This is a genomic window from Nonomuraea sp. NPDC049028 (assembly GCF_043197735.1).
Taxonomy (GTDB): domain Bacteria; phylum Actinomycetota; class Actinomycetes; order Streptosporangiales; family Streptosporangiaceae; genus Nonomuraea.
The window spans coordinates 170989-283806 of sequence record NZ_JBICTR010000010.1 but is presented as its reverse complement, the minus strand read 5'-3'; the positions used below and the strand labels follow the sequence as shown (position 1 = coordinate 283806).

Genomic DNA, 112818 nt, shown 5'->3' with positions numbered 1-112818 from the left:
GGCAATTTTCCGTCCGTACACCGAGGTAGCCGGCCACCAGGGGCACCGCCAGCAGTCCCAGCGCGGCGAGCGCGCCCGGCAGGCCGACCCGGGCCGTCAGGGCGGCCACGAGCAGCGGGCTGATGACGAACCCGGTGTAGGAGATCGCGGAGACCGTGGACACCAGCACCCCGCTCGCGTCGTCGGCCGCCGCGCGGCTGAGCACGGCGGGCACCAGCGGCCCGAGCGCGAGCCCGGTCAGCGCGAACCCCGCCATCGAGGCCAGGACCGAGCCGCCGAGCCCCGCCAGCGCCATGCCCGCGACGCCACCCACCCCGCTCACCAGGTAGAACGTCCGCAGCGTGAGCCGGGGCAGCGCGTGCGCGACGATCCGGCCCAGGGTGAGCGCCGCCATGTAGACGGCCGGGGCCGCGCTCGCCACCAGTGCCGAGGCTCCCCGGTGGTCTTCGAGCAGCAACACCGACCACTGTTCGACCGAGTTCTCGATGATCAGCACGCACGCGGCCAGCGCGCCGAGCACGAGGGCGACCCGCCACCGCCGCCTGCCGCCCGCTCCCCCGGCGGCGGGCAGTCCCCGGCCGATGCGCAGGGCGGTCAAGGACAGCGACGAGGCGATGACGATGACCGCCGCCGTCACCAGCACCGCGCCGGTGCTCATGCCCAGCGACCGGGCCAGCCCGGTGGCGGGAGCGGCGACGATCACGGCGACCGGGAAGGCGGCGTGCACCGCCTGGAACAGCCGGCGCCCGCTCTCCCGCTCGGCCCGGCCGGTGGCCAGGTTCAGGGCGATGTCGAGCGCCCCGCTGGCCATGCCGACCAGCAGCAGCGTCAGCCCGAGCGCCACCGGCGAGCCGGCGGGCGCGATGGCCGCCACGCTCAGCGCGAAGGCCACGGTGACCGCGATCAGCGCCGTACGCTCCCTGCCGCCGGCCAGCCGCCCGGCAACCGCCATGGCCGGAATCGCCCCCACCGGCACCGCGCTCAGTGCCAGCCCGAGGTCGGCCGTGGACGCGCCGAGTTGTTCCTTGATCGCCGGTAGCAGCGCCGACCAGGAGCCCCAGAACCCGCCCCAGGCCGCGCTGACCGCGATCAGCGGTATGCCGCGTTCCCCCACCAACCCCCCTCGCCGTGCATTACGGTTGTGTGCCAGTAAAGATCGTCAATGTCCTAAATATCCTCCATCGAAGGGTTTATCGTGCTCACGCGAACGGTCATCGCGGCCAGTCTGGCCGCCGCCGGGATCGCCGCTACCCCCGCAGCCGCCACTGCCGCCCCCACCGCTCCGGTCAGCGCCGCCGCCTCCGCGAGCGCCGCCCCGTACTCGCCGGAGAGGGTGTGCGGCCCTGGCTTCCGCCGGGTCAAGGACGGTCACCGCGCGATGAGGACGCGCGAGGGCGCGGTGTTCGGACACGTGTACCTCATGTATAACAAGCGCTCCGGGAAGAACTGCGTGGCCGCCATCAAGACGGCCTACCTCAGCACCAAGACCACCACGGGCGCCAGCATCGAGGTGCGGGGCGGCGGCCGGTCCGAGGACGTGCAGAAGTACCGCTTCTACGCCGAGACCGGTCACGTCGACGGCAGCTGGAAGTGCGTGAAGTACTGGGGCTGGACCCGCGACCCCAGCGGCCGCGTCGAGGCCCGCGGCGGCCGCAACTCCTGGGGCAACTGCGCCGGCTGACCCCCACCGGCCCGTCCGCGCCGGCCGCGCGGACGGGCCCGTCTGCGGGCGTCCCGGCCCTCCGGTGAACGCCTCGGGCGCATGTAGCCGGGCGTCCCCGCCACCTCCCCGGTCTTGGTCAGCGACATGTCGTGCGTACGGGCGATGCCGAAGTTGTCACACATCGGTGCCCTGTCGCGTCTTCCCCATGTCACGACTTACCGATGGAGGTCCCTATGTCTCAGCGGCTCAACGTCATGAAGCTCGCCCCCGAGGCCTACCAGGCGTTCTTCGCCGTGGAGAAGTATCTGCACGCGTGCGGGCTGCCGGTCGGCACGATTGAGCTGGTCAAGCTGCGGGCCAGCCAGATCAACGGCTGCGGCTACTGTGCCGACATGCACAGCCGGGCCATGAAGAAGGCGGGCGAGAGCGACGAGCGGCTCTGGTCCGTGGCCACCTGGCGCGAGGCGACGGTCTACACCCCGGCGGAGAAGGCCGCGCTCGCGCTGACCGAGGAGGCGACCAGGCTGGCCGACCGGGCGGCCGTCCCTGACGAGGTGTGGCAGGAGGCGGCCGAACACTACGACGAGCAGCAGCTCGCCTCGCTGATCGTGGCCATCGCGATGATCAACGCCTGGAACCGGATCGGCGTCACGGCCAGGCTCACGCCCGGCGCCTGAGTAATTCTGCCGGGGGGAGGCGCCTCCCCCCGGTAGAAATGCATGGAACGGCCGGACGGCCCCGGTTAGGTTGTGGCACATGGCGGCTGCAACTCGCCGCCAAGCCACCGTCAAGCGGTGGCGCGCACAGTGCACATAGAGGCTGTCGAAGGCGAGCGCGAGAGGGGGCAGATCATGAGACGCGTGCGGATCGTCAAGTCGGCGAAGCGGCGACAGGACCGGAACACGGGCCTGGACCTGCGGTCCCCATCGGGCCGCCGACTCCCTTACTGAATCGCCACTTACACCTATCTTACCGAGGCAGCTGTAGATAACATAGGTAACAAGAACGTCACGGGGGGCTCACGATGAAGAGACTAGTGGTGGTGCCGCCACACGTCGCCCGGCACAAGATCCGCGACATCCGGTCGGGAGAGCGCCACAGGCCCGTCGTGCGCGAGCACGACCCCAAGGTCGTCGATCTCCAAGCCTACAGTGGCCGCAACGTCATCCGGCTCCCCGACGGCCCCACCCCCGCCGCCTGATTCCCGACGGTCAGCCGTAGAGCTTCTTGGTGTAGGTCTCGCCGTAGTAGCTCTCCAGCTGCTCGAGCGTCTCCTCGACCTTCTGCACGTCCTTGACCAGGGTCGCGTGCGAGGGCAGCGCGTCGGACTCCCAGCTGTCGGGCTTCCACAGCGCCGAGCGCAGGAACGCCTTGGCGCAGTGGAAGAAGATCTGCTCGATCTCCACCACGAGCGCCAGGTGCGGGCGATGGCCCTTCACGATCATGTCGTCGAAGAACGGCGCCTCGCTGATCAGCCGGGCGCGGCCGTTGATCCGCAGCGTCTCGTTGCGCCCAGGGATCAGGTAAATCAACCCCACGTGCGGATTTTTCAGGACATTGCGGAAGCCGTCCGCCCGGCGGTTGCCCGGCCGGTCGGGGATGGCGATCGTGGTGTCGTCGATGACGTACGTGAACCCGGCCGGGTCACCCTTGGGCGAGACGTCACAGGTGCCGTCGGCGTCGGAGGTGGCGATCAGGCAGAACGGCGAGCTCGCCAGCCACTGTCTGTCGCGCTCGTGCAGCTTCGGCCGGTCCTTGGTGGCCGCGCGCGGCATTACCTCGCCCAGTAGTTCGCGCAGTTCCGCTTCCGACTCGATCTCCACCCAGCTCATGCCGTCTCCCTTCGAGGGTTTGGCCAATTCTCTCAGGGAATCGGGTGGAGCATCCGATGAGGGGTACGCAAGGCAACGCTGACCGGATCGTTCCTGATGCCCTTCAGACCCGGTCCGGGGCGTACCTCCGTCTCCCCGATCGGCACCTGCACGTCACAGGCGGCGCAGCGGGCGGCGCCGTCGATACGGGAGCCGCAGGCCAAGTGGTGGAAGACGCGGCGCGGGCCGGTCCCGGACAGGTGGCGCTCGCCCCACTCGGCCAGGGCCAGGACCGGCGGCCAGAGCTCATGGCCCACGGGGGTCAGGACGTACTCCTCGCGCGGCGGCGAGTCCTGGTAGCGGCGCTTGTCGAGGACGCCCGCCTCGACGAGCGTGGCCAGCCGTTGCGAGAGCACCGCGCGGGGGATGTCCAGGTGGGCGAGGAAGTCGCCGAAGCGCCGTACGCCGTACATCGCGTCGCGCACCACCAGCAGCGTCCAGCGCTCGCCGATCACCTCCAGCGCCCTGGCCAGCGAGCAGTCCTGAGCGTCGTAGTTCTTACCCAGCGCCATGAGACCCCATCGGTTCGTTCATTGAACTATGGTAGCTTGCCCGGCATGAGTTCAATCACTGAACCAAGGCCGGTGATCGCGCCCCTCCGGCGAACGCTCGCCGTGGCCTCGTCGGCGCCCCTGCTCGTGCTGACGAACTTCACGGTGCCGACGGTCACGCTGCCCCTGACCGCGCACGAGCTCGGCGCGGGCCCGACCGGACCGGTGTGGATCCTGGGCTCGATCTCGCTCGGCCTGGCGGCGCTGCTGCTGGTCTCCGGTGGGCTGGCCGACGACTACGGCCGCAAGCGGGTGCTGGTGGCGGGCACGGCCGTGCTCGCGGTCGCCAGTGTGGTGGCCGCGGTGAGCACGGCGGTGGTGGTGTTCGTGGCGGCCCGGCTGGTGCAGGGCGGCGCGAGCGCGGCGATGCTGGCGGCGAGCCTCGGCATCGTGGGCCACGCCTTCCCCTCGGGGACGGAGCGGGTGCGGGCCACCGGCCGCTATGGCGCGATGATCGGGCTGGGCACCATGGTGGGGCCGCTTTTGTCCGGGGTGCTGGCCGAGGTGGCCGGCTGGCGGGCGGCGTACTGGCTGATGGCGGCGTGCGCGCTGGCCCTGGCCGTGGTGTCGGCGCGCACGCTGGAGGAGTCGCGCTCCCCCACGCCCAGGCGGTTCGACGTGCCCGGTGTGGTGCTGCTCAGTCTGGGCGTCGCCGCGCTGCTCGCGGGCGTGACCGAGGGCCGTCTCGGCTGGTCGCGGCCGGTGGTGCTGGTGGCGTTCGCGGTGGCGGCCCTGCTGGTGACGGCCTTCGTGCTGGCCGAGCGGCGGCGGGCGGAGCCGCTGATCGACCTGGAGCTGTTCCGGCGGCCGGTGTTCCTGGTGGCGACGGGTGGGGCGCTGGTGGTCGGCGCGGCGGTGGTCGGGCTGCTCACCTACCTGCCGACCGTGCTGCAGACGGCGCACGGCATGACACCGCTCGGGACCGCGCTGCTGTTCGTCCTGTGGTCCGGGCTGTCGTTCGTGGCCTCGCTGCTGTCGCGGTACCTGCGGCTGCCCACGGCCGCGCGGCTGGCGCTCGGGCTGGCGCTGACGGCGCTGGGCTTCGCCGGACTGCTGGGCCTGGGCGGGGAGTTCGTGCCCGCGCTCGTGGTCGGCGGGCTGGCGGTGAGCGGGGCCGGGGCCGGGGTGATCAACTCCTCGATCACCCATCTGGCGATCGAGAGCGTGCCGTCGCATCGGGTCGGCATGGGGTCGGGCGCCAACAACACCGCCCGGTACGTGGGCAGCTCACTGGGGGCGGCCGGGGTGGCTGGGGTCATCGGCGGGCTCGGGGCGCAGCAGGGGGTGGTGGTCGCGGTGGCGGCGTGCATCGCGCTGACGGCGGTCACGGCAGTGGCCGCACTCGTCACCCGCCACTGAGCCACGCCCCCTTGGAGGACAGTGGCTACCAGCGCCGGGCCTGGCTCAAGGCGTCGAGCAGCACGTCGCGCTCGGCGGCGAACCCGGCCGGGTCCACGCCTTCGCGTTCGGCGCGCAGGTGCAGCATGGTCAGCTCGGTCGCCGCCTGCTGGTAGTCGCCCATCGCCCGACCGAGCCCTGCGCCCTTGGCCCACTTGCGCGCGGACCGGCGGGCGGACAGCGTGCTCAGCATCTTGATGTCCGGTGGGGTGAAGAGCCCGGTGGGCTGGTACGCGGGCAGGTAGGTGCCTATCTTGGCCACCAGCTGCCTGCGCTCGCGTACGGTCACCAGGACGAGCCCGATGAGCGCTCCCATGATCACCAGATAGGCCGCGCCCAGCCAGCCGAGCGACTTGAGCAAGGCGGCGCCGTTCCAGAGCCCGTGCAGAAGGACCGCGCCGAGGTAGCCGAGTGGGATGGCCGCGAACCGCGCGGGGCCGCGGCGGGTGAGCGCGTACGCGACACCGAGCCCGGTCATCGCGGTGTAGACGGGGTGGCCGAGCGGGTCGATCAGCCCTCTGATCACGAACAACTGTACGGTCCCGCCCGCACCGTCCTCGGTGAACGCGTTCACGTAGTAGCCCACGTTCTCGACGGTCGCGAAGCCCAGGCCGGCCATCGAGCCGTAGACGATGCCGTCGGTGAGCCCGTCGATCTCCCGCCTTCTGACCAGGAGCAGCAGCAACGCCGAGCCCTTGAGCGCCTCCTCTATCACCGGGGCCAGGTAGGCCGTCCCCAGCTCGTCGACGGCCTGCTCGCCATAGCCGGCCCTGGCGAACATCGCCTGGCCGGCGAGGGTCAGCACGATGCCCAGCACGATCGCCACGCCCGCGCCCCACGCGAACGCGAAGCCCAGGTGCAGCCCCGGCTCGGGCTCCAGCCGGTCGAGCGAGAGCACCGCCGCGAGCAGCAGCGGCAGGGGCGCCAGCGCCAGCAGCATCGACAGGCCGAACCCGATCGGGCCGCCGTCCAGCAGCATGGCGACCAGCACGATCACCGCCAGGGCGCTCGAGATCACCAGGCAGATCAGCAGCGCCTTGCTGGGCCGCTGCGGGAGCGAGGAAGGTCGGGTCCGTACTGTCATCGCCATACCTCTTTTCGGACGGGCTCCCACTATGTATCGGGCCCGTCGACAGACGCTTGACGATTACTTGCCGAGCTTGATCACCGTGCGGCTTCCCGGTAGTAGGGATCGGCGACCCCGTCCGCGTACGAGTACACCTCGCGGCCGTCGACGAAGACCCGCAGCGCCCGGCTCATGATGTCCAGCGGGTCGCCGGACCAGATCACCACGTCGCCGTCGAGCCCCGGACGCAGGGCACCCACCCGGTCGTCGAGGCCCATGATGCGGGCCGGGTTGACGGTGATGGACCGCAGCGCCACGTCCCGGTCCAGCCCCTCCTTGACCGCCAGCGTCGCCTGGTGGACCAGGAAGTGGATCGGCACGACCGGATGGTCGGTGGTGATCGCCAGCTCGACCCCGGCGCGCGCGAGGATGCCCGGATTGCGCAGCGAGCGGTGCCGGAGCTCGACCTTGGAACGGCTGGTGAAGAGCGGCCCGATGATGACCGGAATGCCGCGCTCGGCCAGTACGTCGGCGATCAGGTGCCCCTCCGTGCCGTGGTTGATCACCACCCGGTAGCCGAACTCGTCCGCCAGCCGCAGCGCGGTCGCGATGTCGTCGGCCCGGTGCGTGTGCTGGCACCAGGGCAGCTCGCCGTCGAGGACCCGTACGAGGATCTCCTGCGTGGCGTCGCGCTCGAACGGCTTGCCCTCGTCGTCGGCCGCGGCCCGCCTGGCCCGGTAGTCCTGCGCCTTCATGAACGCGTCGCGGATCACCGCCGCCACGCCCTGGCGGGTGGCGGGCAGCCGGTTCTGGTCGCCGTAGACGCGCTTGGGGTTCTCGCCGAGGGCGCTCTTCACGCTCACCGGCTCCCGGACCAGCATCTCGTCGACGGTCCGGCCCCAGCACTTGACCGCCACCGTCTGGCCGCCGATCGGGTTGGCCGACCCCGGCTTGATCACGGCGGTGGTGACGCCGCCCGAGAGCGCGTCGGCGAAGCCCAGGTCGGCCGGGTTGATGGCGTCGAGGGCGCGCAGGCGGGCGCCGTTGGGGTCGGTCTTCTCGTTGGTGTCCTGGCCGGCCCAGCCCTCGGCCTCCTCGTGCACGCCCAGGTGGCCGTGAGCCTCGACGAAGCCCGGCAGCACCCAGCCACCGGCCGCGTCGACGACAGGGGTCCCCGGCGGTATCTCGACCTCGCGGCCGACCGCGGTGATCTTCCCGTCCTGGATCAGCACGGTGCCGCCCTCGATCGGGTCACCATCGACCGGCACGACATATCCGCTGGTGATCGCAAGATTCATAACAGCAACCTACCGTGACAGATATTTCGGCATATAGCAGTACGGCCGCTTCGCTCCTTGACCAGGGCTTGGGTAGGGTTTCGGCAATAGGGGCCTTCAGCAATAGGGCAAAGGAGAATGAATTGGCCGAGGATCAGGCCGCCTACGAGCCCGGCCCCAGCAGCCTGCCGGACGAGGACCTGTCCCACCTGCTCAGCCGGCAGCGCTTCGGCGCGCTGGCCACGCTGGGCGCCAACGGCCGCCCGCACCTGTCGACCGTCGTGTACGACTGGGACTCCGACCAGCGGGTGGTGCGCGTCGCGACGGCCGACGGCCGGCTCAAAGTACGCCAACTGCACAAGGACCCGCGCGCCGCCCTGTACGTGGCCAGCGACGACTTCTGGTCGTACGCCGTGGCCGAGGGCCTGGCCGAGCTGTCGCCGGTGAGCGTCGAGCCGGGCGACGAGGTGGGACGGGAGCTGCTGGCCATGCGGTCGGGACGGCCGGCGGGCCTCGAAGACCCGGTCGGCGCGGCCGCGTTCCTGGGTCAGGCGGTCGCGGACCGGCGGCTGGTGATCAGGCTCCGGGTGTCCCGGCTGTACGGGACGTCGCTGCCGGCGCCGCCCGCCGAATAGCCCGGCGCCTGTTGTAGGCCACCACCGCGACCACGGCCAGGATGAGTGCCAGATCTATGGTGGCCGACCAGCGCATGGCACCGGTGTGGTCGCCGCCCTTCGCTGCCGCGAAGAAGACCGCCCCGATCACCGCGACCCCGCCCGAACCGCCGAACTGCTGGGCCGTACTGAGGAAGCCCGAGCCGATGCCCGCCTGGTGCGGCGCGACCTCTACCAGCGCCGCCCCGATGAGCTGCGGGATCACCAGGCCGTTACCGAGCCCCACGAGCACCAGCGCGGCCATGATCCACGGCAGCCCGGCCCCCACCGTGCCCAGCAGCAGCGCCAGACCCGACGCGGTCACGATTCCGCCGATCATGACGACGATCAGGCCGTACCTCCCGACCAGGCGTGTCCCCAGCAGCGAGCTGATCGTGAACAGCACGCCCATCGGCGCGAACGCCAGCCCGGCCTGGAACGCGGTGAGCCGCAGCCCGCCCTGGAGCAGCAGCGTCAGCGTGAACATGAACGAGGCGAAGTAGGCCATGAACGCGGTGATCGCGCCGACACCCGCCAGGTAGGAATGCACCTTGAGCAGCGCCAGGTCCAGCACCGGCTGACCGCCGCGCCTGCCCAGCACGTACTGCCAGCGCAGCGTCAGGCCCAGGAGGGGCAGGCTCGCACCGATGCAGATCCACGTCCAGGCGGGCCAGCCCGCGCCGTTGCCGAGGCCGAGCGGCACCAGGACCAGCGCCAACCCGGCGGCCAGTCCCGCCGCGCCGAGCAGGTCCAGCCGCGCGCGCCCGGCCGGCTCGACCCTGGGCAGCAGCCAGGCGGCCAGCGGCACCACGACCAGGCCGACGGGCAGGTTGATCAGGAAGATGACCCGCCAGCCGAGCCCGAACAGATCGGCCGACAGCAGCAGCCCGCCCAGCACCTGGCCGGCGATCGAGCCGAGACCACCGGCCGCGCCGTACCAGCCCACGGCGCGGCGGCGCTCGTGCGGCGGGAAGACCGCGGAGATCATGGCGAGCACCTGCGGCACCATCGCCGCACCGGCCAGCCCCTGCAGCAGGCGGGCGGCGACGAGCTGGGCCGGGTTCAGCGCGATGCCGCACAGCAGCGACGCGATCGTGAACGCGACCACGCCGCCGATGAACATCCGCCGGTAGCCGTACCGGTCTCCGAGCCGCCCGCCGGTGATCATGCCCGCCGCGTAGGTGAAGGCGTAGCCGCCCACGATGAGCTCCAGGGCGGCGGGGCTCGCGTGCAGCTCGCGTTCGAAGGACGGCGCGGCGACGTTGACCACGAAGAAGTCGAACTGGGCCATGAACCAGGCGGACAGAAGCACGGCCAGCGTCCCGCCGAATCTCATTCCAACCACGCTAGTGGGGTGGCCCCCCGTAGGTTTCCCGGGGGGGGTTCGTCTCACGACCCTCTTGATCCGTGTGACGGTCTGTTGAGGCTGGGGTCCTTTTGGACAGATACCCCCTCCGGGGAAGAAGAGGAATCGGCCCGTCGTGGCTGGGATCCCTCGGGAGGGATACCCCGTCCGGAGGGGAAGACGAACGGCCCGTCGTGGCAGAGGTCCCCGGGGAGGGACACCCCCATCGCGGACAGCCCGTCCCGGCAGAGGCCCTTACGGAGGGACGCCCCCTCCGGGGGCGGATGTCCGGCAGGGGTCCGTGGGCGCCGCGTCAGATCCTTGCCGCTGGCGGGGAGCGGGTGGGGCGGGCAGAGTGAAGGGATGGATCATCTTTCTCACTTCGGCCGGGAGATCCGCGCGTTCGAGGCGGCGTGCCGGGCCGCTGACTCCGGTCTGGTGCCGTCCTGTCCGGGCTGGGGCGTGCCCGATCTTGTCATGCATCTGGGCGGCGTGCACCGCTACCTGGTGTGGGTCATCGGCGACCGTCTCACCGAGAAGCCGGATCCCGCGGGCCTGTCCTTCCTCGATCTGCCGGCCGATCCGGTGGGCTGGCCGGATCCGGCGAACGCACCGGCGACCGGGCCGCTGCCGGCCGGGCTGCTCGACTGGTTCGCGGAGGGCGCCGCCAAGCTGGAGGCCGCGTTCGCCACCACGGATCCGGGTGTGCCGGTGTGGACGTGGTCGGGTGAGCAGAGCGTCGGCTTCTGGTTGCGGATGCAGACGATCGAGGCGGCCATCCACCGCTGGGACGCCGAAATGGTGGCGGGGATCGCCGGGCCGATGGACGCGGAGCTGGCGGCCGACGCGGTGGGGCAGACGTTCGAGGTGATGGCCCCGGCCCGGCGGGCCTTGACGGCGGCGCCGCCCGGAGCGGGAGAGACGTACGGCTTCCGGCAGAGCGACGGGCCGGGGCGGTGGACGATCCGTTTCGACGGGGCCGACACGAGCCTCGTAGAAGAGGCCGACGCGAGTCTCATAGAAGGCGCCGACGTGAGTCTTGTGGAATCGGGCGGCTGTGACGTGGAGGTGGTCGGGACCGCGTCGGACCTCATGCTGTTCCTGTGGCACCGCATCCCGTACGAGCGGCTCGACGTGCACGGTGACCGGGCCGTGCTCGACCGATACTTCACCCTCGTCCCACCCGTCTGAGCCCCTCGTCCCACCCGTCTGAGCACTCTCCTCCCGCCCGTCCGAGCCCCTCGTCCCACCCGTCTGAGCACTCTCCTCCCGCCCGTCCGAGCCCCTCGTCCCACCCTTCTGGGCACTCTCACCCCGCCCGTCCGAGCGATCCCCCGGCAGGTGGCGTACGCCGTTCAGTCCAGCGTGTCGCCCAGTGACTCCAGGAGCTCCTTGAGCTCGCCGGCCAGGGCGGCGCGCCGGGGCTCGGAGAGCGCGGCGAGCAGCCGGCGCTCGGTCTCGACGTGATCGGGCAGCACCCGGTCGATCAGCTCCCGGCCCTCCTCGGTGAGGGCGACATACACGACTCGGCCGTCCTTCTCGCTGGGCGTACGGGACACCAGGCCCCGGGACTGGAGGCGGTCGAGGCGCTGGGTGATCGCCCCCGAGGTGACCATGGCCGACTTCATGAGCTCGGCCGGGGTCAACGACCGCCCATTGCGCCGCAGCGTGGCGAGCACGTCGAACGACGCCGAGTCGAGCCCGTGAGCGCTGAACGTACGGGTCAGCTCCGTGCCGATCAGCCGCGACAGCCGTGACAGCCGCCCGATGATCGCCATTGGCGACACGTCCAGGTCAGGCCGCTGCTCGGCCCACTGCTCCAGCACCCGGTCAACATGATCAGTCACCATCCCACCCTATCGGATGTCTTAGCGGTGAGATACATTGTCTTAGTGCTAAGAAATCGACCTGCCCTGATCATGGTGACCGCGCTGGCCCCGGCCATCTGGGGGACCACCTACCTCGTCACCACCGAACTGCTGCCGCCCGGCCGCCCGCTCCTGGCCGCGGTCGTCCGGGCCCTGCCCGCCGGGCTGCTGCTCCTCCTGCTCACCCGGCGCCTGCCGCAAGGGGTGTGGTGGTGGCGCGCGTTCGCGCTCGGCGCGCTCAACATCGGGTTGTTCTTCGCGCTGTTGTTCATCGGCGCGTACCGGCTGCCCGGCGGGGTGGCCGCGACCATCGGCGCGGTGCAGCCCCTTCTGGTCGCCGGCCTGTCCTCCGGCCTGCTCGGCGAGCGCCTGTCCGCGCGTACGGCGATCGCCGCCGTGGCGGGTGTGGCCGGTGTCAGCCTCCTGGTGCTGCGGGCCGACGCCCGGTTGGACGCCGTCGGCATCGCCGCTGCGGCCGGGGGCGCGATCGTCATGGCCACCGGAGTCGTCCTCAGCAAGCGGTGGACCTCACCGGCGCCCCTACTCGCGACCACCGGCTGGCAGCTGGTGGCCGGCGGCCTGCTGCTGCTCCCAGTGGCCCTCCTCGTCGAAGGACCGCCGCCCGTCGCACTGACCCCGGCGAACCTGACCGGGTACGCCTACCTCGCCGTCATCGGCTCGGCCGTCGCCTACTCGCTGTGGTTCCGGGGGATCCGCGCCCTGTCCCCCACCCACGTCACCTTCCTCGGCCTGCTCAGCCCGTTGGTCGCCACCGCGCTGGGGTGGCTCGCCCTCGGCCAGTCGCTCACCATTGCCCAGATCGTGGGCGGGCTCGTCGTCGTGGCGGCCCTCATCGCGGCCCAGACCAGCCGCCCTCGTCGCGGCCCAGAGCAGAAGCCGCCGGGTCAGGCGGACGCGCCCGCTCGTGACCGGCTGATCCCCACGCCCTGACCGTCCGATCCGCACCCTCTCATCCCTCTCATCCCTCACTGCCGATCAAGGAGAAATCATGCGCATCACCGTGTTCGGAGCGGCGGGCAGCGTCGGCGCTCGTGTGGTCGCCGAGGCGCTGTCCCGTGGCCACGAGGTCACCGCCGTCGTACGCGACCCGGCCCGCTTCCCGTCACTGCACCCCGGCGCCCATCCCCAGGTCGGCGACGCCGCTCATGTCGAGGACGTGACCAGGCTCGGCACCGGTCAGGACCTCGTGATCAGCGCGACCCGCCCGCCCACCGCCCGCGAGCACGATCTCGTCACGACCGCCAAGGCGCTGCTGGCGGGGCTCGCGGGGACCGGCGTCCGGCTGCTGCTCGTCGGCGGGGCGGCCGGGCTGACCGTTCCCGGGTCCGGCGGGCGTACCGTGCTCGACGACCCGCGCTTCATGTCCGACGCCTACCGCGACATCGCGCTGGCCTGCAACGCCCAGCTCGAAGCCTGCCGCGCGGAGACCGGCGTGGACTGGGCGTACCTGAGTCCGGCCGCGGTGCTGGCGCCGGGCGAGCGTACCGGCGTCTACCGGCTGGGCGCCGACGAGCTGCTCTTGGACGCCGAGGGGAACTCGGCGATCTCCATGGAGGACCTCGCGGTCGTACTGCTGGACGAGGCGGAACGGCCCGGGCACCACCGGGTCAGGTTCACCGCCGCGTACTGACGCCACCCGGCGACGGCGTCAACGGTTCCCGACCAGCCGGGTGGTCTCGTCGTCGGCGGGGAAGTACGCCTCGACGGCGACCCCTTCGAGCGTGATGTCGAACGCGGCGCCGAACGTCGTGATCGTACTGAAGAAGCAGAGCTCGTCCCCCCGATGCGTGATCCGTACGGGCAGCGCGATGTCGGCGGGGTCGGGCAGCGGCGCCTCGCCATCGTCTCCATAGGCCAGCAGTTCCTCGTAGAGCGCGCTCAGCTCCGGATCCCCCGCACGGGCGACCTGCCTGGCGAGCCGGGGCAGCAGGAAGCCGCGGACCTGCGCCAGGTTCCGCACCCGCGGCGCGAACCCGTCCGGGTGCAGGCCAAGCCGCATCATGTTCACCGGCGGCTCCAGGAGGGACGGGGCCACGTCGTCGAGGAAGACGTTCATGGCGTCGTTGGCCAGCAGCAGGTTCCACCGGTGGTCCAGGGCCATCGCCGGATACGGCTCGTGCCCGCGCAGGATCCGCTGGAGCGCCTCGTGCGCCTTGCCCAGATCGGGGTCGTCAAGCGGGCGCTCGGGGTAGATGGGCGCGTACCCGGCCGCGAGCAGCAGCCGGTTGCGCGCGCGCAGCGGCACCTCGAGCTGTTCGGACAGGCGCAGCACCATGGACCGGCTGGGGATCGTCCGCCCGGTCTCGACGAAGCTGACGTGGCGCGCGGACACGTCGGTCTGGAGGGCCAGGTCGAGCTGCGTGAGCCCGCGTCGGTGCCGCCAGTCCCGCAGCAACTCCCCTATCGGCTGATCCATGTTCATACCGGCCGGTTCTACCTGGCCCGCCGGGATGGTGTCGATTACCTGTCATGTCATGCCCGCCTGGTTGACGCCCGATTTTAGGCAGTTTACAAGTCTTTGACCGTTTTGTTAGTGTTCGTCCCGCCTAATCCACTCACCTGCGTGGAGCCGGGGACCCAAGTTCCCTCTGGGGCGAATCGGCATCGCCGTAGGGCCACTTCCAGGCCCGAGCCCGTCAGCTAACCCGGTAGGCCGTATGGAAGGACACAGCAGTGGCTCCCCTCGCCATCTGCCTGGCGGCTGCCGTCGCCGGGCTCACTCTGGCCGCTCCGGCTCACGCCGAGCCCACCACCCCTGCCGGCCCCACCACCCCTGCCAGCACTGAGAGCAAGCCCGTCCAGCAGACGAGCCAGACCACTCCGGCCTGGAAGGTCGCCCTCAAGTTCGCCATGAAGAAGCGCGGTATCCCGTACGTCTGGGGCGGGACCAGCGACAGCGGCTACGACTGCTCCGGGCTCATGCTCAAGGCGTACGAGCACGCCGGGATCGAGTTGCCGCGCACCACGACGGAGCAGTACTCCGCGTTCTCCAAGAAGATCTCCTGGGACCACCTCAAGCCAGGTGACCTGGTCTTCTTCCACGGGCTCGGGCACGTGGGGATGATCTCGAGACCCGGATACATGGTGCACGCGCCGCACACCGGAGACGTGGTCAAGGAGGAGAAGCTCTCCGACTGGCGCAGGGACTCGTTCGCGGGCGCCGTACGGCCGGACCCCAAGGGCGTGCGGCTCTCCATCGAGCAACGCAAGACCGCCATGCTCACCACCGGCCTGCGGCCAACGGCGGGGGCCCTGCGGATCAAGGTCCGGTAGCGCCCCGGCTCAGTGACGGAAGCCGTCACGGCGTGCGGAACCCCCGGAAGGTCACGGGCTTGCGGGTCTCGAAGCCGAGCCGCTCGTAGAGGGCGATCGCGCCGGTGTTCGCCTCGGCCACGTGGATGAAGGGCCGTTCGTCACGAGCCACGATCCGCGCGACGAGCGCACTGACCAGGCGGGCGGCATGGCCTCGCCCGCGTGCCTCGGGGGCGGTGCAGACGGCGCTGATCTCGGTCCACCCCGGCGGCCGGAGTCGCTCACCCGCCATCGCCACCAGGGTGCCGTGGTCGCGGACGCCGAGATAGGTGCCGAGTTCGCGGGTACGCGGCCAGAACGGCCCCGGCTTGGCCCGCGCGACGAGGTCGAGCATCTCGGGCACGCTGTCCCTGCCGAGTTCGACCACCTCGGTGCCGGTCTCGGCAGGGCGGCGGCCGCCGCCGGACCAGGTCATCTGGCGGCCTTCGAGGACGAAGACCGGCTCCCACTCCGGCGGTGGCACCGATGCGCAGCTGAACATGTCGGCCAGCTCGCCCCGGCCGAGCAGCCGGGCGAGGTCGGCCCACTCCTGCGGATCCGGGTCTGCGGTCACCGCGGAGAAGGTCGCGACATCCGGCTGGTACGTGGCCGCCCCGCCGAGCCGGCGGGCATGGTGCGCGTGGTGACCGCGCAGCGATGCGCCCACCGGGTCATCGAGTGCGGTGGCGTCCCGGTTCGCCATGGTGCTGTGCCTCTCGTGTCGTACGGGGCTGACGCTTGCCCAGCTGGACAGCGATCAGGTCCAGCCGGTCATCCTACGTGCACAAGGCAGCTACTTCGCCCGGCTGGAACGCGGCGCGTGGCAGGTGATGTCGGCGGCGGGCAGAGCGCCGTCGCCGAAGTAGGTGTTCACCGCGTTCTCCACGCAGGCGTTCGGCAGGCGGCCGAAGATGCCCTGCATGCGAGCGTCCTGGAGGGTGACCAGGCGGGAAACCGTAGTTGACCAATTTCCACTTAGTCAACCAGAGTTGCTCCTTCGCCTGAGCACCGGGGAAACTACATCCCAGGTAATCGACACCACCCCGCGGCCGCTGTCAGCGTTCTCCCATGACGAGCAGCAAAGAACTGATCATGGCCGGCTTCGCGGAGTTCGCCGCGGGCAACATCGAGGTGCTCCAGACGCTCCTGAGCGAGGACTTCATCGAGCACAGCCCGGGCAACCCGTCAGGCAGGCGCGCCTTCATCGACTTCATCAGGGACTCCCCGCTGGCCACCTCCCGGCTGGAGCTCAAGCGGGTCGTCGCGGAAGGCGATCTCGTGGTGATGCACTATCACCTGATCCCTCGGGAAGGGGGGCGCGGGCTGGCGGTCGCGGACTTCTGGCGGATCGAGGACGGCCTGATCGCCGAGCACTGGGACGTGGTCCAGCCGGTCCCCGAACCGGCGCAGGTCCCACACGGCATGTTCTGACACGGCTCCCCTAACCGGCGGGCCACCGGGATCCTCAAGGAAGGGGCTCGGAGGCGCCCGGTGGCCAGATGCCGACGTCCAGGAGCTTGTGGGCATAGGAGTACGCCACGAGCTGGCTCCGGTTGCTGCAGGCGAATCGGTCGAGGAGCTTGCTGATCCGCTCCGCCACCGTATACCTGCTGAGTTTCAGCTCGCGGGCGATTCTTGTCGTCGTGTATCCCCTGGCCAGCAGGACGATCAGCCGCGTGTCGCGATCGTTGATCAGATCGTCGAAAACAAGATCCATAGCAAGTCCCGATTCGGATCGCCTTGGCCAGAGGCGCCTCTGGTGAAAGCACCTCTGTGTGCAAGCTAGAAGCGTCTGCTTAATCAGCGGTATGGCCGGACCATGCGACCGGTTAAGGATCGGCCCTGGCCAGCTGCCCTTGGAAAATCTCCTCGTAGAGATTCCTGAGTACGGGGCTGGGGTCGATGCCGAGCTCGGCCACGAGATGCCGGCGTACGGTCTCGAACTGCGAGAGCGCCTCCGGCGCACGGCCGCAACCGGCGAGAGCGGTCATCCTGGCCGCCACGAGCCGCTCGCGCGCGGGAAAGAAGGGCACCAGGTCGTCGAGCCGGTTCAGCACCTCGACGTGGCCGCCCCGCTCGATCGCGAGTTCCGCCCAGTCCTCGTTGACCGTGAGGTACAGGTCGGTGAATCTGCCGACCGCCTCATCGACCAAGGCGACACCCGAGAACTCCGCGAGCGGCTGACCGCCCCACAGGCGCAGGGCGTCATCGAGCACGGTCAATGCGGCATCGGCGTCGCCCCTGCGCCGCATGTCGCGGCCGGCGCCGGCCAGCCGCCGGAACCTGAGGAGGTCGAGTTCGTCCGGCCCGGCGTCCAGCCGGTATCCCCAGCCCTGGTAGGAGATCCGATCCCCGAAGCTCCGCCGCAACGCCGAGACGTAGACCTGCAGGTTCTTGCGTGCCGTGGGAGGTGGTCGCTCTCCCCACAAGGAATCGATCAGCTGGTCGGTCGGAACCACCTGGTTCGGGCGGGAGAGCAAAATGGCGGCCAGCAGCCGGGCCTTCCTGGCGCTGACGTGCACGATCGTGCCGTCCACCCGCACCTCGAGCGCGCCGAGCACGCGCGCGTCCAAGCGGGCGGTCACGGCTTTGGCCCGCTTGATCCGGTCGGTGCCCAGCGCCAGGAATCCGGCCAGATCGATCGTCGCCGAACCCGCCCTGGCCACCTGACGGTGGAGCGTACGCACCGTGGACAGCGTGGCGATGGAGACGTCGTCGACACCGGCCTTCGCTTCGAACCACCGCCAATCGCCGTCGCGATTGACCTCGAGGAACACCGGCCCTTGCCTGGTCAGCAGGAAGTCGAAGGCGCCGTAGCGCAGGCCCCAGATCCCGGCGAGCCGGTGCACCGCCTCCACCACGGGCTCCGGCGCCGCCGCCGGAGAGACCGTGACCGACGCCTCGTCGCGCCAGATCGCCTCCGGCGACGGTTTGCCGACGCGAAAGGCCCGGATCTCGCCGTCCACGAAGTAGACGCGCAGCTCCGCCCAGTGGTCGACGTACTCCTGGACGATCATGGGCGCGTCCCGCGCGGGCAGCTTCCTGGCCGCGACACCGGCCACGATCTCCGGGAAGACCCCGTGCAGGGTGCCCGGTTCGGTCTCGACGAAATGCTGGTCGAGGGCCTTGACGATGACCCGGTCGCTGGCCAGCGCCGCGCTCGCCGCCCCCAGGTCGGTCGTGGCGATCGTTCGCGGGGTACGGACCCCTGCCTCCGCCGCGTCGTCCAGCTGAACCAGCCGCCCCAGATCGCTGCCACCGGGCAGCCGGGCGGCTGACAGCGACGACAGCTGGTCGATGAGGGCGGCCCACGAGTCGGCCCGGAACAGGGACGCCGCCGAGCCGTTCTCGCCTCGCACGGCTCGCGGTGAGAAGTGCCGTACCCAGGTGACGGTGGGGATGATGCGGCGCCCGTTCACCGTCAGCGAGCCGTCGTCGAGCCGGGTGAGGATCCGCAGGTCGCCGATCGACCCGGCGTCGATCCGCACGCTCGGCACGCCGAGCGTGCGCAGCCCGCGCTGGAGCACGGCGAACTCGTTGATCCCCGCACGGTCCACGAGGACCACGCACGGCAGGGCGGCCGCCGGGTCGGCCTCCTCCGGGAGCTGCCAGGTCACGCCGGGACTGCCGGCCGGCATGCGCAGGGTGTACGGAATGCGCGAGTGAACCGGGTCCATGTGCCGATGATGATCACACGTGGCGTGATCACACAACGTGCCCTCTGTCGTTCGGCATAACGTCCCGTATAGCCCACGTTTGTGGGGTTGTGTCACCCGCTGATCGCCGGTCCATACTCAACCTGCAACACATCTCCAGCAGCCGACAACCTGCACGTTTGGTGAAGTGGCAAGTGAAGGGTGGTGCCGTGTCGAGCGATGTGGTGACGGCCGCGGGGCTGACCAAACGCTATCGGCGCAGCGAGAGACCGGCGGTGGACGATGTCTCGTTCGAGATCGCGCGGGGAGAGACGATCGGGCTCCTGGGACCCAACGGCGCCGGGAAGACGACCCTGATCAAAATGATCTGCGGGGTCACCACCCCTACCTCCGGCCAGGTCCGCGTCTTCGACGCCGATCCGGTGCGCCAGCCGGTCGCCGCCAAGAGCGGCATCGGGGCGATGCACCAGTCAGGCCCGTTCGACATGATGCTGCCGGCGCTGGACAACCTGCGGATCGCCGCCCGCTTCCGCGGCCTGAAGTGGCGTGCCGTGCGGCCGTGGGCGCTCGAGCTGGCGGAGTTCCTCAGCTTGACGGAGGCTCTGCCGCGCTTCTGCTTCCAGCTGTCGGGCGGTCAGCGGCAACGGCTGCAGCTCGTACGGGCGTTGCTCACCATTCCGCGGCTGCTGATCCTCGACGAGCCGTCCGCGGGACTGGACGTGGTGGGGCGGCGGCACATCGAGCGTTTCGTGACCTGGCTGCGCGAGGAGCACGGCGTGACCGTGCTGTGGACCAGCCACCACATCGACGAGCTGGAACGCAACAGCCAGCGGGTGATGGTCATCAACCACGGACGGGTGCTGCGCTTCGCCAAACCGCGCGAACTCGTCGAGGAGTTCGGCAGCACCCACTTGCTGGTGACCCTCGATGACCCCGCGGCCGGCCTGGTGGTGGCGGCCTGGGCGGAGCTGGCCGGGCTCAGGGCCACGACCGAGGAGTCGGACGTACGCATCCACGGTGCGCGAGCGCGGGAGGTGCTGCCGGAACTGTCGCGGCACTGCCTGGACCACGGAGTCGCGATCTCCGGCGTCTCGACCGTCACGGACTCGCTGGAGCAGGTCTTCCTCAGGATGACGGATACCGAGGACTGAAGTCGACAAAAGGGGCAGATGTGGCCGCCAAGCTGGCATTCGACAACACTCCTCCGACCGGGACTCCGAAGGCGGCCGACCTGTCCGCGGTGCTCTACCGCGAGTACGCGCTGCTCGCCCGCAACCGGGTGTATCTCATCCTCGGCCTAGCCCCGATGCTGATCTACCTGCTGCTCGTGAACACCTCGCTGGGCAACCTCCTCAGGGTCGTCCGCTACAAGGGCGTCGACGTACCGTTCACGATCTTCCTGCTGCCCATGACGCTGGCGATGTCGGTCGTCAGCGCGGCGGGGACGTCCGGCATGGCGGTGTTCCAGGAGGAGATGAGCGGCGCGGCGACGCAGCTATGGTCCTACCCGTTGCGCCGGTCGCGGTTCCTGCTCGGCAAGGTGATCGCGGGCGTGTCGCTGGTGCTGGGACAGGCGCTGCTGGCGCTGGGCGTGGCGGTGCTCATCTTCGCGTTGCCGTTCGACCTGCAAGCCTGGGTCGGCCTGCTGTCGACGCTCACGCTGGCCGCCCTGGCCTTCAACGGGCTGTATCTGGCGACGGCCATCTTGATCACCGACTACCAGGTCTTCATGCTGCTGTCGAACGTGTCGATCCCCGTTCTCGTGTTCAGCGCCCCGTCGCTCTACCCGATCGACAGCATGCCCACCGTGCTGCAGTGGGTGGCGATGATCAACCCGCTGACGTACGCGATCGACGGTATGCGCAACGCCGCGTTCTTCGGTTTCGCCGACGCGTGGCAGGACCTCCTGGTGCTGGCCGTCCTGGCGGCCATCAGCTACACCGTGGGCGGCCGCGCGCTGATCAAGCGCGCCCGCAACATCTGATCTCGTCAAGGGCAGGGGACGATGCGGACAGACAGCTCCTCTCTCTCGTGGCTTCTCTCGCGGTCCGACCGATCCAAGGTCCGGCTGCCGGGCACGGACAGAGCTCACGACCCGACGGCCACGCTGGAGATGGCCGGCCGTGCGGCCCGGATGGTCGGGATCACCAGGGTCGCGGACATCACCAGGCTGGACACCATCGGCATCCCGACTTTTCAGGCGATCAGACCGACTTCCCGGACGCTCGCCGTGTCTCAGGGGAAAGGGATCACGCCCGAGTTGGCGAAGCTGTCCGCGATGATGGAGGCCGTCGAGCTCTGGCATGCCGAACAGCCCATGACGCCGGTGACGACCGCGCCTCCGCGAGACGTCAGCGGGCAGCTGGGCTACGACGTCCGCGATCTCCCGCTCTCCCCGCCGACCGTGTTGCATGACGGGCTGCCGTTGGACTGGGTCGCCGGCCGGTCGCTGGTCGACGGCTCGGAGCGGCTGGTTCCCAGGGAATCGGTGGGATTCTCCCTCCTGCGGAAGACCGGCTGGAACCCGCCGGTGTTCTTCGAGTCGACGAATGGCCTGGCGAGCGGGAACACGCTGGTCGAGGCCGTTCTGCACGCGCTGTACGAGGTGATCGAGCGGGACGCCGTGACCACGGCGATGACCGGCGGCGACAAGGGCGTCCTCGTCGATCCGGGGACGCTGGGGTCGCCGGTCGTCGACGAGCTGTGCGGGCTGCTCACGCGGGCCCGGGTCGGTCTCGAGGTCAGGTCCCTGCCGTCGCCCACCGGGTTGCCGTGCTTCCTCGCCCGGATCTCCTGCGACGACTATCCACCGGCTTTCATGGGGTTCGGCTGCCACCTCGGCTCGGAGATAGCGCTCACCCGGGCCGTCACCGAGGCCGCGCAGGCCAGGCTCGGCTACATCTCGGGCGCGAGAGACGACCTCCATCCGGGCGTCCACGACGGCGCGCGGCACCGAGCTGCGCCCGCGACGGACACCGGCGAGGCGATCCCGAAGCTGACGGCTCACCAGAGCCTGGTCGATGACCTGGCGGACGTGGTCGGGCGGGCCGCGGCCGCGTTCTCCGCCGCCCCGCTCGTCATCGATCTGACGAGGGACGAGATCGGCGTCCCGGTGGTCAGAGTGGTGGCACCGGGCAGCCGCGTCACCCCGGAGGTGTTCTAGTGAGCCGCCAGAAGACGGTCGTCTACGCCGGGCCGACGATCTCGCACGACGAGGTCCGCGCCGTGCTTCCCGAGGCACAGGCGCGGCCGCCCGTGGCCCGGGGCGATCTCCTCAGGGAGGAGTGGAGCCGGGACGACACCGCCGTCATCATCGACGGGTATTACCGGGAACGGCTGTCCGTGGGCCACAAGGAGATCCTCTGGCTGCTCAACGAAGGCGTGAACGTCATCGGGGCGGCCAGCATGGGGGCGCTGCGGGCCGCGGAGCTGAGCCCGTACGGCATGCGGGGCGTCGGGTCCGTCTTCCGCATGTACGAGAGGGGCGAGGTCGACGGGGATGACGAGGTGGCGGTCCTGCACGGGCCCGCGGAGCGGGGATACCCCACTGACACGGTGGCCATGGTCAACATCCGCTACGGCTGCCAGGAGGGCGCCAAGAGCGGCCTGGTTCCGGCGGCGACCGCCGAGCGGATCGTCGAAGCGGCGCGATCCAGGCCCTTCGTCCACCGAACCTGGCGCGAGCTGGGAGAGGCCCTGGGCCCGGACGCCGGTGACGCGCTGAGCACGCTGGAGCGGAAGATCGGGACGGGTGAGTGGGACCTGAAGCGGCTGGACGCGATGGCTGCACTGGGAGCCGTCGGCGGGCACCAAACCGAAACGCCCAGCACGTGGGCGGCCGAGCTGGCCCTGACGGGGATCACCCACTATGAGGCGCTGGCCTGGCGGTCGATGCGGGAGTACGCGCCGGGCAGGTGGATGTCCGATCTCGATGTCCTGGACGCGGCGCGGCTGTTCGGCCAGGACTACCCGAAGCTGCACGAGGAGGCCCTGACCGGCCTCCTGACGGACTTCGCCGCCGCGCAGGGCCTGGAGCTGGAGGCGTACACGCGCGCCAGGCTCGGCGTCGATGGCCGCGCCGACCTGCCGCACGTCCTCGCGCCGTGGCTGTCCGAGACGGAGCGGGCCACCTTGCCCGTCGCCGAGCAACTCCGGTTGGTCATGGTGCGGGTGTGGCCGGTCTGGCAGTCGGAGGATTGGCGGCCGATCGTCCTGGACCGGATCCGGGAATCGAGCCGCTGGCCCGAGTGGTCCGACATCGTGGCCCGTGCCGACGAGATCGCGGAACAGAGCCTCGGAAGGGTGGTCATCCCGGCGCCGGCGATCTGCGGACGGATCTTCTCCCGCCACTGGAACGGCCCGGGAACGACCGCGGAGGTCGAGCTGGCGCGGCGCGGGTTCCTCAGCATGGCGGATCTGGGACAGACCGCCGCCAGGTTCTTCGCCCTGGACGTGCACAAGGCCAAGGGGCGATGAGCGCGACCGAGCTTGAGCGGGCGTTCGACCCGACCGCCTCGCGGCACCGCCGGGACCCGCACCCGCTCTTCCACCGCATGCGGGAGCAGGCGCCGGTCTACCGCCACGCCCCGGCGAACGGTCGCGTGTCCTGGTACCTGACCCGGTACGCCGACGTGCAGCGCGCGCTCCACCACCCGGACATAGGACGCCAACTCGACCGGCTGCCCGGCGAGCTGGCCGCCTATCACCGCCGCTGGGAGAACGACCCGCTGGCGATGGTGCGGCGGAACATGTTCAACCTCGACCCGCCCGACCACACCCGGCTGCGGCGGCTGATGGCGCCCGCGTTCGGCCCCCGGACGGTGGCGGCGCTGGAGCGGCGCATCGACCAGGTCGTCGGCGAGCTGGTCGACGACCTGGCGGCCGCCGGCGACGGAGCCGACCTGATCGAGCTTCTGGCCCTGCCGCTGCCGATCCTGATCGTCGCGGACCTGGTCGGCTTCCCGATCGGCGACCGGGGCCGGCTGCGCGGGTGGAGCGACGACATGCTGCGCAGCCGGGACGCGGCACTGATACGCCGCACCGGAGTCGCGTTCGTCGCCTACGTCAACGAGCAGCTCGACGAGCGCCGGGCCCACCCGGGCGAGGACCTGCTGTCCCAGCTCGTCCGGTCAACGGAGATCACGCACGCCGAGCTGGTATCCAGCGTGTTCCAGTTGCTGCTGGCCGGGGACGAGACGACGGTCAACCTCATCGGCAACGGAGTGCTGGAACTCCTGCGCCATCCTGACCAGCTCGAACGCCTCCGCGCCCGGCCACAGCTGATCGACTCCGCAGTGGAGGAGGTGCTGCGGTTCAACGGCCCGGTCGGGCACTCGCGGCCACTGTTCGCGCTGGCCGACGTGGACATCGGGTCATCGGTGATCCCCCAGGGTGACATCGTCGTGCCGGTGCTGCTGGCCGCCAACCGCGACCCGGCGGTGTTCGACCGGCCGGACGTCTTCGACATCGGCCGCACCCCGAATCGGCACCTGGGCTTCGGCCACGGAATCCACTTCTGCCTCGGCGCCGCGCTGGCCCGGCTGCAGGCCCGGGCCGCCATCGGCGCGCTGGTGCGCCGCTTCCCCGGCCTGGCCCCGGCCGTCGATCCGGCCGAGCTGGAGTGGACGCCGGACCTGTTCCTGCACGGTGTACGCCACCTGCCGCTGCTGTTGGAGAAGAGCCCATGATCAAGGGGTACGCGGAGCTGTCCCGCATGGCGTTCGGCTACGCCGGCTCGCAGATCCTGTACGCGGCCGTCCGCCTGGGCATTCCGGAGGCCCTTGCCGCCGGTGCGCTGCCGGTCGAGAAACTGGCGCACGCCATCGGGGCCGACCCGCGGGCGCTGGAGCGGCTGTCGCGGGCGCTGGTTGTCCTGGGCGTGGTCGATGAGGTGGCGCCGGGACACCTCGCGCTGGCCGAGCTGGGTCAGCCGCTGCGTGCCGACCACCCATGGTCGATGCGCTCCAGCGTGCTGCTGCTCGGCGACCCCGCGACCTGGCAGGCATGGGGGGCGTTGACCCACAGCGTACGAACGGGTGCGACCGCCTTCGACCACGTGCACGACCAGCCGCTCTTCGACTACCTCGCCGGCCATCCGGACCTGTCGGAGATCTTCAACACGGCCATGCGCGAGGGCACCGAGCGCGTCGCGTCAGAGGTCGCCCAGGCGTACGACTTCACCGGTGTCCGCACCGTGGTCGACATCGGGGGCGGAAACGGCGCGCTGCTCGCCGCGGTAGTGGCGGCCACGCCCGGCGCCCAGGGCATCCTGTACGACACCGCCGACGGCGGGGCGGCCGCCACTGAAACGTTCAGGCGAGCGGGGCTGTCGGATCGGTGCACCAGGCAGGTGGGTGATTTCTTCGAGTCCGTACCCGAAGGCGACCTCATGCTGCTGAAAGGCGTCCTGCACGATTGGGACGACCAGCGGTGCACCGCGCTGCTGCGTAACTGCCGCGCTTCGATCGCGACGGGCGGGCGCCTGCTGGTGCTGGAACCGGTGCTGCCGGCCAGGCTCGACACCCCGGAGGCGGCCGGCGTCGTCATGAGCGACATCGCCATGCTCGTCTACACCGGCGGCTGGGAACGCGACCGGGCCGAGTTCCACGCCCTGCTCGCGGCCGGCGGGTTCGACCTGGCCGACGTCACGCAACCGCTGCGGGGTTCGGCGATCCGGATCCTCGTCGCGGATCCGTCCTGAGGGCCGATCCTCCGGTTGTCCGCCCCGACGTCCCGAGGTCCCGAGGTCCCGACAACGCGGACTACAGACAGTCATGAGTACTTCTCACATGCGGCTGTCCGACGTGAGTAACCCCGCTGCTCTGGCTGTCCGGGAACCGGACGCGCATAGTGTGCCGGTCGAGCAAACGGGCTCAAACTCGGGTGGTCAGGTGGCGCAACCGATTGACGCGAGCCCTGCCGGCGAGGCCATGCCCATTCTGCGGGTCGTCGTGGGCGAGCCGGACCGGGTGGTGCGCGCCAAGCTCAGGAGCGTGCTCCACATGGGCAACGGCATCTACGTGGTGGGCGAGGCCGGCGCCGCCGACCGGCTGGGCGATCTGGTCGTCAGGCATCGGCCGAGGGTGGCGGTGGTGAACGCGGCGCTGCGGCAGGCGGACGGCGTGGAATTCGCCCGGATCGTCGCGGCGCAGGCGAGGAACGGGATGCGGGTGGTGGTGGTCTCCGAAGCGCTGGACGAGGAGCTGCTCGGGCGGGCGCTACGCGGGGGCGCGGGCGGTTTCGTGCACCGGGCGTCGCTGGTGGAGGAGATCGTGCCCGCGATCCGGCTGGTCGCCGCCGGGCACACGTTCATCTCCAGCTCGATGATCACGCGGCTGCGTGATCGCATCGCCGCGGTGACCACCGGGGTCGATCATCGGCTCGCGGAGCTCACCCGCCGCGAGGCCGAGGTGCTGGCGCTCGTCGCGGCCGGCCTGTCGAACGCCGGTATCGCCGACAAGCTCGGCATCGGCACCGGAACCGTCCGTTCGCACCTGGCGCGCATCCTCGCCAAGCTGTCGGCGGCGAACCGGGCGCACGCGGTCGGCATCGCCTACGAATCCGGCTTCATCACCGCAGGCTCGGCTCACGGCCGCCGGGCACGTGGTTGAGCGCGTCCCACCATGCGTGCAGCGCGGGGTACTGCATGACGGCTTCCCGCGTGGTGAGCAGGGGATCCGGTTCTCCTCTCAGCGCCCGTGCCACTGCCGATCCGTCTTTCTCGGCCCGTGCGGGCATCAAGGTCTGAGCGCGGAAGAATTCGGCGGCCAGCTCCGGGCTGCTCAGCAGGGCCCGAGTCCTGCGGGCGAGAATCTCGCGCTCGAACGCGGTCGCTTCCCGCCGCCCGGCCGGTTCCGCCTCCTCTGCGACCGCCATCCGCCCGCCCGGCCCCGCGTCCTCCGCGACCGCCATCCGCCCGGCGGGTCCCGCGTCCTGCGCGAGTGCCATCCGCCATGACGATTCCGCCTCCGCCGTCATGGCCGCCTGCAGTTCGGCGGAGGCGGCCGGATCGAGCCCGCGCCGCGTCAGCTCCCTGTCCAGCCGCAGCGTGCTGAGCGCGGCGACCGACATCCCATGCGAGTGAACGGGATTCACCGCGACGACCGCGTCACCGATCGCGACGAAGCCGACAGGCAGGCGCGCTCGTTCGAAGTACCTTCGCCGGTTCGAGGTGTCACGGTACGGCCGGATGCCGCCGAGCGGTGTGGCCGCCGCCATGAGGTCCGCCACGATCGGGTCACGCAGCGAGCGCGCGAAGTCCGCGAAGCCCCGCTCGTCCGCGGGCGGCTCGCCGCCCCGGGTGCCGGTCAGGGTGACGATCCACCGGCCGTCCTCGATCGGGAACAGCGTCGCCCCCTGGCCCGGCCGCCCCGCCACCTGCCGCGGGTGCAGCATGATGGCCGGAATCTCGCCGGCGAGTTCGGCGGGCGCCTGATAGACCCGGGTGGAGTAGGCCAGCCCGGAGGAGACGGTCGTCTCCTCGATCTCCGCCCCGCCGAGCTCGGCCAGCCACCGTGGCGCCTTCGATCTGCGCCCGGTCGCGTCGACGACGAGATCCGCCTCGATCGTCTCCGGCGCGGCGCCCTCGCGGCTGACCGCGACCCCGGTGACCCGGCTCGCGTCCCCCACCAGGCCGAGCGCGCGCGTGCCCGTCCAGGTCGGGACGGCGCCCAGCGCCCGCTGACGTACCACCTGGTCCAGGAGTCCCCGGCTGCACGAGATGAGGTACGCCCCGGTGTCCAGCCGCCGGAACCACCCCGCCACGGCGAGGATCAGCGCGTCGCCGGGCAGGCGGCGGTGATGCGCGCCGCGCGCGAAGAGCTCTTCGAGAGTCCCCGGAAGCAGCTCCTGCAGCGCCCGCGCGCCACCGGCCACGAGGACGTGGCTGTGCTGTGACTGGGGTAGTCCCCGCCGGGCACGGGGACCGGACGGATAGTGATCGTCCTCGATCACGATCACGTCGTCCGCGTGCCTGGCGAGCACGGCGCCGGCCAGCGATCCCGCGAAGCCGCCGCCGAGGACGACCGCTCTGGTCATGCAGGGTGCTCTTCGATCAGACCCCGTTCGATCATGCTGCCGAGGAACTCCTGCACGTCCTTCAGCACGCGGACGCTCATCGCGAGGTTGTCTCCGGCGAACGCATGGGACAGCTTCGCGACGATCGGCTCCCGCTCCCCGTCGCTCGCGACGAGCTCCCATATCCGGGAACCGGTCTCGTTCAGGGTGTGGAAATCCCCGGTTTCGGCGTGATAGAGCGAGATGCCCCCCGCGGTCTCCTGCCAAATCACCGAGTCACTGATCTGGAGTGACACACTCCACCTCCTCTATACCGGCGTTATGGGAAGCAGCTCGCGGACCTTGACGGCCTCGGCTGAAGGGGGAACGTAGGTCTTCCAGTCGTCGAAGACCGGATGGACGTCGTCGTTGACGAGCAGGCGGGGCGTCTGCATTTCGGGATCCTCGGCGAGCTCCGCGGGGTCGACGCCGGATTCCAGCCAGAGTTGGGTGACGATGCCGTGCCGCAGGATCCTGCACTGATGACGGCTGTTGCGCCGCAGGTCCCCCGACTCCGCCATGTGAGAGGCGCGGCAGCCTCCGCCGCAGGACGACTTGATGTAGCACTTCGCGCAGTCGGCGTGGTAGTCGCCGCCGAACACGGAGCTCGTCCGCATGTCGTACAGGACCGGGCTGCCGAAGATCTCCGCCAGGGATTGCCGTCTCACGTTGCCCGCGAAGTGTGAGCGTCCCGTGACGAGCTTGCACGGGTAGACGTCGCCCAGCGAGTTGATGTAGATCTCGTTGCCGCCCATCCCGCAGTTGGCCTTCACCGAGCACAGCTTCAGCGTCTTCGGCCCGTCCGGGAGCAGCTTGCCGGCGACGGGTGAGGTCCAGGTGAGCTGCTGGATCCTCAGATGGTCGTCCCAGCCGAAGTCGTACTCGTCGCTCTCTCCCCGGCCCAGGTTGTTGTGGTACATCAGCCGGATGCTGTTCACCTCGATCCCCTCCATGAACGAGGCGAAGCCTTCGAGCTCCTCGACGTTCTCCGAGGTGACGATATGGTTGATCATCGGCACGACGCCCGCGTCGTTGAGCAGTCGCAGGGCCTGGTGGGTCTTGGCGAAGGAGCCGGCGCCCCGCGTGCGGTCGTGCGTCTCGGCCGTGCCGCCGTCCACGCTCACCGTGACGTTGCCGAACAGCTCGGCGAACCGCTCCGCCATGGCGGGCGTCCTGATCATGGTGGCGTTGGTGATGATGTTCGACGTCAGGCCGCTGCGGTTGGCATGCTCCACGATCTGGAACAGGTCTTTCCTGAGCATGGGCTCGCCGCCGGTGAAGACTATGGTGGAGGCGCCGAAGTCGGCGATCTGGGAGACCAGGCTGAGCGACTCCTCGGTGTTGAGCTCACCGGGCAGGCACTTCTCCGAGGACGCGTAACAGTAGGGGCAGCGGAGGTTGCAACCGTCGGTGATGGCGTAGTACGCCATGCGGAGCGGCGGCTCCTTCAGCTTGATCCGCGGATGGTTGCCGTTGTAGTAGACGATCCAGCTCAGAATGAGTTTGGCGAGGACCCGATCGGTCTCGTCGGTCTCTTCGAGCCGCGCGTAGGGCCGGGTCAAGGCTCGCAGGACGCCGAACTCACGCGAATCGAGGACACACCGACCGCCGGAATGCGGGTTGACGACCAGATGATTACCGGCGTGCACGAAGTAGGTAAGGTCTTCTGGTACGTAGAACAACGCGTGGTTCCGGGCCAGCTTCCCAGACATCCAGTTCCCTTCACGCTCTCAGCGGCAGGCGCGGCCCCGGCCTTGTCCGGCGACAGGTGACCGGGGCCGCACCCGTGGGCCGTCGGACTAGGGGTTCGGCTTGGTCGGGGTGGACCCGGACCCGGATCCGGACCAGGCTCCGCACAGGCACGACGCTTCGGGGGACTCGTTGTGCACCTCGACCTCGGGCGTGGCCCACTGGCCACCCGCCATGACGACGGGCAGTGCGGCGGGAAGCTTGTCCTTCAGCGAGATGAGCAGGTCGGTTTCCTCTTTGGTCAAGGTGGCGAACGCCGCCTCGACTTCCGCGGCGATCGGGTCGTTCAGGACGCCGGCTTCGCGCAGGGCTTCCTTCGGATCGAAGGCCATGCCTTCACCTCTCCGTCTTAAGGGGGGACGCGTTGCAGGTCGAGTATCGGCTGGCGATGCGGAGGCGACACAACCCCACAAATGTGGGCTAAACGCCTTTCACCAGGCAGAGCGAAGACCACACGAATGTGGGTGTCCTGATCTCTTGCGAACCCTGATGAGCCGTTTCAGGCTTGTGGTTCATGAACGCAACCGGATCGGGCGGGTTCGACGCGCTGGCCACGCTGCGGGCGGGCGGGCATCCCATCGACCTGCTCGATGAGCGGCAGCGAACCGTGTTCGCCTCGCTCACGGAGACCGAGGTCGCCGTACTGAACTCGATCAAGAAGCGTCTGGACGACCACGCCGGTGAGGTGGAAGGACAGGAGCTCAAGCTCGTATGAGCGACAGGGACCCGCGACCCACCCGCCGTAACGTCGTGGTCCTGTTCATCGACATCGTGGGGTCGACGGAGCTCGCCGAGCGTCTCGACCCCGAACTGCTCCTGCGCATCCTCGACCGCTACTACGCCGCGTGCCGGACGGAGATCTTCGAGCACGGCGGCGCCGTGGAGAAGTACATCGGCGACGCGATCATGGCGGTGTTCGGCGTCCCGGTCAGCCGGGAGGACGACGCGCTGCGGGCCGTCCTGGCCGCGGACGCGGCGATGACGGCCGTGCACCGGCTCAGCGCCGAGATAGCCCCCACCCACGGAGTCCGGCTGGACGCCCATTGCGGCATCGCCTTCGGCGAGGTGATGGTCGCCGACGGGTCCGGCTCGAACGTGCGGGTGATCGGTGACACGGTCAACACCGCGAGCCGGCTGCAGTCCGCGGCGGGCGGCGGCGAGATCCTCCTGGGCGACGACGTGGCCCGCCTGGTCAGGCGGCACGCGCTGCTGGACGGCGTCCCCCCGCTCACGCTCAAGGGCAAGAGAGATCCGGTACGGGCGTGGCGGCTCATCACCGTGGAGCCCGATCGCGGCGCGCCGGAGACCGACACGGTCCCGTTGATCGGCCGGACCGAGGAGCTGCAGCAGCTGACGCGCTTCCATGACCGCGTCGTACGCGGGCGGCAGTGCTGCATGGCCACCCTGCTCGGTGTTCCGGGCATCGGCAAGTCCCGGCTCGTCAGGGAGTTTCTGACGAACCTGCCCGAGGACGTGACCGTGCTCGCCGGCCGGTGCCCGTCCTACGGCATCGGCGCCACGTACCGGCCCATCACGGAGATGCTCGAAGCCCTCAACGGCGACTGGCCCGCCATCGCCGAGGCCGTGGGCACGGAAGGTGAGCGGGCGCTGCGCGGGCTGGCGTGCCGCGGTGACGCGGAGTACCAGGACGACACTCCCGGGGTCGCGGAGATCGCGCAGGCCGTACGGTCGCTGTTCGAGGTGCTCGCCCAGCGCCGGCCGCTCGTGGTGGTGCTGGACAACCTGCAGTGGGCCGAACCGACCCTCCTCGACCTGATCGAGGACTGCTCGGCATGGCTCGCCGACGTGCCCGTCCTCCTCGTCTGCGTCGCCCGGCCCGAGCTCTACGAGGCCCGCCCCTCCTGGGGAGGGGGCATGACCTGCGCCATGGCGCTGGAGCTCGGCCCGATGAGCCCGCCGCACATGGCGCGGCTCGTCGCCGAGCTCCGCGCCGGGCGGGCGGACGTCGTCGCCCACGACGACGACGGCACGTACCAGCGGGTTATCCACGGCTCGGACGGCAACCCGCTCTTCGCCGAGCTGATGCTGGAGACCCTCGCCGAGGGCGCCGCCTCCCTCCCGCCCACCATCCAGGCGCTGCTCGGGGCCCGGCTGGATCGGCTGGACGCGGCCGAGCGCCAGGTGCTCGAACGGGCCGCGACCATCGGGCACTCCTTCTCGGTGGAACAGCTGGAGGTCCTCTTCGACGGCGAGCCCGCCATGACGGCCGCTCCGCTGAGCCGGTTGCGGCGCGAGCGCCTCATCCGGCGTGGCGCGCTCCCGGGAGCGTACGAGTTCGCGCAGACCCTCACCCGGGAGACCGTGTACGCGCTGACGAGCAAGGAGGTGCGGGCGGACTGGCACCGAAGGCTGGCCGACTGGTTCGGCGACCGGGCCGGCGACGCCTCGGAGCAGGCTCCCTTCCTCGGACCGGCGTCCGGAGACGTCAGCCGGCACCTGTTGGCGGCCTGCCGCCTCACCCGGCAGGTACGCCCCGGCGACCCGCACCTGCCCGAGCTGACCGGCCGGGCCGCGGACCAGCTCATCAGGGACGGCGGCCAGGCGTTGCACCGCAGAGACCTGCCCGCGGCGATCGCGCTGCTGGAGCAGGGCCGGGAGATGCTGCCCCCGGGCAGGGACGAGCACCGGTCGCTGGCCGTCCGCATCAGCGACGCCGAGCTGACACGGGGAGAGGCCGCCGCGGCGGCCGCGGCCCTGGACCGTGCGGAGGAGCTGCTGCCGGAAGACCCGCGAACCCAGCTCACCTGCGTGATCCAGCGGGAGGTCCTCGCCCTGCGCTCGGGCGCCCGCGCGCCGGAGCTCGAACCCCTTCGCGTACGGCTGGCGCTCGACCCCAGAGACGACCTGAGCTGGTGCCGCTTCCACCAGCTCCAAGCCCTGGTCCACATCCAGGAAGGCCGGTTCGGCGCCGCCGACCGCGCGCTGCGTGACGGGCTCGCGCTGGCCCGGCCGATGGGCGACCGCTACGAGGAGGACCGGCTGCTCGGCGGGCTGTGCGAACTGGTGCAATGGTCGCCCACCCCGGTGCCCGAAGGGCTCGCGCTCTGCGCCGACCTGCTGGCCCGGTTCGCCGGTGATCGCGCTCTGCTGGTGCCGGTGCTCGTCACCAGGGCCCGCCTGCTCGCGCTCGCCGGCGACCTCGGCGGCGCCCGTGAGTCGCTCGACACGGCCGGCCAGTACGCGGAGGAGTTACACCTCGGCCTCTCGGCGGTCGCCGTCGTCCAGGTGCGGGGACTGGTGGAATCCCTGGACGGCAACCATCAGGACGCGAGGGAGCTGTTCAGCCGGGCCGCCGCCGCGCTTCGTACGGCAGGCCATGGGGGACCCGCCGTCACCCTGGAGATCTACGCGGCGCGGGAGACCCTCCGGCAGGGAGACGTCCGGCAGGCGGCCGCGGAACTGGCGCGCGGCGACGCGGGGCCGCCGCAGCTGCGCGGCGAGCTCACGGTCCTCGCGATGAGAGGCGCGATCGCCTCGTTCGACGGGGAGCACGCGGACGCGATGAGCGCCGCGGACCGTGCGGCGGCGCTGCTCGAATCGACCGACGACCCTTGTCTTCGAGGGGACGTCCTGGTCGAGATCGCCCGGATCCGGCGGGCCGCCGGACACGACCCGGCCGAACCCGCCCGGCGCGCGCTCGACGCGTACCTGAGCAAGGGCGCGACCCTGTCGGCGCGGCGCGTCCGCGACTGGATGAAGGGACTGCGATGAGTACGCCGCCCTGGCGCCGGAACCAGCGCGCGCACTTCCCCGGTGTGCCCGCGTGGGGTCTGGCCACCACGCGGCAGCCCCCGGAGCCCTTCCAAATCAGCCCGCTGGCGGGGGTGACCAGGGAGTGGGCATGGGGTGGGTCCGACGGCACCGGAGTACGCGTGTGCGTCGTGGACACGGGCGTGGCGGGCGACCATCCCAAGATCGGCGGCCTTGACCGGTCGGTCGAGGTCGTCAGCGGGGACGAGGGCAGACTGACCGTCGCCGAGTGCGCTCCCGTCGACCCGGCCGGGCACGGCACGGCCTGCGCCGGAGTGATCAGGTCGGTCGCCCCCGGAGCGGCGATCACCTCCGTACGCGCGCTCACCGACGGGAAGTCCGGCACCGGTGACGCCCTGGTGACCGGGCTGCGCTGGGCCATCGACCAGGGTTATGACCTGGTCAATCTCAGTCTTTCCAGCACGAGGTCGGGTCTGCGCGAATCCCTGCACGAGCTCGCCGACCGCGCGTACTTCCGGCGTTGCCTCCTGGTCGCCGCGGCGCACAACATGCCGGTGCTCAGCTACCCGTGGACGTTCTCCTCGGTCGTCTCGGTGGCCAGCCACGACGAGGCGGACCCGATGACGTACTACTACAACCCCGCGCCCCCCGCGGAGTTCCTCGCGCGAGGGGTCAGGGTGCCGGTCGCCTGGCCCGGCGGCCGGGAGATCCGCAGCACCGGCAACAGCTTCGCGGCGCCGCACATCACCGGCATCTGCGCGCTCATCCTGGGCAAGCATCCGTGGCTGACGCCGTTCCAGCTCAAGACGGTCCTCTACCTGGCCGCGGACAACACCATGACGCAGAACGGAGAGCCCCATGTCCGCTGACTTCCCTGACTCTCCCGATTCGCTGGACGGCACCGAACGCAGGCTGCTGCAGTCGATCGTCGAGGTGGCCCGCCACATGTTCGGCGCCGCCGCCGCCTCCATCTTCCTCGTGGACCCCGACACCGGTGACCTGGTCTTCGAAGCCGTCTCGGGCGAAGGCGAGAAAGAGCTGGTCGGGAGCCACTTTCCGGCGGGAACCGGGATCGCCGGCTGGGTCGCGGCGAGCGGGCAGCCGATGGTCGCAGATGATGTGTCGGCCGTGACGCAGTTCGCCCAGGACGCCGCGGAATCCACCGGTTACGTCCCGCGGACCATCATGGCGGCACCGCTCATCCGGTTCGAGGAATGCGTGGGCGTTCTGGAGGTGCTGGATCGCACGGCCTCCCGCAGCGATCTGGACGACATGGAGCTCCTGGGGATGTTCGCCACGCAGGCCGCCTGCGCCCTGGAACTCCTGCTCCGCGTCCGGCGGAGTGATGGCCGGGAGCCTCTCGCCGACCCGAACGCGCTGCTGCGGCGGATCGGCGAGAGGCTGCGGGGCAGGGACCGGTCGTCGGACGCGGCAGTCGTACGCCTGCTCGCCATCGCCGACGAACTCCTCGCACCGTAACGGAGCCCTCCGCCGTCGCGGGGCGCCGTTCCGTTCTCTTCCGCGGGCGGTCGCCGCGCCTTCCGGACCACCCCTTTAGGCCCTTTGGGACTGAGCGGCCTCAAGCGGGTGGCTATTGGCGCGTCCGGACACCGTGACGCGCGGTCACCGCCCGGCCAAGCCTGTTTGAAGGGCGCCAAAGGGGAGCACGCTTCACGTGGAGAAGATCAAGGACCTGCCTGACTTTCGGGCGGGGGACGCGGCATGAGAGTCGCCGCTGGGGGCATCTCCGGTCAGGGCACGACGTCGCAGTGTGACGACATCCGGAAGGGACGACATGGCAGACAGCCATCCGCATGACGGACGCCCCGGGAACCTTTGGCCACTCGTCGGGCGCGCCGCCGCGCTGCGCACGGTCCTGTCAGCGGCGAGGCAGGCGGACGTCGGCGGCGTGGTGATCGTGGGACCGCCGGGAGTGGGCCGGACGCGCCTGGCCAGGGAGGCGGTCGCGCGGCTCGCAGCGGCGGGTCACCCGACGGCCTGGGCGACGGGGACCCGTGCCGCCGGGGCGATCCCCTTGGGATCATTGCTGCATCTCGCGCTCCCACACGACGCCGCGGAGCCCGTCACCGCGCACATCTTCGGCCAGATCGTGGAACGTTTCAGCGTTCCCCCCGGGAAGCGGCCCGTGTTCGTCGTGGACGACACCCATCTGCTCGACGACGTCTCGGCCGCGCTGGTGTACCAGCTCGCCGTACACACACGGACCTTCGTGCTGCTCACCGTACGGCAGGGGCACACGGCACCCGACGTGATGACGGCGTTATGGAAGGAAGGGGTGGCCCGCCGCGTCGAGCTGCGACCGCTGAGCGACAGCGAGGTGGACACCCTGCTTGAGCGCGGCCTGGGCGGTCCGCTGGACGCCGTCACGCGGCACACGTTCCGTCGGCTGTCCGCCGGCAACCCGCTCGTGCTGCGCGAACTCGCGCAGTCCGCGCTGGAGGGATCCGCGCTGCTGCGCCGCGACGGCCTCTGGCATCTGAGTGGCGAGCTGCGGATAACCGGCCGGCTCGGTGATCTGATCGAGGCGCAGATGCAGGTCGACGATCCGGCCGTACTGGCCGTACTCGAGGTGCTCGCCTGTAAGGAGCCGCTCGGCCAGCCCGTGCTCGAGGAGCTCACCGGGCACTCCGCCGTGGTGCGGGCCGAACGGCAGGGGCTGGTGGTGGTCGAACCCTCCGGAGCGCGGCACCAGGCGCGCCTCACGATACCCGCGTACGGGGAGGTCATCCGGGCACGCATGCCACGCGCCCGAGCGCACGAGATCTGGGCGCGACTGGCCGGGTCCCTGGCCGCCTCGCCACGCCGTCGCGCGGACGACGCGTTCGAGCTGGTCATGTGGCGGCGCACCGCGGGCCTCGGCTCCTCCGGCCAGGAGTTGCTGGCCGCCGCCGAACGCGCCGCCGAACGGTTGGAGCTCGAGGTCGCCGAGCGGCTGGCCACCGCGGCCGGTGCCGCCGACGGCGGGGTGGACGCGAACCTGACCCTGGCCGAGGTGCTGGCGTTGCAGGGCCGCTTCGCCGACGCGGCCGGCGTACTCCCTGATCCGGGGGAATGCGACAACGAAGAACGCGCCGACCGGCGGGCGATAGTCAGGGAGAAGATCGAATACTGGCAGCACGAAGCCGCACCGGCCCAGGGGAACCCGACCGGCGAGCGGGCGGCGGAGGCAGTGCGGGCCTGGACGATGCTGATCGAGGGACACGTCGCGGGATCTCTCGCCATCGGTACGGCGCTGCTCACCCGGCCGGGACCCCGGCTGCCGGCGGAGGCAACTGCACGGGCGGCCACGGCGGTCGTGCTCGCCGCGGGTCTCATGGGAGACATCCGCCTCGTCGAACGAGCGAGCGCCACCGGTCTGGAGGTCGCCTCGCCGTGGACAGAGGCTCAGGTCGGCGCCGCCAGATGCGTCGCCCTGGCGCTCGCGGGCGCTCTCACCACCGCGGCCAAGGCCGTGGACCTCGCCTATCGAGAAGCCGTCGAGACGCGGCAGGCGGCACCCATGGTCGGCATGTGGGCGATCGTACGTGGCTTCGTGGCGAAGGCTCAGGGACGCGTGAAGCCGGCCCAGCAGGCGCTGCGCGAGGCGATCGTATTACTCGGCGAACACGATCCGCTGCGATTACCGGCTGTCTACCTGGCCGAGCTGGCCGGCGCGTACGCGATGGCGGGAGACACCGTCCAGGCGGACGCGTGGCTCTGCCGAATGGACGCCAGCCCCCCACCACGAGGCGCGCTCTTCGACGCCTGGATCGAGCGCGACCGCGCCTGGGTCGCCGCCGCCGCGCTCGATCTCTCCAGCGCCGCCGGGCACGCCCTCGGGGCCGCGAAGACCGCGGGCAAGGCCGGAGTGCCGATGATCGAGGCCCTGGCGTTGTTCGACGCCGCGCGGTTCGGCGCCGCGAAAGAGGTGTGCGACAGGCTGCACCAACTCGCCAGGAACACCGCCGCACCCGCGACGGCGGCCTTCGCCACGATGGCCACCGCGCTGGCCACGGACGACGCCCACCTGCTCGCGGAGGCGGCCGAGCGGCTCCATCGCCTCGGCCACCTGCTGCCCGCAGCGGAGGCGGCCGCGACAGCCCACCGGCTGCATGCCGGGGCGCGCCGGCGTACGGCGGCCAAGGCCGCGCTCGTGCTCGCCCGTGAGCTGCTCACCGAGTGCGACGGCGCCCGCACACCGCTGACGGACCTGACGGGGACTCTCGATGTGTCGTTGACTCCTCGAGAGCTGCAGGTGGCGAAGCTGACCGCGGCGGGATTGCCCGGCCGCGCCGTCGCCGACCGCCTCGGCCTCTCGCTCCGAACCGTCAACAACCATCTGGGCCGGGTGTACGCCAAGCTCGGGGTGTCCGGGCGCGACGCACTCGCGCAGGTGCTGGGCCAGCCGGACGCCGAGGACGAGGATCTCCCCCAGGGTGACACCTGCTGAATGCGGGCCTGTTGTCGGGCTCGTCGAATTCATAGCCAGTACGTGTCGTGCTCGCGAAAGTCACAGCCAGTACGTGTCGTGCTCGCGGAAGAACTCCGCCCTCTCCTCCTCGCTCTTGCCCGCCAGGGTCAGCAGCCCCTCGAAGTAACCCTCTCGTGGCGCGCCCGGCGCGAAGTGCAGCAGCATCGACGCCGGCGCCCCCGACTCATTACGAAAGGCGTGTACGCCACCCTCCGGGACATGCACGTAATCGCCCGGCGTCGTGTCGATCCAGCGCCGCCCGTCGTAGATACGCACGCTGCCGGACAGGATGTAGAACGACTCGGAGATCGACCGATGGAAGTGCGCCGCGGGGCCACTGGGCTCCGGTCCCATTTCCCAGCGGTACAGCCCGAACTGTCCGTTGGTCGACGCGCCGGTCGCCAGGTAGTGCACCGTGTTACCGCTCGGATAGATCAGCTCCGGCACGGCATCCGGGCGCCGGTACGTCGCGCTCAGCTCGCCGGCGTCACCGTCATAGGTCGGTGGTGGATAGGTCATGGCGCATCGAAACCTCTCTCTGATGAGTGCGGTATTCCGTGATCAGTACAGCCAGATGGCGTTGCGACGGTGTCGCGCCGGGTGGACTTCAAGATCATCGATGGCCAGGGAGTCACCGCTTGTGGCGTTGATCGTCTGGCGGATGGCTTCGAGCCTGAGACGCAGGCGTTGGCGTGCCCGGCGCTCCTCGATGTCGGCCCACTCTGATACCCACCGATCTCGGGGATCGGACCTGGCCCAGGAGTAGACGTCGACCTTGTGGCGGAGGGACATCGGACGTGGCCGACGACCGGCCTGCCGTGCCTGTCGCAGGCATGCGGCGCTGTAACGGAGATCGACTATCGCCACCGATCGCCATGGGGCTCCCCTGCGGAGGAGCGGACGAGCGATGTGATGGGCAGTGCGGGACATGAGGCTCCCTGGGTAGCACCACCAGGTATTTCCTGGCGCGCTACCTGAAGCCGGTCGGTCCCGTTGATCGCTGTTGAGCCATGGCCGGACCATAGCATCGTGGGCGGTCAGGTACTCGGCCCGAGTCGTTGGTGCGACGGGTCAGCAGGTTCCCGCCGCCCGCCCGAACTCGTCGAGGGGGATCTGGAACCAAGTCCAGATCCTTGACCACGTGCACGCCCAGGATCTTGCCGGGGATCGGGCCTGGGTGCTCGGCCGGCGCCGTCGGCACCCTCCGACGCGACGGCGGCCTCTGATCACAACACGATCGGCCCGAGGTCGGCGGCGGTCTGGGCCAGCGCCCGGATGATGGGACTGTCGGCGGTGGTGCGCCACGTCATGGCCCACTGGAGAACGGGCGCGTCGGGCATGGGCAAGAAGACCATCCCCGGAGGGCTGCCATAGCGGGCAGCGATCTCGCCGATCGGCTGGACGCACCGCCCGGAAGAGACCAGGGAGACGATCTCGTGGAAGGTCCGCGCGATCGGCCCGCGTGGAATCCGGCGCCCCGACGGTGTGCGCATCGGAATCATGGACGCCACCCAATACTCGGGAGCGTCCGCCCCGAAGTCGATGACGTGGTTGTCGGCCAGGTCCTCCAGGGTCGCGTGACCGCGCTCGACCAGCGGATGGTCGGCCGCCACCGCCAGCACGCGGCGCCCGGTGTACAGGACGGGTCCGACGGTGAGGTCCGCTTCGATGACGGGCAGCCACAGCACGTTCACATCGTGGTCTCCGCTACGTACGGCCTTGAACGGGTCGACGCCGTTGACCTCGCCGAACTGGACGTCAACGCCAGGATGACGGGCGCGGAACGCAGCGATGAGGGGTTCGAGAACATGTCCGGCGTAACCGAAGACGCCCACACGTAGGCTCAGCCCCGCGCCCAGCCCCGCGGCCTCGGCGCGCGCGAGCCCTGCGCGGAGGAGGTCGAGGGCCTGCTGCAGGTCCTCAACGAGGCGCCTGCCGACCGAGGTCAGGGCCACGCGCCTGCTGGTGCGGTCGAACAATGCCACGCCCAGGCGCCGTTCCTGTTTGCTGATGGCCTGGCTGACCCGGGCCTGGGAAACGTGGAGTCGTTCGGCGGTGCGGCCGAAGTGGAGCTCTTCAGCCAGCGTCAAGAAGATCTCGATATCCCTTAGCTCCACAAATAATCCCTATGTTATTGATCGCCCAATGAAGCTTACATTGTTCCGCCTTTGACCTGGCTCGATGCTGGATCCATGACGAAAGCACTTATCACCGGAGCCAACAAGGGCCTCGGCCTGGAAGCCGCCCGGCGGCTCGGCGAGCAGGGTTGGACGGTCTTCCTCGGCTCGCGCGATGAGGGTCGTGGACGGACAGCAGCCGAGAAGCTGGCCATCGATGGCGTGAACGTGGTCCTGGTCCCGCTCGACGTGACCTGCGACGCATCGGTGGCGGACGCCGTCCGGCTCGTCAGCGAGCACACCGACCGGTTGGACGTCCTGATCAACAACGCGGGTGCGCCCGGCAAGGCGGCCAAGCCCGCCGACACCACGATCGAGGAGATCCATTCCGTCTATGACACCAACGTGTACGGGCCCATCAGGGTCACCAACGCCTTCCTCCCCCTGCTACGGGCGTCGGACAATCCGCGGGTGGTCATGGTGTCCAGCGCCATCGGCTCTTTCGCGGTGCAGAGCGACCCGGCGCAACCAGGGACACAGCTCCACGAGCTCGCCTACAGCTCATCCAAGGCGGCCCTGAACATGGTCACTCTCAGATACGCCCAGGCGCATCCTGACATCAAGTTCAACGCCCTCACCCCGGGCGAGGTCGCCAACCACAAGTTCGCCGCCACCGATATGAACAATCACATGGGCCAGTTGACCGTCACCGAGGGCACCGACCCGTTCATCCGGCTCGCGACGCTGGGCGCTGACGGGCCGACCGGGATCTTCATCGACCGCCTCGGCGTCGTGGGCTGGTGACCAGCCATGATCCTGCTCACCGGAGCCAACGGCGTCGTCGGCCGCTCCGTGATGAACTTGCTGCTCCAGGAGGGCGCGACCGTCGCCGCCACCACGCGCGGGGCCCTGCTCCCCGACGACGTGCGGCCCGTCAGCGGCGACCTGTTCCACCCCCAGTGGATCGAGGCCGAGTTGGAGGGTGTGGAAGCGATCCAGATCAGCCCGCGCGCCACCGGCCCCGGCCTCGGCGAACTGCTGAGGCTCGCGGTCGAGCGGGGTGTACGGCGAGCGGTGCTCCTGTCGGCCACCACTGTGCGGTATCCGGCGGGTGAGGCCCGCTTCGCCGCCCAGTTCAAGCTCGCCGAGGACCTCGTCACTGGTTCCGGCCTGGACTGGACCATCCTGCGCCTGGCCGACTTCGCCGCCAACGCCTTGGCCTGGGCTCCGCAGCTGCGGGACGGTGACGTGGTGCGCGGCGCCTATGGCCACGCCGTCACCTCCCCGATCCACGAATCCGACATCGCCGCGGTAGCCGTACAGGCTCTGCGTGGCCTCCATGCCGGCGCTGTCCACACGTTGACCGGCCCGCAGTCACTGAACCAGTTCGAGAAGGTGCGTCTGCTCGGCGCCGCTCTCGGCCGGGAGCTGTCCTTCGTCGAGCTCCCCGCCGGGCAGGTACGGCGGGCGATGCTCGCCCAGGGCCTGCCAGAGGAGGTCCCCGCCCGCCTGCTGGGCTCACTGGCTGACTATGCCGACCGCCCCGGCCCCACCACCACGACCGTCGACGATCTGCTCGGCCGGTCGGCGCTCACCTTCGCCGACTGGGCCCGCGACAACGCAGCTGCCTTTGGAGAGACCTCATGAGCAAGATTTGGTTCATCACCGGTTCCTCCCGCGGCCTGGGCCGTGAATTCGTCGAGGCCGCTCTGTCCCGGGGCGACCAGGTGGTCGCGACCGCCCGAAGCATCGCGGGCTTCGATGACCTGATCACCACCTACGGCGATGCGCTGCTTCCGCTGGAGCTCGACGTCACCGATCGGGCCGCCGTCTTCGAGAGCGTCAAGCGGGCACATGCGCACTTCGGGCGGCTCGACGTCATCGTGAACAACGCCGGTTACGCCCAGATCGGCGCGGTCGAAGAACTGACCGAGCAGCAGCTGCGCAACCAGATGGAGACGAACCTGTTCGGCGCCGTCTGGGTCGTCCAGGCCGCTCTGCCCTACCTTCGCGAACAGGGCTCAGGGCACATCATCCAGCTCTCCTCGGCCGCCGGGGTCATCGCCATGCCGCTCGGCGGGGCCTACCACGCGTCCAAGTGGGCCCTTGAGGGATTGAACGAGGCCCTCGCCGGCGAAGTCGCCGAATTCGGGATCAAGGTGACCATTATCGAGCCCGGCGGCTTCGCGACCCGGGCCGGTAAGAATCCTGACCCGCTCAACAACGGTTTCGTGGCTCAGCCTGATCCGGCTTATACGGAGCTCCGTCAACGACTCGGCGCTATGGCCGGAAAGCAACCGGCCGGCGACCCTGCCGCCGCCGCCCAGGCGCTCCTCAAACTGGTCGATTCCGAGAAGCCGCCGCTGCGCGTCATGTTCGGGGTGGGCTTCTATCCGATGCTCCAGCAGGCTTATGCCGACAGGCTCAAGACTTGGGCCGACTGGCAGGAGCTCTCGCTTGAGGCACAGGGAAATCCCTGAGCTCGTCGAAGGGGGCCATGAACGATTTCCTGACCCCTTCTTCAGCACCCTCACCTCACTCCGAGTCGCTCGCGTTGCGACCCGGAAGCCGAGGTCATGCAGGTTCTGACACGAGCAGGAACATCAGCTTCCTGATCACGCCGAGCGCCTGGCCTTACACAAGGCCAGGCGCTCGCCATATCAGCCGCCATACCGACGACCAACACGGAACCAGCTGAGCGCTTGCCCAGTTGTCACATCCGCCGCGACTCTTCTAGCTGCAGCCGCTGGTCGAGCCGCAGCCCTCGCAGACGTAGCAGCTGCCCGCCGGGCGCATCTTGGTGCCGCAGGTCATGCAGAGCGGGGCGTCGGCGGTGATGCGCTGGTGGTTCTCCAGCGTGAACTCCTGCACCGGCTCCGGCTTCGCCTCCTGCTCGGCCTCCTGCTTCGCCTCGATCGGCGCCGACTGGGCGAGCGCCTCACGGTCGACCGCCTCCTGGAGCGCGGCCGGGTCCTCACCGCGCTGCTGCGCGGCGCGCTCGGCCGCCGAGAAGATGCCCAGCGCCGCCCGCTCGTCGTAGGGCAGGTGGTCGAGGGCCAGGCGGCGGAAGATGTAATCCATCACCGAGGTGGCCATCCGGATGTCGGGGTCGTCCGTCATCCCGGCGGGCTCGAAGCGCATGTTGACGAACTTGCTCATGTACGTCTCGAGCGGCACGCCGTACTGGAGCCCTATCGAGATCGCCACCGAGAAGGCGTCCATGACGCCCGCCAGCGTCGAACCCTGCTTGGACATCTTGAGGAAGACCTCGCCGAGCCCGTCGTCGGGGTAGGACGAGGCGGTCATGTAGCCCTTGGCGCCGCCGACCGTGAAGCGGGTGGTCATGCTCGGCCGCTGGTTGGGCATCCGGCGCCTGGTGGGCCGGTTGACCTCGATGACCCTGACCTCAGGCTCGGCGACCTCGGCCGCCTTGTCGGCCTTCTCGGCTTCCTTCTTGCTGCCGCCGGCCGACAGCGGCTGGCCGACCTTACAGTTGTCGCGGTAGACCGCCAGCGCCTTGAGGCCGAGCTTCCAGCCCTCCATGTAGACCTGCTCGATGTCGTCGATCGTGGCCGACTCCGGCAGGTTGACCGTCTTGGAGATCGCGCCGGACAGGAACGGCTGCGCGGCGGCCATCATGCGGACGTGACCCATCGGGGCGATGGCCCGCTCGCCCATCGCGCAGTCGAACACTTCGTAGTGCTCCCTGCGCAGGCCGGGGGCGTCGACGACGTGGCCGTGCTCGGCGATGTACTCGACGATGGCCTCGATCTGCTCCTGCTGGTAGTTGAGCTGCTTGAGCGCGCGCGGGATCGTCTGGTTGACGATCTGCATGGAGCCGCCGCCGACGAGCTTCTTGAACTTGACCAGCGCCAGGTCGGGCTCGATGCCGGTGGTGTCGCAGTCCATCATCAGGCCGATGGTGCCGGTGGGCGCGAGCAGGCTGGCCTGCGCGTTGCGGTAGCCGTTCTTCTCGCCGACCTTGAGGCACTCCGACCACTGACGGGACGCCTCGGCGTGGATCTTGGCGTCCATCGAGCCGACCGTGCGCAGGTCGTCGTTGGCGGCGGCGTGCTTGCGCATGATCCGCTTGTGCGGCTCGGCGTTGCGGGCATAGCCGTCGTACGGGCCGACGACGCCGGCCAGCTCGGCGCTGCGCCGGTAGGACACACCGGTCATCAGCGACGTGATCGCCCCGGCGACCGCGCGGCCGCCGTCGGAGTCGTACGCGTGGCCGGTGGCCATGAGCAGCGCGCCCAGGTTCGCGTAGCCGATGCCGAGCTGGCGGTAGGCGCGGGTGGTCTCGCCGATCTTCTCGGTCGGGAAGTCGGCGAACGTGATCGACACGTCCATGGCCGTGATGATCAGCTCGGTCAGCTTGACGAAGTTCGCGACGTCGAAGGTGTCGTCGTCCTTCAGGAACTTCAGCAGGTTGATGCTGGCCAGGTTGCAGGAGGAGTTGTCGAGGTGGACGTACTCGCTGCAGGGGTTGCTGGCGGTGATGCGCCCGGTCTCCGGGGTGGTGTGCCAGTCGTTGATCGTGTCGTCGTACTGGACGCCGGGGTCGGCGCACTCCCAGGCGGCCTTGGCCATCTTGCGGAACAGCTCCCGCGCGTCGACCTTCTCGATCACCTCGCCGGTCAGGCGGCCGCGCAGGGCGAAGTCGTCACCCTTCTCGACCGCGTGCATGAACTCCTCGGAGACGCGCACCGAGTTGTTGGCGTTCTGGTATTGGACCGAGACGATGTCCTTGCCGCCCAGGTCCATGTCGAACCCGGCGTCGCGCAGCGCGCGGACCTTGTCCTCCTCGCGGGCCTTGGTCTCGACGAACTCCACGATGTCGGGGTGGTCGACGTCGAGCACGACCATCTTGGCCGCCCGGCGGGTGGCGCCGCCGGACTTGATGGTGCCCGCGCTCGCGTCGGCGCCGCGCATGAACGAGACCGGCCCGCTGGCCGTACCGCCGCTGGACAGGAGCTCCTTCGAGGAGCGGATGCGGGACAGGTTGACCCCCGAGCCCGAGCCGCCCTTGAAGATCACGCCCTCTTCCTTGTACCAGTCGAGGATCGACTCCATCGTGTCGTCCACGGCCAAGATGAAGCAGGCGCTCACCTGCTGCGGGCTCGCGGTGCCCACGTTGAACCACACCGGCGAGTTGAACGCGAACACCTGGTGCGTCAGCGCGTGCTTCAACTCATGGTCGAAGATCTCGGCATCCTCGTCGGTGGCGAAGTAGCCGTGCTCCACCGCGGTCTTGGTGTAGACGCCGACGACCCGGTCGACCAGCTGCTTCAGGCTCCACTCGCGCTGCGGGGTGCCCACGGCGCCGCGGAAGTATTTGGTCGTGACGATGTTGGCGGCGTTGACCGACCAGAATTCGGGAAACTCGACGCCCCGCTGCTCGAAATTGATCGAGCCGTCGCGCCAATTGGTCATGACGACGTCGCGGCGCTCCCACTTGATGTCGTCATATGGGTGCACACCGGGCTTGGTGAAGATGCGCTTCATCTTGAGCCCTTTACGCGGACGCTTACCTCCGCGCGCGACTGAACCGCTGGCCGTCTCCGTCATGACTCCCCCTTCTCCGCCTTCAACTGTTCGATCTCGGCCTCGAAGTCCGCCAGGCTCTCGAAACCGCGATATACCGATGCGAATCGCAAGTAGGCCACCTCGTCCAACTCCCGCAACGGGCCCAGGATCGCCAGCCCCACCTCGTTGGAGGGGAGCTCAGCGGCACCCTTGGCCCGGATGGCCTCCTCGACGCGCTGGCCCAATTGAGCCAGCGAATCCTCGCTCACCGGCCTGCCCTGGCAGGCCCGTCGCACGCCCGCGACGACCTTGTCCCGCGAAAACGGCTCCGTTACTCCACTGCGCTTGCTCACCATCAGCAGTACGGTCTCCTGCGTGGTGAACCGGCGCCCGCATTCCGGACAGGTACGGCGGCGCCGAATGGCCGCGCCGTCCTCTGTCGAGCGGCTGTCGATGACCCGCGTGTCGGGATGACGACAGAACGGACAGTGCACGTTTGCTCGCCCTCCTCGACCGTGTGGTCACCACAGGCGTAAAGCACTCTTCTGCGTACGCTCGCGCACGCCCCACGGCTCGCCATGGTGCGGTCAGAGAAACACAATTTGTGGTGAACTACATCGGTGTAACTACTAGATGTTGTGGTCCAACCGTAGAAGCGAGCGACCATGAACGCAAGTTGGACGGGGGCTTGCCGCCGAAGTCGCTGATCAGCGCAGCCGCCTTGGTCCGGCTCGGGCGTGTCGTCGTCAACGCCGGCCGGTGGGGGTGTGTTCCTCGCCTCGCTGGTCACGTTGGTTGGCCGGTCTCACGTGGGTGAACACGGCTCACAGGCATCTCGTACGGCACATCCGTACGCGCTCGTCTCCGCGCTTCGGGTTGGGGACGGACCGTATCGCTCACCGGTGGAGGACGGACTGTACGGCTATACGGCCACCGGTCGGGACGGACCGTTTCGGGACTAAACGCCACGCAACGGAACGGCACCACCCGACACGGAACGACATCACAGAGCATCACACGGTTACGGCACTGACACCGGGCGGCGCGGCGCGGCACGGGATCGCGCGGCACGGCACGGCACGGCACGGCACCGATTAAGGGTATTCGGGGCTTACGGCAGGGCGTGGGCGCTCGGGACGTACAGGCGGCTGCCGGGGCGGATGAGCGAGCTGGGCAGGCCGTTCAGCCGCTTGATCTCGGTCACGACCGCTCCGGGGTCGCCCTCGTCGGGAGCCATCGCGTCGGCGATCGTCCAGAGCGTGTCCCCCTCGTGGACGGTCACCCAGGGCAGACCCGCGTGACTCGGTACGGCGGGTGCCGCGGACGCCTGGCTGACCGCGCGGGTGCCGAGCCAGAAACCGCCCAGGGACAGCAAAGCCATGGCCATCACCAGTACGGCCCGCCCCCGTCGCGTGAGCCGTACGGGAGGATTACGCCGCCCCCGTCGAGTGACGCCTGCCTGCCTCCTGGAGAGACGGGTCCGATCAGCGGGCAGGCCGCCCTTACGCCGGGGACGGCGTGCGTACGAGCCCGTCACCTCACGGGCCCGGCCACCGGAACGACCAGCCGTTTCCCGAGCCCGACCCCCGACACGCCCACCGACACCCCGAGACCGCACACTGGACCGACCACCCGCCCGGCGCGCCCGCCCCTCCGAGGGGACCGCAGCCTCCCCAAACCGAAGCTCGGACCGGCCACCAGATTCCTGAGACCGGCCTTCGGACCGGCCACCCACCCGACGCGACCGCCCCTCCGACCGGACCGCAGCCTCCCCAGACCGAAGCTCGGACCGGCCCTCCGCCTCACGAGACCGACCCTCGGACCGGCCACTCTTTTCACTGGACCGGCCCCCGGGCCGGCTTCCTGCCTCACCGGGCCGAACGCCCGCATCGCGCAGAGGTCCCTCCGCGCGGCCGTCGCTCGCCCGCAGCGACGAATTCCCGGACTCCACCGATCGCCGCCCAACTTCCGCTGAGCCTGCGGGCTCCACTGGGCGCCCGGTCGTGTCCGTGGGTCGCACACTTCCATCAGGCGGCGGCGTGTCGTCGGCGTCAGGGCGCGGCGCGGGCACCAGCCACAGGAGCGGTCTCCCCTGTGCCGCAGCCCGACGACTGAGAGGCCCTCTGCCAGCCGATCCGCCTCCGGCACGTACTCTGCCGCCCCCCGGACGGCCACCGCTGCCGTATTCGGGACGCCCCCCGCCCCCGCGTACAGGCCGTGTACCGCCTTCCCTGCCGAAACGGCCTCCGTCTCCACTCTCGCGAATGCTCCCGCCCCCAGCCCGCAGACGACCCGCACTCCCACTTCCGGAGCGAGCCCCGCCCGCTACCCCAAGACGGCCTTCTGGTCCCGGGGCAGCGGACCCCGGACCCGCCAACCCCGGACCGCCGGATCCCGAACCGCCAGACGTCAGTCCAACAGACCCTGGGCCGACCGACGCCGAACCGCCAGACCCCGGAGTGGCCGATCCCGAACCGCCAGACCCCGGAGCCCGGTTGTCAGAGTTGTCACGGGTATGCGGGCGTTCGCAATCTGGCCGGATGGCGGAATCGCCGCCCCGAGAGCCGTGCCCCCGGTCGTCACCCGTGTTTCCGCCCCCTGCCACCGGTCGCCGGGTGGCGTCTGCCAGGAGGGTGAGTCGCTTGACGTCGTCGCTGGTCGCATCTGTGATGGTGGTCGTTCGCATGTGTGACCTCCCAGCCGCCCCGGCCCGAAAAAAAGACCCAATAAAGATCGGCAAATCGAACACGGTGTCGATCGAACTCCCGTACGATGTTGTACACCACGCTGCCAACAATTTCGAGGAAGACTCGAACAATTGTTTGAAGATGATCTTCAACAGCGATACGGTCGCTGTGTGCGACACGAAGACCACGGACCGGGAGATTCGCCGGTGAGGCGGGCCGCCGGGCGAGGAGGCAGATCATGAGCGATCGGGATGACACCAACGGGGTCAGTGACCTCGCGGTGCGTCGGCGTGACTCCCTGGGCCTGACGCCCAGGCAACGCAAGATCCTCGAGGTGATTCGCGACTCGGTCCAACAGCGGGGCTACCCGCCGTCCATGCGCGAGATCGGCGAGGCCGTGCAACTGACCAGCACGTCCAGCGTGTCGCACCAGCTGACGGCGTTGCAGCGCAAGGGCTACCTGAGACGCGACCCCCACCGGCCGCGTGCGCTCGAGGTGCGTCTGCCCGGCGAGCCCGTGCTCTGGGTCGATCCCGACGCCGCCAACGAGTCCGACTCTCCAGTGAGCAGGCCCACGGCCGCCTACGTGCCGCTGGTCGGCCGGATCGCCGCAGGTGGGCCGATCCTCGCCGAGGAGAGCGTCGAAGACGTCTTCGCCCTGCCCAAGCAACTGGTCGGTGAAGGCACCCTCTTCCTCCTGCAGGTCGCCGGTGATTCGATGATCGACGCCGCCATCGCCGACGGCGACTGGGTCGTCGTCCGCCAGCAGCCGGTCGCGGAGAGCGGTGACATCGTGGCGGCCATGATCGAGGGCGAGGCTACGGTGAAGACGTTCAAGCGCAAGGACGGCCACGTCTGGCTGGTGCCGCACAACGCCAACTACGACCCGATCCCCGGCGACGAAGCCAGCGTCCTGGGCAAGGTCGTGGCGGTCCTCCGCCGCCTCTGACTCCACGCAGGTTTCCGGGCGCATGACAGGGTCATGCGCCCGGAACACCGTACGTGTGTCTTACGAGTGGCCACGACCATACGGGTGGCTGATGGGTGGCCGTGGACCGTATCGGGTGGCTACTGGGCATCTCCTGTACGGGCGTCTAATGGGTACGGATCGTACAGACGGCTAGCGGGTATCGACCGTGCGGGTGCCCAATGGGCATCAGTCGCGCGGATGGCTGATGGATATGGCAGGAAGGCACCGCTCCTGTGATCCACGAGTGGTTGGTGCTGTTTCGCCACCAGCCACCTTGTGGGCCTGCCATCGACGGGTCTTCGAGCATTTCGGCGCGAACGGACCGATCGTCTGATCGGCCATATGGGCCGACGATGAGATGGGCTGATCAGTGAGCCGGGCTGATCGTGGGACCGGCTGGCCGACGTGAGACAGGTTGGCCGCAGGACCGGGCCGACCGTGAGACGAGATGGCCGTGAGACAGGGTCGGCCGCACGGCCAGGGGTGGCCGTAAGACCGGGCTGATCGTGAGACGGGGTGGCCAGGATCAAGGTGGTTTTTAGAATGGCCGGGTGACCTACGCAAAGCGGGCAGAAGACCTCAAGGCAACACACGACGGATTCAAGTGGGCCAAAGCCGCTCCCGGCGTCATCCCCGCCTGGATCGCCGACATGGACCTCCCCACCGCCCCCGAAGTCGTCAACGCCCTTCAACGGCGGGCCCACGGTGACCTCGGCTACCCCACCTGGCTGGACAGTCCCCGCTGTGGTCCCCTGGCTGAGGCGTTCGTTGAGCGGATGGCCGGTCGGTACGGCTGGGAGCCGGAGCTTGAGTATGTGCGGAGTTATTCCGACATCAACCAAGCGCTCCAAGTGCTCCTCCACGTATGGACCCGCACAGGCGACGGCGTGGCCGTGCATACCCCCGCCTATCCCCCGTTCCTCGGCACGCTGGAGACCATGAACCGGCCGCTGCATCCCCTCCAGCTGATCGCCGACGGGGACTCGTGGCGGTTTGAGGTGCCTGATCTGTCCCGGTGCAAGGTGCTGCTGCTGGTCAACCCGCACAATCCCACGGGCCGGGTCTTCACCCGCGAGGAGCTGACCGAGCTGGCGGAGCACGTCGAGCGTCATGACCTGCTCGTCATCTCCGACGAGATCCACGCCGACCTCGCGTACGCCCCCAACCAGCACATCCCGTTCGCCACCATCCTGCCGGAGCGGACCGTCACGCTCACCTCTGCCACCAAGGCGTTCAATCTTGGCGGCATTCGGTGCTCGGTCGCCCACATCGGCTCGCCGGAGCTGCGTAAGGCTCTGGACGCGCAGCCGCCCTTCGTGTTCGGCTCCGCCAATCTGTTCGGGGTAGAGGCGACGGTGGCGGCCTGGCGGCACGGCGACGCCTGGCTTGAGGAGACCCGTGCCCTGTTGGACAGGAATCGCCGGACGATCGCCGACCGGCTGCCTGAGGAGGTCGGCTACCGCATCCCGGAGGCCACTTACCTGGCCTGGCTCGACTACGGCCGCCCAGGCGTACAGGAAGCGCTCGAACGTGACGCGAAAGTCATGCTGAGCGATGGCGCCACGTTCGGGCCCGGCGGCGCGCACTGCGTGCGGCTGAATTTCGCCACCACCGAGCCGATCCTGGCTGAGATCCTGGACCGCATCACACAGACCGGATGACCATCATCATCAACCGGCCTGTGGCCTCACCCCGCCGGGCGGCAGTCCAGGACGACCCGCATGACCACGGACCCCAATGACCGCAGGCCCGCATGACCGCAAGGGAAGGTCAGAAGCGAGGGAAGTCCGTCTCCTCGACCCCCGGCGGCCCGGCGCCCACCGAGTCCTTCTTCAAGGACTCTCCCGCCAGGTACTCCAGCCGCGCGGTGATAGCCCCCTGAATCAGTACAAGGGCGAGGGACAACCGCCACCCCACCGTGATGGTCGCCAGCCGGGCGGCCGGGTTGACGGCCGCGACCAGGCGCAGCGCCGCGATCACCCCCAGCTCGCCCATGGTCGTCCAGAACGCGTACGAGTGCAGCCGGTTCAGCTGCTTCACCGCGTCCTGCAACCCGACAGCCCGGCCGGCGGCGTAGTCGGCGAGCTGGACACCCGCGGTGACGAAGTCTCGTAGCTTCTGGTCGGCCACGTCCTTGGCGCCACCGTGCCATGCTGCCGCCAGTGCCTCCAGCTTCATCGGGTCCCCGGCCCCGAAGATCTCGCCCAGGGAGTCGGTGGCGTGGCGCCAGGCCGCGATGGCCTCGTCGACCTTGTCGTCGTTCCAGGTCACGGTGGCCAGCCAGAGCATGAGCCCGGTCCCTGCCGTGATCGACATCGTGGCGGCGACCTTGAGCATGGACAGCGTGCGCTGGCTCAGGTTCGCCATCTTCGCCGCCTCGGCCGACAGGTTCGCGACCCCGGCGGCCGAGCCGCGCTGGAGGTAGGAGGAGGCCTCCGCCAGCCGGATGAGGGTCACGCCCGTGGTACCGAGCGACGTGAGGCCATATCCCAGGCCGTTCCGGACTTCCGACTCCGGCGTAGGGGCCTTCCCGCGTACGAGAGGCTGCCGGTCGCGGCCAACGGCGAGGACCGCGCGCATGACCTCGTTGGAGGCCCGTACGTACCCGTCGGCGGTGAGCTTCATGTTGTGCGAGATGCCCTCGGCCGACTCCGCGCCGCGCCGCGCCCGGCTGTTGAACTCGTCGCCGGCCTGGTTGTGGCGTTCTCTCGCCGCACCGCCCGCGATGCCGAACGTCCCCAGGGGGAGCCCTGGAACGGTGAGCTTTTCCAGGGCCTTCCTGATGTCCCGGGCATTCAGTCCGGTTTCCCGGATACCGCTCTGACGATAGGCGAGAGGCTCCACCGCCTTACCTCTGAAAGAGGGAGTCAGCGGCCACGCCCTTGAGCGACAGCCCAAGGCGATACGTAAGGGACTTCATAGGATCAAGCCTGCCTACAGGATCCGCTCCGATCGTCATCGGAGCGGATCCCGTGATGAGTCCGTTATGTCGCGAGGTTACGTCGCGCGGTTATGTCGCGAGAGGCGGCAGGTCCGCGACGGAGGGGTTCGTCATGTCGCGAGAGGCGGCAGGTCCGGAGGGGTGGCCGCCGGGTGCTCGGCCAGGGCGGCGAGCGCGAGTTCGACCGCCTTCTCCAACTGCGGATCGCGCCCCGCCACCCGGTCCTGCGGCGTGATGACCACCTCGATGTCGGGGTCGACGCCGTAGTTCTCCACGCCCCAGCCCGGCCCGGCCAGCCAGAACGAGTAGCGGGGCTGGGTCACCACCGTCCCGTCCACCAGCGAGTAACGCGAGTCGATGCCGATCACCCCGCCCCACGTCCGGGTACCTACCAGCGGACCGATCTTCCGGTTCTTGATGCCCGCGCTGACGATGTCGCCGTCCGAGCCCGCGAACTCGTCGGTGACGGCCACGATCGGGCCGCGCGGCGAGTCCTCGGGATAGCGCATCGGCTCGTAGCCGCGGGCATGGTTCCAGCCGGTGACCCGGCGCGACAGCTTCTCCAGCACGAGCTCGGAGGTGTGCCCGCCGCCGTTCTCGCGTACGTCCACGACCAGCCCCTCGCGGGCCATCTCCGTACGCAGGTCGCGATGGAACTGCGCCCACCCCGAGGCCACCATGTCGGGCACGTGCAGGTAGCCGAGCCGCCCGTCCGACGCCTGCCGGACGTAGGCCCGGCGGCCCTCCACCCAGTCGTGGTAGCGCAGCTGCGTCTCGTCCGAGATCGGGGTGACCACCACCCGGCGGGTCTCGCCGCCCGACGCCGGTCGTACGGTCAGCTCAATGGGCTGGCCGGCCGTGCCGGACAGAGAGGCGAGCGGGCCGCGTACGGGATCGACGGGTCGTCCGCCCACCGCCACGATCGCGTCGCCCGCGCGCACGGCGACGCCCGGCGCGAGCAGCGGCGAGCGCGCGTCGTGGTCGGACGACTCGCCGGGCAGGATCCGTTCGACCCGCCAGACGCCTTCCGCGTCGCGGGTGATGTCGGCGCCGAGCAGGCCCTGGCGCCGCCGCGAGTCGTAGCCCCCGCCGACGGGCCGGGCGTAGGCGTGCGAGGTGCCCAGCTCGCCCTGTACCTCCCAGAGCAGGTCGATGAGCTCGGAGTAGGCGCCGATCCGGTCGACCAGCGGCGCGTAGCGGTCGAGGGCGCCCTGCCAGTCGACGCCGTTCATGTCCGCGCGCCAGAAGTGGTCGCGCATCAACCGGCCGGCCTCGGCAAAGCCCTGCCGCCACTCGGCGACCGGGTCGATCTGGACCGTGATCCGGTCGAGGTCGATGGTGACGACCTCGTCGCCCTCGCCGCTGGTGCGGGTCTGCAGGCCGTTCTTGCCGTTGAGGACGAGCCTGCTGCCGTCGCCGCTCACCTCGAAGGCGCGCGTCTCCCTGCCGAGCTCGGCCTTGGCGCGCTTCTTGAGGTCGTAGCGTTCGAGGACGGTCTCGCCGGTCGGCTCGGTGCCGTCGCCGAGCAGCCCGGCCGTCGGGTGGCGCAGCCAGAGCAGCGCGTCCTTGGCGGTGCGCAGGTTGCGGTAGTGCGCGGCGGGCACGGGCACCGGCACCACGCGCGAGGCCAGCCCCTCGACGTCAACCTCGGTACGCGGCGGCTCGGCGTCCTTCTTGTCCGAGTTCTTCTTCTCATCCGAAGCAGAGGACGAGGCGGGCTTGTCGTCCTCGCCGTTGAACCCGCGCCCCTGCAGGCTCGGGTCGAACGGCGAGGGCGTCGTCGCCTGCAACGGCACCAGGTACGGCCGGCAGCCCGCCGGGAACGACAGGTCGAACACGTGCGCGTCGTAGATCGGGTCGAAGGTCCGTATCGACAGGAACGCCAGATGCTTTCCGTCCCTGGTGAAGACCGGGTCGAAGTCGACGAACCGCAGCGGCGTCACGTCGATGACGGAGGTCCCGTCGAGGCGGCCCATCCTGATCTGCGACAGCCGCTCGTCATGCGGATGCACCCACGCCAGCCAGGACGAGTCGGGCGAGAACGTCAGCCCGCTGATGTCCCCCTGCGTCGTGCGATCCAGCTCCCGGATATTTCCGGATTCGAGGTCGATGACCAGCAGCCGCCCATCGTGCGTGGCCACGGCCGCGTGCTTGCCGTTGGGCGCGGCGGCCAGCTGGAGCACCCGGCCGAGCTCGCCCGCGGCCAGCGTACGGATCTCGCCGCCGGGCGTACCGATCTCCAGACCGTCCTCACCGGTGGCGTCCGAGACCCAGACCGCCCGGCCGTCGGCGTCGAGCGCCCGCGGCAGCCGTACCCGGACGCCCGGCTCCACCCGCAACGCGCCCGCGGGCCCGTCTCGGTGGGTCACCCAGTGGGCGGTGCCGCGGATCTCGACCGCGCTCGCCCGCCCGGTCTCGTCCGGCGAGAACCCGCCGACGCGGGCCGGCGCCGGTCGCCGCGCGCGAGCCGGGCGCGGCCCGCCGAGCTTGACCTCCAGCTTGTACGGCTCTGCGTCCAGGCTCTCCAGCAGCCAGAGGTCGCCGGCGTGGCTGTAGACCACCCGCTCCCCGTCGGTCGAGGCGTGGCGGGCGTAGAACTCGTCGTGGCCGGTGTGCTTGCGCAGGTCGGAGCCGTCAGGCAGGGCCGAGTACACGTTGCCGGTGCCGTCGATGTCGGCCAGGAACGCGATACGGTCACCCGCCCACATGACCGACCAGTACTGCGCGTGGCTGTCGGCGAACAGCCGGGCGAACTCGCCGTTCCCCTCGGCGTCGACCCAGAGCTTGCCGGCCGTGCCTCCCCGGTAGCGCTTCCAATGTGACGGCTCGCGGTAGACCGGCGACACGGTCGCGACCCGGTCGCCGCTGACGGCGGCCTCGCTCACCCACCCGTACGGCAGGCGCACCGCCGGGCCGCCGTCCAGCGGCACCGCGTACGCCCACGTCCGGGACCGTGAGCCCTCGCCCGTCGCGCTGACCGCGAGCACATCCCCGTCGGCGGTCCACCCGCGCGCGCCGGTCGTGGCGCTGCCCCAGTGGGTCAGCCGCTCGCCTTCGGCCCCGTCGAGCTCGGCGGCGAACACTTCGGGCGGTCCCTCCCGATGGCCGGTCCACGCGATGCGGGCGCCGTCGGGCGAGAACCTGGGGTACGACACGGGCGTACGGTCGGCGGTGAACCGCCAGGCCCGTCCGCCCGCCACGGGAGCCAGCCAGACATCGTCGTCGGCGACGAAGGTGACCAGGTCACCGTGCAGGTGTGGAAATCTCAGGTATGCGCCAGTTGTCACAGCTGCACACTAGTGCGCGTCCGGCCGCGAAGTCCGCCCTTGAAGTCTTGGTCAAGGCCGCCGCGGGGCGGCGTGTGACAGATGGCGATGGGGCAGAAGCCGTACGTGACGTCATTTCTGGAGGAAACGTGAGGATTCTCGCCCGTCCCCACCAATGGCCGCCCCGCATCGCGGCGGGCGCGTACATCCTGGACTCCGGGCTGACCCTGGCTCAGGCCGACCGCGAAGCCGCCACCGGCGTGCACGGCATGGCGGCCACGGCCTTCCCGTTCCTTCGCCGGCAGGATCCCGAGACGTTCGTGCGGCTGCTGTCGAAGTCGCAGATCGCGGTCGGATCGGCGCTGCTGCTCCCGGTGGTGCCGTCGCTGCTCGCGGGGGCGGCGCTCACCGCGTTCGCCGGAGGGCTGCTCGCCTTCTACGTCAAGACCCCCGGGCTGCGCCAGGACGGCACTCTGCGCCCCTCCCAAGAGGGGGTCTCCGTCGCCAAGGACGTCTGGCTGATGGGCATCGGGCTGGGCCTGGTGGTGGAGGAACTGACCCAACGTTGATCTCCGGCGCCTGGTAACTAACGTGTGCAAGCCCGGGTAGTCGGCACACCATGGCAGAAATCGGCTACACCTTGATGTGCGAGCAGACTCCGGCCCGGCAACTGGTGGACGACGCGGCCACCGCCGAACGGACCGGATTCGACTACGCGGTCATCTCCGACCACTACTTCCCATGGCTCGAGGAGCAGGGTCACGCGCCCTACGCCTGGTCGGTCCTGGGCGCGGCGGCGAACGCCACCGAGCGATTGCCCCTCATGACGTACGTGACGTGCCCGCTCATGCGCTACCACCCGGCCGTGGTCGCGCAGAAGGCCGCCACGATGGGCGTGCTCAGCCAGGGCCGGTTCACGCTGGGGCTGGGCTCCGGCGAGAACCTGAACGAGCACGTGATCGGCGAGGGCTGGCCACCGGTCAACACCCGGCACCGGATGCTGCGCGAGGCGGTCCAGATCATCAAGAAGCTGTTCTCCGGCGAGTACGTCACCTACCAGGGCGAGTTCTACGACGTGGACTCGGCCAAGCTCTATGACCTGCCCGAGCGCCGGATCCCGATCGGGGTCGCCGCCTCCGGTGGGCAGTCGGCGGACCTGGCCGCCGAGTTCGGCGACCTGCTGATCGTCAACGAGCCGATGCCGGAGGTGGTGGAGCAGTTCAACGCGCTCGGCGGGTCGGGCAAGCCGGTGTACGGCCAGCTGGCCATCTCCTACGACACCGACGCCGAGGCGGCCAAGGAGCGGGCCCACGAGCTGTGGCGTTGGTCGGCGGCCGGGTGGAAGGTCATGGCCGAGCTGCCGGGGCCGGTCAACTTCGACGCCTACGCCGACTACGTACGGCCCGAGGACGTCGCCGGCAGCGTGCCGTGCGGCGACGACGTGGACGCGGTGGTCGAGGCGGTCCGGAAGTACACCGACGCCGGGTTCACGCACGTCGCGCTCGTCCAGATCGGCCACGACCAGCAGCAGCCCTTCTTCGGCTGGGCCGAGAAGGAGCTGCTGCCCGCGCTGCGCCGCCTCTAAGTCGGCGTCAGGGGACGATGTTGACCAGCTTCGGCGCCCGCACGATCACCTTGCGCGGCTCGCCCGTCAGGTAGGAGCGGACCTTCTCCGAGCCCAGGGCCAGCGCCTTCAGGTCGGCCTCCGAGATGTCGGGCGACACCTCCAGGCGCTCGCGCACCTTGCCGGCCACCTGGACGACGCAGGTCACCGACTCCTGCACCAGCAGCGCCGGGTCGGCGGTGGGCCAGCCGGCCCGGCCGACGCCGCCCTCGTGGCCCAGGCGCTCCCAGCCCTCCTCGGCGGTGTAGGGCGCCACCAGCGACAGCATGATCGCCAGGGTCTCGGCCGCCTCGCGGACCGCGGGGTCGGCGGCGCCGGGACCGGAGTCGATGGCCTTGCGGGCCGCCGAGGTCAGCTCCATCATGCGCGCGATCGCGACGTTGAAGCGCTGGGACTCCACCAGCCGGGTGACCTCGTCGATCGCGTGGTGGGTGGCCTTGCGCAGTTCGACGTCGCCGCCCTCGAACGACACACCGGGCTCGGCGGCCACCTCGTCCATCACACGGAAGGCGCGGGCCAGGAACTTCTGCGACGCGGCCGGCGACATGTCGGCCCAGTCGATGTCCTCCTCGGGCGGACCGGCGAACACCATGGTCAGGCGGACCGCGTCGACCCCGAAGTCGTCGATCTGCTGGCCCAGGTCCACGCCGTTGCCCAGGGACTTGGACATGGCCTTGCCGCCGTTGATCACCTGGCCCTGGTTGAGCATGCGCAGGAACGGCTCGGTGAAGTCCAGCATGCCCATGTCGTGCAGGACCTTGGTGAAGAAGCGCGAGTAGAGCAGGTGCAGCACCGCGTGCTCGATGCCGCCGACGTACTGGTCGATCGGGCCCCACTTGCGGACCGCCTCGACGTCGAACGGGCCGTCGGTGTAGCCGGGCGAGGTGTAGCGCAGGAAATACCAGGACGAGTCGACGAAGGTGTCCATCGTGTCGGTGTCACGCTGAGCGGGACCACCGCACTTGGGGCACTCGACGTTGACCCAGTCGGTGGCACTGGCCAGCGGGGACACGCCCTTCGGCGCCAGGGCCTCGCCGCGCAGGTCGGGCAGCGTGATCGGCAGCTGGTCGTCGGGGACGGGCACCTCGCCGCAGTCGACGCAGTGGATGATCGGGATCGGCGTGCCCCAGTAGCGCTGGCGGGACAGCAGCCAGTCGCGCAGCCGGAAGTTGATCGCGCCCGTGCCCTTGCCCTGGGTCTCCAGCACTTCGATGATCTTGGAGATGGCCTCGGTCTTGGACAGCCCGTCCAGCGGGCCGGAGTTGACCAGCTTGCCCTCGCCCGGCGTGGCCTCGCCGGTCTCGCCGGGGTCGGCCAGGCCGGTGTGCACGACGACCTTCACCGGCAGCCCGAACTTCACCGCGAAGTCCAGGTCGCGCTGGTCGTGGGCGGGCACGGCCATGATGGCGCCGTGGCCGTAGTCGGACAACACGTAGTCGGCCGCCCAGACCTGGATGCGCTCGCCGTTGACCGGGTTGATCGCGTAGCGGCCCAGGAAGACGCCGGTCTTGTCCTTGTCGGTGGACAGCCGCTCGATGTCGCTCAGCTTGGCCGACTCGGCCCGGTATGCCTCGAAGGCCGCGCGCTGCTCGTCCGTGACGATCTCGTCGGCCAGCGGCGCGTCCACGGCCACCACGAAGAACGTGGCGCCGAACAACGTGTCGGGCCGCGTGGTGTAGACGTGGACCGGCTCCTCGCGGCCCTCGATCTCGAACAGCACGTCGGCGCCCTCGGACCGGCCGATCCAGTTGCGCTGCATGGTCAGCAGCCGCTCCGGCCAGCCGTCCAGCTGCCGCATGTCGTCCAGCAGCCGCTGCGCGTAGTCAGTGATCTTGAAGTACCACTGCGTCAGCTCGCGGCGGATCACATCGGCGCCGCAGCGCTCGCACTTGCCCGCCACGACCTGCTCGTTGGCCAGCACGGTCTGGTCCTGGGGGCACCAGTTGACCAGGCCGCCCTTGCGGTAGGCCAGGCCGCGCTCGAAGAAGCGGATGAACAGCCACTGGTTCCAGCGGTAGTAGTCGGGGTCGCTGGTGTGCAGGCGACGCGACCAGTCGAAGGAGATGCCGTAGCGCTTGAACGAATTGGCCTGCGTCTCGATGTTGGCGTAGGTCCACTCGGCGGGGTGTGCGTTCCGCTTGATGGCGGCGTTCTCGGCCGGCAGGCCGAAGGAGTCCCAGCCGATCGGGTGGAGGACGTTGTAGCCCTTCTGGAACCAGTAGCGCGCGACCACGTCACCGATCGCGAACACCTCGGCATGGCCCATGTGGAGGTCACCGGAAGGATAGGGGAACATGTCCAGCATGTAGCGCCGCTCACGCGTGTCGGCGGCGTCATCGCTGGCCCGGAACGGGTCCTGCTCCTCCCATCGCTGCTGCCACTTGGCCTGCAGCGCCTGCGGGTTGTACTCACTCACGGCGGTTGTCCTTTTGGATTGACTCGGACCCATAAGAAAACCCCTCGTGCGCATGACGAGGGGCAGCCGCGACGGCGAGCTGATCAGAGCCGTCGCGGCCCGCTAAGAAGCAGGGTCGCGGAACGCATAGGTCAAGCCTAGCGCACGTCTTCGGCTGAATGCGGGTCGTCGAGTCGGGTCAGTAGGCACAATGGACTCTTCAGGTCTGGTGAGATCTGATGGTGATGTATCCGTTGTGACCTCTAATGTCCCATTAGAATACTCTCGTCGCCGTGGTGTACCCAGTAGAGCCAGAACGTCCAGATGGTGGCCTGCCCATGCAGGACCCACCGACGGATCCGCACGGCTTCGCGCGTTTTACTGCGGAACCCCTGGTCTCGCGTGAGATCATGCCGGATGCGTCAAATCCGGACATAACCTCGGGAGGTACGGCAGCAATGGCAACGGAGAATTCCGGAGCACCCCATCTGCCACCGTCCTGGCCCGAGGCGCCTAAGCCGGAGGTGCCGACATCCTGGCCCGAGGCGCCCCGGCAGGACGCGGCATGGCCTGACTCTTCACGGGGCGGTGCCGCCCAGTCGTCATGGCCGGACTCGTCGCAGTCCTCGCCGTCGTGGCCCGACCCATCGCAATCCTCACCCTCGTGGCCGGACCCCGCGCAGTCCTCGCCGTCCTGGCCCGATCCCGCGCAGTCCTCGCCGTCCTGGCCGGACCCATCACAGTCCTCGCCATCTTGGCCGGACCCGGCGCAATCCTCGCCGTCCTGGCCGGACCCATCACAGTCCTCGCCTTCGTGGCCCGATCCCTCGCGGCAGGGCTCCGCGCCCTCGCAGGGGTCGCAGCAGTCCTGGCCGGACTCCGGGCCCGCCTGGTCGGAGGCTCCGCCGTCCTCGGACGCGTGGTCGAACCTCGGCCAGCCCGACGCCCGGCCTCAGTCGCGTCCGGGTGACCCGATGGAGCGCACGGCCGCCTATGGCCAGAACTCTCCGGACAATCAGCCCACGGCGTACCACCAGTTCCCGAATCCGCTCGGCGAGCTGGCGTACCCGCCCGCGGACGACCGAGGCGCGCCGCGGTCCGGCTCCCCGCTGGACGGTCCCCGGTCCGGCTCCCCCCTGGACGGCCCTCGGTCCGGCTCGCCGCTGGACGGCCCGCAGGGCGGCTCTCCGCTGGACGGCCCGCGAAACGTCACTCCGCTGGACAGCCGGCGCCGTGGCACTCCCCTCGACGAGCGTGCGGTGCCGCGTTCCGCGCCCTCCCCCGACGACCGCCTGGTCGCGTACGGCCAGGCGCCGGTCGGCCAAGCACCGCCCGGCCAGCCGCCGATCGGCCACGGGCCAGGTGGGCACGGTCCGGGTGGGCACGGACCAGGTGGGCACGGACCAGGTGGCCACGGTCCGGGCGGCCAGCCCCCGGGCGGGCAGCCGCCGACCGGCGAGGACCAGCAAGGCGAGCAGGGCAGGCCGGGCGCCAACCTGAGCCGCGACCCGTCCGACCCGGACCACAGGTTCGTGACGGCCGGTCAGATCAGCGGCTCCCGCACCCCGCCGCCCGAGCGCCAGCAGGAGCTCTGGAACACCGTCTTCGGCGACGACTACCAGGCGATGGGTGAGCCAGAGTCGCTGGACAACCCCGGCAAGCCCCTCTGGATCTACGCCCTGGCGGGCTCGGTGGCCATCGCCCTGGTCGGCGCCGTCCTCTGGGCGTTCCTGGCCGGACCGCTGGCCAGCAACACGCCGTCCGCCACCAACACCGCGGCCGCCAAGCCGAGCACGTCGGCCAGCACCGCCCCCACCAAGGCGGCGAGCTCGATCCCCCGTCTGCCGCGGTGGTCCGGCAAGGCCGCCCCCGTGACGGGCATAGTCGCCAACCCCTCGGCCGGCATCACGATCCCGCGCCTCGGCGGCACCTGGCAGCAGGACCAGCGCGCCACCGTCAAGTCCACGTACGGCTTCGACACCCGCCAGTACGTGATCACGGGCACCAACAGCTCCGCCCAGATCCTCACCGGCCCGCTCCCGGCCAAGCTGGCGTCCTCGTTCACCAGCGAGGACGACCTGGAGCCGGTGATCAAGCAGGTGGTGCTGAACGCCCGCAAGCGCTTCTTCCCCGAGGGCAACACGGTCAAGAAGATCGCCCAGCAGCCGATCAAGGTCGGGCAGTCCTCGGGCCGGGTCATCGCCTACGCCCTGACCTCGGGCACCGAGAAGGCCACGATCGTCACGGCCGCCATCAACACCGGCAAGGACGTACCGGCGATCGTCTACATGTCGATCCCGTCGACCAGCAAGCAGCTTCTGCCGGACGTCAACACGGTCATCAAGCAGATCAAGGTCACCCCCACCTCCTGACCCTGTCCCCGGCCCCCGGCATCCCGGGGGCCGGGCAGGCGGCTCTAGAAGGTGCACTCCAGGTGCTTGATGCCGTTGATGAAGCTGGAGTGCAGGCGGTCCGGCTTGCCCGCCTGGATGCCGGGCACCCGGCGGAGCAGCTCCCGGTACATCACCGTGATCTCCCGCCGGGCCAGGTGCGCCCCCAGGCAGAAGTGCGGCCCCGGTCCGCCGAACCCCACGTGTGGGTTGGGTGAGCGGGTGATGTCGAACCGCTCCGGCTCCTCGAAGACGGCCTCGTCACGGTTGGCCGCCCAGTAGTACAGGACCGCCTTGTCGCCCTTCCGGTACAGGTGGCCGTTCATCTCGTAGTCCCTGGTCACCTTGCGGCGCATGAAGTTCACCGGTGAGGCCATCCGGACGATCTCCTCCACGGCTCCGGCCGCCCGGCCCTGGACGTCCTCCAGCCACAGCGCCCGCTGGTCGGGGTTGTTGGTGAGCAGGCGCAGGCCGTACGAGATGGCGTTGCGGGTGGTCTCGTTGCCCGCCACCACCAGCAGGATGAAGAACGACCCGAGCTCCTGCGAGGTCAGCCGCTCGCCGTCGATGTTGGCGTTGACGAGGGAGGACGTCAGGTCGTTCGTGGGCTGGTCGATGCGGTAGGCGGCCAGGTCCTGGACGAGCTGCTGCAGCTCCATCCCGGCGTTGAGCAGGAGCGGGACCACCTGGGTGACGTCGTCGCCGGTGTATTCGGGGTCGAAGCCGCCCAGGATGACGTTCGAGCGCTCGAAGACGAACTGGTAGTCGCGCTCGGGGATGCCCATCATGTCGCAGATGATCTTCAAGGGCAGGCGGGCGGCGACCTCGGTGACGAAGTCGCAGCCGGAGCCCGTGACCAGCAGGTCGTCCACGATCTTGGCGGCCGCGGTGTCCACGTCCGCCTCGAACTGCTTGATCATCTTGGGGGTGAAGGCCCGGGAGACGATCCGGCGCAGGCGCGCGTGCCGCGGGTCGTCCATGTTGATCATCGAGCCGAAGTATTCGGCGAACTCGGCGGGCATGTCGAGGATGTTCGTGGCCCCGCCGTCGCCCGAGGAGAAGACCTCGGGAGTGCGGCTGGCCTCCAGGATGTCGGCATGCTTGACCAGCGCGTAGTAGCCGGGCCCCTGCGGGGCGAAGTCGACCACGGGCTCGGCGAAGAAGGCCGGCGTATCTCGCTCCCGCAGCCGGTCGAAGGCGGCCCTCCGCTCCGCCATCGGCTTGGCCCAGAAGTCACGGTCCGACAGGTCGAAGTCAAGCACGTCCATGAACACCATCATTCGGATAGCGGCCCATTCACGTCAACGCGATCGAAGTACACCGTACGTCTCCGTGGCCGGGCGCGCGCGGAAAATCGGTGGCCTCTGGAGGCGGGTGATCTATAGCGTGGGGCGCATGCAGTTCTTCTTCTTCCTGCGTTAGCGACCCGCCGGCGGGCCGTGGATGACCCACCGCCGGTGATGCGGGACGGCCGGCCGCCGTCCCGGGTCGCGACGTGGGAGAAGGACACGTGCATACGCTTGCCGTGGCCAGGGCGGTGCGTGGCATCGAGCCCCTGGTGGCCGCGGAGATCCGACGTGCCGGGCTTGGGGTGGTGCGCGGGGTGCGCCACCGTGAGGTGTGGTTTGAGACGGCCGATCCCGGGCCGGAGCTGCTGGAGTTGCGGACGGCCGACGACGTGCTGCTGGTGGCGGCCGTCGTGGAGGGGATCGGGCGCGACAGGGAGGCGCTGGGGCGCCTGGCGCGGGCGGCTCGCGAACTCGACGCCGAAAGCCTGACGAAACTCGCCCACCAGACAGGCGGGCGGGGCGGCGGTGGGGTGGAGGTGTCGGCGTCGTTCGTCGGGCGGCGGAACTACAACCGGTTCGACATCGAGGACGCCGTCGGTGCCGAGCTCGCCCGGCCGCTGGGCATGCCGTACCACTCGCGCCGCGACGGACGTGTGCCGCCCGAGGGCTCGACGGCGTGGCGGGTCACGGTGGAGGGCGGGCAGGCGGTCATCGCCCTACGGGTGCCCGCCAGACCGCTGCACCGCAGGCCGTACAAGACGGAGTCGATCCCGGGCACGCTGCACCCGCCGGTGGCCGCCGCCATGGCCGGGCTGGCGCGGCTCGAGCGCGCCGGCACGGTGCTCGACCCCTGTTGTGGCGCCGGCACCACGCTCATCGAGGCCCGCGCGCTCGCGCCGCACGCACGGCTGATCGGCTTCGACCACGACCCGCACGCCGTCCACGTCGCCGCCGCCAACGCCACCCGCGCCGCAGCCCATGCCATCACCTCAACCCATGCGGGCCGGAGCCCCGTGACGGACGCCATCGCCTGGGGGGTGGCCGATGCGGGGCGGATTCCCCTGCCGGACGGCAGCGTGGACCGGGTGCTGGTGAATCCGCCCTGGGACCGTCAGGTCGCCCCGAGCGGGCGGCTCCGCCGGGACCCCGGCCGCCTGTGGCGGGAGATCCACCGCGTCCTGGCCGTGGGCGGCACCGTGGTGGCGCTCGTTCCGGAGCCGTGGCGGCCGCCCGGATTCGGGGTGGACAGGGTGATTCATCTCACCCTGTCAGGCCGCCATCCGGTCGTGGCGGTCCTGAGGAGGTCAGCCGGTCGAGGACGAGCCAGTTGACCCCCGCCCTCAGGACGTCAGCCAGTCGAGGACGAGCCCGTGGGCCGCCGCCCTCAGGAGGCCAGCCAGTCGAGGATGAGCCGGTTGACCTCCGCCGGCTTTTCGAGGTGGAGGAAGTGTCCCGCGCCGGCCACCTGCTCGGTCCGCGATCCGGCCGGCAGGTGGCTCAGCGCGTCCTTGGCCAGGTCGGCCGAGAGGCAGCCGTCCTGGGTCCCGTGCAGGTAGAGGATCGGTCCGGTGGTGGCGGGCTCCGGTGCCGGGTAGCGGCCGGTGGGCGGGGTGGTGCCGAGCATCGCCCGGTAGTAGCCGATGGCCGCCGCCAGGTTCGCCGGCGCGCCGATGCTCTGCCGGACGAACTCCAGGTCCTGCTCGGCGTCGTAGCCGGGCGACCAGTCGCGCCAGATGCCCTCGAGGAAGCCGGGGGCGGCGGCGGCCGTCTCGGCCAGGGCGGTCTGGAAGAGGAAGACGTAGAACGAGCGCTTGAGCTGCTCGTAGTCCAGGAATCCGGTCGCCAGGGCGGCGGCCGGCGGCACGGCCATGGCCACGGATCTGCGGAAGCGGTCGGCGGTCGCGTAGACGGGGAACGCGCCCCAGTCGTGACCGATGAGCACCGCGGCGGAGTCGCCGCCGAGCTCCTCGTGCAGCGCCCGTACGTCGGCGACGAGCGCGCCGGCCTCGTAGGCGCCGTCGGCGGGGATCTCGGTCGGCGCGTAGCCGCGCAGGAACGGCGCGACCGCGCGGTAGCCACGCTCGGCCAGCGCCGGGAGCAGGTGACGCCAGGTGTGGGCCGTGTCAGGGAAGCCGTGCAGGCACAGGGCCAGCGGCCCCTCCCCTACGGCCAGATACGCGAACTCCACCCCGTTGGCGTGGACGGTTCTGATCTCCATGACTGCGAAACCTAGCAGTCGGCTCTCCGCTGGAGTAGCACTCCGGAATCAGCCGCCCTCCTCGACCCCCGCAGCAGGCAGCGCGGTCCGAACGCGAACTGATCGGGTCGTGATCACTTTGCCGTCTGCTGAGCGGCCGCGATCCCGGTGAGGATGCGGTGCAAGCCGTACGAGAACTGTTCGGCCGGGCTCAGGTCGGCGGACTCGGTCATGCGCGAGACCCGGGGATACGCACCGCTCTCGATGACCTTGCGCATGTAGGGGGCGACGTCGGCGCGCCACTCGTCCTCGGTCTGACCGGTGCGCCGCTGAGTCTCCTTCTCGGCGAGCTCGCGCATGACCGCGCCGCGCACGTAGTCCCTGATCAGCCCGACGGCCGAGCCCGCGTCGGCGATGTCGGAAGTCAGCGGGGCGGCCGCGGTGAGGGCGTGTTCCAGGCCGCGCAACCAGTTGGGGCCGAGCGATGGCCGGGTCGCCAGCAGCGGGGCGAGCCAGGGGTGCCGCAGCCACAGCTCGCGCTCGTGGTGGGCGTACGCCTCGAGGTCGGCGCGCCAGTCTCCCGTCAGCGGCACGTGGTGGTCCTGCACCGCGTCGGCCATGAGGTCGAGCAGGTCGTCGCGGCTGTCCACGTAACGGTAGAGCGAGGTCGTACCGGTCGACAGCTCGGCGGCGACGCGGCGCATCGACAGCGCGTCGAGCCCCTCGGCGTCGGCGATGGCGACGGACGCGTCCACGATGCGCTCCACGCTCAGTGCCTGCCTTTTCGGCTGGTACGGCTCGCGCTCCCAGATAAGCGGCATGGACAGGATTCTACAGATATGGGTACAGTGTTCCCATGAATGGGCACACTGTTTCCACAGATGTTCTGATCGCCGGCGGCGGATCCGTCGGGCTGATGCTCGCGGTGCTGTTGCGCCACCACGGCGTCAAGCCCCTCGTCGTCGAGGAGAAGCCGGAGCTGTCGCACCACCCCAGGGCCAACGGCATCGGGCTGCGGTCGGTGGAGATCCTGCGCGAGGTCGGCCTGGAACAAGCGGTCAACGAGGCCGCGGTCGACCTGCGGGCGGGGAAGATCAGGGGGCGCACGCTCGCGGAGGCCGACTTCACCGAAGGCGTGGCGTGGAAGACGAGAGGCGAGGCCGAGTTCACCTACACGCCGGCCCGGATCCGCGGCACCTGCGCGCAGAACCGGTTCGACCGCGTGCTGATCACCAAGGCGGGCGACGTGGAGTTCGGCGTGGCGCTCGACTCGTTCGAACAGGACTCCGACGGCGTCACGGCGACCCTGTCCGACGGGCGTGTCGTGCGGGCGCGCTATCTGGTGGCGGCCGACGGTGTGCGCAGCCGGGTTCGGCAGATCCTCGGCGTCGGCCTCACCGGTCCCGGTGTGCTCGGTCAGGAGACGACGAGTGTCCTGTTCCGCGCTGATCTGCGCCCGCGCAAGCCGTTCGCCATGTGCGACATCGAGCATCGGGACGCGCCCGGCCTGCTGGTGACCGTCGACGGCCAACGCGAGTGGGTCTTCCTCACCCGCCTCGGCACTGAGCCGACTCCGGAGCACATCCGCACCGCGCTCGGCGACCCGTCGATCGAGGTGGAGATCCGCAGCGTGCTGACGTTCCGGGGGCGCGGCCAGGTGGCCGATCGCCTCTCCGTCGGCCGGGTCTTCCTGGTGGGCGACGCGGCGCACGCCATCCCCCCGCTGGGCGCGTTCGGACTGAACACCGGCATCGCCGACGCGCACAACCTGGCGTGGAAGCTCGCCCACGTGCTGCGCGGTGAGGCCGAGCCCGAGCTGCTGGAGACCTATCACGCGGAGCGCCATCCGGTGGCCCTCATGACGATGGAACAGGCGCTCCTGCGATTCAACGATCCGTCCCTGCACTGGGGGCAGGACATGGCGGAGGCGCGCAAGGCGGCGGGGGCGATCAACGCGCCGGTGGTGCACATGGGCTATCGGTACGGCGGCGCGGAGCTCCCCTCCACCGAGGACGTCGCCCTCGACCTCGACGGGTCGCCGGGATCCCGCCTGCCGCACATGTGGGTGGCCGACGGGGTGTCCACGCTCGACCTGGTCGGATCCCAGTGGTGTGTGCTCACGGCCGATCCCGGCGTGGCGGCCGACGTTCCGGTGCATGTCGTGGACGGCTGGCCGTACGGGACGCTCCTCGTACGGCCTGACGGGTTCGTGGCCTGGCGCGGCGAGGAGGGCCTGGCCGAGGCCCTCAGAAGGTGTACTTCAGGTGCTTGATCCCGTTGATGAAGTTGGACAGCAGGAAGTCGGGCTCCCCCTCTGACCTGATGCCCGGCAGCCGGGTGAACAGCTCGCGGAACATCACCGTCATCTCCCTGCGCGCCAGGTGGGCGCCCAGGCAGAAGTGCGGGCCGGGACCGCCGAAGCCGACGTGCGGGTTCGGGTCGCGGGTGATGTCGAACGTGTCGGGGTCCTTGAACACCGTCTCGTCACGGTTGGCCGAGTTGTAGAAGAGCAGGACCTTGTCCCCCTTCTTGTAGCGCATGCCGTTCATCTCATGGTCCCGCGTGAGCGTGCGGCGGAACTGGATCACCGGCGTGGCGTAGCGCACGATCTCGTCGCACGCCTTGGTGACGCGGCCGTCGAAGTCCTCCAGGAGCAGCCGCCGCTGCTCGGGGTGGTCGGTGAAGAGCTTGAGCCCGTACGCGATCGCGTTGCGGGTGGTCTCGCTGCCGGCCACCACCAGCAGGATGAAGAACGAGCCCAGCTCCTGCGAGGTGAGCCGCTCCTCACCGTTGACCAGCAGGCTGACCAGGTCGCCCGTGGGATTCTTGCGCCGCTCGTCGCCCAGGCGGGCGGCGAGCCGGTTCAGGGAGAAGCCGGCGTGCAGCAGTTTGGCCAAGCCGCGGGCCACGTTGACGCGGCTGAACTCGGGGTCGATGCCGGTGTACTCGGGGTCGGCGTTGCCGAGGATCACGTTGGTCCGCCGAAGCACCATGTCATGAAATGTCGCCGGAATGCCCATCATGTCGCAGATGACGCGGACCGGGAGGCGGGCGGCGATCTGCGCCACGAAGTCGCCCGGCCCTTCCTCGATCGCCTGGTCCACGATCTCGGCGGCAGCCGTGGCCAGGTCCTCCTCCATCTTGGACAGGATGCGCGGCGTGAACGCCCTGGACACGATCCGGCGCAGCCGGGCGTGCCGCGGGTCGTCCATGTTGATCATCGACCCGAAGTACACGGCCAGCCAGCGCGGCATGTCGGGCACGCTGTTGGAACACGGCTCACTGCTGAACACGGCCGCGTTCCTGCTGGCCTCGGTCACGTCCGCGTGGCGCACCAGGGCGTAGTAGCCGGGGCCGCCCTTGATGAACGGCACGGCCTGCTCCGTCAGGAACACCGGCTCGTCCAGCTGGCGCAACCGGCGGAAGGCGGCCATGCGCTCGGCCTGGGGCAGCCCCCAGAACACCAGTTGCGAGATGTCCAGGTCACTGGAGAGCGTCATGAACACCAAGCCTTCTGCAAGTAGTCACTTACGTCAAGGGCGCTTGGTGATGAGCTCGGCTCCCTTTTCGCCGATCATGATGGCCGGGGCGTGCGTGTGTCCACGGTTCAGGGTCGGCATGATCGACACGTCCACGACCCTGAGCCCGTCGAGGCCGCGTACCTTGAGCTCCGGGTCGACGACCGACTCGGCGTCGGTGCCCATGCGGCAGGTGCCGACCGGGTGGTAGAGGGTCTCGCCGCGCTCGCGTACCCACTGAGCGAGCTCGGTGTCGCTCTCGGGCCCCTGGTAGGGGGCCATCGGGCCGCCCGCGTACTTGCTCATCGCGGCGGTGGCGAAGACCTGCTTGGCCGTCTTCAGCCCGGCGACCAGCCGCTTGACGTCGGCCTCCCGGGTCAGGTAGCCGGGGTCGATCACCACCTCGCGGCCGCTCAGCTCGACCCGGCCGCGGCTCTCCGGCTGCAGCAGCACCACGCCGACGGTCAGCCCGTGGCCGGTCGGCGGCGTGAGGCCGTGGTCGATGAACGGGCCGGGCGCGAAGATCAGCTCGATGTCGGGGGCGGGCTCCTCCGGCGACGTCCTGATGAAGGCCACCGCCTCGCCCACGTTCGTGGTGAGCATGCCGGAGCGCAGCACGATGTAGCGCAGGAGGTTGCCGATCGACTCCGCCTTGGTCAGCGTGACCGGCTGCTTGGACTGCACGTACACGCCGGTCGACAGGTGGTCCTGCAGGTTCTTGCCGACCTCGGGCAGGTCCCGCACGACCGTGATGTCCTCGTCGCGCAGCTCGTCGGCCGCGCCGACCCCGGAGCGCATGAGCAGGTACGGGGAGCCGATCGCCCCCGCCGACAGGATGACCTCCCGCCTGGCCTTGATCTGCGCGCCGCCGTCGTGCTCGACGCCGACGGCCCGCGTGCCGTCGAACACCACCCGGTCCACGGTCGCGCCGGTGATCACCGTCAGGTTGGGCCGCTTCAACGCCGGGCGCAGGTACGCGTCGGCGGAGCTCCACCTCCTGCCCCGGTTCTGGGTGACAGGCGTGGCGCTGTAGCCCTCGTTGGAGCGGCCGTTGAGCTCGGCCAGCCGCTGTAATCCGAGCTCGTCGCAGGCTTTGAGGAAGGCCGCGGTGGTGACGTTGGGACTACGCAGCTCGGAGATGAACAGCGGGCCGGACGAGCCGTAGACACCGCCGTTGTTGCTGCCGACGCGGTGCTCGGCCTTGATGAAGTACGGCAGGACGTCGTCGTAGGTCCAGCCCGGGATCCCCCACTGGTCGTAGTCGCGCTCGCAGCCGCGTACCCACATCTGCGCGTTGAGTGAGGACGAGCCGCCGAGCACCCTGCCCCTGGGCCAGTAGAGCTCGCGGCCGGACATCTCGCTCTGCTTGGCGGTGGTGTAGTTCCAGTCGTAGTCGGTCTTGAACAGCTTGGCGAAGCCCGCGGGCATGCGGATCTCCAGCTTGTCGTCCTTGCCGCCCGCCTCGATCAGCGCCACGGACACACCGGGATCGGCCGACAGCCTGTTGGCCAGGACACACCCCGCCGACCCGGCCCCGACGATCACGTAGTCGTACTCCATGGCCCCTCCCAGGCGTAAGTAATCTGGTACTTGCTTACTCCAGGCGATGTACCGCGTCCATACGCATCCGTAACGGCGTCTCTGGTGACCGTAGGGTACGGGTTTTGGCCCTACCGGCCGGTATGCCTTCCTGCCATGATGGCGCGCAAGCCGTACACAGGGAGGAAGGCGCTCATGCTCAACCTGTCGATCGTCCTGGAGGACAGTGCCAGGGCCACGCCGGACGGCACGGCCATCGTCTTCGGTGACATGCGCCTGCCGTACTCAATGATCGACACCGTGGCGGCACAGGTGGCCAACCTGCTGGTCTCGCGCGGCATCGGCAAGGGTGACAAGGTCGCGCTGGCCTGCCCCAACCTGCCGTACTTCCCCTTCGTCTACTACGGCATCCTCAAGGCCGGGGCGACGGTGGTACCCCTCAACGTGCTGCTGCAGTCGCGGGAGATCGCCTACCACCTTGACGACAGCGACGCCAAGGCGCTGTTCTGCTTCGAGGGCACGCCCGAGCTGCCGCTGGGCGAGCGCGGCAAGGCCGGCTTCGAGGCGGCCGAGGGGTGCGAGCACTTCTTCGTGCTGCCCGCCACGCCGCTGGCGACCGAGTCCGTGTACGGCGAGTCGATCTGGGCGGCGCTCGACGGCATGTCCGGCGTGTTCGAGACCGTGCAGACGGCGGCCGAGGACACGGCGGTGATCCTCTACACCTCCGGCACCACGGGCCAGCCCAAGGGCGCCGAGCTCAGCCACCAGAACATGCTGATGAACGCCATCGTCTGCGACCGGATGTTCCCGAGCGCCGAGGGCGGCGACGTGATGATGGCGGTGCTGCCGCTGTTCCACTCGTTCGGGCAGACGGTCGTGATGAACCAGGGGTTCCTGCGGCGGGCCACGGTCGTGCTGATGCCGCGCTTCGAGCCGGGCGACGCGCTGGCGCTCATGGCCAAGGAGGGCGTCACGTTCTTCGCCGGCGTGCCGACCATGTACTGGGCGATGCTGTCGAAGGTCCACGCGGACGGCGTCGCGCCGCCCGCGAGCCTGAAGACCGCCGTGGCGGGCGGCTCCGCCTCTCCGCTGGAGGTGCTGAAGGACTTCGAGAAGACCTTCGGCGTCGCCATCCTCGAGGGGTACGGCCTGTCGGAGACCTCGCCGGTGGCCAGCTTCAACCAGCCGGACCACCCCGCCAAGCCGGGCACGGTCGGCACCCCGATCTGGGGCGTGGAGATGAAGCTCATCGACAGCGACTGGAAGACGGTCGAGGGCGAGGAGCCGGGCGAGATCGCGATCCGCGGCCACAACATCATGAAGGGCTACTACGGCCGTCCGGAGGCCACGGCCGAGGTGATGCGCGACGGCTGGTTCCGCAGCGGCGACATCGCCACCCGCGACGCCGACGGCTACTACTCGATCGTCGACCGGTCCAAGGACATGATCATCCGTGGCGGGTTCAACGTCTACCCGCGCGAGCTCGAAGAGGTCCTGATGACCCACGAGGCCGTCTCGCTGGCCGCCGTCGTGGGCGTACCGCATGACTCGCACGGCGAGGAGATCAAGGCGTACATCATCCGTACGCCCGGCTCGACCGCGACCGAGGAGGAGCTGATCGCCTGGGCCAAGGAGAACATGGCGGCCTACAAGTACCCGCGTGTCGTGGAGTTCCGCGACGCGCTGCCGATGACCGCCACGGGCAAGATCCTCAAGCGCGAGCTCCGGTAGCCGCCTCGGAACCCGACCGGCCGTGACGGCGTGGCGCCGTCACGGCCGAGGTGCCGCGTGTGCGCCGCGCCGTCACTCGCGGGCGCCTCCCAGGGCGTCCATCGGGCGGGAGAGCAGCGCCATTCCCGCCGCCAGCAGGCCGCTCGCCAGCCCCATGACGGCGACACCCGCCAGCACCAGCGGGTAGAGCGGCATCGGCAACCCGGTCAGCATCATGCTGCCCGACAGCGCCCCGTTGGCCCCGGCCAGCGCGACGCAGGCGATCACCGTCCCGACGACCACCCCGATCGCCAGCACGATTCCCGTCTCCCAGCCGATCATGCGGACGATCTGCCTGCGGCTCGCCCCGACCGCCCGCAGCAGCGCGAACTCCCTGGTCCTGGCCGCGGTCCCCATGACCAGCGTGTTCACCAGCGACACCGCCGTGAACGACACCAGCACGGCGAGCACCAGGTAGGTCCCGGTGATGTTCCGCTCGATCGACGTCTCGGCGGCCCCACCGTACTCCTCCCGGTCCAGCGCCCGTACGGCCGGCTGCTCCCGCTCGAAGGCGGCCAGCGCCCGGTCCAGCTCGTCGGCGTGCCCCGGACGGGCGCGGACCAGGACGGCGCTGTCGAGCCCGGCCCGTACCCCGGCCCGTACCCCGGTCTGTGCCCCGGCCCGTGCTTCGGTGCGTGCTTCGGTGCGTGGGAGGACGATGTCGGCGAAGCCGAGCCCCCGGTCGAAGACGGCGCCCACGCGCAGGTCGACGGGGCTGCCGTCGGCCAGCCACCCGTGGAAACGGGATCCGACGTGCCAGCCGTGCTCACCGGCGTGGGTACGGCTGACCGCGACTGTCCCCGCCTCCTTGACGGCGGCGAGCGAGCCTTCCAGGACGCGCAGGTCGAGCACCTTGCCGATGGTGCCGGGGTCCACCAGCTGCGCGGGCACCACGTCGGGCGTGCCGAGAACGTACGACACGAACGAGGTCGCGCGCACGGCGGAGACCGTCTCGGCGCCGGGCAACCGCCGGGCCGTGTCGGCGACGCCGGGAGGCAGCCCGGGGCCGTTGCGTGGCACCAGGACGCGGTCCGCGACGACCCGTTCCCGGCCCTGGGCCGCCGAGGTGTCGTTCAGCACGGCGGTCACCAGCAGCGCGTACCCGGCCATGGCCACGCTGATCATGATCGCCGCCGCGGCCGACGACACCCGGCGGACGGCGGCGGCGGAGTTGGCATGCGCCAGCCAGCCGGTCGTCCGCGTGACGGCCCCGACGACCGCGCCGGCCGGCCCCTCGAGCACCCGCGTCAGGACCGGGGACAGCAGCCCGGCCGCGCCGATGAACAGGATGACCACCAGGGCCAGGAAGGCGACGCCGACCTCACCGCCGAGATGTTGGCTGAGCGCCAGGACGGCCGCCCCGCCGGCCAGCATGACCAGCGCGAACAGCAGGCGCGGCACGGTCATCACCCGCCGCGGCCCGACGGCCTCCTGGAGCGCCTCGGCCGGGCGGACCCGGGCCGCCTGGCGTACCGCGGTGAGCGCCGACAGCAGCGTCAGCAGCAGCCCGGCGCCACCCCCGATGACCAGCGGCAGCGGGCCCGTCACCACGACGAACTCCGGCGGCGCGAGCCCCTGCCCGACCAGCACGGCGCGCAGCAGACGCGCCAGCGGGACGCCCAGCGCGTAGCCCGGCAGGGCGGCCACCAGCGCCACCACGACCGCCTCCCCGGCGATCATGCGGCTGATCTGTCCCGGTGTGGTGCCGATGGCCCGCAGCAGCGCGATCTCGCGGCGGCGTTGCAGGATCGACAGGCCGAAGGTGCCGCCGATGACGAAGACGGCGAGGAAACCGCCGATCCCGGCCATCGGCCCGAACAGCTGCGTCGAGTACTCCAGCTTCTCCGCCGTCTCCGGCGCCCCCGCCCGAGCCCGCTCGCCCCCGGTCAGCACCCGCAGACCGGGATCCCGGAGGGTCTGGCGCAGGCGGTCCGCCAGCTCGGCGCCCGAGATCCCGGGGCGGGCGAGCACTCCGGCGAATTCCACCGAACCGTCCGCGCCGGACAGCCGGGCGGCGGCCCGCTCGGTGAAGAAGAGCGCCGACTGCGTCGGCAGTCCGGCCCGGCCGCTGTCCAGCCGCGCCACGCCGCTGACCCGGAAACGCTGGGTGCCCGCCACGGTGACGACCCGTACCTCGTCCCCTGGGCGGACGGAGGCGCGCCGCGCCAGGTCGGCGTCGAGCACGACCTCGTCGTCCGCCTCCGGACCCCGCCCGGCGTTCAGCACGAACGGGGTGAGCCGCGCGACCGGCCAGCCGTGCCCCCACGACGGCCCGCTGCCCGGCCCGGCCAGGGCGGCGCCGTGCCGGTCCACCGCCTGCGCGTAGAACGGCGTGTCGGCGACCACGTCCGCGACACCGGGCACGGCACGCAACTCGGCCAGCCGCGCCGCCGAGAGGCGGGGCGGTTCCTCCAGCGGCACAGCCTCCTCGTCGTCGCCCGAACCGACGTGCAGATCCGTATCGGCGCGTACGACGGCGGCCGTGGCCCCGAACCGGTCCACCTCGGGCGTCGCGCTCAGCCCCGACTGGATCATCATGAAGCAGGCCGAGATCAACGCCACCGCGACCAGCACGGAGGCGACGGACCCGGCGAACCCGATCTTGCGGGTACGGATGGTGCTCAACGTGAGGCGCAGCATGCCGTCACCCGCCCAGGCGCGTCAGCCGCGAGGCGACCTGGTCGGCGGTGGGCCGATCCATGCTGTCGACGATCGAGCCGTCGGCCAGGAAGAGCACCTGGTCGGCGTACGAGGCGGCGACGGGGTCGTGGGTCACCATCACCAGGGTCTGGCCGAGCGCGTCGACGACCTCCCTGAGCAGCGTGAGGATCTCCCGGCCTGTGGCGATGTCGAGCGCGCCCGTCGGCTCGTCCCCGAAGACCACGGCCGGCCGGGTGATCAGCGCGCGGGCGATGGCCACCCGCTGCTGCTGACCGCCCGACATCTCCGTCGGCCGGTGGCCGATCCGATGGCTCAGCCCGGTGCGCTTGACCAGGTCGGCCAGCCACTCCTGGTCGGCGCGGCGACCCGCCAGCCGCAGCGGCAGCGTGATGTTCTGCCGCGCCGTCAGCGCGGGGATGAGATTGAAGGACTGGAACACGAAGCCGATCCGGTCCCGGCGCAGCTTGGTCAGCTGTGACTCGTTCATCGTGGCCAGGTCTGTCTCGCCCAGCAACACGCGGCCGGATGTCGGCCGGTCCAGGCCCGCCGCGCACTGCAGCAGGGTGCTCTTACCCGATCCCGACGGTCCCATGATCGCGTTGAACGAGCCGGCCCTCAGCCCGACGGAAACGCCACGCAGCGCGGCCACGGCGCTCTTGCCCCGGCCGAAACGCCGGGTCACCTCTATCAGCCTGATGGCCGCCGTGGAGTCGAAGTCTTTCACCCTGGAATGCTGGCAACACCGGGCCGGGCTGCCCACCGGGCAGTCCCCCAATCCGCTCAGGGTTAACCCGGAAAGCTAGGCTGTCCCGCACTATGCGCGTCGTGCTGGCTGAGGACAGCGTGTTGTTCAGGCAAGGGCTGGCCAGGCTGCTCGGAGACTGCGGTGTCACGGTCTCCGCGGAGGTCGGCGACGCCGCGAGCCTGCTGACCTCGGTCCGGGCGGACCCGCCCGACGTGGTCGTCGTGGACGTACGGATGCCGCCCGGGTTCAACGCCGAGGGGCTGGAGGCGGCGCACCTCATCCGCAGGGAACATCCAGGGGTGGGCGTCCTGGTGCTGTCGAACCACATCGAGACGCGGCACGTGGTCGGCCTGCTGGGCGAGGACGCCCGGGGAGTGGGCTACCTGCTCAAGGACCGGGTCGCCGACGTCACCGAGCTGACCGACGCGCTCAAGCGGGTACGCGACGGGGCCACGGTGATCGATCCGGACGTCGTCCAGCGGCTCGTCGGCAGGCGACGCGGCGACGGCCCGGTCGCCCGGCTCAGCGGCCGGGAGCGGGAGGTGCTCGGGTTGATGGCCGAAGGCCGTTCCAACCAGGCGATCAGCCGCCGCCTGCACCTGAGCCCCAAGACGGTGGAAACGCACGTGCACAACATCTTCGTCCGGCTGGGCCTGACCGCGACGGAGGACGACCACCGTCGCGTCCTGGCCGTCCTGACCTATTTGCGCTCCTGACCGGCGAGCGGGATCTCGGCCGTCACGCGGGTGCCCTGGCCTGGTGGGCTGTGCACGTGCAGCAGGCCGTCGAGTGCGGCCACCCGGTCGGCGAGGCCGCGCAGGCCCGTACCTGACTCCGGCCGCGCGCCGCCCGTCCCGTCGTCCGTCACCTCCAGCAGCAGGACGCCATCACGCACGACGGCCCTGATCGACGCCTTGGACGCGTCCGCGTGCTTGGCCACGTTGGCGAGCGCCTCGGCGGCGACGAAGTAGGCGGCCTGCTCGGCGTCGGGCGGCAGCCGTCCGTCCGGCGCCTCCTCCACCACGGCGGGAACGGGCGAGCGCTCCGCGAGCGAGTGCAGCGCGGCGGCCAGCCCCGACTGGCTCAGGATGGCCGGATGGATGCCGCCAGCCAGCTCGCGTAGCTCGGCCAGCGCCGCCCGTACCCCCGTCACCGCCTCGTCGAGCAGCTCCGCCACCTCGGCGTCGGCGTTGCGCAGCCGGGCGTGCCCGAGCAGCACCGCGAGGCCGGCGAGCCGCTGCTGGGCTCCGTCGTGCAGGTTGCGTTCGATGCGGCTGCGTTCGGCGTCGCCGGCGGCCACGATGCGGGCCCTGGACGCCCGCACCTCCACGAGCTGGGCGGCCAGCTCGGCCCGCATGCGCTCGTTCTCCACGATCAGCCGGGTGATGGCCGCCACCGACCGCACCGGCTCCGGGTCGAGGTCCAGCGCCGGGTCGTACAGGAGCACGGCGGCCGGTTCCCCACCGACCTCCAGGTACGCGGCGGACCGCGTTCCCGGGACCGTCAACGGGTCGCCCGACACGCTGGCGGACCGCGTTCCCGGGACGGTCAGCGGATCGCCCGCCGCGTCGACGTACCCGTCGCCGGTCCAGTACCCGAGGCGTAGCGTCGGGTCGCGCAGCACGCTCGCGAGCGTCTTCTCCAATGCGCCGGGCGACAGGTCCAGCCCGGTCGCCAGCCGCGCCACCGCCGCCTGGTCGAGCCGGGCGCGCATGAGTCCCGCGAGCACCCCCAGCGGCCAGGTCGCCAGCGTGAGCAATTGCACCCCGTGCAGGACCGCCTGGAGAAGGGAGTTGGTGGCGTCCGGCCAGATGTAGACGGCCTGCCGGGTCCAGGTGGTGAGCAGCATCAGCCCGCCCGCCAGCGCGACCGGAGCGAACGTGTGGCGGCGCGGCGCGGGCAGCCGGACCAGCCAGCGCCAGCCGAGCATCGCCGTCATCCCCAGCCCGAAGAGCCACAGGAAGACGGCCACGGCCGCGATCAGCGGCCGCGAGACGTCCTCGCCGCCGGGCAGCAGCGGCAGGCAGGTGCAGCTGCCGTCGCCGAGCCGGCCGAACCGCAGCCAGACCGCCAGCGCCTGCGCCATGCCGAGGTACAGGACCAGGACCGTGGCCCGCTGCCTGCGCCCGACGGCCCTGCCTTCGGGCATGATCAGCACGACGTGCGCGAGCAGTGTCAGGGCCAGCCACCCGATCACGTTCCCGGTCAGCAGGGCCCAGCGTTCCGGAAGGTAGTTCACGCCCGACAGCAGCAGGCAGAGCCCCACCGCGGCCATCAGCCCGCCCGTACCGCCCATGGGCCGCCTGGCCCTGACGAAGAGGCCCGAGACGACGAATGACCAGCCGCCCGCGAGGCCCACGGCGAGCAGGGGCAGCTGGGTGAGGGGCGGCGTCGCGGCGTGGCTGAGCCCCCAGACGAGGTCTCCCGCCGTCGCCACGAGGGCGACGGCGAGCACGGCGATTCTGAAGATCCGCCCACTCTAACGAGCGGGCCCGCCGACCGACGTCACGGCGGCCCGCCCACGTCCATCACCCGCTCCGGCCGACCGACGTCACGGCGGCCCGCCCACGTCCATCACCCGCTCCGGCCGACCGACGTCACGGCGGCCCGCCCACGTCCATCACCCGCTCCGGCGGAGCGAGCGGCCCGCCCACGTCGATCAGTCGATCCGGGCTAGCTTGTCCGCTGAGCCACCACGGCCCGGCCCATGGCCGGGTCGTCGCAGAACGCGCCGTCCACGCCCAGGTCGAGCAGCCTGTTCAGCCAGCCCATCACGTCTCCGGTGGCGCGCGGGAAGGCGGGGCTGGCCGGGTTGCCCAGCCGGTAGTCGAGGGGGAGCTGGGAGTTCTCGTTGCGGACGGTCCAGACATGCACGTCCAGTCGCCTGCGGTGGGCGTCCTGGACGAGTGTGGTGGGCTCCGTCAGCTTGCCGTCCGCTCCCACGGGCACGACGCGGCGGGTGTCCACGCCGATCCCGTTCGCGTACGAGGCCACCTCACGCAGCCCTTCCGGCTTCACCATGTCGTCATAAGTACGCTGATCTCCGGCGGCGACCCAGTCGTACGGCGCCCCACCGAACGTGATCAGCTGGATCAGCGGCAGCCTGGTCTTCTTGCGCAGCTCCCGCAGGTTCGCGGTCTCGAACGACTGGATGTACACCTTGCGCATGTGGTTGCTGTTGAGCGTCTCCAGCAGCGGCTCCTCCAGCGACAGGCCGATGGAGTCGAAGTACGTCGGATGCTTGGTCTCGGGATAGACGCCCACGCCGTGGCGCTGCGCCAGCCGCACGACCTCCTCGAACGTCGGGATCTCCGCCACCCCGTCGAAGGCCGTGTTGTCGGGCCGCAGGTCGGGCACGCGTTCCTTGGCCCGTAGCGTCTTCAGCTCGGCCAGCGTGAAGTCCTCGGTGAACCACCCGGTGATCGGCCGCCCGTCGACCGTCTTGGTGGCGCGCCGGTCGGCGAACTCCGGATGCGCGGCCACGTCGGTGGTGCCGGTGATGTCGTTCTCGTGCCTGGCCACCAGGATGTGGTCCTTGGTGGAGACCAGGTCGGGCTCGATGTAGTCGGCGCCCATCGCGATGGCCGCCTCGTACGACAGCAGCGTGTGCTCGGGCCGGTGGGCGCTGGCGCCCCGGTGCCCGATGACGACGGGGGCCTGGGCGCGGCGCTCGGCCGTGGCGGTGTTGGGCTGGAGCAGCACGACCGCGACCGTACCACCGGTCAGGACGGCCAGAGCGCTCGCGAATAATCTGCGCGTCAGCATGCCGCGTACGTTAGACCGGCAAAGTGGCCGGTGAGTGACCACCGGGCGCACAACCGTTGATCACCTGTTGCGCGGAAGGCCGCCGCGCGTCATCGAACACCTGTATGGTCCTGAGGCGTGCTGGCACTCTTCGACCTCGACAACACCCTGATCGACCGCCTGGACGCCTTCAAGCGCTGGGCCGCCGAGTTCGCCGCCGACAGGGGACTGGGCGCGCAGGATGTGGCGTGGATGATCGAGCTGGACGCTGACGGCTCCATCCCGATGAGCACGTTCTTCACCCACGTCCGCGAGCGGTTCGGGCTCGCCGAGTCGGCCGAGTCGCTGTGGCAGGGCTACCGTGACCGCCTGCCGCACCTCGTCACCTGCCGCCCGGCCGTACTCGAGTCCCTCGATCGCCTGCGCATGTCCGGCTGGCGGGTCGGCATCGTGACCAACGGCATGGCCGACAACCAGTCCGGCAAGATCCACCACAGCGGCCTGGTGGACCGGGTGGACGGCTGGGCCATCTCCGACGCCGAGGGCTTCAGCAAGCCGGACCGCGAACTGTTCGAGATCGCCGCCCGCCGGTGCGACACCACGCTCGCGGACGGGGACTGGATGATCGGGGACGACGTGGAGAAGGACGTGGCGGGCGGACGCGGCGCCGGCCTGCACACGATCTGGATCGACCGCGGCCTGTCCCCGGGGTTATCCCCGGGGGCGGACCACAAGGTGACCGACGTACTGGAAGCGATCGCCCTGCTCGATGTCGACTATTAGCGGCTCTTCACGCCGGGACCCCGTTCCCCACGAACAACGGGAGCGATAGGTATGCGGCGATGGGTCCTCCGGCTGAGCGCGGCGCTCCTGATCCTGCTCGCCGCGGCCGCCGTCACGCCGCCGCTCACCGGGCTCGGCCGGCCGAGCGAGGCGGAGGTGCGAGACCGGCTCGCCATGGGCGAAGCTCCCGCCGTCGCCGCCGGCCACCGCACCGGCATTGCCGCCCTCCTGCCCTTCGACGACGCCGCGCTGCTGCTGATCGGCGCCGCCCTCGCCGCGGCCGCGATACTGCTGTTCCTGGTCGGCCGCCGTCAGGGGATCGGCCCGCGAGAAGTCCTCCCGGTGCGGTGGCGACTGTCGCTGACACTGTGGAGCGTCGCCTTCGCGCTGGTGAGCATCCCGTACGCGAGCTCCCTGTTCTCTTCGACCACGACCGAGTACGACTTGTTCGCGATGTGGGGGAGCTGTCCCGGCTTCGAGGTCTACCTATCGGCCAGCTTCCTGCTGTCCCCCTTGCACCTTGTGCCGCAACCCGCGGTGGTGGCGGTGGGCTTCGGAGTGTGGGCGCTGCTGGTGCGCAAGGGCTACCGGCGGTGGGGCCGCGCGGTCGGCTGGGCCACAGTGATCCCTTTGGGGTTGTTCGGGGCGCTGGCCTTCTTGATGGCCGGATTCGACGCGGTCGCCGGTGAGGGATGCGCGCGAACCTGGGGTCAGATGTACGAGCCCGCCTCGTGGGCCTGGCAGCTCTACGATGTCGTCACCGCCGTTCTGATCATCGTGGCGGTACGCGTACGCCGCGTGCGATGGCCGTACCGGAGTCCGGACGTCCGCGTCGCCGTCACGCTCGCCGTCGTCCTGCTGCTGGTCACCGTGCCGCGCATGGACGCACCGATCGGGAAGATCACAGCGGCGAGCTCCTCGGCCTGCGAACCGTGGCAAACCGCCCGCTACGTCCCCGTGCGACCGTCCGCCGGGCAGCGCGAGCTCGCCTTCGTCTGCCTCGTCAGACAGGACGGTGAGCTGCCGGGGCAGTTCGCCGGTGTGCCCGATGATCGAGTGGTCGCGATCGGCCGGCGGCTGTGCGAGGCGGTCCTGCGCGACGGCGCACCGAATCGGCGGGCCGAGGAGGGGCCGCTGGGGACGTACCTGCGGAATTATGAGACGGTCGAGGCGCTCGCGTACTTGTGCCCGGAGGTCGAGCAGCGCCAGAACCAGCAGGCCGAGCAGCAACAGGACGCCAACGCCGCCTTCATCGCGAAGGCCCGCGCGCGCTGCGCCGAGGTGCCGGGACACCGGCCGTCGATCCGCGCGTCCCGGACCTACCGGGCCACGCTGTGGTCAGAGGCCGGCAGCATCAACGCGTACGAGGACGACCCGGACGACGACTTCCCCGCGCTCGACAACGCCTTCACCAACGGGCTGGTGGGGAGCGCGCCCGGGCAGCTCAGCATCCTGACCGCCGACGAGGCCATGCACGTGTGCGTCACCGGGGAGGCCTACCGCAGGCGGCCCCCCGTCGAGCTGAAGGGCTGGGAGAAGGTGGTGGAGGTGGGGTACCGCAGCGGCAACGGCGCCCTCGCCTTCACCGGTGACGACGGGGTCGGCCTGAAGAACCTGGCGATCAACGGCCCGGGCCGCTACCGGGTTCGGGTGCACATGCGCGGCGCGAAGGCCGCGCTGAAGAGGGATGAGGATGCCCGGCAGGAGTTCCTCATCATGGTCTATCCGGGGAAGTCCGAGCGGCCCGCGCTACTGAAGCGAGCTGGGCGTCTGATCCTGCCCGGTCGAAAGGGCTGCTTGCGTGGCTGGCGGGGATCGCCAGCGCCGTGGTTTTGGCCGCGTTCGGCGTCGTGTTCACCGAGTGGTACAACGCGCACGGCTCCGACACGGTCGAGCAGGTAACGACGGCGCGTGGATCGGGTACGAGCAGGCGCCGGAGGGCTTCGTCGTCGCGGATGTACACGACGAGCGGTTCCTCTTCGCCGAGGACGGCACGCCGCGGCCTATCTCTGACCTGCCCATCTCTCACGGGCTCGGCGGCAACGGCCGCTGGAGCATGCCGTTGGAGGTCGGCCGTCATCCCGACGTCGAGGACTCCGCCGGATTCGACTCGAACAACGCGTGGCCGCTGCCCGGCTTCCTTATCTCGCGCGACCGCGATACCGGCCGTCTCGGCGCATTCCCCCTGGACAGGCCGCTCCCCCACTACATCACTCTCCTGGGGTCGACCTCGCACCTGGCCCTCATCCACAGTGACGCCCATGTCACCGCCTTCCGTCCCGTCTACGGACGTCCCACTGGGCCCGTCGCGCTCGGCGGCGTCCCGCCGGGCGACTGGCCGGACGCGTGCTCCTTGCTCACTCCGCGCGACGTCGCCCCCGGCGCCCGCTTCCTCCCCGGCCGCAGGTCGCTGGGCCGCCTCACGCTGCCCAAGCCCGTGACCTGCGACTGGGTGCCGCCCGAGGACGACCGCGGAGTCGTCTCGCTCTCCGTGAGCTGGGTGTCCCCGGACGCCGGCGCCCTCTTCGCCGCCGCGGCCGGGCAGATCAAGGGGCACGAGAGCTTCGACTACGACCCCACGATCGAGGGCGAGGGCATCTTCTCCTACACGGCCCACGGCCCCCGCGGGACCTTCGGCGCGACGCTCGTCAACGTGGGCCCGGTCATCGTCCATCTGACGTCGCCATCCAGGCTGGTCCAACGCCTGGCCGCGGCCCGGGTGCGCGACAACCTGATGGCCCGCTACCGGCCAGGGGAGCGCGTCCGTCCTCCGGCGCGGACGGGCGGCTGGACCCACCTCGCCGACGAGGGCGTCCGCGCCGACCCGGTGGTGGACGGCGATGTCGTCTACGCCGGCGCCGACGACGGGCTGTACGCCCTGGACGCCGCCACCGGCCGTATGCGCTGGAGGTCAGGACCGGCCGCGCCCATGCTGGTGGACGGCCTACTCTACGGCGCGAGGAGCGACGGGGTGGCGGCCGTCGACGCCGCCACCGACCGGATGCGATGGAACCGCCAGTTTGACGCCAGTGACATCGTGATCCAGGCCGGCGGCGTGTACGCGGGCGTCGGCTTCACCCACGTCATCGCGCTGGACGCCGCCACCGGCAAGCAGCGGTGGCGATTCCGCGTCCCCGGCTCCCTGGGCAACGTGGCCGTGGCCGCCGGCACCGTCTACGTGAGCAGCCAGGAAGGTCGCGTGGGCAGCGAGCAAGGCCTGCTGTCCGCCCTCGACGCCAAGACGGGCGCCCTTCGCTGGCGCTCCCGTCTGGGCGCCGCCAACTCCATCCCGGCCGGTTACCTCACCGCGACCAAGGAGGCCATCTTCGCGGTCACCGGCGCGAGGGTGGTCGCGCTCGACCCCGCCACGGGGAAGGCGCGATGGCGCGCCGGCTTCGGCGACCTCGTCCGGTACGACCCCATCATGATCGGCGGCACCGTCTACCTCGGCGACCTCGCCGGACGCACGTACGCGTTGGACACCGCCTCCGGCCAGGAGCGATGGAGGCTCACCACCGCAGGCGACAGCGGCCTCTGGAGCGTGACCGAGTCACGAGGGACGGTCTACATCGGCGGCCAGGACCTGCACGCCCTCGACCCCGAAACCGGGCAAGAACGGTGGAGCAGGCCGCTCACCGCCAAGGTGTCGGTCCACGGGGACACTGTCTTCGCCCGAGACGAGGGTGGCATGCTGCACGCGCTGGACGCGGCCACCGGCGCGCCCCGCTGGCGCTTCCAGACGGGCGGCCATTTCCAGACGCTGCCGGTCGTGGCCGGCGGTCTTGTCTACGTCGGCAGCTCGAACGGCAACCTGTACGCGCTGCGTGCCACGGACGGACTCCCCGGGCCGAATCCGGCCGAGCTTGACCGGCGCCCCGGGTGAGTACGGGTCGTTCGGTGCGAATCACCGGTGAGCCGGCCACCCGGCTCGCGCTGCTGGAAACCCTGTCCGCGGCTGGCCGCCTGTGCCAGGCCTGTGGCTTTCGCGTGCATCGTCCGGGCGGCGGCGCGGCGCCGTCCTTCACACGCCGAAAACGCGTACGCGCTGCCTGCCGGGATCAACTCCCGGCAGGCGTCCCACACATCCGGCTCCATCGGCCGCTCGGGACGATGCCGATCATGCCGCCGGCCTGACCCCCGACCTACATGATCGGAACCCTGACCAACAACATCATCAGAACACTCCTGGCTGCCGGGTCGCGACGTCGGTCGGGTCGCCCGCTACGTCCCCGTGTGACCGTCCGCCGGGAAGCGCGAGATCGCCGTCATCTGCGTCGTCAGGCATCGTGTGCGCACGCGCGTCACTCGTTCTGGGCGTCCCGGAGCTTCGGCACCGCCAGCCTCGCCGCCCGCTTGCTCAGACCGGGCTCGAACGCTCCGAAGAACCCGTCGCTCACCAGCAGCGTGACGGCGTTCTTGACTCTGATGAGCACGACATCCGCCGCCTGAAGCTCGGCGTTCCTCGTCGCCATCGTCTCCTTGTACCTGATCCCGTACACCCAGTTCCCGACCGTACCGACGGAGAGCTTGGTGATGGCCGACTTGGCGCGCTTGGTCTTCGTCTTGGTGCCGACGCAGTCCCGGACCATGACCTTGCCCACCGTCTGCCAGGCGGCCATCTTGGCCGAGGTGCCGCTGACGGCGAACTGCTTGACGCCCGACGGCAGGCCCTCCTTGTCGATGTAGACGGCTGCCGGGCTGCTGAGGAGGGGCTTCAGCGCCCTCATCGCTCGTACGCACTTCTTCGTGTGGGCCGAGTCGGCGTCCAACGCCTCGCGGATGTGCTTCGGGTTGGGGGCGTAAGCGTCGCCCAGGTCCTCGGGTGTGATGAGGGCTTCACTCAACTGGGCCGAGGTCAGGGGCTTGTCGGGGGCGGTGGCCAGCGCGGGGGTGGCGGAGGCCAGAAGGAGGGCGGCGGCAGTGCCACCTAAGATCACGGAGCGCATGGGATCGCATCCTAGTGAGGTGATCACCGGGGGTCCCAGGTGTTTCGTCACACGACCGTCTCGATCTCGGTGGCGGTCCGTGGTGGCTGGGGTCCCTCGGGAGATGCCCCCTCTGGGAACGCGCGCGGAAGAAGACGGTCCGTTGTGGCTGAGGTCCTTCAGAATGGACATCCCCTCCCAGGGACGCCGTAGAGACCGCCTTTCTTCATTACGCCACTATGGCCGATGAGCGCGCCTTCCGCGCGATTTACAGCGCGCATGTGAATTGTCCACCAAGGCGCCATATATTCGCCACAATTTCGCCATACGACTGCATCCACCTGCGCAGATGTGAGATTTCAGCATCTTGAGCGGCGATTTGAACATCTACCTAAGCCCCGGCCCTTGTTGAGTAGGTTTCGATCATTTACTGTCCAGGTGATCAATTCACTCACCTTGGAGTGGCGGATGAAAAAGTGGGTTTTATCCTGCATCATCATGGCGTTAGCGGCCACGACAGGCGTGAGCGTGCCGGCCCATGCCACGTCGGCGAATCTGATTGACCAGCCCCCGACGATAGAGCCCGGGTTGAGCGCGCGGCTGGCCGCCGGTGCCAAGATCAGGGTGAATGTGATCACCAAGAGCCGGACGGATCTGCCTGAGGCGTCGAGTGCCGGTCAAGTGCTGCAGACGATGTCCCGGTTCCCCATGGTCACCTTGCGCGTCGACGCGGCGGCGGTGGACCGGCTGGCCAAGCTGCCGAACGTGGTGAGCGTGTCGGAGGACAAGCCCGTACCACCGGTGCTCGCCGAGAGCATCCCGCTGATCGGCGCGGACAAGACGCGGGCGGCCGGGTTGACCGGCGCGGGCAGCGTGGTGGCCGTGCTGGACACCGGCGTCGCCGTCAAGCACCCCTTCCTGGGCGGACGGGTGATCGAGCAGGCCTGCTTCTCCCCCATCGACGCCGACTACGGCGCCACCAGCCTGTGCCCGAACGGCACCGCCACGCAGACGGGAGCCGGCTCGGCCGACTCCGAGAGCGGGCCGTGCGCCGACGCGGCCCTCGACTGTGATCACGGCACGCACGTGGCCGGGATCGCGGTCGGCGACGGCACGAACGTGGCCGGCGCCCCGCCGGCCGGGGTCGCCCCTGGGGCCAAACTCGTCGCCATCCAGGTGTTCAGCAAGTTCACCACCGACGACTTCTGCGGGGTGGGCGCCGCGCCGTGCGTGCTGAGCTTCACCAGCGCCCAGGTGGCGGGACTGGAGAAGGTCCTGCAGCTGAAGGAGGCCGGTACGGCGCTGGTGGCCGCCAACCTGAGCCTGGGCGGCGGCCAGTACACCTCCGCGTGTGACACCGACCCGCGCAAGCCGGCCATCGACGCGCTCCTGGCGGCCGGGGTGGCCACGGTGGTCGCGGCCGGGAACAACGGCTACGGCGACGCGGTCAGCGCGCCCGCCTGTGTGCCCTCGGCCATCACGGTCGGCAGCACCACCGACACGGACGAGGTGTCCGCCTTCAGCAACCGCGGTCCGCTGCTGGACCTGTTCGCCCCCGGCACGTCGATCGTCTCCTCGGTGCCCGGCAACACCTTTGGGTCGCTGAGTGGTACGTCGATGGCCGCTCCGCACGTGGCCGGCGCGCTGGCCGTGCTCCGCCAGGCCTTCCCCCAGGCGAGCATCGGGCAGCTGGAAGCGGCCATGGAGAGCACGGGCAAGCCCATCGCCTATACCAGCGCCACCACGCCCCGCCTCCGGCTGGACAGCGCGGCCCTCCCGCCGACCCAGCCCACCGACGGCGCCCTCTGGCCGATGTACTTCTCCAACTTCAACGACTACGCCATCCCCGACCCGGGCAGTGTGGACTCGCCGATCGTGGTGAGCGACCTCCTCGGCAAGACCCCGTCCCAGGTGCACGTCTACGTCTCCATCCAGCACCCTTGGGTGGGTGATCTGAAGCTCTCCCTGATCAGCCCAGACGGAAAGGCATATGTGCTGAGGTCGCCGTCCTCGGACGGCAGCGATTTCATCGACGAGACGTACGACGTGGACATCAGCGCCGTGACGAAGCAGAACGGGACCTGGAAGCTGCGTGCCGCGGACGGCTGGTCACCCCATGCCGGCATCATCGATGCCTGGTCGATGGACTTCCCCTACTTCGAGAACTGGACCGAATACGCCATCCCGGACAAGGGCCGCCTCGTCAAATCGCCCATCACGGTCACGGGCTGGCTCCCGGGTAACGCACCCCAGAAGATGACGGTCTCCGTGGACATCAGTCATCCCTGGAGAGGCGACCTGAAGATCGATCTGATCGGCCCGACCGGCATCGTTTATCCGCTTCGCGCGGCGAACTCCAAAGACGACGCCGACCAGATCGAGGAGACCTATCCGGTGGATGGAAGATCCTCACCGGCCAACGGGACGTGGACGTTACGCGTCGAAGACGTCACAACCGGCGACACCGGCTACATCAACGGGTGGATGCTGAGGTTCTGAACCGTCGGCACCGGGTGTGAGGGGCCGGTGAGCCCCTCACACCTCAAGCCTTAAAATCGATAAGCCTTAAAATCGATAAGCCTCAAGTCGATAAACCTCAAGGCCAGTCGATCGACGGACGAAGCGGGACGCCGGAGTGTCCCTCCGAGTCCAGCTTGACCCCCAGCACCTGGTGCAGCTGCACCTTGTTGCGTTCGAAGCCCACGATGCAGCCCGCCATGTACAGGGCCCAGACGCGGGCGGTCCCCATGCCCACCTCCTGCACCGCGTCGGCCCAGTTGGCGTCGAGGTTGGCGCACCAGTGCCGGAGGGTCTCGGCGTAGTGCTCGCGCAGGTTCTCCTCGTGGCGGATCTCGAAGCCGAGGTCCTCCATCTGCCTGACCAGGTAACCGACCGACTCCAGCTCGCCGTCGGGGAAGACGTAGCGGTTGATGAAGCCGCCCTTGTTGAACGTCTTCTCGGTGCCGGTCGGCCGGGTGATGCAGTGGTTGAGCAGGCGGCCGCCCGGCTTGAGCTTGCTGTAGAGGAAGGCGAAGTAGGACGGCAGATTGCGCTTGCCGATGTGCTCCGTGAGACCGATGGAGCTGACCGCGTCGAAGTCCGACTCGACGACGTCGCGGTAGTCCATGAAGCGGACCTCCGCCAGGTCCTCCAGCCCGGCCTCGACGATGGCCTTCTGGGCCCACTCGGCCTGCTGCTTGCTGAGGGTGACGCCCAGGGCCTTGACGCCGTAGTGCTTGGCGGCGTGCATGACCATGCCGCCCCACCCGCAGCCGACGTCGAGCAGCCGCATGCCGGGCTTGAGGCCGAGCTTGCGGGCCACCAGGTCGAACTTGGCGTATTGCGCCTCCTCCAGCGACGACTCCTTGGTGGGGAAGACGGCGCAGGTATAGGCCATGGACGGGCCCAGGACCCACTCGTAGAAGCGGTTGGAGACGTCGTAGTGGTGGTGGATCGCCTCGGCGTCACGCTGCTTGGCGTGCCGGGAGCCGAGCTTGGCCAGCGTGCTCTGGCGGATCTCCTGCGGCGGCGCCGGGACGCGCATCATCAACGGCTTCAGGCCCAGCGATCGGACGGCCGCCACCTTCTCGGCGGTCGTCAGGTCGTTGGTGGTGATGTTCCACATGCGGTCGAGCAGTGTGTACATGTCGCCGTGGACGTCGATGTGGCCGGAGATGTACGCCCGGGCCAGGCCGAGCTCTCCGGGTGCCTGCGCGAGGTAGGCGACCGCTATCGGGGACTTCACCTCCAGGGCGAGGTCCGCGCCGTCCGGCCCCGCCTTGCTGCCGTCGTAGGCCATGAACGCGATGTTGGCCTGCGGGCCAACGATCTTCTCAAAGATGGATGCGAGAGCCATCTGCTCACCTTCCCCGTACACACTTGTCGTACAGGTCAAGCATTCGGCCGTTCGGGTCGTATTCCTGCTTGACCGGCCAGTAAGCATCGCCGTTGTACAGCTGCCAGAACTGCTCACGGGCGTAGAAAGAAGTCGAGTAAAGCGACTTGTGCCCGTCGAGCTCGTGCACAGAGTTCTCGATGAGACGGTTGTAATAACCGTCGAACTGCCCCCGTGGCAGTGGCACCATTCCCCAGAAGCCGAAGTTCACGTACAGCTTGCCGGGCTCCAGGGGGTAGAGCGGCCAGCGGGAGGAGGCCCGCAGCGGGCACATCCACACCGGCGTCATGCCGACCTTGTCGTGGAAGAACTCCAGGAACTCCGCGCCCCGCTCGACCGGGGTCTCGACGTCCTGGATGACCGATTCCTGAACGGGCTGGTCGCGCCATCTGTCGACCCGCGCGACCACCCCGTATTTCCGGTCGAGCGCGACCAGCCGCCGGTAGACGTCGGAACGCATCCAGCGGCGCGGCATCAGCGAGCGGACCACCGGCTGCTGCACGCCGAAGGCACGCGAGCACCAGAACCAGTCGGTGTCCCAGCGCCACAGGTAGTCGCGGATGCTCAGCCAGTCGCGGTTGCGCTGCCTGATGGACTGGTAGTAGATCCGCATGCCGGTGTAGTCGGAGGTGTAGGGCGCACGCTCGGCGAAGCGGCCGACCGTGAGATACATCTCCCCCGGCTCGAAGAAGACACCGTCGATGAAGTCGACGGGCTCCCCGTCATGCTCCATGCTGTCGCAGATCTCCTGCATGGCCAGCATGCACTTGTCGGCGTCGGTGAACTTGACGTGCGTCAGCTTGACGTAGGGCTGGACCTTCCTGAGCTTGATCCTGATGCGCAGGGCGTAGCCGAGCGTGCCGTAGGAGTTGGGGAAGGCCCGGAACAGGTCGCGGTGCTCGTTGTCGTCGCGGGCGACGACGATGCGGCCGTCGCCGGTCAGGATCTCGAGCTCCTCGACCGACTCGTGCGGCAGCCCGTCTCTGAAGCTGGTCGACTCGATCCCGAGCCCCGTCACCGCGCCGCCCAGCGTGATCGTCTTGAGCTGGGGCACCACATAGGGCATGAGCCCGTGCGGCAGCGTGGCGTCGACCAGGTGCTCGTAGGTCGTCATGCCCTGGACCTCGGCCGTCATCGTCACCGGGTCGACACTGATGACCTCGTCGAGCTCCCTGGCGGAGAGCTTGGCGGTCTTGCCCGAGTCGCGGAATCTGAAGAGGTTGGACGTGGCCTTGGACAGCCGGGGCGAAGCGTCCCCCGGGATCTCCGCGTACGACTGCCTGATGTGCTCTACTGCCCGTCGGTGTGTCGACATCGTTGTCGTCACGGAAGCACCCCCTTGAGCCGGTAGAGATCGTCCGTAAGAAGGTATCTCCCTGGACTGACATCGACCAGACCGGGGTCGTTAAAGACTCGAAAACTGTTTATCGTGCCCGGTCGAATGCCTACGCGGTGGGCGAACCCGGAAACTTCCGGCAGATGATCGGCGAGACCCCGTTGATCACGTTGGCCACCTCGTGGCCGTCCAGCGCGGCCGTGAGGTTGGCCATCGTGGCCGTGAGCAGGCGTCCGGTGGACTCCGGCGTCACTCCGGCGACGTGCGGCGACAGCAGCACGCCGTCGATCTCGCGCAGCGGGTCGCCGTCGGGCAGGGGCTCGATGTCGAACACGTCGAGCGCGGCGCCGCCGAGATGCCCGTCGGTGAGCGCGCCGGCCAGCGCCGCCTGGTCGACGACCCCGCCCCTGGCCGCGTTGACCAGTAACGCGCCCTGCTTCAGCCGCCTGGGGTCGATCAGGCCACGAGTCTCCTCGGACAGCGCGATCACCACGACGACCACGTCGGAGTCGGACAGCAGCGGTGCCAGCTCCTGGTAGCCCGGCTCGGCGCGAGGCGTGCGGGTCCAGTAGGACACCTGGCAGCCGAACGCCCGGAACAGCCGGGCGCAGGCCGCGCCGATCGGACCGTAGCCGACGATGCCGACCTGCCGGCCGTGCAGCTCGCGGGGCTGCAGCCCCTGCTGCGGCCAGTGGCCCGCGCGGACGGCGGCGTCGGCCTCGGCGAGCTTGCGCGACAGCGACAGGGCGGCGGCCAGGCACCACTCGGACACCGCGACGGCGCTGACGCCCGCCGTATTGGCCAGCGGCACGCCCGCGGCGGCCAGCGCGGTCAGGTCGTGGCCGTCGACGCCGACCGAGGGCTGCTGGACGAAGGCCAGCCGGGGCGCGGCGGCCACCGCCTCGGCGTCGAGCGCCAGCAGCGCCGTCCAGTCGCCGAGCACGATCTCCGCCTCGGCCAGTGAGGCGAGGAGCGCGGCGCGGTCGCGGGCCGGCGGCACCCGCACGGCCACCCGGTCGCCGAGCGGCGCGAGCAACTGCCGCAGCACCTCCTCGGGGAGCGGCGCCAGCGCGAGCAGATTCCAAGGCGTCATGCCACACCACCGGCACTCTGAATCCAGGGCGTCATGCCATCACCGGCACTCGGATTCCGGGGCGTCATGCCATCACCGGCATGACCGTGGAGGGGTTACTCATGCCGCTACCGTAAAGCTGGCGATCACCTGCCGCATCAACCCCTGGTCTTGTTTCCAGCGCGCCTCGGTGGCCGTCCACGACAGGACGTAGGCGGTGTCCCCGATCGCCACCGCCCGCTGCACCTCGTGGTACTTCACACCCTGCGTGCTCCACGGCGCGGCGCCGGTCGGCCCCGCCGTGTAGGTGAACTCCCATTCCACGGCCTTGGTCCCCTGGTGGGTGACGGACCTGCGGCGCAGGGTCCGAACGTCCTGGTCGTTCTGCCCGGCGGTCTCCTGCGAGTCGCGGATGATCTGGTTCGGGTCCGGGTTGACGTAGATGGCCTGGACGCCGAAGTGCCCGCTCCGGTCCCGGCGCGTCCACTCGGTGTAGGCCTCCTTGCGGGCGCCCCGCCAGCCGATGGGCCGCATGATGGACCAGCCGTCGGGGGACTTCCAGGCCCGTACCGTCGCCACCACCCTGGTCGGGGTGGGCGTCGGGGTGGGGGTGGGCGTCGCGCTGGTCTCGGCGCTGGGCGGCGGCGTGCTCGGCGGCGCGCTGGCCACGGCGCTCTGCGTGACGCGCGGCGCGCCTTCCGCCGACCCGCTGAACTTGAAGAAGGCGAACCCGCCGCCGGCGACCACCAGCACCGCCGCCGCTGCCGCCGCGAGGAGGGTACGGCCGCCGCGGGGCGGCTTCGGCTCCACTACGACCCGGTCGGCGTTCGGCTGCTTGGCCGCGACGATGGCGGCCAGCAGCGCGTCGGCCTGCTCGGCGTTGACCCGTTCGTGGGGCTCCTTGCGCAGTAGCCCTTGCAGGATCGGGTGCATGATCGGCGGGATCCGGCGGTAGTCCGGCTCGTCGCTCAGCAGCGCGTTCAGTGTGGCCATCGGATCGCCGCGCTCGAACGGCGACCGGCCGACCAGCGTGGCGTAGAGCGTGGCCCCGAGCGACCACAGGTCGGAGGCGGGCCCGGACTCGGCCGCGCGCACCCGTTCGGGAGCCAGGAAGCTCGGCGAGCCGGTCACCATCCCGGTCTGGGTCAGCGACGCGTCTCCTTCGGCGGTGGCGATGCCGAAGTCGGTGAGCACGGCCCGGCCGTCGTCGGTGAGCAGGATGTTGCTCGGCTTGACGTCGCGGTGCAGGATCCCGACCTCGTGCGCGGCCCGCAACGCCGACAGCACCTGGCGGCCCACGTCGGCCGCCTGCCGTACCGGAAGGGCGCCGGAGGTGGCGACGACCTCCTCCACCGAGGGGTGGCGTACCAGCTCCATGATGATCCACGGCCGGCCGTCCTCCTCGACCACGTCGTAGATCGCGACGACGGACGGGTGGTTCAGCCGTGCCGCCATACGCGCCTCGCGGGCGGTACGGAGCAGCTGCCGTTCCTGGTCGGCCCGGGGCAGTCCCGCGGGCAGGAGCACTTCCTTAACGGCGATCTGCCGGTTGAGCAGTGTGTCGCGGCCTTCCCAGACCACGCCCATACCGCCGCGCCCCAGTTCGCGCAGTAACTGGTAGCGCTTGGCCACCAGCTGGTTGCTATCCGAAACCATGTCCAACCCTTGTAGACCCACCCGAACAGTGGGCAAGTTTCCCATACCTCGCGTATGTCTGCCTGGAGGTCGGGAAGGCGTCTTGCCAGAGGTCACCGAATGTTGTTCTACTGAGGCCAGCCGAGTCGTAGGAGATGCCGATGTCTGAAGGCCGTCAGGGCCCGCTCGCCGGGATCCGGGTGCTGGAGCTCGCGGGGCTCGCGCCGGGCCCGTTCGCCGGGATGATGCTCGCCGACCACGGCGCCGACGTGCTGCGCGTCGACCGCGTGTCCGCCGTCTCCGACGAGCCGCGGACGGACGTCATGGACCGCGGCAAGCACACCATTGGCCTGGACCTGAAGTCGCCCGAGGGCGTCGCCGCGCTCAAGGAACTGGCGAGGAACGCCGACGTCGTCATCGAGGTGTTCCGGCCCGGAGTGGCGGAACGGCTCGGCATCGGCCCCGCCGACCTCCACGCGGTGAACGAACGGCTGATCTACGGCCGGATGACCGGCTGGGGACAGGACGGGCCGCTCGCCACCACCGCGGGCCACGACATCGACTACATCGCGATCTCCGGCATCCTGTCGATGCTCGGCCGCGCGGAGGACAAGCCGACGCCGCCGATCAACATCCTGGGCGACTTCGCCGGCGGCGGTCTCATGCTCGCGTACGGCGTGCTGCTCGCCCTGTTCGAGCGGGAACGCACCGGCAAGGGCCGGGTGATCGACGCGGCCATGGTGGACGGCGCCGCGATCCTGTTCGCGATGTTCTACCACGGCGTGCAGAGCGGCTTCTGGGGCCCGCGCGGCACGAACCTGCTGGACACCGGCGCACCCCACTACGACACCTATGAGACGGCAGACGGGGAGTTCATGGCGGTCGGCTCGCTGGAGCCGCAGTTCTGGAACACGATGGTGACCCGGATGGGGCTGACGGACTTGCCGGACCGCGGCGACAAGAAGCAGTGGCCGGCGCTCAAGGCCCGCCTGGCCGAGGAGTTCAAGTCGCGGACGCGGGCGGAGTGGGAGGCGGTGTTCGAGGGCTCCGACGCGTGCGTGTCGCCGGTCCTGTCCATGAAGGAGGCCGTCCGGCATCCGCACAACGTGGCCAGGGGCGCCTTCGCCGACGTCGGCGGGCTCAGCCAGCCCGTACCCGCCCCGCGCCTGCTCGGCGTACCGGACCAGGACCTCTCGCCCGCCACCCGGCTCGCCGACCTGTCCGCCTGGGGCCTGAGCGCCGAGGCCGCGGAGAAGCTGCGATCCCAGGGGGTGCTGGCCTGACATGAACCCCGACCTGCTCGACGGCGCCCTGTACGCGGGCGACCCGGCACCCGTCTACGCCTGGCTGCGCGAGCACTCCCCCGTTCACCACGACGCCGCCAACGGGCTGTGGGGCATCTCCCGCCACGCCGACATCACGGCCATCGAGCGCGATCCCGGGCTGTGGACCAGCACCGGCGGCTACCGCCCCCAGCTGCCCTCCGATCCGTCGATGATCGGCATGGACGACCCGGAGCACGCCGAGCACCGCCGCCTCGTCTACCGCCGCTTCACGCCGCGCTACGTCCACGAGCGCTACGCCGCCCGCGTCCGCGAGGTCGTCGTCGAGCTGATCGACCAGGCCCTGGAGACCGGCACCGTCGACGCGGTGCCCGCCCTGGCCGCGCCGCTGCCCGCCCGCATGATCGGCTGGCTGCTCGGCTTCCCCGACACGGACTGGCCGCGGCTCAAGCACTGGTCGGAGACCACGATCGTGGCGGGCGGCGGCCTGCGCTACGTCACGCACGAGGCCGCGGTCGCCGCGGGCGAGTTCGGCGAGGCCGTACTGGCCCTGGCCGCCGAACGCCGGGCGTGCCCGGCCGACGACCTGGTGACCCTGTGGTCCGGCCGGGCCGCCTACGACGACGACCACCTGGCGAACGAGGCGCTGCTGCTGCTCGACGGCGGCGCGGAGACCACCCGTACGGTCATCGCGACCGCGATCGACGCGCTGATCCGGCACCCGGACCAGTGGCGGCTGCTGCGGGAGGACCGCGGCCTGATCGAGAACGCCGTGGAGGAGTTCATCCGCTGGACCACCCCGATCCTGAACATGTGCCGCTCGGCCACCCGCGACACCGAGCTCCACGGGCAGCACATCGGTCAAGGACAGCAGGTGCTGCTCATGTACGGCTCGGCGAACCGGGACGAGTCGGTGTTCGACCGCCCGGAGGTGTTCGACGTGACGCGCAAGCCGGGCGGGCACATCGCGTTCGGCCTGGGGACCCACTTCTGTCTGGGCGCGTCCCTGGCCCGGCTGGAGTTACGGATCTTCTTCGAGGAGTGGATCGACCGGGTGGGTTCGGCCGCCTGGGCCGACGACGCGGGCCCGCGCATCCTGCCCAACGCGTTCGTGCGCGGCGTCACGTCCTTTCCCGTCGTGCTCTCGCCGCGCGGGTGAACTGGTCGTCGAAGCGGCGGGGGAAGGGCACCATCCGATGCTTGTGCCGGTACGGGGCGGCCTGCCGTACCACGTTGAACCCGGCGGCGGAGACGATGCGGCCGGCCGTGGCGAACAGCGGCCAGGCCGGGCGGACGGCGAGGTGGGCCACCCCGGCGGGCAGGCCGGGCGGCGCGGCGGGCGAGACGAGCACGAGGCGCGGGCTGAGACCTTCGAGGACGGCACTCTCGCGGGCGTACGCCACCAGCTCCAGGATCTCGCCCGGCGGCCCGGAATGCACGATCAGCCAGTCCCCCGAAGCCGTCAGCCAGTCTTCCGGAGCCGTGGCGGGCGGGGCCGGTGGATCGGCCAGTGCCAGCGGGACCACCTCGTCCGACACCGACTCCAGGTAGGCCAGGTGGGGATCGCTCACCGGCTCGGCCAGCCACGTCCGGTGGAAACGCAACGGCCGGGCCGGGATCAGCGGCCGGTACGCGTCCCAGCGCAGCAGCCTGGCCAGGTGCACGACACGCGGCCCCGGCGGCACCGCCGCCTCGATCTCGCCGTCGAGCCCAGCGGGAAAGGCGTCCACCACGATCTCGTCGGCCCGCGCGAGCACAGCCGGGTCGCGCGGCCACTCGGTGCGGATCGTGGCCGCGGCGCCCGGATGGACCGTGTGCAGGTAGGCCCGGACCCGCGTGAGGTGACCGAGCCCGCCGCCTCTGGCGTAACAGACGATCATGCGCTCTCGTGGAAAACCCTCAGGTAGCCCTCCGTCTCGGCGGCCACCGTGAAGTCCCTGCGTACCCGCTCGGCCGCCGCCGTGCCCAGCTTGGCCAGCTGCTCGTCCGTCGCCCGCGCGGCCCGGTCGACCGCCGCCCGGCACTCGTGCGGATCCCCGGCGGCGAAGCGGAAGCCGATCTCGTCGTCGACCAGGTCGGCCAGCCCGCCCGCGTCGGAGGCGAGCAGCGGGACGCCGAGGGCGGCGGCCTCCAGGGCCACGTTCGGCAGCCCGTCGTAGAACGAGGGCAGCGCGACCAGGTCGCAGGCGGCGTAGAGCGCGGGCAGCTCGTACCGGTCGAGGAACGGCAGCCGCGTGTGCCCGGCCGGCACGTCCAGGTCCGCCTCCAGCTCCCCGACGAGCAGCAGGTGGAACAGGTCCGCGTGCCCGGAGGCGGCCAGCGCGTCGAGCAGGAAGCCGACACCCTTCTTGTTCTTGAGCTGCCCGATGAGCCCGATCGTGCGCCGGCCGGCGGCGGCCCGCCTGGCCAGGCCCGCCGCGCGTTCGGAGGGCAGGATCTGCCAGCCGGCGGTGTCGATGCCATTGGCCACCCACCGCACCCGCGCCTCCGGAACCAGCGCGGACACCAGCGGCGCGTGCCCCGAGGCCACCACGCACACCGTGGCCGAGGCCCGTAACGCGTCGAGCAGGGCGCCCCTGCGGCGCAGCGAGAAGACGCCGGTGTCGAAGTCGTTGCCGCGCAGCAGCGTCACCAGCGGAGCGCCGAGCCACGCGGCCAGGATCGGGGCGCCGAGCATGGCGTACGTGCCGCCGAACGCCACCACGTGCGTGTACGACTCACCCCGCAGCACGGTCCACAGCCGGCGCAGCGCGTGCTCGGGATTGTCCTCCAGCGGCACGGTGAGCAGCCGCCCACCCCGCTCGCCGCCGGTCTGCCAGGGCCGGTCCCGCCTGGTCAGGTGCGCGACGTCGATCTCCACGCCCGCCTCACGCAGGCCCCTGACGATCCTGTCGCAGGACTCGGCCATGCCGCCCCTGCTCGGCGGGTAGTGCTCGGTGAGCCACAGCAGCCGCATCAGCTGTCCACGAAATCGCGCTCGTCGCCGTCGCCGAAGTCACCGAAGTCGCCCTGGTCCTCGGGGTCGAAGGCGCCTCTGTCGTAGTCGTCGAACGTGCCGTACCAGCCGGGGTCCTGGTAGGTGGAGGAGGTGCTCTGGTAGTGGTCGCGGCGGAAGCCGCTGGTCCAGAACGGGTCGTAGGCGGAGCCGTAGCCCTGGGCGGTCGCGCACTCGGGACAGACGCCGCCGGGACCGACGTGCCGGTCACAGATCGGCCTGCCGCACCCGGCGCAGGCGGCGACCGGCGCCCGGCCGCAGCGGCCGAGCACGAAGAATCCGGTGCTCACCATGCACGGGATCACGCAGCCCGCCTCCTTTGCGTCCACCTGAACGGTTCGGTCGCCACCGTCATGATCGCCCCGAGCTGGTCGCGCTCGGCGGGCAGCGGCACCTTGGCGGCGGCCCTGATCACGGTCTTCACGCCCGGACGGACCTTCACCCGGATCCACCACGGCGGCGGGCTGCCCGGCCGCGCCGGCACCTGGCCCTTGGCCAGCGAGCGGCTGGTCCGAATGTGCTGTACGGCCTTCGTCTTCGTCTTGGTCTTGTGCTTGCCCCGCGGGTTGACCTTGACGACGCGGCGGCGCCTGACCAGGTCGGTGACGGCGAGCGTGAGCACGCTGCCGTCGCGTAACTCCGAGCGGACGCTGAGCCACGGATCGCGCACCCACCACTCCTCGGCCCGCCGCACCGGCCGTACGACCGGCAGGGACCGGCGCGGGCTCTCCTTGCCGGGGACGCCGTGGCCGCGCAGATCGGCGGTGATACCGACCACGCCGCCGCCGACGTCTTCACAGAGCACCCTGATCAGCGGCACGAGCAGGCTCTCCGTACGCGCGGGCAGCCGCCACTTGGGCCGGCGGACGAGCCCGCGATGCCGGGAGAGGCTGGCCAGCAGCGCCGCCCATTCCGCCTTGGGCAGCGTGGCCGAGAGCGTGTGCTCCCAGATGAGAGTCTGGTGCAGCGGGTGGAACCCGGCGATCGCCGCCCGTGTCTTCCGCCAGAACATGGCTCGAAACACTACACACGGCGATAAACCTCGGCGAGCCTCGCCCGGGAATCCGCCCAGCTGGGCACCCTGCCCCTGGCCCGCTCCGCCATCGTCCGCGCCTGGTCGGGGTACTCCAGGAGGATCCGGATCGCGCGGGCCAGCTCGGCGGGCCGATCGGGCGCGACCAGCCACCCGTCCTCCCCCAGGATCTCCCGTACGGCCGGCAGGTCCGAGGCCACCACCGGTGTGCCGGCCGCCATCGACTCCAGGATCTTGAGCGGGGCGCAGCCCTGGTCGAGGTTGCGCGGGCAGGCGGTGAGCGGGGCGGCGGACACGGCCGCGCCGGCCAGCCAGCCGGCCACCTCGTCGTGGGGCAGCGTGAACCGCCACACGATCCGCTCGGCCACCCCCAGGCGGTCGGCGAGGCGCTGGAGGGGTTTGGCGCGACGTTCCGGGACGGAGGAACAGACGACCAGGCGCAGCTCGGTCAGGTCGGCCAGCCTGGCGAAGGCACGGAACAGCACGTCCACGCCCTGCCAGCGCTGGAGAGCGCCTACGTAGATCAGGTAGCGCTCGGGCGCGCCAGGTGGGCGGTCGTCCGACGTCGCCGACGCGGCTTCGGCTGCGTTCGGAACGAGGAACACCTTTTCCGGATTTATCCCCATTTTGCGGATGGCGTCCCCGATGACGCTCGATGGCACGACAACCGCGTCCGCCTGTTCCAGGCAGTGCGCCTCCAGCCGCCGCAACTTGGCCACCGTGGCGGGGGCCGTCTGGGGCCAGGTGTGCGGCAGCTCGATGGACGGCAGCCCGTTCACCTCGTACACCACCTTGTGCCGGTGGCCGAGCACCGGCAGCGCGCTCCAGGGGTCACGCACGTGGACCAGTTCCAGCGTCTCCAGGTGCGGCGCGAGATGGCGGGCGACCCAGTGCGAGTACGCCTCGGCGCGGTCGATCAGGTTGGGGATCTGCTCGTCGAACCTGGCGATCTGGACATCGCCCTCGCGCTGGTAGCGCGGCAGCCCGCCCCCGCCCAGCACCCCCAGCAGCCCGCCGCCGAACCGGTCGAACAGCTCGGCGGCCATCTGCCCGATGTGCACCGCCGACCCCTTGCTCGAAGGGAACCGGTCAAAGGCGAAATAGGCGGCACGCACGGCGCGCAGTCTATTCGCGCCGTTTCCACTGACGCATAGCTGGCGTACAGCTGGCTACTGCCGCACGCCCTCGTACGCCGAGTAGTCCTTCAACGCGATCGAGTCGTGCAGCCGCACGCCCTTGCTACCCAGCTTGGTAGCGGCCTTGGTCACCGCGACCGGCAGGTGACCGATCAGCCGCGCGGCCTGGGTGAGCGTCCACAGGTCGAACCGGTTGCCGGGCACGATCCGCTTGGCCGCCCCGACCGCGAACGTGCGACTCCGCAGTACGTACTCACCGATCTCTGCCTCGTAGGCCGGGAAGGCGCGCTCGTGGTCGCCGCGCGCGGCGGCCAGCTCGCCCGCGAGAATGTACGCCCCGACGACGGCCAGGCTCGTGCTGCCGCCCACGGCCGGTCCCGGGCAGTAGCCCGCGTCACCGACCAGCGTCACGCGGCCACGCGACCAGGTGTCGAGGCGCAGCTGGGTGATCGAGTCGAAGTAGAAGGCCGGGGTGCGGTCGAGCTCGGCCAGCAGCCGGGGAACCTGCCAGCCCATCCCCGCGAACCGCTCGCGCAGCAGCTCCTTCTGCCGGGCGACGTCGCGGTGGTGATACTGGAGCTGCTCCGGCGTCCTGAACAGGAACAGCGCCCGCGCGTCGGACATGTGCGCCGCGCCGTACATCCCGGCCATCCGCCCGATGCCGGACAGCCCCTCCATGCGGCCGTCGAGGTCGAGGTAGTTGGGCACCGAGAAGACGGCCAGATAGGCGCCGACCCAGGTGGAGAAGCGCGACTCGGGGCCGAAGACCAGGCCGCGCACGTTCGAGTGCAGCCCGTCGGCGCCGACGACCAGGTCGAACCGCCTGGACGGCCCGCGCTCGAAGGTCACCGTGCCGTCCTCGGCGATGGCGGTGATGGAGTCGTCGAAGACGTACTCGATGTCGGCGCGGGTGGCGTCGTAGAAGATCTCGCTGAGGTCGTCGCGCATGATCTCGACGTGCCGGTCCGACACGGCCGTGAAGACGCGCCGGAGGTCCAGCTCCACGGCCCCCTCCTGGCCTTCGCGATACATGGTGAGCCAGTTCGTGCCGGTCTTCTTGGCCGTGATCGGGTCGATCAGGCCCATCTTCTCGACGATGTCCATCGCGGGTCTGAACAGGTCGATCGCGTGGCCGCCCGTCTTGCGGAGCGACGGGGCGCGCTCCACGACGGTGACGTCGAAGCCGTACCTGTTGAGCCAGTACGCCAGCGCGGGTCCGGCGACACTCGCGCCGGAGATCAGGATCTGCATGGTGACACCCCCTTACCTAACGGATGGTAAGCGACCCGGAGCGACGCCCGCAAGAGGTTACTTAACGATAGGTAAGAGGTGGACCATGAAGCCACGACCCGAGCCCGAACGGGCTCGGGTTCAGCGATCAGTAGACGGCGATGTAGAGGTCCGCGCCACCGGGGTGGTGCACCTCGAGGTCCGTCCTGAACGCCCGCGCGGGCGTGCCGCCCGACTCGGTGTGCTTCCACACCTGCTGCCAGGCGTCGACGATCGCCTGCGGCATCTGACCGCGCGCCTCGACCCGCAGAGCCGGGCCCGCGGGAACGCGTACGGCGACCATGCCCTCGGGCAGCCTGGGGACCGTCCGCACGCCGATGCCGACGATCTGTGTGTAGGCGCCGTGATGGTCGCCCTCGTAGTCGGTCAGCACCGCGTAAAGGTTCTCGTCGACGCGTCCCGGAATGTGGGCGAACGCCCCGGGGGCGCCCGCCCGCTGCCACAGCACGGGCAGCTTCGCCCTGGCGGGGTCTATCTCGTCGGCGTTCGAGGTGCGTACGGCGATACCGACGACTGTCAGCTCGTTTCTCTCAGTGACCTCCACAGGCCCTCCATCCCCCTAAGTATCCCGGCCGATCATATGGCCATAACAATCGGGAAACTCCTCATTAGCCACCCAGCGCATAAGATGGACGAACGTGAAGTTCCTTAACGGCCTCGAGCCGCAATGCGACCTGACGTACAGCGACGTGTTCATGGTCCCGTCGCGTTCCTCGGTCGGTTCCCGGCTCGCGGTCGATCTTTCGACGAACGACGGCACGGGCACCACCATTCCGATCGTCGTGGCGAACATGACCGCGGTCGCCGGCCGGCGCATGGCCGAGACGATCGCCCGCCGGGGCGGCATCACCGTGATCCCCCAGGACATTCCCATCGATGTCGTGACAGAGGTCGTCGACTGGGTCAAGAAGCGCGACCTGGTCCACGACACTCCGCTCACGCTGACGCCGCACGACACGGTCGGCGAGGCCATGCAGCTGCTGCCCAAGCGCGCCCACGGCGCGGTCATCGTCGTCGACTGGGACAACCGGCCGACCGGCGTGGTGACCGAGGCCGACTGCCAGGGCGTCGACATGTACACGCAGCTGTCGCAGGTGATGTCGAGCGAACTGCTGACGCTGCCGGCCGGTCTTGAGCCGCGCGCGGCGTTCGACCGGCTGCACGGGGGCCGCCACCGCCTGGCGCCCATCGTGGACGCCGAGGGCCGCCTGGTCGGCATCCTGACCCGCACGGGCGCCCTGCGCGCCACGCTCTACCAGCCCGCGCTCGACGCCGCCGGCCGGCTGCGCATCGCGGCCGCCGTCGGCGTGAACGGCGACGTCGCGGCCAAGGCCAAGGAACTGCTCGATGCCGGGATCGACTGCCTGGTGGTCGACACCGCGCACGGGCACCAGGAGAAGATGGTCTCCGCCCTGCGCGCGGTCCGGGCCCTCGACCCGGGCGTGCCGGTCGCGGCGGGCAACGTGGTGACCGCCGAGGGCGTGCGCGACCTGGTGGACGCGGGCGCGGACATCCTCAAGGTGGGGGTCGGCCCCGGCGCCATGTGCACGACGCGGATGATGACCGGGGTGGGGCGGCCGCAGTTCTCGGCCGTGCTCGAATGCTCGGTGGAGGCGCGGCGGCTCGGGCGGCACGTGTGGGCCGACGGCGGTGTCCGGCACCCGCGTGACGTGGCGCTCGCCCTGGCCGCGGGCGCGGCCAACGTGATGATCGGCTCGTGGTTCGCCGGGACGTACGAGTCGCCCGGTGACGCGCGCACCGACGCCGACGGACGCAGGTACAAGGAGAACTTCGGCATGGCGTCCGCGCGGGCCGTGCGGCTGCGCACGGCGGAGGACAGCCCGTTCGATCGGGCCAGGAAGGCGCTGTTCGAGGAGGGGATCTCGACCTCGCGCATGTACCTGGATCCGCGGCGGCCGAGCGTGGAGGACCAGATCGACGCGATCGTGGCCGGGCTGCGGTCCTCGTGCACGTATGCGGGGGCGGCGAACCTGGAGGAGCTGCACGAGCGCGCGGTGGTCGGCATCCAGAGCGCCTCCGGCTACACCGAGGGCATGCCGCTGCACCAGAGCTGGTAGCGCGGCTCAGGCTCCGGCTGGCTCAGGTGCGGCGCCGGCCGCCTGCCGCTGGCTCCGCACCAGAGCCGGCTCAGGTGCGGCGCCAGCCGCCTGCCGCGTGGATCCCGCCGTCGACGTGCAGCGTCGTGCCGGTCACGAACCTGGCCAGCTCACTGGCCAGGAACACCGCCGCGCCCGCCGCGTCGGCCGGCTCCCCGAGATGCCCGAGCGGCGGCAGGCGTACCGGCTCGAAGGGTCCGTCCGCCATCCGCTCCCGCACCTGTGTCTCGCCCTCGGTGGGCAGCCCGTCGGGCGCGATGGCGTTCACCCTGATGCCCAGGGGCGCGAACTCCAGCGCGAGCGACTTCGTCAGGCTCTCCAGCCCCGCCTTCATCGCCGCGTAGACCGCGAACCCCGGCGCCGCCTGGTGCGCCTCGCTGGAGGTCACGTTGATGATCGACGCCCCGGCGCCCATCATCGGCAGCATGCGGCGGATCATGCCGGTGACCTGCGTGAAGTTCTCCTCGATCAGGGTCCGCTCGCCGCGGGCCGTGGTGTCGGCGAACGCGGCGTGGAAGGTCCCGCCCGCGTTGTTCACCAGGATGTCCACGCGCCCCCACCGCTCGTGCACGGCCTGCGCGAACACCTCCACGGCCACCGGATCCCGTACGTCCAGGGTCATCGCCAGCTCGCTGCTCTGCTGCGGCTTATCGCGGTCGCAGATCGCGACATGAGCCCCGAATGCCGCGAACGTCTCCGCGATCGCCCGCCCGATCCCCCGCGTCGCCCCGGTGATCACGGCGACGCGCCCGGTGAGCAGGATCGCATCGGCGGAAAGGGCGGCCATGAACGATGACCATATCCCGACCGCATAGAGTCGTCGGGTCCATTCCTGATCGCCAATATTCGTAACAGGAGCAATTCGTGGCACTCGAGAAGCCGGAAATCGACTTCCCGGAGGGCAACCCGCCCACCGACCTGGAGATCGTCGACATCGTCGAGGGGGACGGCCCCGAGGCCAAGCCCGGCCAGAACGTCAGCGTCCACTACGTGGGCGTCGCGTTCTCGACCGGCGAGGAGTTCGACGCGTCGTGGAACCGCGGCGAGGCGTTCGAGTTCCCGCTCGGCGGCGGGCGTGTCATCGCCGGCTGGGACCAGGGCGTGGCCGGGATGAAGGTGGGCGGTCGCCGCAAGCTGGTGATCCCCGCGCACCTCGGCTATGGCAACCGCGGCGCAGGCGCCCGCATCAAGCCGGGCGAGACGCTCATCTTCGTGGTCGACCTCCTGGGCGTCCGCTAACACCCTGGGGCGGGTCGCACACCCGCCCCACCCCTCAGGGGGCCCATCGCCGGGCAAAATGCTGGTCTTGGCGCGACGGATTTGTCGGCGAAGTACGGCAACATAGGGCATGTGCTGTTGATCGACGTGGTACGGGTTTCGGAGGCTGTGACGCGCACGTCCGCCCGGCTCGGCAAGGTCGGCCATCTGGCCGAACTGCTCGGCAGGGTCGGTGCCGACGAGGCGGAGATCGCCATCTCCTACCTGTCGGGTGAGCTCCCGCAGCGTCAGGTGGGCGTGGGCTGGCGGACCCTTCAGGATCCGCCTCCCGCCAAGCTCGCCGCCACCGCCACCCTGACCCACGTCGACGCCCTGCTGTCGAAGATCAAGTCCGTCTCCGGCCAGGGCTCGCAGGCGGCCCGCAAGGCTCTGGTCACCGAACTGTTCGCCGGGCTGACCAGTCAGGAGCAGGCGTTCATGCTCCGGCTGCTCGGCGGCGAGCTGCGCCAGGGCGCCCTCGACGGCGTGATGATCGAGGCGATCGCCAAAGCGTCGGGCGCGCCGTCCGCCGACGTGCGGCGGGCGCTCACGCTGCGCGGCTGGCTGCCCGCCGTGGGCGCGGCGGCGCTGAGCGGTGGCGTGGCGGCGTTGCACGCCTTCAAGCTGGAGGTGGGCCGGGCGGTCTCGCCCATGCTCGCCGGCAGCGCCCCGAACGTCGCCGCCGCGCTGGAGAAGGCGGGCACCCCGGCCGCGCTGGAGTGGAAGCTCGACGGCGTACGCGTGCAGGCGCACCGCTCCGGCGACCAGGTGCGCGTGTTCACCCGCACGCTCGACGACATCACCGCGCAGGTGCCCGAACTCGTGGAGGCCGTGCTCGGCCTGGCCTGCGACGATCTCGTGCTCGACGGCGAGGTGATCGCGCTGCGGCCCGACGGGCGGCCGCACCCGTTCCAGGTGACGGCCAGCAGGGTGACCACCAAGACCGGCGTCCCGCGACTGCGGGAGGACACGCCGCTGAGTGTGTTCTTCTTCGACGCGCTGCGGGTGGACGAGGCCGACCTGCTCGATCTCCCCTACGCCCAGCGCCAGGAGGTCCTCGGCCGGACCGTCACGCCCGGTCTGCTCACGCCGCGCCTCGTCACGGGCGAGGTGCCGGAGGCGGAGAAGTACTTCATCGACGTGATCAAGGCCGGCCACGAGGGCCTGGTCGTCAAGTCGCTGGCCTCCCCCTACGCGGCCGGCCGCCGGGGCGCCGGGTGGATCAAGGTCAAGCCGCGGCACACGCTCGACCTGGTCGTCCTCGCGGCCGAATGGGGTCACGGCCGCCGCGAAGGCAAGCTGTCCAACCTCCACCTCGGCGCCCGCGACCCGGAGAGCGGCGGGTTCGTGATGCTGGGCAAGACCTTCAAGGGGCTGACCGACGAGCTGCTCGCCTGGCAGACCGAACGCTTCCTGGAGCTGGCCGAGGGGCCCACCGACGAGTGGACCGTCAGTCTGCGGCCCGAGCTGGTCGTGGAGATCGCCTTCGACGGGGTGCAGCGGTCGCCGCGCTATCCCGGGGGGATGGCGCTGCGGTTCGCGCGGGTGCTGAGGTACCGGCCCGACAAGCGGGCCGCGGACGCCGACACGGTGGAGACCGTCCGGTCGCTCATGCTCTGACCCTTTTGGTACGGCCCTTGTTGCTGCTGGGATGCCCTCATCTACCCCCAAGGTGACAGAGTCGGCGTTTTCCGGCTGCCCCAAGATCCCCGGCGTACGCTCAGCGTTCTGGTCGACTCGTGACCAAAGTGAGATATTTCACTGAATGTCCCATTAAGTTGTCTTTACTCGCTGTTTGTCGCATATGTTCGACCACGTTCGCGGGGCACCCGCCCCGAGCGAGGGATCGGCCGACGCGCGCCCCCATATCCGCCCCGACCTGGCCTTTCCCTGTCCTGTCCCCTAGCTAGGACTGTGGTTTACCTTGGGCCAGCACTCCTACAACCCGAGCCGTCCGAACCCGGAGAGCCAGAAGAAGGCTCCAGGCAAGCGCCGTTGGGTCACCGTCGCGGCCGGTGCGGCCGTCGTAGCCGCCGCCTCGACCACCGCCTGGGCGGCCGTCGCCAACGACGACGCCCCCAAGCCCACCGCCGCGCTGGACGTGTCTCCGTCCCCCACGTACACGAGGACCGACACCCCTTCCCCCGCCCCCAAGACCCCCGAGCCGAACAAGCCCAGCACCAAGTCGGCGGCCCCCAAGCCCTCATCCAGCCCCAAGGCCACCGCTCTCCCGAAGGCCGGAGCCGCCCAGCCGCCGATCAAGCCGACCGACAAACCGAAGACCGAGCCGGTTCGCAAGGTGAAGACCGAGGTCCACAAGCTGAAGACCCGGGTACTCAGCTCGGGCACCTGTGGCGCGTCCTACTACGACGAAGGGCAGATGACCGCCAGCGGCGAACGCTTCGACCCGTCGGCCATGACCGCCGCCCACAAGACGCTCCCGCTCGGCAGCAAGGTCCGCGTCACGAACCCGGCGAACGGCGACTCGGTCACGGTCCGCATCAACGACCGCGGTCCGTACGTGGGCGGACGCTGCCTCGACCTCTCGGCGGCCGCCTTCTCCGCCATCGGCGACACGGGGTCCGGGGTCATGCGGGTCAAGTACGAGGTCCTTGCCCGCTCCTGACGCCGAGCCCCGCGGTGCGTTAACCTCCACCCATGCCACACCTCTGTGACTGATCAGCAGCCGCCCGGCCCATGACCGGCCGGGCATCCCGCGAAGCGACCCCCCTCTTCGCCCGTCCGGCCCAGGACCGGCCGGACGGCTTGGCTGCTTGGAGTCACCAGGTGTCATCCGTTCCTTCCCGCCTGCCCGGAAACTCGCTGCTCGCGCTGCTGCGCGGCAACCCCGACTTCCGCCGGCTGTTCCTCGCCTCCGCCCTCAGCCTGTCCGGCGACTGGTTCACCTTCGTCGCCCTGAACGCCTTCGTCTACCACCGCACCGGCTCGGCCGGGCTGACGGCTCTGCTGTTCGCCGTCGAGTCGCTGCCCGGCATCCTGCTGATGCCGCTCATCGGCTCGCTGACCGACCGCCTGGACCGCCGCCGCCTGCGCGTCGCCTGCGACCTGGCCGCCATCGTCCCCCTCGCGGGCCTGCTCGCCGCCTTCCACCTGGGGTCGGTCCCCATGGCGCTGGTCTCGCTGGCCGCGCTGTCGCTGTCGGCCGCGGTGTCGAGCCCGATCCCCGAGGTCGTACTCCCCAACCTCGTCGCCCCCGACCGGCTGCCCACCGCGCAGGCCGCGCTCGGCAGCCTCTACTCCTCCGGCCTGCTGCTCGGCGCCGGGCTCGGCGGCCTGGCCACGGCCGCCTGGGGCAGCACGGCCACGCTGCTGGTCGACGCCGCCTCCTTCGCCGCGTCCGCCGTCCTCATCGCCCGCATCCGCCGCCCCTTCTCCACGGCGACGGAGGCCCGCCGGACGCGCGTACATACCGACACCGCCGAACTGTGGCGCTTCATCCGCGCCACTCCCACCGTGGCGGCCCTGCTCCTGCTGACGGCGGGCCTGCGCCTGTGCTACGGCGTGGTCGGCCTCCTGCCCGTCTACGCGCTCGAACGGTTCGGCACCACCGACGCCGGAGTCGGCGTTCTCTACATGGCGCAGGGGGTGGGCGCCGTGCTCGGGCCGTTCGTGGGGCGGTGGCTGATCGGGAAGTGGCGACCGCTTGGGAGGGGGCGGCTGATCGGGACGCCGTCGCGGTGGCGGTTGATCGTGTCGGGTGGCGCTCTGGCGGTGTTCGGGCTCGGCTACCTCGCCCTGGCCCAGGCCGGTGGGCTGTGGTCGGGCGTACCCGCCGCCATGGTCGGCCGTCTCGGGGTGGGCGCGTGCGCCATCCTGGCCATCAACGGGCTGCAACTGGCCAGCCCCGACCACATCCGCGGCCGCGTGATGGTCACCGCCTTCGGGCTGTCGTCGGGGCTGCAGGGGGTGTCGTCGCTGGCGGTGGCCCCGCTGGCCGTCGCGCTGGGCATGGCGGGGGCCACGCGCGCGCTCGGCGTACTCGCGGTCGGCTTCGCCCTGGTCTGGCTCTTGTACGCGCTCCGGCTGCCGGAACCAGCGGAATGAGGCTTCGACAGGTCGGATGGTGGGCGTAAGGACATGCGTCCGCAAAGCCTCGGCCCTATGCGCTCAAACCCAGCCTGACCAGCGCATATGCGGGTAAACAGGCATTGACCGCAAGGCCACGCTCCGCAGCGGACACGCCGTCCATCGGTCCGGAAAGGCGTGGCCGACGCGAGATCGCCTGTGCCGCGCAGACATACGGAGGTGCAGTACCCGTGTCCAACGACTCGATGGACAGGACCGCCGATCAGGGGAGCTCTGCGGCGTTCGGCCCCAAGATGCTGGCGGACATCCAGCCGCCCTTCATTCCCGACGGTGCCTCGGCGATGACCGTCCTCGTCGACTGGCCTCCCGGCCACCCCGGCGCCGCTCCGCACCGCCACTCGGGGCCGGCCTTCGGCTACGTGATCGAGGGCGCGGTCCTGTTCGAGCTCGAGGGCGAGCCGGAGCGCGTGATCAAGGCCGGAGAGACGTTCTGGGAGCCGGGCGGCGACGTGATCCACTACCAGGACGGCAACGCCTTGCCGGACGCGCCGACCAAGTTCGTCGTGTTCATGCTGTGTGAGCCGGGTCAGCCGATGCTCACGTACGTCGAAGAAGAGGAGCTGGCGCAGCGGGCCCACCTGCGCGCCCCGCGTCCCACCGGCGGCTGATCCGCCTGTTCGATACAGCGGACCCCGCGTCTTTACCTGGCGGCCGGAGAGCCGGACATCGGCTCTCCGGCCGCCGAGCTGTCGGACCGGTGATCAGGTGCGCACAAGGGTGCGCATGGACGGCAATGCCGTGGCGCCATGGGCTCAGGGGGCGAGGTTGATGGTGCCTGGGATGCCCTGCCGGGTCATCTTGGCGTACGGGGACAGCGCGCTCGCCTGGGCGAGCAGCGGGGTGGCCGTGTCGCGTTCGACTCCGGGCCAGGTCACGACGAGGTCGGCGCGTAGCTCGTAACCGCCGTCGGCGGGGTCGCGGCCGAACGCGACGGTCACCTCCACGGTGATAGGTCCGGGGTCGAGGAAGTGCCGGCGGGCCAGCAGGCTGAGGGCGCCGTGGAAGCAGGCGGCGTACCCGGCGGCGAAGAGCTGCTCAGGGTTCGGGCCGGTGACGTCACCGCCCAGTTCCTCGGGCATCCGCATCTCCAGATCGAGCACGCCGTCGGCGGAGCGGGCCCGGCCGGTGGCCCGGCCGTGAGCGGAGCTGCCGCCGCTCACGGCGACGCGCGTGACATAGAGCGGTTTGAACGTGGAGCCGCGGTAGTCGTGCTCCGTGGACAGTGTCGGGTCGTTCACCGGTACGCCTTTCAGCGGCACACGGGGCGCCTGCGGTAGGGGGAGGCTGGTCATGGGCGGTGCCAGCGCTGCAACTTGTCGGGGTTCAGCACGATCCACACTGCGGTGACCTCGGCTCCGGCGACGCTCACGTCGGCCACCGCCACCGCTCGGCCCGCCTGGCGCAGGACCAGGCCCGTCCGGCCGTTCACGGACTCGACGGCCACCTCGGTGCCGGACTGGCCGGTCAGCAGGGCCGTGACGAACCGGGCTACCGCGTCCGCGCCGTAGGTGGGGCGTACGGCGGCGCGCAGTTTGCCGCCACCGTCGCTCACGACCATCGCGTCCGCGGCCAGGACCGCCCGCAGGGCCGCCGCGTCCCCCGTGTCGCAGGCCGCGGCGAACCGGCGCGCGACACGATCGTGTCTGGCGAGCATCGCTCGGTCCGGCCTGGGCGGCTGGAGCACCGGACCCGTGCCGGGCTCGGGCCAGCGTGCCGGGCCGGCGGCGGGCTCCGGCCGGCGCACCGGACCGGCGGTGGTGAACGCTCCGGGTCGCGGTGTGCCGCCGGGGGCGTGGCTCGGGGCGGCAGTGGCGAGCAGGTCCAGGCAGAGACCTCCGGCGACCCGCGTCAGCCAGGCGCGCGGTACCGCGATGACGGCGCGTTCTTCGTCGTCGAGGGCGTACCAGCGGCGATAGGTCTCAAGGACGATCCAGTCGGCCGTCACCTCCGAGCCGAACATCCACAAGGCGATCTCGAGGAGGTGCTGCCGTTCGTCGAGCATCTCCGCCAGCGTCCCGGCGCTCACTTCGGTCATGTCCTGCCGCCCTGTTCTTTCGGTGTCGGCAGTTAAGACCACGCAGCCGGTCTTGTTGTGACACCACGAGAGGCGGACGTACTGGGCGGCGGCGGACGGTCTGTCAGACCAGGTGGTGTGACCGTTCGAAGGCGCCGAGTTTGGCCGGGTTGACGATCCACATGACGTGGTGGATGCCCTGCGGCGAGGCCTCGATGGTGAGCAGGACGACGTCGGTGTGGTTGCGAGGGACGAGCACGCCGGCGCGCCCGTTCGCTTCGACCCACGTCATCTCGGCGCCCGGCCAGAATCGTGGCGCGTACGCGGCCAGGAACTTCGCCACGCGGGTGCTGCCCAGCAGCGGGAATCGCGCCGCCCCTCTGATACCGCCGCCGTCGGAGGAGCTGACGACGTCCGCGGCGAAGAGGTCTTCGAGAGCGGCGACGTTCCCCGTCTGGGCGGCGTCCAGGAAAACGGCCAGGAGACGCCGATGCTCCATCTTGTCGATGGGCTCGCGTCGTGCGGCGGTCAGGCGTTTGCGGGCGCGGCTCACGAGCTGACGAGCGTTGACCGGGGTGAGCTGAAGGATCTCCGCGATCTGTGTGTACGGGTAGACGAAGGCCTCGCGCAGCACATAGGCGGCCCGCTCGGTGGGGGCGAGCCTCTCGAGCAGCAGCAGGAAGGCGAGTTCGAGAGCTTCGCCCCGTTCGGCGCCCAATGTGGGGTCGAGGCTGGTGTCGACGGGTTCGGGGAGCCAGGGCCCTATATAGGTTTCGCGTCGCGAATGAGCGGAGCGAGCGACGTTGATGGCCAGGCGGGTGGTGATCAACGCCAGGAAGGCCGAGGGGTTCTCGATGGTCGCGCGGTCGGTGTTCTGCCAGCGCAGCCAGACTTCCTGAAGGATGTCCTCGGCTTCCACCGCGCTGCCGAGCATCCGATAGGCGATGCCGAACAGGCGCGGGCGCAGCTCGACGAAGGCGGATGCGGCCTGATCGAGTGCGCTCGCCTGTTCCAGGGATTCCGCAGGCATACACCTACCCCCGTCTCCGCGGCATCGGCGGCTCACGCACCCTGATCGCCGCGCCGGGAGTCGTCCTCCAGCGCCTCGACCGCGCCGAGCAGACCCCGCAGGCCGATCTCCTCGCGCTCGGCGTCCGTCGGATCGAAGAGCCATTCGGTGACCGGCAGTTCGGCGGCCTCCTCCGCACGGCTCGCCTCGATCAGGGTCACCTCCTCCTCGACCTCGATCTGGAGTTCGTACAAGAAGCCGTCGTCGCCGCTCGGAGCGCTCATGATTCCTCCATACGTGGCTTGGGTGTGCGGTCAAGGCGACCGGAAGTGAAGACGGGTGGCTACTGGGCGGCGCTCTGCTCGAGCCAGTCGCGGTAGCGGAGCTTGCCCAGGGTCGCGCCCTCACCCGGCACCAGCGTCCGCTCGCCCGGCACGCTGCCGTAGTAGCGCGCCTGCGGGTCGGCGACCACCGTGCGCGGGTCGCCCCACGCGGCCAGGGCGTCGCGGAAGAACTCATCCATCCGTGACTGCTCGGGCCCGGCCACCTCGACCCGGCCGTTCAGTGGCTGCCCCACCGCGACCCGGCCGACCGCCTGCGCGACCTCTTCACCCGCGATGGGCTGGAACCGCACGGGCGCGATCCGTACCTGGTCGCCCTCCGTGGACTGGTCCGCGATGCTCCGGATGAACTGGAAGAACTGGGTCGCGTGCACGAGCGAGAACGGGATCCCCGACTTTTCGATCAGCTGCTCCTGAGCGATCTTCGCCGCGAAGTAGTCGTTCTCCGGCATCCGCTCCGTCCCCACCACCGACAGCGCGACATGATGCCCGACCCCGGCGACCGCCTCGGCGGCGAGCAGGTTGCGGGTGGAGGTCTCGAAGAACTCCATCACCGCGGCCCGCTCGAACGACGGCGAGTTCGACACGTCGATCACCACCTGCGCGCCCGCCAGCACCTCCGCCAGCCCTTCACCGGTGAGCGTGTTGACGCCGGTGCTCGGCGCCGCCGCCACCGCCTCGTGACCGTGCTCACCCAGCTTCGCCACCACGTTCGATCCGATGAGGCCAGTACCGCCGACCACGACGACCTTCATGGCACAGCCCTTTCCGTCCGCCGGGGCACCCATGTGCCAACCGGTCCGCCAGCTAAGACAGGGCAGCCTCCGGCCTTGTGACAGCTCCGGCGAAATTTCTTTTCTCGGGCCGCGGGTGACGCCGTCCGTACGTCGCTACTCCACGAGTTTTCCGACGCTGGAGACCTCGCGCATGAGCGCCGCGACCTCGGCGGGAATCGGCGGGATGGCCTCCCTCTCCACCGATCCGGGACCGGACCACACCAGGTTGACCTGCAGCGAGGGGTCGAGTTCTGGGTAGTCGGAGCGGTTGTGGCAGCCGCGGGTCTCGCGACGCTCCAGCGCGGTCTCGACCGTCGCGCGGGCGGCGAGCGCGGCGGACTTCAGGTCGAAGGCGTGGGCCAGGTCCTGGAAGCCGGCGATGTCCGGATGTACCCCGACGTCGGCGATGCGCGCCTCCACCGCGGCGAGTTCGGCGAGACCCTTCCGCAGGCCGCCCTCGTCACGTACCACGCCGGCATGCTCCGTCATGATGTCGCGGAGGGCTCGCTGCAGCGCGCGTACGTTCTCGGGGCCGTCCGCGGCGAGGAGTTCGTCCACCTCCGCCCGTGCCGCGTCGAGCGCCTCGGCCGAGCGGCGCTGGGCGTCGAGGCCCGCGGAGTACTCGGCCGCCGCCTGGCCGACGATGCGGCCGAAGACGAGGAGCTCGATGAGGGAGTTGCCGCCGAGGCGGTTGGCGCCGTGCAGGCCGCTGGCCGCCTCCCCGATCGCGTACAGGCCGTCGACGCCCGTGCCATGGTCTTCGGGT

General features: G+C 70.2%; 99 protein-coding genes and 1 riboswitch (2 of these 100 cut by a window edge). Of the genes, 47 read left to right on the top strand and 52 right to left on the bottom strand.

Annotated features, from left to right (window positions below):
* On the bottom strand, positions 1-1114 hold the 5' portion of the coding sequence (locus ACGFJ2_RS37900) for an MFS transporter (protein WP_357940237.1). It extends 17 nt beyond the left edge of the window; the window shows 1114 of its 1131 coding nt (coding positions 1-1114); the start codon lies at positions 1112-1114; its stop codon lies off the left edge, out of view.
* Between the two features lie 81 nt (positions 1115-1195).
* On the opposite strand from ACGFJ2_RS37900, the gene ACGFJ2_RS37895 reads away from it, so the two are divergent.
* The 3 genes from ACGFJ2_RS37895 (at position 1196) to ACGFJ2_RS37885 (ending at position 2864) form a co-directional block, all read left to right on the top strand.
* Complete coding sequence (locus ACGFJ2_RS37895; protein WP_358198379.1) at positions 1196-1681, top strand: hypothetical protein; 486 nt, start codon at positions 1196-1198, stop codon at positions 1679-1681.
* Positions 1682-1896: 215 nt separating this feature from the next.
* On the top strand, positions 1897-2340 hold the full coding sequence (locus tag ACGFJ2_RS37890) for a carboxymuconolactone decarboxylase family protein (RefSeq protein ID WP_357940232.1): 444 nt from the start codon (positions 1897-1899) through the stop codon (positions 2338-2340).
* A gap of 347 nt (positions 2341-2687) precedes the next feature.
* On the top strand, positions 2688-2864 hold the full coding sequence (locus ACGFJ2_RS37885) for a hypothetical protein (protein ID WP_357940229.1): 177 nt from the start codon (positions 2688-2690) through the stop codon (positions 2862-2864).
* Positions 2865-2874: 10 nt separating this feature from the next.
* On the opposite strand, the gene ACGFJ2_RS37880 is transcribed toward ACGFJ2_RS37885, so the two are convergent.
* A complete protein-coding gene (locus tag ACGFJ2_RS37880) occupies positions 2875-3495 on the bottom strand; it encodes a pyridoxamine 5'-phosphate oxidase family protein (protein WP_357940227.1) in 621 nt (206 codons plus the stop codon).
* A 32-nt stretch (positions 3496-3527) separates the two neighbouring features.
* A complete protein-coding gene (locus ACGFJ2_RS37875) occupies positions 3528-4046 on the bottom strand; it encodes a helix-turn-helix domain-containing protein (protein ID WP_357940225.1) in 519 nt (172 codons plus the stop codon).
* Between the two features lie 45 nt (positions 4047-4091).
* On the opposite strand from ACGFJ2_RS37875, the gene ACGFJ2_RS37870 reads away from it, so the two are divergent.
* A complete protein-coding gene (locus ACGFJ2_RS37870) occupies positions 4092-5444 on the top strand; it encodes an MFS transporter (protein WP_358198409.1) in 1353 nt (450 codons plus the stop codon).
* Positions 5445-5469: 25 nt separating this feature from the next.
* Here ACGFJ2_RS37870 and ACGFJ2_RS37865 read toward each other — a convergent pair whose 3' ends face one another.
* Both ACGFJ2_RS37865 and ACGFJ2_RS37860 read right to left on the bottom strand, forming a co-directional pair.
* Positions 5470-6567, bottom strand: coding sequence for a PrsW family intramembrane metalloprotease (locus tag ACGFJ2_RS37865; RefSeq protein WP_357940221.1), 1098 nt, complete (start codon positions 6565-6567; stop codon positions 5470-5472).
* Between the two features lie 80 nt (positions 6568-6647).
* A complete protein-coding gene (locus ACGFJ2_RS37860; RefSeq protein WP_357940219.1) occupies positions 6648-7847 on the bottom strand; it encodes an amidohydrolase in 1200 nt (399 codons plus the stop codon).
* Between the two features lie 122 nt (positions 7848-7969).
* Between ACGFJ2_RS37860 and ACGFJ2_RS37855 the strand changes: the two genes are divergently transcribed.
* Entirely contained in the window at positions 7970-8461 is a 492-nt protein-coding gene (locus ACGFJ2_RS37855) for a TIGR03618 family F420-dependent PPOX class oxidoreductase (RefSeq protein WP_357940217.1), read from the top strand.
* Here ACGFJ2_RS37855 and ACGFJ2_RS37850 read toward each other — a convergent pair.
* Positions 8403-9815 (bottom strand): MFS transporter, encoded by a 1413-nt coding sequence (locus ACGFJ2_RS37850; RefSeq protein ID WP_357940215.1) that lies wholly within the window; start codon positions 9813-9815, stop codon positions 8403-8405. The genes ACGFJ2_RS37855 and ACGFJ2_RS37850 overlap by 59 nt on opposite strands.
* Before the next feature lie 372 nt (positions 9816-10187).
* On the opposite strand from ACGFJ2_RS37850, the gene ACGFJ2_RS37845 reads away from it, so the two are divergent.
* Positions 10188-11015, top strand: a complete 828-nt coding sequence (locus ACGFJ2_RS37845; protein WP_357940213.1) for a maleylpyruvate isomerase family mycothiol-dependent enzyme — start codon at positions 10188-10190, stop codon at positions 11013-11015.
* Between the two features lie 164 nt (positions 11016-11179).
* On the opposite strand, the gene ACGFJ2_RS37840 is transcribed toward ACGFJ2_RS37845, so the two are convergent.
* Complete coding sequence (locus ACGFJ2_RS37840; protein ID WP_393476752.1) at positions 11180-11674, bottom strand: MarR family winged helix-turn-helix transcriptional regulator; 495 nt, start codon at positions 11672-11674, stop codon at positions 11180-11182.
* 69 nt (positions 11675-11743) lie between these two features.
* On the opposite strand from ACGFJ2_RS37840, the gene ACGFJ2_RS37835 reads away from it, so the two are divergent.
* Together ACGFJ2_RS37835 and ACGFJ2_RS37830 are read left to right on the top strand one after the other, a co-directional pair.
* The gene (locus ACGFJ2_RS37835; RefSeq protein ID WP_393477147.1) at positions 11744-12643 is read left to right on the top strand and encodes an EamA family transporter; all 900 of its coding nucleotides are present in this window, start codon (positions 11744-11746) and stop codon (positions 12641-12643) included.
* A 58-nt stretch (positions 12644-12701) separates the two neighbouring features.
* Positions 12702-13343: an NAD(P)-dependent oxidoreductase gene (locus ACGFJ2_RS37830; protein WP_393476749.1), complete on the top strand. Its 642-nt coding sequence runs from the start codon at positions 12702-12704 to the stop codon at positions 13341-13343.
* A gap of 18 nt (positions 13344-13361) precedes the next feature.
* Here the strand turns inward: ACGFJ2_RS37830 and ACGFJ2_RS37825 are convergent, their stop codons facing one another.
* On the bottom strand, positions 13362-14135 hold the full coding sequence (locus ACGFJ2_RS37825) for a helix-turn-helix domain-containing protein (protein ID WP_393476746.1): 774 nt from the start codon (positions 14133-14135) through the stop codon (positions 13362-13364).
* A 111-nt stretch (positions 14136-14246) separates the two neighbouring features.
* Positions 14247-14383, top strand: a riboswitch (cyclic di-AMP (ydaO/yuaA leader).
* A 3-nt stretch (positions 14384-14386) separates the two neighbouring features.
* Here ACGFJ2_RS37825 and ACGFJ2_RS37820 point away from each other — a divergent pair.
* A complete protein-coding gene (locus ACGFJ2_RS37820; RefSeq protein ID WP_393476743.1) occupies positions 14387-14986 on the top strand; it encodes a C40 family peptidase in 600 nt (199 codons plus the stop codon).
* 25 nt (positions 14987-15011) lie between these two features.
* Here the strand turns inward: ACGFJ2_RS37820 and ACGFJ2_RS37815 are convergent, their stop codons facing one another.
* Together ACGFJ2_RS37815 and ACGFJ2_RS37810 are read right to left on the bottom strand one after the other, a co-directional pair.
* The gene (locus tag ACGFJ2_RS37815) at positions 15012-15707 is read right to left on the bottom strand and encodes a GNAT family N-acetyltransferase (RefSeq protein WP_393476740.1); all 696 of its coding nucleotides are present in this window, start codon (positions 15705-15707) and stop codon (positions 15012-15014) included.
* 90 nt (positions 15708-15797) lie between these two features.
* Positions 15798-15950 carry an alpha/beta hydrolase gene (locus ACGFJ2_RS37810; RefSeq protein WP_393477144.1) on the bottom strand — a complete coding sequence of 51 codons (153 nt, stop codon included), beginning with the start codon at positions 15948-15950 and terminating at the stop codon, positions 15798-15800.
* Between the two features lie 122 nt (positions 15951-16072).
* On the opposite strand from ACGFJ2_RS37810, the gene ACGFJ2_RS37805 reads away from it, so the two are divergent.
* A complete protein-coding gene (locus ACGFJ2_RS37805; RefSeq protein ID WP_357940201.1) occupies positions 16073-16435 on the top strand; it encodes a nuclear transport factor 2 family protein in 363 nt (120 codons plus the stop codon).
* 34 nt (positions 16436-16469) lie between these two features.
* Here ACGFJ2_RS37805 and ACGFJ2_RS37800 read toward each other — a convergent pair whose 3' ends face one another.
* Together ACGFJ2_RS37800 and ACGFJ2_RS37795 are read right to left on the bottom strand one after the other, a co-directional pair.
* Entirely contained in the window at positions 16470-16721 is a 252-nt protein-coding gene (locus ACGFJ2_RS37800) for a LuxR C-terminal-related transcriptional regulator (RefSeq protein WP_357940199.1), read from the bottom strand.
* A 112-nt stretch (positions 16722-16833) separates the two neighbouring features.
* A complete protein-coding gene (locus ACGFJ2_RS37795) occupies positions 16834-18681 on the bottom strand; it encodes a BTAD domain-containing putative transcriptional regulator (protein WP_393476735.1) in 1848 nt (615 codons plus the stop codon).
* Between the two features lie 188 nt (positions 18682-18869).
* Here ACGFJ2_RS37795 and ACGFJ2_RS37790 point away from each other — a divergent pair, with 188 nt between their 5' ends.
* The 7 genes from ACGFJ2_RS37790 (at position 18870) to ACGFJ2_RS37760 (ending at position 26270) form a co-directional block, all read left to right on the top strand.
* The gene (locus ACGFJ2_RS37790) at positions 18870-19811 is read left to right on the top strand and encodes an ABC transporter ATP-binding protein (RefSeq protein WP_357940195.1); all 942 of its coding nucleotides are present in this window, start codon (positions 18870-18872) and stop codon (positions 19809-19811) included.
* Between the two features lie 20 nt (positions 19812-19831).
* Positions 19832-20644 carry an ABC transporter permease gene (locus tag ACGFJ2_RS37785; RefSeq protein WP_393476732.1) on the top strand — a complete coding sequence of 271 codons (813 nt, stop codon included), beginning with the start codon at positions 19832-19834 and terminating at the stop codon, positions 20642-20644.
* A gap of 21 nt (positions 20645-20665) precedes the next feature.
* Positions 20666-21823 (top strand): YcaO-like family protein, encoded by a 1158-nt coding sequence (locus ACGFJ2_RS37780; protein WP_393476729.1) that lies wholly within the window; start codon positions 20666-20668, stop codon positions 21821-21823.
* Positions 21823-23136: a TfuA-like protein gene (locus ACGFJ2_RS37775; RefSeq protein ID WP_393476726.1), complete on the top strand. Its 1314-nt coding sequence runs from the start codon at positions 21823-21825 to the stop codon at positions 23134-23136. Before ACGFJ2_RS37780 ends, ACGFJ2_RS37775 begins: the two co-directional genes overlap by 1 nt.
* The gene (locus ACGFJ2_RS37770) at positions 23133-24347 is read left to right on the top strand and encodes a cytochrome P450 (protein WP_393476723.1); all 1215 of its coding nucleotides are present in this window, start codon (positions 23133-23135) and stop codon (positions 24345-24347) included. The genes ACGFJ2_RS37775 and ACGFJ2_RS37770 overlap by 4 nt, the downstream gene beginning before the upstream one ends.
* Positions 24344-25360 carry a methyltransferase gene (locus ACGFJ2_RS37765; protein ID WP_393476720.1) on the top strand — a complete coding sequence of 339 codons (1017 nt, stop codon included), beginning with the start codon at positions 24344-24346 and terminating at the stop codon, positions 25358-25360. Before ACGFJ2_RS37770 ends, ACGFJ2_RS37765 begins: the two co-directional genes overlap by 4 nt.
* 190 nt (positions 25361-25550) lie before the next feature.
* Positions 25551-26270, top strand: a complete 720-nt coding sequence (locus ACGFJ2_RS37760; RefSeq protein ID WP_357940185.1) for a response regulator transcription factor — start codon at positions 25551-25553, stop codon at positions 26268-26270.
* Here the strand turns inward: ACGFJ2_RS37760 and ACGFJ2_RS37755 are convergent.
* From ACGFJ2_RS37755 to ACGFJ2_RS37740, 4 genes are all read right to left on the bottom strand, one after another.
* Positions 26230-27696 (bottom strand): NAD(P)/FAD-dependent oxidoreductase, encoded by a 1467-nt coding sequence (locus ACGFJ2_RS37755; RefSeq protein WP_393476716.1) that lies wholly within the window; start codon positions 27694-27696, stop codon positions 26230-26232. The two genes, ACGFJ2_RS37760 and ACGFJ2_RS37755, sit on opposite strands and share 41 nt — an antisense overlap.
* Positions 27693-27971: a PqqD family protein gene (locus ACGFJ2_RS37750; RefSeq protein WP_393476713.1), complete on the bottom strand. Its 279-nt coding sequence runs from the start codon at positions 27969-27971 to the stop codon at positions 27693-27695. Before ACGFJ2_RS37750 ends, ACGFJ2_RS37755 begins: the two co-directional genes overlap by 4 nt.
* Positions 27972-27983: 12 nt before the next feature.
* On the bottom strand, positions 27984-29426 hold the full coding sequence (gene stsB / locus ACGFJ2_RS37745) for a StsB family radical SAM/SPASM domain sactipeptide maturase (RefSeq protein ID WP_357940181.1): 1443 nt from the start codon (positions 29424-29426) through the stop codon (positions 27984-27986).
* An 87-nt stretch (positions 29427-29513) separates the two neighbouring features.
* A complete protein-coding gene (locus tag ACGFJ2_RS37740) occupies positions 29514-29795 on the bottom strand; it encodes a StsA-related sactipeptide RiPP (RefSeq protein ID WP_357940179.1) in 282 nt (93 codons plus the stop codon).
* 182 nt (positions 29796-29977) lie between these two features.
* Between ACGFJ2_RS37740 and ACGFJ2_RS37735 the strand changes: the two genes are divergently transcribed.
* From ACGFJ2_RS37735 to ACGFJ2_RS37715, 5 genes are all read left to right on the top strand, one after another.
* A complete protein-coding gene (locus ACGFJ2_RS37735) occupies positions 29978-30178 on the top strand; it encodes an aroma-sacti cluster domain-containing protein (RefSeq protein WP_357940177.1) in 201 nt (66 codons plus the stop codon).
* Positions 30175-33195 carry an AAA family ATPase gene (locus ACGFJ2_RS37730; RefSeq protein WP_393476708.1) on the top strand — a complete coding sequence of 1007 codons (3021 nt, stop codon included), beginning with the start codon at positions 30175-30177 and terminating at the stop codon, positions 33193-33195. Before ACGFJ2_RS37735 ends, ACGFJ2_RS37730 begins: the two co-directional genes overlap by 4 nt.
* A complete protein-coding gene (locus ACGFJ2_RS37725; RefSeq protein WP_357940173.1) occupies positions 33192-34064 on the top strand; it encodes a S8 family serine peptidase in 873 nt (290 codons plus the stop codon). Before ACGFJ2_RS37730 ends, ACGFJ2_RS37725 begins: the two co-directional genes overlap by 4 nt.
* Positions 34054-34674 (top strand): GAF domain-containing protein, encoded by a 621-nt coding sequence (locus ACGFJ2_RS37720; protein WP_357940171.1) that lies wholly within the window; start codon positions 34054-34056, stop codon positions 34672-34674. The genes ACGFJ2_RS37725 and ACGFJ2_RS37720 overlap by 11 nt, the downstream gene beginning before the upstream one ends.
* Before the next feature lie 316 nt (positions 34675-34990).
* Entirely contained in the window at positions 34991-37645 is a 2655-nt protein-coding gene (locus tag ACGFJ2_RS37715; protein WP_393476704.1) for a LuxR C-terminal-related transcriptional regulator, read from the top strand.
* Positions 37646-37705: 60 nt separating this feature from the next.
* Here the strand turns inward: ACGFJ2_RS37715 and ACGFJ2_RS37710 are convergent, their stop codons facing one another.
* Both ACGFJ2_RS37710 and ACGFJ2_RS37705 read right to left on the bottom strand, forming a co-directional pair.
* Positions 37706-38185: a cupin domain-containing protein gene (locus ACGFJ2_RS37710; protein ID WP_357940167.1), complete on the bottom strand. Its 480-nt coding sequence runs from the start codon at positions 38183-38185 to the stop codon at positions 37706-37708.
* A 707-nt stretch (positions 38186-38892) separates the two neighbouring features.
* Entirely contained in the window at positions 38893-39783 is an 891-nt protein-coding gene (locus tag ACGFJ2_RS37705) for a LysR family transcriptional regulator (protein ID WP_357940165.1), read from the bottom strand.
* Positions 39784-39858: 75 nt separating this feature from the next.
* On the opposite strand from ACGFJ2_RS37705, the gene ACGFJ2_RS37700 reads away from it, so the two are divergent.
* Genes ACGFJ2_RS37700 through ACGFJ2_RS37690 form a run of 3 tightly spaced genes read left to right on the top strand, consistent with a single transcriptional unit; the run spans position 39859 to position 42263 of the window.
* A complete protein-coding gene (locus ACGFJ2_RS37700; protein WP_357940163.1) occupies positions 39859-40587 on the top strand; it encodes an SDR family NAD(P)-dependent oxidoreductase in 729 nt (242 codons plus the stop codon).
* 6 nt (positions 40588-40593) lie between these two features.
* Positions 40594-41430 (top strand): NAD(P)H-binding protein, encoded by an 837-nt coding sequence (locus ACGFJ2_RS37695; RefSeq protein ID WP_393476699.1) that lies wholly within the window; start codon positions 40594-40596, stop codon positions 41428-41430.
* Positions 41427-42263: an SDR family NAD(P)-dependent oxidoreductase gene (locus tag ACGFJ2_RS37690; RefSeq protein WP_357940159.1), complete on the top strand. Its 837-nt coding sequence runs from the start codon at positions 41427-41429 to the stop codon at positions 42261-42263. Before ACGFJ2_RS37695 ends, ACGFJ2_RS37690 begins: the two co-directional genes overlap by 4 nt.
* Positions 42264-42516: 253 nt before the next feature.
* On the opposite strand, the gene ACGFJ2_RS37685 is transcribed toward ACGFJ2_RS37690, so the two are convergent.
* From ACGFJ2_RS37685 to ACGFJ2_RS37675, 3 genes are all read right to left on the bottom strand, one after another.
* Positions 42517-45354 (bottom strand): vitamin B12-dependent ribonucleotide reductase, encoded by a 2838-nt coding sequence (locus tag ACGFJ2_RS37685; RefSeq protein ID WP_357940157.1) that lies wholly within the window; start codon positions 45352-45354, stop codon positions 42517-42519.
* The gene (gene nrdR, locus ACGFJ2_RS37680; RefSeq protein WP_214636146.1) at positions 45351-45806 is read right to left on the bottom strand and encodes a transcriptional regulator NrdR; all 456 of its coding nucleotides are present in this window, start codon (positions 45804-45806) and stop codon (positions 45351-45353) included. The genes ACGFJ2_RS37685 and nrdR overlap by 4 nt, the downstream gene beginning before the upstream one ends.
* 617 nt (positions 45807-46423) lie before the next feature.
* Positions 46424-46693: a LysM peptidoglycan-binding domain-containing protein gene (locus ACGFJ2_RS37675; protein ID WP_393476694.1), complete on the bottom strand. Its 270-nt coding sequence runs from the start codon at positions 46691-46693 to the stop codon at positions 46424-46426.
* A gap of 1261 nt (positions 46694-47954) precedes the next feature.
* Here ACGFJ2_RS37675 and ACGFJ2_RS37670 point away from each other — a divergent pair.
* The 3 genes from ACGFJ2_RS37670 to ACGFJ2_RS37660 all read left to right on the top strand — a co-directional run bounded on the left by ACGFJ2_RS37670 (position 47955) and on the right by ACGFJ2_RS37660 (position 50630).
* Positions 47955-48209: a hypothetical protein gene (locus ACGFJ2_RS37670; protein ID WP_357940153.1), complete on the top strand. Its 255-nt coding sequence runs from the start codon at positions 47955-47957 to the stop codon at positions 48207-48209.
* Between the two features lie 28 nt (positions 48210-48237).
* Positions 48238-48948: a transcriptional repressor LexA gene (gene lexA / locus ACGFJ2_RS37665; RefSeq protein ID WP_357940151.1), complete on the top strand. Its 711-nt coding sequence runs from the start codon at positions 48238-48240 to the stop codon at positions 48946-48948.
* Positions 48949-49520: 572 nt separating this feature from the next.
* Complete coding sequence (locus ACGFJ2_RS37660) at positions 49521-50630, top strand: MalY/PatB family protein (protein WP_393476690.1); 1110 nt, start codon at positions 49521-49523, stop codon at positions 50628-50630.
* 109 nt (positions 50631-50739) lie between these two features.
* On the opposite strand, the gene ACGFJ2_RS37655 is transcribed toward ACGFJ2_RS37660, so the two are convergent.
* Both ACGFJ2_RS37655 and ACGFJ2_RS37650 read right to left on the bottom strand, forming a co-directional pair.
* Positions 50740-51813: a hypothetical protein gene (locus ACGFJ2_RS37655; RefSeq protein ID WP_393476687.1), complete on the bottom strand. Its 1074-nt coding sequence runs from the start codon at positions 51811-51813 to the stop codon at positions 50740-50742.
* 207 nt (positions 51814-52020) lie between these two features.
* Positions 52021-55197 (bottom strand): PDZ domain-containing protein, encoded by a 3177-nt coding sequence (locus ACGFJ2_RS37650; protein WP_393476684.1) that lies wholly within the window; start codon positions 55195-55197, stop codon positions 52021-52023.
* A 128-nt stretch (positions 55198-55325) separates the two neighbouring features.
* Here ACGFJ2_RS37650 and ACGFJ2_RS37645 point away from each other — a divergent pair, with 128 nt between their 5' ends.
* Positions 55326-55745 (top strand): hypothetical protein, encoded by a 420-nt coding sequence (locus ACGFJ2_RS37645; protein WP_357940144.1) that lies wholly within the window; start codon positions 55326-55328, stop codon positions 55743-55745.
* 50 nt (positions 55746-55795) lie between these two features.
* The gene (locus tag ACGFJ2_RS37640) at positions 55796-56761 is read left to right on the top strand and encodes a TIGR03557 family F420-dependent LLM class oxidoreductase (RefSeq protein WP_393476681.1); all 966 of its coding nucleotides are present in this window, start codon (positions 55796-55798) and stop codon (positions 56759-56761) included.
* A 7-nt stretch (positions 56762-56768) separates the two neighbouring features.
* Here ACGFJ2_RS37640 and leuS read toward each other — a convergent pair whose 3' ends face one another.
* Positions 56769-59249 carry a leucine--tRNA ligase gene (gene leuS / locus ACGFJ2_RS37635; RefSeq protein ID WP_393476678.1) on the bottom strand — a complete coding sequence of 827 codons (2481 nt, stop codon included), beginning with the start codon at positions 59247-59249 and terminating at the stop codon, positions 56769-56771.
* A gap of 920 nt (positions 59250-60169) precedes the next feature.
* On the opposite strand from leuS, the gene ACGFJ2_RS37630 reads away from it, so the two are divergent.
* Complete coding sequence (locus ACGFJ2_RS37630; protein WP_393476675.1) at positions 60170-61567, top strand: hypothetical protein; 1398 nt, start codon at positions 60170-60172, stop codon at positions 61565-61567.
* A 44-nt stretch (positions 61568-61611) separates the two neighbouring features.
* On the opposite strand, the gene ACGFJ2_RS37625 is transcribed toward ACGFJ2_RS37630, so the two are convergent.
* Positions 61612-62853 carry a cytochrome P450 gene (locus ACGFJ2_RS37625; RefSeq protein WP_357940136.1) on the bottom strand — a complete coding sequence of 414 codons (1242 nt, stop codon included), beginning with the start codon at positions 62851-62853 and terminating at the stop codon, positions 61612-61614.
* Between the two features lie 242 nt (positions 62854-63095).
* Between ACGFJ2_RS37625 and ACGFJ2_RS37620 the strand changes: the two genes are divergently transcribed.
* Positions 63096-64205 (top strand): methyltransferase domain-containing protein, encoded by a 1110-nt coding sequence (locus tag ACGFJ2_RS37620; protein ID WP_393476672.1) that lies wholly within the window; start codon positions 63096-63098, stop codon positions 64203-64205.
* Positions 64206-64258: 53 nt separating this feature from the next.
* Here ACGFJ2_RS37620 and ACGFJ2_RS37615 read toward each other — a convergent pair whose 3' ends face one another.
* Together ACGFJ2_RS37615 and ACGFJ2_RS37610 are read right to left on the bottom strand one after the other, a co-directional pair.
* A complete protein-coding gene (locus ACGFJ2_RS37615) occupies positions 64259-65092 on the bottom strand; it encodes an alpha/beta hydrolase (protein WP_357940131.1) in 834 nt (277 codons plus the stop codon).
* Between the two features lie 113 nt (positions 65093-65205).
* Positions 65206-65892, bottom strand: coding sequence for a TetR/AcrR family transcriptional regulator (locus ACGFJ2_RS37610; protein ID WP_357940129.1), 687 nt, complete (start codon positions 65890-65892; stop codon positions 65206-65208).
* A gap of 35 nt (positions 65893-65927) precedes the next feature.
* Here ACGFJ2_RS37610 and ACGFJ2_RS37605 point away from each other — a divergent pair, with 35 nt between their 5' ends.
* Positions 65928-67343, top strand: a complete 1416-nt coding sequence (locus ACGFJ2_RS37605) for an FAD-dependent monooxygenase (protein WP_393476667.1) — start codon at positions 65928-65930, stop codon at positions 67341-67343.
* Here the strand turns inward: ACGFJ2_RS37605 and ACGFJ2_RS37600 are convergent.
* A complete protein-coding gene (locus ACGFJ2_RS37600) occupies positions 67318-68571 on the bottom strand; it encodes a cytochrome P450 (RefSeq protein ID WP_357940125.1) in 1254 nt (417 codons plus the stop codon). The two genes, ACGFJ2_RS37605 and ACGFJ2_RS37600, sit on opposite strands and share 26 nt — an antisense overlap.
* 33 nt (positions 68572-68604) lie before the next feature.
* Positions 68605-70149: a GMC family oxidoreductase gene (locus tag ACGFJ2_RS37595; RefSeq protein WP_393476663.1), complete on the bottom strand. Its 1545-nt coding sequence runs from the start codon at positions 70147-70149 to the stop codon at positions 68605-68607.
* A 174-nt stretch (positions 70150-70323) separates the two neighbouring features.
* On the opposite strand from ACGFJ2_RS37595, the gene ACGFJ2_RS37590 reads away from it, so the two are divergent.
* On the top strand, positions 70324-71859 hold the full coding sequence (locus ACGFJ2_RS37590; RefSeq protein WP_357941462.1) for a long-chain fatty acid--CoA ligase: 1536 nt from the start codon (positions 70324-70326) through the stop codon (positions 71857-71859).
* Positions 71860-71931: 72 nt separating this feature from the next.
* Here the strand turns inward: ACGFJ2_RS37590 and ACGFJ2_RS37585 are convergent, their stop codons facing one another.
* Positions 71932-74538: an FtsX-like permease family protein gene (locus tag ACGFJ2_RS37585; protein WP_393476660.1), complete on the bottom strand. Its 2607-nt coding sequence runs from the start codon at positions 74536-74538 to the stop codon at positions 71932-71934.
* Positions 74539-74542: 4 nt separating this feature from the next.
* A complete protein-coding gene (locus ACGFJ2_RS37580; RefSeq protein ID WP_357940119.1) occupies positions 74543-75283 on the bottom strand; it encodes an ABC transporter ATP-binding protein in 741 nt (246 codons plus the stop codon).
* 92 nt (positions 75284-75375) lie between these two features.
* Here ACGFJ2_RS37580 and ACGFJ2_RS37575 point away from each other — a divergent pair, with 92 nt between their 5' ends.
* Positions 75376-76020 carry a response regulator transcription factor gene (locus ACGFJ2_RS37575; RefSeq protein ID WP_357940117.1) on the top strand — a complete coding sequence of 215 codons (645 nt, stop codon included), beginning with the start codon at positions 75376-75378 and terminating at the stop codon, positions 76018-76020.
* Here the strand turns inward: ACGFJ2_RS37575 and ACGFJ2_RS37570 are convergent.
* The gene (locus ACGFJ2_RS37570) at positions 76005-77759 is read right to left on the bottom strand and encodes a sensor histidine kinase (protein ID WP_357940115.1); all 1755 of its coding nucleotides are present in this window, start codon (positions 77757-77759) and stop codon (positions 76005-76007) included. The genes ACGFJ2_RS37575 and ACGFJ2_RS37570 overlap by 16 nt on opposite strands.
* 218 nt (positions 77760-77977) lie before the next feature.
* A complete protein-coding gene (locus tag ACGFJ2_RS37565) occupies positions 77978-79069 on the bottom strand; it encodes a glycerophosphodiester phosphodiesterase (protein WP_357940113.1) in 1092 nt (363 codons plus the stop codon).
* A 117-nt stretch (positions 79070-79186) separates the two neighbouring features.
* On the opposite strand from ACGFJ2_RS37565, the gene ACGFJ2_RS37560 reads away from it, so the two are divergent.
* The 3 genes from ACGFJ2_RS37560 to ACGFJ2_RS37550 are packed head-to-tail and all read left to right on the top strand — an operon-like array spanning position 79187 to position 83714.
* A complete protein-coding gene (locus ACGFJ2_RS37560; RefSeq protein ID WP_357940111.1) occupies positions 79187-79831 on the top strand; it encodes an HAD family hydrolase in 645 nt (214 codons plus the stop codon).
* Positions 79832-79882: 51 nt separating this feature from the next.
* Complete coding sequence (locus ACGFJ2_RS37555) at positions 79883-81733, top strand: hypothetical protein (RefSeq protein WP_393476654.1); 1851 nt, start codon at positions 79883-79885, stop codon at positions 81731-81733.
* Entirely contained in the window at positions 81693-83714 is a 2022-nt protein-coding gene (locus ACGFJ2_RS37550; RefSeq protein WP_393476651.1) for a PQQ-binding-like beta-propeller repeat protein, read from the top strand. Before ACGFJ2_RS37555 ends, ACGFJ2_RS37550 begins: the two co-directional genes overlap by 41 nt.
* A 418-nt stretch (positions 83715-84132) precedes the next feature.
* On the opposite strand, the gene ACGFJ2_RS37545 is transcribed toward ACGFJ2_RS37550, so the two are convergent.
* Positions 84133-84777, bottom strand: coding sequence for a hypothetical protein (locus tag ACGFJ2_RS37545; protein WP_358181494.1), 645 nt, complete (start codon positions 84775-84777; stop codon positions 84133-84135).
* A gap of 567 nt (positions 84778-85344) precedes the next feature.
* Between ACGFJ2_RS37545 and ACGFJ2_RS37540 the strand changes: the two genes are divergently transcribed.
* The gene (locus tag ACGFJ2_RS37540; protein WP_357940101.1) at positions 85345-87255 is read left to right on the top strand and encodes a S8 family serine peptidase; all 1911 of its coding nucleotides are present in this window, start codon (positions 85345-85347) and stop codon (positions 87253-87255) included.
* Positions 87256-87352: 97 nt separating this feature from the next.
* Here the strand turns inward: ACGFJ2_RS37540 and ACGFJ2_RS37535 are convergent, their stop codons facing one another.
* The 4 genes from ACGFJ2_RS37535 to ACGFJ2_RS37520 form a co-directional block, all read right to left on the bottom strand.
* Entirely contained in the window at positions 87353-88612 is a 1260-nt protein-coding gene (locus tag ACGFJ2_RS37535) for a cyclopropane-fatty-acyl-phospholipid synthase family protein (protein ID WP_363995025.1), read from the bottom strand.
* A gap of 4 nt (positions 88613-88616) precedes the next feature.
* The gene (locus ACGFJ2_RS37530; RefSeq protein ID WP_357941460.1) at positions 88617-89966 is read right to left on the bottom strand and encodes an FAD-binding oxidoreductase; all 1350 of its coding nucleotides are present in this window, start codon (positions 89964-89966) and stop codon (positions 88617-88619) included.
* 130 nt (positions 89967-90096) lie between these two features.
* A complete protein-coding gene (locus ACGFJ2_RS37525; RefSeq protein WP_393476646.1) occupies positions 90097-91080 on the bottom strand; it encodes an NAD(P)-dependent oxidoreductase in 984 nt (327 codons plus the stop codon).
* Between the two features lie 99 nt (positions 91081-91179).
* On the bottom strand, positions 91180-92715 hold the full coding sequence (locus ACGFJ2_RS37520) for a serine/threonine-protein kinase (protein ID WP_393476643.1): 1536 nt from the start codon (positions 92713-92715) through the stop codon (positions 91180-91182).
* Positions 92716-92855: 140 nt separating this feature from the next.
* Between ACGFJ2_RS37520 and ACGFJ2_RS37515 the strand changes: the two genes are divergently transcribed.
* Positions 92856-93977, top strand: a complete 1122-nt coding sequence (locus ACGFJ2_RS37515) for a CaiB/BaiF CoA transferase family protein (RefSeq protein WP_393476640.1) — start codon at positions 92856-92858, stop codon at positions 93975-93977.
* A 1-nt stretch (position 93978) separates the two neighbouring features.
* Positions 93979-95136 (top strand): cytochrome P450, encoded by a 1158-nt coding sequence (locus ACGFJ2_RS37510; protein ID WP_393476637.1) that lies wholly within the window; start codon positions 93979-93981, stop codon positions 95134-95136.
* Here the strand turns inward: ACGFJ2_RS37510 and ACGFJ2_RS37505 are convergent.
* The 7 genes from ACGFJ2_RS37505 to ACGFJ2_RS37475 all read right to left on the bottom strand — a co-directional run bounded on the left by ACGFJ2_RS37505 (position 95099) and on the right by ACGFJ2_RS37475 (position 100975).
* A complete protein-coding gene (locus ACGFJ2_RS37505) occupies positions 95099-95857 on the bottom strand; it encodes a hypothetical protein (RefSeq protein WP_393476634.1) in 759 nt (252 codons plus the stop codon). The two genes, ACGFJ2_RS37510 and ACGFJ2_RS37505, sit on opposite strands and share 38 nt — an antisense overlap.
* Positions 95854-96933, bottom strand: a complete 1080-nt coding sequence (locus ACGFJ2_RS37500) for a glycosyltransferase family 4 protein (protein WP_393476631.1) — start codon at positions 96931-96933, stop codon at positions 95854-95856. Before ACGFJ2_RS37500 ends, ACGFJ2_RS37505 begins: the two co-directional genes overlap by 4 nt.
* A complete protein-coding gene (locus ACGFJ2_RS37495) occupies positions 96933-97277 on the bottom strand; it encodes a hypothetical protein (RefSeq protein ID WP_357940089.1) in 345 nt (114 codons plus the stop codon). The genes ACGFJ2_RS37500 and ACGFJ2_RS37495 overlap by 1 nt, the downstream gene beginning before the upstream one ends.
* Positions 97274-97984, bottom strand: coding sequence for a hypothetical protein (locus tag ACGFJ2_RS37490; RefSeq protein ID WP_358181479.1), 711 nt, complete (start codon positions 97982-97984; stop codon positions 97274-97276). Before ACGFJ2_RS37490 ends, ACGFJ2_RS37495 begins: the two co-directional genes overlap by 4 nt.
* An 11-nt stretch (positions 97985-97995) precedes the next feature.
* Positions 97996-99120 carry a glycosyltransferase gene (locus tag ACGFJ2_RS37485; RefSeq protein ID WP_393476628.1) on the bottom strand — a complete coding sequence of 375 codons (1125 nt, stop codon included), beginning with the start codon at positions 99118-99120 and terminating at the stop codon, positions 97996-97998.
* A 54-nt stretch (positions 99121-99174) separates the two neighbouring features.
* Positions 99175-100392, bottom strand: a complete 1218-nt coding sequence (locus ACGFJ2_RS37480; protein ID WP_393476627.1) for an FAD-dependent monooxygenase — start codon at positions 100390-100392, stop codon at positions 99175-99177.
* A gap of 127 nt (positions 100393-100519) precedes the next feature.
* Positions 100520-100975, bottom strand: coding sequence for a GyrI-like domain-containing protein (locus ACGFJ2_RS37475; RefSeq protein ID WP_357940082.1), 456 nt, complete (start codon positions 100973-100975; stop codon positions 100520-100522).
* 94 nt (positions 100976-101069) lie between these two features.
* Here ACGFJ2_RS37475 and ACGFJ2_RS37470 point away from each other — a divergent pair, with 94 nt between their 5' ends.
* Entirely contained in the window at positions 101070-102509 is a 1440-nt protein-coding gene (locus ACGFJ2_RS37470; RefSeq protein WP_393476626.1) for a GuaB1 family IMP dehydrogenase-related protein, read from the top strand.
* 70 nt (positions 102510-102579) lie between these two features.
* Here the strand turns inward: ACGFJ2_RS37470 and ACGFJ2_RS37465 are convergent, their stop codons facing one another.
* A complete protein-coding gene (locus tag ACGFJ2_RS37465; protein ID WP_358181470.1) occupies positions 102580-103335 on the bottom strand; it encodes an SDR family oxidoreductase in 756 nt (251 codons plus the stop codon).
* 77 nt (positions 103336-103412) lie between these two features.
* Here ACGFJ2_RS37465 and ACGFJ2_RS37460 point away from each other — a divergent pair, with 77 nt between their 5' ends.
* The 5 genes from ACGFJ2_RS37460 to ACGFJ2_RS37440 all read left to right on the top strand — a co-directional run bounded on the left by ACGFJ2_RS37460 (position 103413) and on the right by ACGFJ2_RS37440 (position 108520).
* A complete protein-coding gene (locus ACGFJ2_RS37460; RefSeq protein ID WP_357940076.1) occupies positions 103413-103787 on the top strand; it encodes an FKBP-type peptidyl-prolyl cis-trans isomerase in 375 nt (124 codons plus the stop codon).
* A gap of 111 nt (positions 103788-103898) precedes the next feature.
* Positions 103899-105425, top strand: coding sequence for an ATP-dependent DNA ligase (locus tag ACGFJ2_RS37455; protein ID WP_393476623.1), 1527 nt, complete (start codon positions 103899-103901; stop codon positions 105423-105425).
* A 304-nt stretch (positions 105426-105729) separates the two neighbouring features.
* A complete protein-coding gene (locus ACGFJ2_RS37450; RefSeq protein WP_393476621.1) occupies positions 105730-106431 on the top strand; it encodes a septal ring lytic transglycosylase RlpA family protein in 702 nt (233 codons plus the stop codon).
* Positions 106432-106592: 161 nt separating this feature from the next.
* Positions 106593-107870, top strand: a complete 1278-nt coding sequence (locus ACGFJ2_RS37445; protein WP_393476618.1) for an MFS transporter — start codon at positions 106593-106595, stop codon at positions 107868-107870.
* Between the two features lie 212 nt (positions 107871-108082).
* A complete protein-coding gene (locus ACGFJ2_RS37440) occupies positions 108083-108520 on the top strand; it encodes a cupin domain-containing protein (protein WP_358181458.1) in 438 nt (145 codons plus the stop codon).
* Positions 108521-108664: 144 nt separating this feature from the next.
* Here ACGFJ2_RS37440 and ACGFJ2_RS37435 read toward each other — a convergent pair whose 3' ends face one another.
* The 6 genes from ACGFJ2_RS37435 to ACGFJ2_RS37410 form a co-directional block, all read right to left on the bottom strand.
* Entirely contained in the window at positions 108665-109150 is a 486-nt protein-coding gene (locus tag ACGFJ2_RS37435; RefSeq protein ID WP_393476614.1) for an Ohr family peroxiredoxin, read from the bottom strand.
* Positions 109151-109200: 50 nt separating this feature from the next.
* Positions 109201-109947 carry a hypothetical protein gene (locus ACGFJ2_RS37430; RefSeq protein WP_357940065.1) on the bottom strand — a complete coding sequence of 249 codons (747 nt, stop codon included), beginning with the start codon at positions 109945-109947 and terminating at the stop codon, positions 109201-109203.
* Positions 109948-110050: 103 nt separating this feature from the next.
* A complete protein-coding gene (locus ACGFJ2_RS37425) occupies positions 110051-110956 on the bottom strand; it encodes an RNA polymerase sigma-70 factor (protein WP_393476611.1) in 906 nt (301 codons plus the stop codon).
* Between the two features lie 32 nt (positions 110957-110988).
* Positions 110989-111219, bottom strand: a complete 231-nt coding sequence (locus ACGFJ2_RS37420) for a hypothetical protein (protein ID WP_358181449.1) — start codon at positions 111217-111219, stop codon at positions 110989-110991.
* Between the two features lie 59 nt (positions 111220-111278).
* Positions 111279-112031, bottom strand: a complete 753-nt coding sequence (locus tag ACGFJ2_RS37415) for an SDR family oxidoreductase (RefSeq protein ID WP_393476608.1) — start codon at positions 112029-112031, stop codon at positions 111279-111281.
* A 135-nt stretch (positions 112032-112166) separates the two neighbouring features.
* Positions 112167-112818, bottom strand: partial view of an L-aspartate oxidase gene (locus tag ACGFJ2_RS37410; protein ID WP_393476605.1) — the end only. It continues 1079 nt past the right edge of the window; the window shows 652 of its 1731 coding nt (coding positions 1080-1731); the start codon falls outside the window, past its right edge; its stop codon occupies positions 112167-112169.

Bases quoted from the DNA above. Each gene is read 5' to 3' on its own strand.
- ACGFJ2_RS37890 (WP_357940232.1), top strand. From the start codon at position 1,897: ATGTCTCAGCGGCTCAACGTCATGAAGCTCGCCCCCGAGGCCTACCAG.
- ACGFJ2_RS37885 (WP_357940229.1), top strand. From the start codon at position 2,688: ATGAAGAGACTAGTGGTGGTGCCGCCACACGTCGCCCGGCACAAGATC.
- ACGFJ2_RS37880 (WP_357940227.1), bottom strand. From the start codon at position 3,495: ATGAGCTGGGTGGAGATCGAGTCGGAAGCGGAACTGCGCGAACTACTG.
- ACGFJ2_RS37875 (WP_357940225.1), bottom strand. From the start codon at position 4,046: ATGGCGCTGGGTAAGAACTACGACGCTCAGGACTGCTCGCTGGCCAGG.
- ACGFJ2_RS37870 (WP_358198409.1), top strand. From the start codon at position 4,092: ATGAGTTCAATCACTGAACCAAGGCCGGTGATCGCGCCCCTCCGGCGA.
- ACGFJ2_RS37865 (WP_357940221.1), bottom strand. From the start codon at position 6,567: ATGACAGTACGGACCCGACCTTCCTCGCTCCCGCAGCGGCCCAGCAAG.
- ACGFJ2_RS37860 (WP_357940219.1), bottom strand. From the start codon at position 7,847: ATGAATCTTGCGATCACCAGCGGATATGTCGTGCCGGTCGATGGTGAC.
- ACGFJ2_RS37850 (WP_357940215.1), bottom strand. From the start codon at position 9,815: ATGAGATTCGGCGGGACGCTGGCCGTGCTTCTGTCCGCCTGGTTCATG.
- ACGFJ2_RS37845 (WP_357940213.1), top strand. From the start codon at position 10,188: ATGGATCATCTTTCTCACTTCGGCCGGGAGATCCGCGCGTTCGAGGCG.
- ACGFJ2_RS37840 (WP_393476752.1), bottom strand. From the start codon at position 11,674: ATGGTGACTGATCATGTTGACCGGGTGCTGGAGCAGTGGGCCGAGCAG.
- ACGFJ2_RS37835 (WP_393477147.1), top strand. From the start codon at position 11,744: ATGGTGACCGCGCTGGCCCCGGCCATCTGGGGGACCACCTACCTCGTC.
- ACGFJ2_RS37830 (WP_393476749.1), top strand. From the start codon at position 12,702: ATGCGCATCACCGTGTTCGGAGCGGCGGGCAGCGTCGGCGCTCGTGTG.
- ACGFJ2_RS37825 (WP_393476746.1), bottom strand. From the start codon at position 14,135: ATGAACATGGATCAGCCGATAGGGGAGTTGCTGCGGGACTGGCGGCAC.
- ACGFJ2_RS37815 (WP_393476740.1), bottom strand. From the start codon at position 15,707: ATGGCGAACCGGGACGCCACCGCACTCGATGACCCGGTGGGCGCATCG.
- ACGFJ2_RS37805 (WP_357940201.1), top strand. From the start codon at position 16,073: ATGACGAGCAGCAAAGAACTGATCATGGCCGGCTTCGCGGAGTTCGCC.
- ACGFJ2_RS37800 (WP_357940199.1), bottom strand. From the start codon at position 16,721: ATGGATCTTGTTTTCGACGATCTGATCAACGATCGCGACACGCGGCTG.
- ACGFJ2_RS37795 (WP_393476735.1), bottom strand. From the start codon at position 18,681: ATGGACCCGGTTCACTCGCGCATTCCGTACACCCTGCGCATGCCGGCC.
- ACGFJ2_RS37780 (WP_393476729.1), top strand. From the start codon at position 20,666: ATGCGGACAGACAGCTCCTCTCTCTCGTGGCTTCTCTCGCGGTCCGAC.
- ACGFJ2_RS37770 (WP_393476723.1), top strand. From the start codon at position 23,133: ATGAGCGCGACCGAGCTTGAGCGGGCGTTCGACCCGACCGCCTCGCGG.
- ACGFJ2_RS37765 (WP_393476720.1), top strand. From the start codon at position 24,344: ATGATCAAGGGGTACGCGGAGCTGTCCCGCATGGCGTTCGGCTACGCC.
- ACGFJ2_RS37755 (WP_393476716.1), bottom strand. From the start codon at position 27,696: ATGACCAGAGCGGTCGTCCTCGGCGGCGGCTTCGCGGGATCGCTGGCC.
- stsB (WP_357940181.1), bottom strand. From the start codon at position 29,426: ATGTCTGGGAAGCTGGCCCGGAACCACGCGTTGTTCTACGTACCAGAA.
- ACGFJ2_RS37740 (WP_357940179.1), bottom strand. From the start codon at position 29,795: ATGGCCTTCGATCCGAAGGAAGCCCTGCGCGAAGCCGGCGTCCTGAAC.
- ACGFJ2_RS37735 (WP_357940177.1), top strand. From the start codon at position 29,978: ATGAACGCAACCGGATCGGGCGGGTTCGACGCGCTGGCCACGCTGCGG.
- ACGFJ2_RS37730 (WP_393476708.1), top strand. From the start codon at position 30,175: ATGAGCGACAGGGACCCGCGACCCACCCGCCGTAACGTCGTGGTCCTG.
- ACGFJ2_RS37725 (WP_357940173.1), top strand. From the start codon at position 33,192: ATGAGTACGCCGCCCTGGCGCCGGAACCAGCGCGCGCACTTCCCCGGT.
- ACGFJ2_RS37720 (WP_357940171.1), top strand. From the start codon at position 34,054: ATGTCCGCTGACTTCCCTGACTCTCCCGATTCGCTGGACGGCACCGAA.
- ACGFJ2_RS37715 (WP_393476704.1), top strand. From the start codon at position 34,991: ATGGCAGACAGCCATCCGCATGACGGACGCCCCGGGAACCTTTGGCCA.
- ACGFJ2_RS37710 (WP_357940167.1), bottom strand. From the start codon at position 38,185: ATGACCTATCCACCACCGACCTATGACGGTGACGCCGGCGAGCTGAGC.
- ACGFJ2_RS37700 (WP_357940163.1), top strand. From the start codon at position 39,859: ATGACGAAAGCACTTATCACCGGAGCCAACAAGGGCCTCGGCCTGGAA.
- ACGFJ2_RS37695 (WP_393476699.1), top strand. From the start codon at position 40,594: ATGATCCTGCTCACCGGAGCCAACGGCGTCGTCGGCCGCTCCGTGATG.
- ACGFJ2_RS37690 (WP_357940159.1), top strand. From the start codon at position 41,427: ATGAGCAAGATTTGGTTCATCACCGGTTCCTCCCGCGGCCTGGGCCGT.
- ACGFJ2_RS37685 (WP_357940157.1), bottom strand. From the start codon at position 45,354: ATGACGGAGACGGCCAGCGGTTCAGTCGCGCGCGGAGGTAAGCGTCCG.
- ACGFJ2_RS37675 (WP_393476694.1), bottom strand. From the start codon at position 46,693: ATGGCTTTGCTGTCCCTGGGCGGTTTCTGGCTCGGCACCCGCGCGGTC.
- lexA (WP_357940151.1), top strand. From the start codon at position 48,238: ATGAGCGATCGGGATGACACCAACGGGGTCAGTGACCTCGCGGTGCGT.
- ACGFJ2_RS37640 (WP_393476681.1), top strand. From the start codon at position 55,796: ATGGCAGAAATCGGCTACACCTTGATGTGCGAGCAGACTCCGGCCCGG.
- leuS (WP_393476678.1), bottom strand. From the start codon at position 59,249: ATGGGTCCGAGTCAATCCAAAAGGACAACCGCCGTGAGTGAGTACAAC.
- ACGFJ2_RS37630 (WP_393476675.1), top strand. From the start codon at position 60,170: ATGGAGCGCACGGCCGCCTATGGCCAGAACTCTCCGGACAATCAGCCC.
- ACGFJ2_RS37625 (WP_357940136.1), bottom strand. From the start codon at position 62,853: ATGGACGTGCTTGACTTCGACCTGTCGGACCGTGACTTCTGGGCCAAG.
- ACGFJ2_RS37615 (WP_357940131.1), bottom strand. From the start codon at position 65,092: ATGGAGATCAGAACCGTCCACGCCAACGGGGTGGAGTTCGCGTATCTG.
- ACGFJ2_RS37610 (WP_357940129.1), bottom strand. From the start codon at position 65,892: ATGCCGCTTATCTGGGAGCGCGAGCCGTACCAGCCGAAAAGGCAGGCA.
- ACGFJ2_RS37605 (WP_393476667.1), top strand. From the start codon at position 65,928: ATGAATGGGCACACTGTTTCCACAGATGTTCTGATCGCCGGCGGCGGA.
- ACGFJ2_RS37600 (WP_357940125.1), bottom strand. From the start codon at position 68,571: ATGACGCTCTCCAGTGACCTGGACATCTCGCAACTGGTGTTCTGGGGG.
- ACGFJ2_RS37595 (WP_393476663.1), bottom strand. From the start codon at position 70,149: ATGGAGTACGACTACGTGATCGTCGGGGCCGGGTCGGCGGGGTGTGTC.
- ACGFJ2_RS37590 (WP_357941462.1), top strand. From the start codon at position 70,324: ATGCTCAACCTGTCGATCGTCCTGGAGGACAGTGCCAGGGCCACGCCG.
- ACGFJ2_RS37585 (WP_393476660.1), bottom strand. From the start codon at position 74,538: ATGCTGCGCCTCACGTTGAGCACCATCCGTACCCGCAAGATCGGGTTC.
- ACGFJ2_RS37575 (WP_357940117.1), top strand. From the start codon at position 75,376: ATGCGCGTCGTGCTGGCTGAGGACAGCGTGTTGTTCAGGCAAGGGCTG.
- ACGFJ2_RS37565 (WP_357940113.1), bottom strand. From the start codon at position 79,069: ATGCTGACGCGCAGATTATTCGCGAGCGCTCTGGCCGTCCTGACCGGT.
- ACGFJ2_RS37555 (WP_393476654.1), top strand. From the start codon at position 79,883: ATGCGGCGATGGGTCCTCCGGCTGAGCGCGGCGCTCCTGATCCTGCTC.
- ACGFJ2_RS37545 (WP_358181494.1), bottom strand. From the start codon at position 84,777: ATGCGCTCCGTGATCTTAGGTGGCACTGCCGCCGCCCTCCTTCTGGCC.
- ACGFJ2_RS37535 (WP_363995025.1), bottom strand. From the start codon at position 88,612: ATGGCTCTCGCATCCATCTTTGAGAAGATCGTTGGCCCGCAGGCCAAC.
- ACGFJ2_RS37530 (WP_357941460.1), bottom strand. From the start codon at position 89,966: ATGTCGACACACCGACGGGCAGTAGAGCACATCAGGCAGTCGTACGCG.
- ACGFJ2_RS37525 (WP_393476646.1), bottom strand. From the start codon at position 91,080: ATGACGCCTTGGAATCTGCTCGCGCTGGCGCCGCTCCCCGAGGAGGTG.
- ACGFJ2_RS37520 (WP_393476643.1), bottom strand. From the start codon at position 92,715: ATGGTTTCGGATAGCAACCAGCTGGTGGCCAAGCGCTACCAGTTACTG.
- ACGFJ2_RS37515 (WP_393476640.1), top strand. From the start codon at position 92,856: ATGTCTGAAGGCCGTCAGGGCCCGCTCGCCGGGATCCGGGTGCTGGAG.
- ACGFJ2_RS37510 (WP_393476637.1), top strand. From the start codon at position 93,979: ATGAACCCCGACCTGCTCGACGGCGCCCTGTACGCGGGCGACCCGGCA.
- ACGFJ2_RS37505 (WP_393476634.1), bottom strand. From the start codon at position 95,857: ATGATCGTCTGTTACGCCAGAGGCGGCGGGCTCGGTCACCTCACGCGG.
- ACGFJ2_RS37500 (WP_393476631.1), bottom strand. From the start codon at position 96,933: ATGCGGCTGCTGTGGCTCACCGAGCACTACCCGCCGAGCAGGGGCGGC.
- ACGFJ2_RS37490 (WP_358181479.1), bottom strand. From the start codon at position 97,984: ATGTTCTGGCGGAAGACACGGGCGGCGATCGCCGGGTTCCACCCGCTG.
- ACGFJ2_RS37480 (WP_393476627.1), bottom strand. From the start codon at position 100,392: ATGCAGATCCTGATCTCCGGCGCGAGTGTCGCCGGACCCGCGCTGGCG.
- ACGFJ2_RS37465 (WP_358181470.1), bottom strand. From the start codon at position 103,335: ATGGCCGCCCTTTCCGCCGATGCGATCCTGCTCACCGGGCGCGTCGCC.
- ACGFJ2_RS37430 (WP_357940065.1), bottom strand. From the start codon at position 109,947: ATGACCGAAGTGAGCGCCGGGACGCTGGCGGAGATGCTCGACGAACGG.
- ACGFJ2_RS37425 (WP_393476611.1), bottom strand. From the start codon at position 110,956: ATGCCTGCGGAATCCCTGGAACAGGCGAGCGCACTCGATCAGGCCGCA.
- ACGFJ2_RS37420 (WP_358181449.1), bottom strand. From the start codon at position 111,219: ATGAGCGCTCCGAGCGGCGACGACGGCTTCTTGTACGAACTCCAGATC.
- ACGFJ2_RS37415 (WP_393476608.1), bottom strand. From the start codon at position 112,031: ATGAAGGTCGTCGTGGTCGGCGGTACTGGCCTCATCGGATCGAACGTG.